At 53.6% G+C, this 113,888-nt stretch carries 109 protein-coding genes, 1 tRNA gene and 3 riboswitches (1 of these 113 cut by a window edge); of the genes, 33 read left to right on the top strand and 77 right to left on the bottom strand.

Annotated elements, in window-relative coordinates:
• Positions 1-588: 588 nt before the first annotated feature.
• Together rpsT and mutM are read right to left on the bottom strand one after the other, a co-directional pair.
• Positions 589-855: a 30S ribosomal protein S20 gene (gene rpsT, locus ABFZ83_RS10135; RefSeq protein ID WP_411816434.1), complete on the bottom strand. Its 267-nt coding sequence runs from the start codon at positions 853-855 to the stop codon at positions 589-591.
• Positions 856-980: 125 nt separating this feature from the next.
• On the bottom strand, positions 981-1,853 hold the full coding sequence (gene mutM / locus ABFZ83_RS10140; protein WP_411816435.1) for a bifunctional DNA-formamidopyrimidine glycosylase/DNA-(apurinic or apyrimidinic site) lyase: 873 nt from the start codon (positions 1,851-1,853) through the stop codon (positions 981-983).
• A 210-nt stretch (positions 1,854-2,063) separates the two neighbouring features.
• On the opposite strand from mutM, the gene ABFZ83_RS10145 reads away from it, so the two are divergent.
• Complete coding sequence (locus tag ABFZ83_RS10145; RefSeq protein WP_411816436.1) at positions 2,064-3,194, top strand: YjgN family protein; 1,131 nt, start codon at positions 2,064-2,066, stop codon at positions 3,192-3,194.
• Between the two features lie 12 nt (positions 3,195-3,206).
• The gene (locus ABFZ83_RS10150) at positions 3,207-4,328 is read left to right on the top strand and encodes a M48 family metallopeptidase (RefSeq protein WP_411816437.1); all 1,122 of its coding nucleotides are present in this window, start codon (positions 3,207-3,209) and stop codon (positions 4,326-4,328) included.
• A gap of 58 nt (positions 4,329-4,386) precedes the next feature.
• Here the strand turns inward: ABFZ83_RS10150 and rpsA are convergent, their stop codons facing one another.
• The 4 genes from rpsA to aroA form a co-directional block, all read right to left on the bottom strand.
• Positions 4,387-6,096, bottom strand: a complete 1,710-nt coding sequence (rpsA, locus tag ABFZ83_RS10155; protein WP_411816438.1) for a 30S ribosomal protein S1 — start codon at positions 6,094-6,096, stop codon at positions 4,387-4,389.
• A gap of 195 nt (positions 6,097-6,291) precedes the next feature.
• Complete coding sequence (gene cmk / locus ABFZ83_RS10160) at positions 6,292-6,936, bottom strand: (d)CMP kinase (protein ID WP_411818823.1); 645 nt, start codon at positions 6,934-6,936, stop codon at positions 6,292-6,294.
• A gap of 86 nt (positions 6,937-7,022) precedes the next feature.
• Positions 7,023-8,180, bottom strand: a complete 1,158-nt coding sequence (locus ABFZ83_RS10165) for an aspartyl/asparaginyl beta-hydroxylase domain-containing protein (protein ID WP_411816439.1) — start codon at positions 8,178-8,180, stop codon at positions 7,023-7,025.
• 31 nt (positions 8,181-8,211) lie between these two features.
• Positions 8,212-9,567: a 3-phosphoshikimate 1-carboxyvinyltransferase gene (gene aroA, locus ABFZ83_RS10170; RefSeq protein ID WP_411816440.1), complete on the bottom strand. Its 1,356-nt coding sequence runs from the start codon at positions 9,565-9,567 to the stop codon at positions 8,212-8,214.
• Positions 9,568-9,685: 118 nt separating this feature from the next.
• Here aroA and ABFZ83_RS10175 point away from each other — a divergent pair, with 118 nt between their 5' ends.
• Positions 9,686-10,120: a TIGR02300 family protein gene (locus ABFZ83_RS10175; protein ID WP_411816441.1), complete on the top strand. Its 435-nt coding sequence runs from the start codon at positions 9,686-9,688 to the stop codon at positions 10,118-10,120.
• Positions 10,121-10,243: 123 nt separating this feature from the next.
• A tRNA-Ala gene (locus tag ABFZ83_RS10180) sits at positions 10,244-10,319 on the top strand.
• Positions 10,320-10,382: 63 nt separating this feature from the next.
• Here ABFZ83_RS10180 and ribD read toward each other — a convergent pair.
• From ribD to ABFZ83_RS10195, 3 genes are all read right to left on the bottom strand, one after another.
• The gene (gene ribD, locus ABFZ83_RS10185) at positions 10,383-11,519 is read right to left on the bottom strand and encodes a bifunctional diaminohydroxyphosphoribosylaminopyrimidine deaminase/5-amino-6-(5-phosphoribosylamino)uracil reductase RibD (protein ID WP_411816442.1); all 1,137 of its coding nucleotides are present in this window, start codon (positions 11,517-11,519) and stop codon (positions 10,383-10,385) included.
• Complete coding sequence (locus tag ABFZ83_RS10190; protein ID WP_411816443.1) at positions 11,494-12,252, bottom strand: flavodoxin family protein; 759 nt, start codon at positions 12,250-12,252, stop codon at positions 11,494-11,496. The genes ribD and ABFZ83_RS10190 overlap by 26 nt, the downstream gene beginning before the upstream one ends.
• A gap of 147 nt (positions 12,253-12,399) precedes the next feature.
• The gene (locus ABFZ83_RS10195) at positions 12,400-13,536 is read right to left on the bottom strand and encodes a PepSY-associated TM helix domain-containing protein (RefSeq protein WP_411816444.1); all 1,137 of its coding nucleotides are present in this window, start codon (positions 13,534-13,536) and stop codon (positions 12,400-12,402) included.
• 319 nt (positions 13,537-13,855) lie between these two features.
• Between ABFZ83_RS10195 and rfbB the strand changes: the two genes are divergently transcribed.
• The 4 genes from rfbB (at position 13,856) to ABFZ83_RS10215 (ending at position 18,015) form a co-directional block, all read left to right on the top strand.
• Positions 13,856-14,914 (top strand): dTDP-glucose 4,6-dehydratase, encoded by a 1,059-nt coding sequence (gene rfbB / locus ABFZ83_RS10200; RefSeq protein WP_411816445.1) that lies wholly within the window; start codon positions 13,856-13,858, stop codon positions 14,912-14,914.
• Position 14,915: 1 nt separating this feature from the next.
• Positions 14,916-15,788 (top strand): dTDP-4-dehydrorhamnose reductase, encoded by an 873-nt coding sequence (gene rfbD / locus ABFZ83_RS10205; RefSeq protein WP_411816446.1) that lies wholly within the window; start codon positions 14,916-14,918, stop codon positions 15,786-15,788.
• Positions 15,785-16,651 (top strand): glucose-1-phosphate thymidylyltransferase RfbA, encoded by an 867-nt coding sequence (gene rfbA / locus ABFZ83_RS10210; RefSeq protein ID WP_411816447.1) that lies wholly within the window; start codon positions 15,785-15,787, stop codon positions 16,649-16,651. Before rfbD ends, rfbA begins: the two co-directional genes overlap by 4 nt.
• Positions 16,652-16,833: 182 nt before the next feature.
• Positions 16,834-18,015 (top strand): NAD-dependent epimerase/dehydratase family protein, encoded by a 1,182-nt coding sequence (locus tag ABFZ83_RS10215; RefSeq protein ID WP_411816448.1) that lies wholly within the window; start codon positions 16,834-16,836, stop codon positions 18,013-18,015.
• Positions 18,016-18,054: 39 nt separating this feature from the next.
• Here ABFZ83_RS10215 and ABFZ83_RS10220 read toward each other — a convergent pair whose 3' ends face one another.
• The 10 genes from ABFZ83_RS10220 to ABFZ83_RS10265 form a co-directional block, all read right to left on the bottom strand.
• Positions 18,055-18,558: a thioredoxin family protein gene (locus ABFZ83_RS10220; protein WP_411816449.1), complete on the bottom strand. Its 504-nt coding sequence runs from the start codon at positions 18,556-18,558 to the stop codon at positions 18,055-18,057.
• A gap of 3 nt (positions 18,559-18,561) precedes the next feature.
• Entirely contained in the window at positions 18,562-19,731 is a 1,170-nt protein-coding gene (locus ABFZ83_RS10225) for an aminotransferase (RefSeq protein ID WP_411816450.1), read from the bottom strand.
• Positions 19,732-20,084: 353 nt separating this feature from the next.
• Positions 20,085-20,261 (bottom strand): hypothetical protein, encoded by a 177-nt coding sequence (locus ABFZ83_RS10230; RefSeq protein ID WP_411816451.1) that lies wholly within the window; start codon positions 20,259-20,261, stop codon positions 20,085-20,087.
• A gap of 127 nt (positions 20,262-20,388) precedes the next feature.
• Positions 20,389-20,730, bottom strand: coding sequence for a hypothetical protein (locus ABFZ83_RS10235; RefSeq protein ID WP_411816452.1), 342 nt, complete (start codon positions 20,728-20,730; stop codon positions 20,389-20,391).
• Positions 20,731-20,890: 160 nt separating this feature from the next.
• Positions 20,891-22,786, bottom strand: a complete 1,896-nt coding sequence (thiC, locus tag ABFZ83_RS10240; protein WP_411816453.1) for a phosphomethylpyrimidine synthase ThiC — start codon at positions 22,784-22,786, stop codon at positions 20,891-20,893.
• A gap of 56 nt (positions 22,787-22,842) precedes the next feature.
• On the bottom strand, positions 22,843-23,256 hold the full coding sequence (locus ABFZ83_RS10245; protein ID WP_411816454.1) for a DUF2065 domain-containing protein: 414 nt from the start codon (positions 23,254-23,256) through the stop codon (positions 22,843-22,845).
• Positions 23,251-23,359: riboswitch (TPP riboswitch) on the bottom strand. Its footprint overlaps the gene before it by 6 nt.
• 155 nt (positions 23,360-23,514) lie before the next feature.
• A complete protein-coding gene (locus ABFZ83_RS10250) occupies positions 23,515-24,840 on the bottom strand; it encodes a M20/M25/M40 family metallo-hydrolase (protein ID WP_411816455.1) in 1,326 nt (441 codons plus the stop codon).
• A 70-nt stretch (positions 24,841-24,910) separates the two neighbouring features.
• The gene (locus ABFZ83_RS10255; RefSeq protein ID WP_411816456.1) at positions 24,911-25,711 is read right to left on the bottom strand and encodes a phosphodiester glycosidase family protein; all 801 of its coding nucleotides are present in this window, start codon (positions 25,709-25,711) and stop codon (positions 24,911-24,913) included.
• A gap of 100 nt (positions 25,712-25,811) precedes the next feature.
• Positions 25,812-25,922, bottom strand: a riboswitch (TPP riboswitch).
• A 246-nt stretch (positions 25,923-26,168) separates the two neighbouring features.
• Positions 26,169-26,633 carry a thioredoxin domain-containing protein gene (locus tag ABFZ83_RS10260; protein ID WP_411816457.1) on the bottom strand — a complete coding sequence of 155 codons (465 nt, stop codon included), beginning with the start codon at positions 26,631-26,633 and terminating at the stop codon, positions 26,169-26,171.
• Positions 26,634-26,715: 82 nt separating this feature from the next.
• A complete protein-coding gene (locus ABFZ83_RS10265; RefSeq protein WP_411816458.1) occupies positions 26,716-28,008 on the bottom strand; it encodes an adenylosuccinate synthase in 1,293 nt (430 codons plus the stop codon).
• A 117-nt stretch (positions 28,009-28,125) separates the two neighbouring features.
• Here ABFZ83_RS10265 and ABFZ83_RS10270 point away from each other — a divergent pair, with 117 nt between their 5' ends.
• Positions 28,126-28,701, top strand: coding sequence for a hypothetical protein (locus ABFZ83_RS10270; protein WP_411816459.1), 576 nt, complete (start codon positions 28,126-28,128; stop codon positions 28,699-28,701).
• Between the two features lie 60 nt (positions 28,702-28,761).
• On the opposite strand, the gene serA is transcribed toward ABFZ83_RS10270, so the two are convergent.
• Complete coding sequence (gene serA / locus ABFZ83_RS10275) at positions 28,762-30,348, bottom strand: phosphoglycerate dehydrogenase (RefSeq protein WP_411818824.1); 1,587 nt, start codon at positions 30,346-30,348, stop codon at positions 28,762-28,764.
• Between the two features lie 27 nt (positions 30,349-30,375).
• Positions 30,376-31,536, bottom strand: a complete 1,161-nt coding sequence (locus ABFZ83_RS10280; protein WP_411816460.1) for a phosphoserine transaminase — start codon at positions 31,534-31,536, stop codon at positions 30,376-30,378.
• A 147-nt stretch (positions 31,537-31,683) separates the two neighbouring features.
• Here ABFZ83_RS10280 and ABFZ83_RS10285 point away from each other — a divergent pair, with 147 nt between their 5' ends.
• The gene (locus ABFZ83_RS10285) at positions 31,684-32,715 is read left to right on the top strand and encodes a DMT family transporter (RefSeq protein ID WP_411816461.1); all 1,032 of its coding nucleotides are present in this window, start codon (positions 31,684-31,686) and stop codon (positions 32,713-32,715) included.
• On the opposite strand, the gene ABFZ83_RS10290 is transcribed toward ABFZ83_RS10285, so the two are convergent.
• Together ABFZ83_RS10290 and thiD are read right to left on the bottom strand one after the other, a co-directional pair.
• The gene (locus ABFZ83_RS10290; protein ID WP_411816462.1) at positions 32,700-33,587 is read right to left on the bottom strand and encodes a PhzF family phenazine biosynthesis protein; all 888 of its coding nucleotides are present in this window, start codon (positions 33,585-33,587) and stop codon (positions 32,700-32,702) included. The two genes, ABFZ83_RS10285 and ABFZ83_RS10290, sit on opposite strands and share 16 nt — an antisense overlap.
• An 89-nt stretch (positions 33,588-33,676) precedes the next feature.
• A complete protein-coding gene (thiD, locus tag ABFZ83_RS10295) occupies positions 33,677-34,468 on the bottom strand; it encodes a bifunctional hydroxymethylpyrimidine kinase/phosphomethylpyrimidine kinase (protein ID WP_411816463.1) in 792 nt (263 codons plus the stop codon).
• 107 nt (positions 34,469-34,575) lie between these two features.
• On the opposite strand from thiD, the gene ABFZ83_RS10300 reads away from it, so the two are divergent.
• Both ABFZ83_RS10300 and ABFZ83_RS10305 read left to right on the top strand, forming a co-directional pair.
• Positions 34,576-34,764, top strand: coding sequence for a hypothetical protein (locus tag ABFZ83_RS10300; protein ID WP_411816464.1), 189 nt, complete (start codon positions 34,576-34,578; stop codon positions 34,762-34,764).
• Positions 34,765-34,955: 191 nt separating this feature from the next.
• Positions 34,956-35,390 carry a glyoxalase superfamily protein gene (locus ABFZ83_RS10305; protein WP_411816465.1) on the top strand — a complete coding sequence of 145 codons (435 nt, stop codon included), beginning with the start codon at positions 34,956-34,958 and terminating at the stop codon, positions 35,388-35,390.
• Here the strand turns inward: ABFZ83_RS10305 and ABFZ83_RS10310 are convergent.
• Positions 35,387-35,866, bottom strand: coding sequence for a winged helix-turn-helix transcriptional regulator (locus ABFZ83_RS10310; protein ID WP_411816466.1), 480 nt, complete (start codon positions 35,864-35,866; stop codon positions 35,387-35,389). The genes ABFZ83_RS10305 and ABFZ83_RS10310 overlap by 4 nt on opposite strands.
• A gap of 186 nt (positions 35,867-36,052) precedes the next feature.
• On the opposite strand from ABFZ83_RS10310, the gene ABFZ83_RS10315 reads away from it, so the two are divergent.
• Positions 36,053-36,544: a hypothetical protein gene (locus tag ABFZ83_RS10315; RefSeq protein WP_411816467.1), complete on the top strand. Its 492-nt coding sequence runs from the start codon at positions 36,053-36,055 to the stop codon at positions 36,542-36,544.
• A 59-nt stretch (positions 36,545-36,603) separates the two neighbouring features.
• Here ABFZ83_RS10315 and glmM read toward each other — a convergent pair whose 3' ends face one another.
• The 11 genes from glmM to ybgC form a co-directional block, all read right to left on the bottom strand.
• Positions 36,604-37,953 (bottom strand): phosphoglucosamine mutase, encoded by a 1,350-nt coding sequence (glmM, locus tag ABFZ83_RS10320; RefSeq protein ID WP_411816468.1) that lies wholly within the window; start codon positions 37,951-37,953, stop codon positions 36,604-36,606.
• Between the two features lie 76 nt (positions 37,954-38,029).
• Complete coding sequence (gene folP, locus ABFZ83_RS10325; RefSeq protein ID WP_411816469.1) at positions 38,030-38,854, bottom strand: dihydropteroate synthase; 825 nt, start codon at positions 38,852-38,854, stop codon at positions 38,030-38,032.
• Positions 38,855-38,872: 18 nt separating this feature from the next.
• Positions 38,873-40,798: an ATP-dependent zinc metalloprotease FtsH gene (gene ftsH / locus ABFZ83_RS10330; RefSeq protein WP_411816470.1), complete on the bottom strand. Its 1,926-nt coding sequence runs from the start codon at positions 40,796-40,798 to the stop codon at positions 38,873-38,875.
• 149 nt (positions 40,799-40,947) lie between these two features.
• Positions 40,948-42,258, bottom strand: a complete 1,311-nt coding sequence (gene tilS, locus ABFZ83_RS10335) for a tRNA lysidine(34) synthetase TilS (RefSeq protein ID WP_411816471.1) — start codon at positions 42,256-42,258, stop codon at positions 40,948-40,950.
• On the bottom strand, positions 42,245-43,072 hold the full coding sequence (gene ybgF, locus ABFZ83_RS10340) for a tol-pal system protein YbgF (protein ID WP_411816472.1): 828 nt from the start codon (positions 43,070-43,072) through the stop codon (positions 42,245-42,247). Before ybgF ends, tilS begins: the two co-directional genes overlap by 14 nt.
• A 209-nt stretch (positions 43,073-43,281) precedes the next feature.
• Positions 43,282-43,788 carry a peptidoglycan-associated lipoprotein Pal gene (gene pal, locus ABFZ83_RS10345; protein WP_411816473.1) on the bottom strand — a complete coding sequence of 169 codons (507 nt, stop codon included), beginning with the start codon at positions 43,786-43,788 and terminating at the stop codon, positions 43,282-43,284.
• 297 nt (positions 43,789-44,085) lie between these two features.
• Positions 44,086-45,414 (bottom strand): Tol-Pal system beta propeller repeat protein TolB, encoded by a 1,329-nt coding sequence (gene tolB, locus ABFZ83_RS10350; RefSeq protein WP_411816474.1) that lies wholly within the window; start codon positions 45,412-45,414, stop codon positions 44,086-44,088.
• 41 nt (positions 45,415-45,455) lie between these two features.
• Positions 45,456-46,322: a hypothetical protein gene (locus ABFZ83_RS10355; protein ID WP_411816475.1), complete on the bottom strand. Its 867-nt coding sequence runs from the start codon at positions 46,320-46,322 to the stop codon at positions 45,456-45,458.
• Between the two features lie 37 nt (positions 46,323-46,359).
• A complete protein-coding gene (gene tolR, locus ABFZ83_RS10360; RefSeq protein WP_411816476.1) occupies positions 46,360-46,794 on the bottom strand; it encodes a protein TolR in 435 nt (144 codons plus the stop codon).
• Entirely contained in the window at positions 46,794-47,504 is a 711-nt protein-coding gene (tolQ, locus tag ABFZ83_RS10365) for a protein TolQ (protein ID WP_411816477.1), read from the bottom strand. The genes tolR and tolQ overlap by 1 nt, the downstream gene beginning before the upstream one ends.
• 297 nt (positions 47,505-47,801) lie before the next feature.
• Positions 47,802-48,224 carry a tol-pal system-associated acyl-CoA thioesterase gene (gene ybgC, locus ABFZ83_RS10370; RefSeq protein WP_411816478.1) on the bottom strand — a complete coding sequence of 141 codons (423 nt, stop codon included), beginning with the start codon at positions 48,222-48,224 and terminating at the stop codon, positions 47,802-47,804.
• A 117-nt stretch (positions 48,225-48,341) separates the two neighbouring features.
• Here ybgC and ABFZ83_RS10375 point away from each other — a divergent pair, with 117 nt between their 5' ends.
• Positions 48,342-49,391: a hypothetical protein gene (locus ABFZ83_RS10375; protein ID WP_411816479.1), complete on the top strand. Its 1,050-nt coding sequence runs from the start codon at positions 48,342-48,344 to the stop codon at positions 49,389-49,391.
• Positions 49,392-49,393: 2 nt separating this feature from the next.
• Here the strand turns inward: ABFZ83_RS10375 and ruvB are convergent, their stop codons facing one another.
• From ruvB to tkt, 11 genes are all read right to left on the bottom strand, one after another.
• Positions 49,394-50,422 carry a Holliday junction branch migration DNA helicase RuvB gene (ruvB, locus tag ABFZ83_RS10380; protein ID WP_411816480.1) on the bottom strand — a complete coding sequence of 343 codons (1,029 nt, stop codon included), beginning with the start codon at positions 50,420-50,422 and terminating at the stop codon, positions 49,394-49,396.
• 37 nt (positions 50,423-50,459) lie between these two features.
• On the bottom strand, positions 50,460-51,086 hold the full coding sequence (ruvA, locus tag ABFZ83_RS10385) for a Holliday junction branch migration protein RuvA (RefSeq protein WP_411816481.1): 627 nt from the start codon (positions 51,084-51,086) through the stop codon (positions 50,460-50,462).
• Positions 51,083-51,595, bottom strand: a complete 513-nt coding sequence (gene ruvC / locus ABFZ83_RS10390) for a crossover junction endodeoxyribonuclease RuvC (RefSeq protein WP_411816482.1) — start codon at positions 51,593-51,595, stop codon at positions 51,083-51,085. Before ruvC ends, ruvA begins: the two co-directional genes overlap by 4 nt.
• A gap of 47 nt (positions 51,596-51,642) precedes the next feature.
• Positions 51,643-52,641 (bottom strand): tetratricopeptide repeat protein, encoded by a 999-nt coding sequence (locus ABFZ83_RS10395; RefSeq protein WP_411816483.1) that lies wholly within the window; start codon positions 52,639-52,641, stop codon positions 51,643-51,645.
• A 39-nt stretch (positions 52,642-52,680) separates the two neighbouring features.
• Complete coding sequence (locus ABFZ83_RS10400; protein WP_411816484.1) at positions 52,681-52,812, bottom strand: hypothetical protein; 132 nt, start codon at positions 52,810-52,812, stop codon at positions 52,681-52,683.
• Positions 52,813-52,847: 35 nt separating this feature from the next.
• Entirely contained in the window at positions 52,848-53,495 is a 648-nt protein-coding gene (gene thiE, locus ABFZ83_RS10405) for a thiamine phosphate synthase (RefSeq protein WP_411816485.1), read from the bottom strand.
• Between the two features lie 63 nt (positions 53,496-53,558).
• Positions 53,559-54,440: a Coq4 family protein gene (locus ABFZ83_RS10410; protein ID WP_411816486.1), complete on the bottom strand. Its 882-nt coding sequence runs from the start codon at positions 54,438-54,440 to the stop codon at positions 53,559-53,561.
• A gap of 146 nt (positions 54,441-54,586) precedes the next feature.
• Positions 54,587-55,618, bottom strand: a complete 1,032-nt coding sequence (locus tag ABFZ83_RS10415; protein WP_411816487.1) for a class I fructose-bisphosphate aldolase — start codon at positions 55,616-55,618, stop codon at positions 54,587-54,589.
• A 20-nt stretch (positions 55,619-55,638) separates the two neighbouring features.
• Positions 55,639-56,835: a phosphoglycerate kinase gene (locus ABFZ83_RS10420; protein WP_411816488.1), complete on the bottom strand. Its 1,197-nt coding sequence runs from the start codon at positions 56,833-56,835 to the stop codon at positions 55,639-55,641.
• Between the two features lie 11 nt (positions 56,836-56,846).
• Entirely contained in the window at positions 56,847-57,854 is a 1,008-nt protein-coding gene (gap, locus tag ABFZ83_RS10425; protein WP_411816489.1) for a type I glyceraldehyde-3-phosphate dehydrogenase, read from the bottom strand.
• A gap of 9 nt (positions 57,855-57,863) precedes the next feature.
• Positions 57,864-59,873: a transketolase gene (gene tkt, locus ABFZ83_RS10430; protein WP_411816490.1), complete on the bottom strand. Its 2,010-nt coding sequence runs from the start codon at positions 59,871-59,873 to the stop codon at positions 57,864-57,866.
• Positions 59,874-60,036: 163 nt separating this feature from the next.
• On the opposite strand from tkt, the gene ABFZ83_RS10435 reads away from it, so the two are divergent.
• Together ABFZ83_RS10435 and ABFZ83_RS10440 are read left to right on the top strand one after the other, a co-directional pair.
• Positions 60,037-60,276, top strand: a complete 240-nt coding sequence (locus tag ABFZ83_RS10435) for a hypothetical protein (RefSeq protein ID WP_411816491.1) — start codon at positions 60,037-60,039, stop codon at positions 60,274-60,276.
• On the top strand, positions 60,273-60,602 hold the full coding sequence (locus tag ABFZ83_RS10440) for a cell division protein ZapA (RefSeq protein WP_411816492.1): 330 nt from the start codon (positions 60,273-60,275) through the stop codon (positions 60,600-60,602). The genes ABFZ83_RS10435 and ABFZ83_RS10440 overlap by 4 nt, the downstream gene beginning before the upstream one ends.
• Before the next feature lie 2 nt (positions 60,603-60,604).
• On the opposite strand, the gene gpmA is transcribed toward ABFZ83_RS10440, so the two are convergent.
• Positions 60,605-61,327, bottom strand: coding sequence for a 2,3-diphosphoglycerate-dependent phosphoglycerate mutase (gene gpmA / locus ABFZ83_RS10445; RefSeq protein WP_411816493.1), 723 nt, complete (start codon positions 61,325-61,327; stop codon positions 60,605-60,607).
• 110 nt (positions 61,328-61,437) lie between these two features.
• On the opposite strand from gpmA, the gene ABFZ83_RS10450 reads away from it, so the two are divergent.
• Together ABFZ83_RS10450 and ABFZ83_RS10455 are read left to right on the top strand one after the other, a co-directional pair.
• Entirely contained in the window at positions 61,438-62,334 is an 897-nt protein-coding gene (locus tag ABFZ83_RS10450) for an isoaspartyl peptidase/L-asparaginase family protein (RefSeq protein WP_411816494.1), read from the top strand.
• 23 nt (positions 62,335-62,357) lie between these two features.
• The gene (locus tag ABFZ83_RS10455) at positions 62,358-63,626 is read left to right on the top strand and encodes a flavohemoglobin expression-modulating QEGLA motif protein (RefSeq protein WP_411816495.1); all 1,269 of its coding nucleotides are present in this window, start codon (positions 62,358-62,360) and stop codon (positions 63,624-63,626) included.
• A gap of 7 nt (positions 63,627-63,633) precedes the next feature.
• Here the strand turns inward: ABFZ83_RS10455 and trpS are convergent, their stop codons facing one another.
• The 5 genes from trpS to mutS all read right to left on the bottom strand — a co-directional run bounded on the left by trpS (position 63,634) and on the right by mutS (position 72,610).
• Positions 63,634-64,662 (bottom strand): tryptophan--tRNA ligase, encoded by a 1,029-nt coding sequence (gene trpS / locus ABFZ83_RS10460; RefSeq protein ID WP_411816496.1) that lies wholly within the window; start codon positions 64,660-64,662, stop codon positions 63,634-63,636.
• Between the two features lie 47 nt (positions 64,663-64,709).
• Complete coding sequence (murJ, locus tag ABFZ83_RS10465) at positions 64,710-66,299, bottom strand: murein biosynthesis integral membrane protein MurJ (protein ID WP_411816497.1); 1,590 nt, start codon at positions 66,297-66,299, stop codon at positions 64,710-64,712.
• Positions 66,300-66,355: 56 nt separating this feature from the next.
• Entirely contained in the window at positions 66,356-69,070 is a 2,715-nt protein-coding gene (gene glnD, locus ABFZ83_RS10470; protein WP_411816498.1) for a [protein-PII] uridylyltransferase, read from the bottom strand.
• Positions 69,071-69,167: 97 nt separating this feature from the next.
• Positions 69,168-69,911, bottom strand: a complete 744-nt coding sequence (locus ABFZ83_RS10475) for a tetratricopeptide repeat protein (protein ID WP_411816499.1) — start codon at positions 69,909-69,911, stop codon at positions 69,168-69,170.
• Between the two features lie 23 nt (positions 69,912-69,934).
• A complete protein-coding gene (gene mutS, locus ABFZ83_RS10480; RefSeq protein ID WP_411816500.1) occupies positions 69,935-72,610 on the bottom strand; it encodes a DNA mismatch repair protein MutS in 2,676 nt (891 codons plus the stop codon).
• Between the two features lie 149 nt (positions 72,611-72,759).
• On the opposite strand from mutS, the gene ABFZ83_RS10485 reads away from it, so the two are divergent.
• Positions 72,760-73,494, top strand: coding sequence for a M48 family metallopeptidase (locus tag ABFZ83_RS10485; RefSeq protein WP_411816501.1), 735 nt, complete (start codon positions 72,760-72,762; stop codon positions 73,492-73,494).
• Here ABFZ83_RS10485 and ABFZ83_RS10490 read toward each other — a convergent pair.
• Positions 73,483-75,399, bottom strand: a complete 1,917-nt coding sequence (locus ABFZ83_RS10490) for a transglycosylase domain-containing protein (RefSeq protein ID WP_411816502.1) — start codon at positions 75,397-75,399, stop codon at positions 73,483-73,485. The genes ABFZ83_RS10485 and ABFZ83_RS10490 overlap by 12 nt on opposite strands.
• 159 nt (positions 75,400-75,558) lie before the next feature.
• Between ABFZ83_RS10490 and ABFZ83_RS10495 the strand changes: the two genes are divergently transcribed.
• Positions 75,559-76,182 (top strand): TetR/AcrR family transcriptional regulator, encoded by a 624-nt coding sequence (locus ABFZ83_RS10495; protein WP_411816503.1) that lies wholly within the window; start codon positions 75,559-75,561, stop codon positions 76,180-76,182.
• A 104-nt stretch (positions 76,183-76,286) separates the two neighbouring features.
• Here ABFZ83_RS10495 and ABFZ83_RS10500 read toward each other — a convergent pair whose 3' ends face one another.
• Complete coding sequence (locus tag ABFZ83_RS10500; RefSeq protein ID WP_411816504.1) at positions 76,287-77,444, bottom strand: OmpA family protein; 1,158 nt, start codon at positions 77,442-77,444, stop codon at positions 76,287-76,289.
• A gap of 269 nt (positions 77,445-77,713) precedes the next feature.
• Here ABFZ83_RS10500 and ABFZ83_RS10505 point away from each other — a divergent pair, with 269 nt between their 5' ends.
• The 6 genes from ABFZ83_RS10505 to ABFZ83_RS10530 all read left to right on the top strand — a co-directional run bounded on the left by ABFZ83_RS10505 (position 77,714) and on the right by ABFZ83_RS10530 (position 84,154).
• The gene (locus ABFZ83_RS10505) at positions 77,714-79,072 is read left to right on the top strand and encodes a M28 family metallopeptidase (RefSeq protein ID WP_411816505.1); all 1,359 of its coding nucleotides are present in this window, start codon (positions 77,714-77,716) and stop codon (positions 79,070-79,072) included.
• A gap of 212 nt (positions 79,073-79,284) precedes the next feature.
• Positions 79,285-79,416, top strand: coding sequence for a hypothetical protein (locus ABFZ83_RS10510; protein ID WP_411816506.1), 132 nt, complete (start codon positions 79,285-79,287; stop codon positions 79,414-79,416).
• A gap of 49 nt (positions 79,417-79,465) precedes the next feature.
• Positions 79,466-79,667: riboswitch (cobalamin riboswitch) on the top strand.
• A gap of 71 nt (positions 79,668-79,738) precedes the next feature.
• A complete protein-coding gene (locus ABFZ83_RS10515; protein WP_411816507.1) occupies positions 79,739-81,577 on the top strand; it encodes a TonB-dependent receptor plug domain-containing protein in 1,839 nt (612 codons plus the stop codon).
• A complete protein-coding gene (locus ABFZ83_RS10520; protein WP_411816508.1) occupies positions 81,574-82,395 on the top strand; it encodes an ABC transporter substrate-binding protein in 822 nt (273 codons plus the stop codon). The genes ABFZ83_RS10515 and ABFZ83_RS10520 overlap by 4 nt, the downstream gene beginning before the upstream one ends.
• A complete protein-coding gene (locus tag ABFZ83_RS10525) occupies positions 82,392-83,390 on the top strand; it encodes a FecCD family ABC transporter permease (protein WP_411816509.1) in 999 nt (332 codons plus the stop codon). Before ABFZ83_RS10520 ends, ABFZ83_RS10525 begins: the two co-directional genes overlap by 4 nt.
• Positions 83,387-84,154 (top strand): ABC transporter ATP-binding protein, encoded by a 768-nt coding sequence (locus ABFZ83_RS10530; protein ID WP_411816510.1) that lies wholly within the window; start codon positions 83,387-83,389, stop codon positions 84,152-84,154. The genes ABFZ83_RS10525 and ABFZ83_RS10530 overlap by 4 nt, the downstream gene beginning before the upstream one ends.
• On the opposite strand, the gene ABFZ83_RS10535 is transcribed toward ABFZ83_RS10530, so the two are convergent.
• From ABFZ83_RS10535 to ABFZ83_RS10605, 15 genes are all read right to left on the bottom strand, one after another.
• Positions 84,151-84,714 carry a cob(I)yrinic acid a,c-diamide adenosyltransferase gene (locus ABFZ83_RS10535; RefSeq protein WP_411816511.1) on the bottom strand — a complete coding sequence of 188 codons (564 nt, stop codon included), beginning with the start codon at positions 84,712-84,714 and terminating at the stop codon, positions 84,151-84,153. The two genes, ABFZ83_RS10530 and ABFZ83_RS10535, sit on opposite strands and share 4 nt — an antisense overlap.
• Positions 84,715-84,803: 89 nt before the next feature.
• Complete coding sequence (locus ABFZ83_RS10540; protein ID WP_411816512.1) at positions 84,804-86,636, bottom strand: peptide MFS transporter; 1,833 nt, start codon at positions 86,634-86,636, stop codon at positions 84,804-84,806.
• Between the two features lie 219 nt (positions 86,637-86,855).
• On the bottom strand, positions 86,856-87,116 hold the full coding sequence (locus ABFZ83_RS10545; RefSeq protein ID WP_411816513.1) for a CBU_0592 family membrane protein: 261 nt from the start codon (positions 87,114-87,116) through the stop codon (positions 86,856-86,858).
• A 64-nt stretch (positions 87,117-87,180) separates the two neighbouring features.
• Positions 87,181-87,780, bottom strand: coding sequence for an exopolysaccharide biosynthesis protein (locus ABFZ83_RS10550; protein WP_411816514.1), 600 nt, complete (start codon positions 87,778-87,780; stop codon positions 87,181-87,183).
• 84 nt (positions 87,781-87,864) lie between these two features.
• Positions 87,865-88,323, bottom strand: a complete 459-nt coding sequence (locus ABFZ83_RS10555) for an N-acetyltransferase family protein (RefSeq protein WP_411816515.1) — start codon at positions 88,321-88,323, stop codon at positions 87,865-87,867.
• 5 nt (positions 88,324-88,328) lie between these two features.
• On the bottom strand, positions 88,329-89,732 hold the full coding sequence (gene lpdA / locus ABFZ83_RS10560; RefSeq protein ID WP_411816516.1) for a dihydrolipoyl dehydrogenase: 1,404 nt from the start codon (positions 89,730-89,732) through the stop codon (positions 88,329-88,331).
• Positions 89,733-89,789: 57 nt separating this feature from the next.
• Positions 89,790-91,307, bottom strand: a complete 1,518-nt coding sequence (odhB, locus tag ABFZ83_RS10565) for a 2-oxoglutarate dehydrogenase complex dihydrolipoyllysine-residue succinyltransferase (RefSeq protein ID WP_411816517.1) — start codon at positions 91,305-91,307, stop codon at positions 89,790-89,792.
• A 30-nt stretch (positions 91,308-91,337) separates the two neighbouring features.
• Complete coding sequence (locus ABFZ83_RS10570) at positions 91,338-94,316, bottom strand: 2-oxoglutarate dehydrogenase E1 component (RefSeq protein WP_411816518.1); 2,979 nt, start codon at positions 94,314-94,316, stop codon at positions 91,338-91,340.
• Positions 94,317-94,415: 99 nt separating this feature from the next.
• Positions 94,416-95,315, bottom strand: coding sequence for a succinate--CoA ligase subunit alpha (gene sucD, locus ABFZ83_RS10575; protein ID WP_411816519.1), 900 nt, complete (start codon positions 95,313-95,315; stop codon positions 94,416-94,418).
• Positions 95,316-95,707: 392 nt separating this feature from the next.
• A complete protein-coding gene (locus tag ABFZ83_RS10580) occupies positions 95,708-96,091 on the bottom strand; it encodes a cupin domain-containing protein (protein ID WP_411816520.1) in 384 nt (127 codons plus the stop codon).
• Positions 96,092-96,103: 12 nt separating this feature from the next.
• Positions 96,104-96,958 (bottom strand): 23S rRNA (adenine(2030)-N(6))-methyltransferase RlmJ, encoded by an 855-nt coding sequence (locus tag ABFZ83_RS10585; protein ID WP_411816521.1) that lies wholly within the window; start codon positions 96,956-96,958, stop codon positions 96,104-96,106.
• A gap of 24 nt (positions 96,959-96,982) precedes the next feature.
• Positions 96,983-97,408 (bottom strand): acyl-CoA thioesterase, encoded by a 426-nt coding sequence (locus ABFZ83_RS10590; protein WP_411816522.1) that lies wholly within the window; start codon positions 97,406-97,408, stop codon positions 96,983-96,985.
• 8 nt (positions 97,409-97,416) lie between these two features.
• Entirely contained in the window at positions 97,417-98,610 is a 1,194-nt protein-coding gene (sucC, locus tag ABFZ83_RS10595) for an ADP-forming succinate--CoA ligase subunit beta (RefSeq protein WP_411816523.1), read from the bottom strand.
• A gap of 92 nt (positions 98,611-98,702) precedes the next feature.
• Complete coding sequence (locus ABFZ83_RS10600) at positions 98,703-99,374, bottom strand: GNAT family N-acetyltransferase (RefSeq protein WP_411816524.1); 672 nt, start codon at positions 99,372-99,374, stop codon at positions 98,703-98,705.
• A gap of 16 nt (positions 99,375-99,390) precedes the next feature.
• The gene (locus tag ABFZ83_RS10605) at positions 99,391-100,791 is read right to left on the bottom strand and encodes a UDP-N-acetylmuramate--L-alanine ligase (protein WP_411816525.1); all 1,401 of its coding nucleotides are present in this window, start codon (positions 100,789-100,791) and stop codon (positions 99,391-99,393) included.
• A gap of 58 nt (positions 100,792-100,849) precedes the next feature.
• On the opposite strand from ABFZ83_RS10605, the gene ABFZ83_RS10610 reads away from it, so the two are divergent.
• The 3 genes from ABFZ83_RS10610 (at position 100,850) to rarD (ending at position 103,850) form a co-directional block, all read left to right on the top strand.
• Positions 100,850-101,695, top strand: coding sequence for an LD-carboxypeptidase (locus ABFZ83_RS10610; RefSeq protein ID WP_411816526.1), 846 nt, complete (start codon positions 100,850-100,852; stop codon positions 101,693-101,695).
• Between the two features lie 134 nt (positions 101,696-101,829).
• Positions 101,830-102,858, top strand: coding sequence for an aspartate-semialdehyde dehydrogenase (locus tag ABFZ83_RS10615; RefSeq protein ID WP_411816527.1), 1,029 nt, complete (start codon positions 101,830-101,832; stop codon positions 102,856-102,858).
• 71 nt (positions 102,859-102,929) lie between these two features.
• The gene (rarD, locus tag ABFZ83_RS10620; protein WP_411816528.1) at positions 102,930-103,850 is read left to right on the top strand and encodes an EamA family transporter RarD; all 921 of its coding nucleotides are present in this window, start codon (positions 102,930-102,932) and stop codon (positions 103,848-103,850) included.
• A gap of 1 nt (position 103,851) precedes the next feature.
• Here rarD and ABFZ83_RS10625 read toward each other — a convergent pair whose 3' ends face one another.
• Positions 103,852-104,280, bottom strand: coding sequence for a PaaI family thioesterase (locus tag ABFZ83_RS10625; protein ID WP_411816529.1), 429 nt, complete (start codon positions 104,278-104,280; stop codon positions 103,852-103,854).
• 96 nt (positions 104,281-104,376) lie between these two features.
• On the opposite strand from ABFZ83_RS10625, the gene ABFZ83_RS10630 reads away from it, so the two are divergent.
• Both ABFZ83_RS10630 and ABFZ83_RS10635 read left to right on the top strand, forming a co-directional pair.
• The gene (locus ABFZ83_RS10630; protein WP_411816530.1) at positions 104,377-105,345 is read left to right on the top strand and encodes an alpha/beta fold hydrolase; all 969 of its coding nucleotides are present in this window, start codon (positions 104,377-104,379) and stop codon (positions 105,343-105,345) included.
• Positions 105,346-105,451: 106 nt separating this feature from the next.
• Positions 105,452-105,739 carry a hypothetical protein gene (locus tag ABFZ83_RS10635; RefSeq protein ID WP_411816531.1) on the top strand — a complete coding sequence of 96 codons (288 nt, stop codon included), beginning with the start codon at positions 105,452-105,454 and terminating at the stop codon, positions 105,737-105,739.
• Here ABFZ83_RS10635 and ABFZ83_RS10640 read toward each other — a convergent pair whose 3' ends face one another.
• The 3 genes from ABFZ83_RS10640 to ABFZ83_RS10650 are packed head-to-tail and all read right to left on the bottom strand — an operon-like array spanning position 105,740 to position 107,872.
• On the bottom strand, positions 105,740-106,882 hold the full coding sequence (locus ABFZ83_RS10640; RefSeq protein ID WP_411816532.1) for a serine hydrolase domain-containing protein: 1,143 nt from the start codon (positions 106,880-106,882) through the stop codon (positions 105,740-105,742).
• A gap of 10 nt (positions 106,883-106,892) precedes the next feature.
• Positions 106,893-107,195 (bottom strand): hypothetical protein, encoded by a 303-nt coding sequence (locus tag ABFZ83_RS10645; protein ID WP_411816533.1) that lies wholly within the window; start codon positions 107,193-107,195, stop codon positions 106,893-106,895.
• Positions 107,196-107,233: 38 nt separating this feature from the next.
• The gene (locus ABFZ83_RS10650) at positions 107,234-107,872 is read right to left on the bottom strand and encodes a 2-hydroxychromene-2-carboxylate isomerase (RefSeq protein ID WP_411816534.1); all 639 of its coding nucleotides are present in this window, start codon (positions 107,870-107,872) and stop codon (positions 107,234-107,236) included.
• An 82-nt stretch (positions 107,873-107,954) separates the two neighbouring features.
• Between ABFZ83_RS10650 and aguB the strand changes: the two genes are divergently transcribed.
• Positions 107,955-108,806, top strand: a complete 852-nt coding sequence (gene aguB / locus ABFZ83_RS10655; protein ID WP_411816535.1) for an N-carbamoylputrescine amidase — start codon at positions 107,955-107,957, stop codon at positions 108,804-108,806.
• A 1-nt stretch (position 108,807) separates the two neighbouring features.
• Here aguB and ABFZ83_RS10660 read toward each other — a convergent pair whose 3' ends face one another.
• The 4 genes from ABFZ83_RS10660 to ABFZ83_RS10675 all read right to left on the bottom strand — a co-directional run bounded on the left by ABFZ83_RS10660 (position 108,808) and on the right by ABFZ83_RS10675 (position 113,123).
• Complete coding sequence (locus ABFZ83_RS10660) at positions 108,808-110,262, bottom strand: alanine/glycine:cation symporter family protein (protein WP_411816536.1); 1,455 nt, start codon at positions 110,260-110,262, stop codon at positions 108,808-108,810.
• Positions 110,263-110,358: 96 nt separating this feature from the next.
• A complete protein-coding gene (locus ABFZ83_RS10665) occupies positions 110,359-110,571 on the bottom strand; it encodes an AMP nucleosidase (RefSeq protein WP_411816537.1) in 213 nt (70 codons plus the stop codon).
• A gap of 120 nt (positions 110,572-110,691) precedes the next feature.
• On the bottom strand, positions 110,692-112,014 hold the full coding sequence (locus ABFZ83_RS10670) for an alkaline phosphatase family protein (protein ID WP_411816538.1): 1,323 nt from the start codon (positions 112,012-112,014) through the stop codon (positions 110,692-110,694).
• A 62-nt stretch (positions 112,015-112,076) separates the two neighbouring features.
• Positions 112,077-113,123 carry a ribonucleotide-diphosphate reductase subunit beta gene (locus tag ABFZ83_RS10675; RefSeq protein ID WP_411816539.1) on the bottom strand — a complete coding sequence of 349 codons (1,047 nt, stop codon included), beginning with the start codon at positions 113,121-113,123 and terminating at the stop codon, positions 112,077-112,079.
• A 268-nt stretch (positions 113,124-113,391) separates the two neighbouring features.
• On the opposite strand from ABFZ83_RS10675, the gene rfbC reads away from it, so the two are divergent.
• Positions 113,392-113,888, top strand: partial view of a dTDP-4-dehydrorhamnose 3,5-epimerase gene (rfbC, locus tag ABFZ83_RS10680; protein WP_411816540.1) — the 5' portion only. Its footprint extends 55 nt past the window's final position; the window shows 497 of its 552 coding nt (coding positions 1-497); the start codon lies at positions 113,392-113,394; its stop codon lies off the right edge, out of view.

The raw sequence follows: 113,888 nt of genomic DNA on the forward strand, positions 1-113,888 counted from the left end.
GCCATTAAAACAACGCAACACACGTAACACTGCAAGTTGTTGATCGTTTGAAATCGGCAAACAAAAATCGCCGACGATAATGAAAGACGCAGATTAAGTTAGGCGCGCGTCCGCTTCCAGAACAATAGTATGTATAAACACTAATGAAAGGAAGACGTCGCTTTTCATCCTGATGATCCCCAATTGATCTAGCGCCAAAATAACGTGCTTACGCAGCAGCCGCCCAGCTATAGGCAAAGGTGGCGAACCAAACAACACTTTTTCTAACTGAAACTGATTGTGCGAAAATTAATCCGCATAAGTCGTATCGACAAAGCTAGTGTAGTTAATCTAATCGATAATGGTCAAGCATTGTTTGCGCATTTTGTGTCGATTTTTTTAAGCGACGTTTCGACTATGAACGCGTTTATTAACAACCTGTTCAACAAAAACAACTCGTTACAAAGGGATGCCGACTCACCTTGGTAAGGTGCATTTTTTGCAGCTGCATAATGTGCGCAATGTGCACGTAACTTTATCGCATAAAAGACAACGCGCCCACCACTGGCGAGCGCGCAATTTCGAATTCAATTTTGGAAACGAATGAGTTTAAGCAGCAAGTGCTTTGATGCGTGAAGAAAGACGAGACAGTTTCCGCGCAACCGTCTTTTTGTGATACACGCCTTTGCTCGCAGCGCGGTGCAATTCCGGCTGGGCGTTTTTCAATGCTTCCTGAGCAGCGCTCTTGTCTCCAGACGAGATCGCTTCTTCCACCCGGCGCAAAAATGTTCTCACGCGCGAACGACGAGATTTGTTCACAGCGGTGCGCCGCTCAATTTTGCGGACCATTTTCTTGGCGGAAGTTGTGTTAGCCATATATCATCACTCAAGGTTTGTTAGCCGCCCATTAGCGGCGCGAGCGGCGGTATATAGACACCCGTAGTAGGGGCGTCAACACGTGATTTTGCCTTATTTGCTGCTAATTCTGACGATGAGGCAGTTTAGCGCTGACATTGGCCGCAGAAAAAGGTCGACCGCCCGCTCTGGACGATCCGCTGGATAGGGCTTTTACAATTACGGCACGGTTCGCCTTCACGGTCATAGACGTCAAAACGGTGCTGAAAATAGCCCAGCGCGCCGTCGGCCGCAGCAAAATCGCGCAAGGTTGATCCGCCCGCCTCTATCGCGTCTCTCAGGACGTCTATAATCGCCCCATACAGCCTCTCGCCCCTTTTCCCGGCCACAGAGCCAGCCTTTCGGCGCGGAGACACACGAGCACGATAGAGCGCCTCACAGACATATATGTTGCCTAGGCCAGCCACATTCCGCTGATCGAGAAGCGCGGCCTTGATGGGACTGCTCCGGCCCGAAAGCGCATCATTGAGGGAAGCTGCAGAGAAATAGTTGCTCAACGGCTCAGGCCCCATCAACGCGAAATGTTTGCAGCTATCAATTTCGGCCGCAGGGACAATATCCATAAAGCCGAAACGACGCGGGTCATTGTAGACAACCCGTGCCGGCCGAGCGCTTTTGAGTTCAAAGACCACATGATCGTGTTTGGGGTTTCCCGTTTCTGCGAGCGCGCCGGTTGGCTGATTTCGGCGGGATTTCCGCTCATGAAATTCGTCGATTGTGAATCGACCCGACATCCCCAGATGCATGATCAGGCATTCTTCGCTGGACAAATGCCCCATTAGATATTTGCCGCGCCGCTCCAGCCGTTCGATCTGAACCCCTTTTAGGCGCTTGGCAAAATCGTTCGGAAACGGAAAGCGCAGATCAGGCCGCCGCGCCTCAACCGCAGTGATCACCGCCCCCTCCATGACCGGGGCCAATCCACGCCGAACCGTTTCGACTTCAGGTAATTCAGGCATATCACTCGAATTTAGTAAAAATGAGCAGTCAGTAAGAGCGACCGGTTACCATAGGGCGCGGTCACATACACCCCTAGATACGCGTCAGTAATCGAAATGCCGGCGAACGGCCAGCACCGCAATAATTCCGAGTATTTCTAGAGGTCAATTAATCGTTTGACTGCCATCGATTTTGGACAGTACGCTCCAATTACTCACGGAGGGGCAATAATGACGAATATTGATCACGAGATGCCGCCCACACCGGGCGACGGAGACGCTTTGCGCGAAGATCTGACCATTCGCAATAAATCTAGCGTTGGACCAATGTTGTGGATCGGTTTTTACACTTCGGTCTTAAACATTTTCACCCTTACCCTATTTCGGTTTTGGGGACGTACCAATTTCCGTCGTCGCCTCTGGGCGGATACACGCATAGGCAACGAGCCCCTAGAATATACCGGGCGGGGCCTAGAGCTCTTTATCGGATTTTTCATCGCGATCTTCACGCTGATGTTGCCCTTCATAGGCATGATATTCGCCATTCAGTTTTTTATCGGGCCGGATACCATTTTCTTGTCGGTCGTGCCGCTTTTAATGTACGCGTTCCTTTTTTTCATTTTGGGCGTCGCTATCTTTCTCGCGCGACGATATCACCTTTCACGTACCCGTTTCCGCGGCATTCGCTTTGCCCAAACAGGATCAGCACTCGGTTATGGGGTCGCGACGTTTGGATACCTTATTCTGACAATTATCACGTTAGGTTGGTACGGCCCGGCAGCCCGCATCAAACTTTCGCGCAAATTATGGGATAATGCCTATTTTGGTAGTGAGCCATTTTCGTTTACCGACACCGACGAAGCTAAAGCCGAACCGGTCTATAAAAGCTTTGCGTTTGCGTGGGTTGGAACCTTCGTTGCCTACGGCCTTTGGGTGGCATGGTTTTTCACCTCCAACGGCGGTAACCTGGCCGAAACAACGACCGCGCCGGACCTAGAGTGGATCGCCAAGCTCTATCTCTCACTGATCCCGCTGACGATTTTGATCGGTATTTTCGTTAGTTGGCATGAAGCAGTCATGATCCGCCGGATCGTCAAAAGCCTAAAGGTTTCCGGTGCAAATTTTTCTTCCCGAATGAAAACTTTTGACATTATTGAACTCGCAATCACCAATACATTGCTGGTTATTTTCACGTTAGGGTTTGGGTTTATGGCCTCGCAGATGCGAGTCTGGAAACGCATAGCCAATAGGATGGAACTGGCTGGCACGATCGATTTTGCCAAAATTCAACAAACGACCGAAGAAGCACCAAAACAGGGTGAAGGCCTCGCCGATGGGCTCGATATTGTTTCTAACTTCTAGAACAGCTCAATCATGAAAGAGCAATCAACGCTGAATGGTCGATATTTCGATGGGCAAAGCGGAAACGCGCATCCCGTCGAAATCATCGTCCATAATGATTACTTTGCTATTCAATCGGCAACGCAAGATTTGCGATGGGAATATAAACATACGAAAATTGCGGCGCGGTCCGAAAATGAAACGCGCCTATCAAATCGGCACCACCCCGACGCGATACTTGTTTTGCCGAAATCTGCATCTGTAGCTCTTGAAGCAGCAGCGCCAGAAATATTTGATGGGCGACGCGAAAGACGTCGCATCACGGCACTGATTTCCGGACTGGTTATCGGAGCCGGGATTGTTACTGCAGCGCTTTTCATCGGCGTTCCGGCAGCATCAGGGCCACTAGCACGGGCAACCCCAAAAGATCTGGAGACCCAGATCGGATCTAACCTCGCTGCACAGATTTCAATCCTTTATAAACCGTGCGGAACAAGCGAAGCTCTGGAAGTTCTACAGCCCGTCCTCGATGAGATGGCCGAGAAAGGCGAGGTTGGTTTTCCCATCGAGTTTCGGTTCGTCCGGTCAAGCGCGCCAAATGCTTTTGCCCTTCCGGGTGGGCAGGTGATGGCAACTTCAGGGCTTTTGGACGCAGTCGGTGACGACCAAGAGGCTTTTCTCGCTGTGATGGCCCATGAACTTGGCCATGTTCGCGCACGAGATGGCATGCAGGCGGTTTATCGAAATGCCGGGCTTGGAATTACACTTGAAATTATCACTGGCGGTTCGGGCGCAGCCCAGCAATTGGTGTTGCTTGGGGGCCAGCTAAATCAATTACGTCACAACCGCAAACAAGAAGCTGCGGCAGACGAAACAGCAATCGAGATTTTAACCGCTGTAAATCTCGACCCAAGTGCACTTTCGCGTGCATTCGAAGCGATCATTGCCGCCTTGCCTGAAAAGGCTCGTTCAAAAAAATCAGAAAAGAAGTTTGCGAGTTGGCTTCGCACACATCCCGAAACGAAAATACGGATTCAGGCTGCACGCAAGTTTAAAAAAGAAGGCGGTAAACCACCCCTGACACCCGAACAATGGCGATTAGTTGCCTCAACTTGCAATGTTGCGGATGAAGAAGCGCCGGACAATTCCGAATAAAAAAACCCCCGGCAAAGGCCGGGGGTTTTCATTTCTAAAAAAGACTCACCAGTGTGACTTAGTCTTTTTTCTCGTTTTCTTTCATCGCTGCGCCAAGGATGTCGCCAAGCGACGCGCCGGAATCTGCAGAACCGTACTGTTGTACCGCTTCTTTTTCTTCCGCCATTTCGCGTGCTTTGATCGAAACATTGATGCGGCGTGTCTTTGAATCGATTGCCGTAACGCGGGCATCGACTTTGTCGCCTACTGCGAAGCGCTCAGGGCGCTGTTCGCCACGATCTTTCGACAGGTCAGATTTACGGATGAAGGCTTTAGGTCCTTCCGCGCCGCCAACCTGAACTTCGATACCACCGCTTTCGATTGCCGTAACGGTACACGTTACATCGCTACCGCGGCTGATATCGCCGATTGTTTCAAGCGGATCAGATCCGACCTGCTTAACGCCGAGCGAAATACGCTCTTTGTCTGGATCGACATCAAGAACTTTGGCCTGAATGACCTGACCTTTTTGATAGTCTTTGATCGCTTCTTCCCCGGAACGGTTCCAATCAAGATCAGAAAGGTGGACCATGCCGTCCATCTCTTCGTTCAAACCAACAAACAGGCCGAACTCAGTGATGTTCTTGATTTCGCCTTCGATCATCGAACCAACTGGGTGATCTTCTGCAAAGCGTTCCCAAGGATTGTCTGCACATTGCTTCAGACCAAGCGAAATACGACGTTTGGTTTCGTCGACCTCAAGCACCATGACTTCGACTTCCTGCGAGGTCGAAACAATCTTGCCCGGATGGACGTTTTTCTTGACCCAGCTCATCTCAGAAACGTGGACAAGGCCTTCGATACCGTCTTCTAGCTCAACGAATGCACCGTAATCAGTGATGTTGGTGACTTTACCATTGAACTTGGCACCGATTGGGTATTTCGCAGCAACGCCTTCCCATGGATCTGGTGAAAGCTGTTTGATGCCGAGCGAGATACGGTGGGTGTCTGGATTGATCTTGATGATCTTCACCCGAATCGTATCGTTGACGTTGAGCACCTCAGATGGGTGGTTCACGCGGCTCCAAGACATGTCGGTTACATGAAGAAGACCATCAACGCCCGGTGCGAGTTCTACGAACGCACCATATTCCGTGATGTTCTTCACAATACCTTCGCGCTCATCACCCTCGTTCAGTTCTTTAACGACTTCCTGACGCTGTTCTGCGCGATCTTCTTCAAGGATTGCACGACGTGAAACAACGATATTGCCGCGGCGTTTGTCCATTTTCAAAATGCGGAACGGCTGAGGAATGTTCATCAGCGGGCCAGCATCACGAACAGGGCGAATATCGACCTGGCTACCTGGCAAGAACGCAACTGCGCCACCGAGGTCAACCGTGAAGCCGCCTTTGACGCGATTGAAGATTTCGCCGTCAACGCGTTCGTTTTTCTCGTAAACTTTTTCGAGACGATCCCAAGCTTCCTCACGGCGAGCTTTTTCGCGACTGATGACAGCTTCGCCTTGCGCATTTTCAACGCGCTCGACAAAAACTTCGACAGAGTCGCCGACTTTGAGCTCAGCCGGTTTGCCTGGTTGTGAGAATTCTTTGAGGGCCACGCGGCCTTCGGTCTTTAGACCGACATCAACGACAGCAACGTCTTTTTCGATGGCGGTTACGATGCCTGTTACGACCGTTTCTTCAAAATCTCTGCGGTCAACAAGGGAGGCTTCGAGCATTTCCGCGAAATCATCGCGGGTTGGGTTTAAGGTTTCAGTTGAGGACACGAGTGTCAGTTCTCCAATGGTTCAGCTTACGCCGTTTTTCGGGGCCAGCCGGTTGATCCGGCGGTCTTTCCGCAGGATTTACCTGTCGGACGATTGAGCCGAGTTTAAGTTAAGCAGCGCATTGTCTTGCCAGACGGCTACAAACACACATTCTCCCCATCCCGAAAAACCGGTTTTTGGCTGAAACTCTGCGTTTCAGCCGCAATGGCGGACAATACCGTCAATCACGCGACGCGCTGCCGCGAAGGCCGCGTCTATAGACAAATGAGTCGTATCTAGCAACTCCGCATCGGCGGCGGCGGCCATAGGCGCATCGTCGCGTGCGGCATCGCGGGCATCCCGCTCCAGCAAATCTTTATATATCTCAGCCTCTTCGAGCTCTGGTCGGCCGTCAACCAGCTCCAGCCAGCGCCGGTGGGCTCTCGTTTCCGGGCTCGCAGTGACAAAGAATTTCACCGTAGCATCCGGGCAAACCACAGTCCCGATGTCCCGACCATCCAAAACCGCACCTGCGGTATTATTTGGTGGCGATTTCGCAAATCGGCGCTGAAAATCGAGCAGTGCCGCCCGCACTTCAGGATTGGCCGCAACAACGCTCGCCGCCGCGCCGACCTCTTTTGTGCGAATATCTGCGTTGGCCAGTTTTTCGATTTCGAAATTACGTGCCGCGTCGGCGGCGACCTTCACTTCGGCAGGATCCGCATTCTCCGACAGGACGATCCACGCGACGCCGCGATAAAGCGTACCGGTATCAAGATGAGCAAATCCGTAATGCGTCGAAATCAGACGCGCTAACGTCCCCTTACCGGAAGCAGCTGGCCCGTCTAGGGCAATAACGATGGGTCGATCCATGGCCTTTTCCATGGGCCCACAAACTGGACCACGCAACACAGTGGCGCAAGCCACCAAATGACGGCTCAATGCAATTAACCGGCGAAGCTGTCTACCGATTGTAACAGGCTAGCGACATATTTACGCTCATCAGCGGTCAATTCTGGGCGCCAAACCGAGAATATCAGAACCACCCGTGGTTCATCGCTGCCATTCCAGGCCTCATGTTCGATCGTGTCATTGAACACCCAGCCTTTGCCGCGCTCCCATTGGCGCGCATCATTGCCGACCCGCAGCCAACAATCATCAGGAACGATAATCGGCAAATGGCAAATCAATCGAGAATTCAAAAAACCGGAATGCGGTTCAATATGCGCCCCCGGCGCGAGCCTTGAGAACAAGACCATCGGCGCGCGGCCCGGTACTTCTTCCATCGGCACCGTGGAAAGCGCTTCAAGGGTTTTCGGGAAACTTTTCGCGACGGCCTCGTTCAATACACCATCACGCCACAAAAACATCGCGCTCCAGTCGTTGCTGTTGAGCATATTGTGGTCATGCCGGATTGGACGATTGCCCTCTTGGTGAATATATGGCGCGAATAATGAGGGCTGATCCATCACGGCTTTTAATTCATTCGCGATGTCACCGGTCGCAGCTTCAAGACCATCCATCCAGTCAAAAGACTCTCGCGGATAAAACTCTTTCGGCGGCATATCCGGAAAGTAATAAGCACGCGGCGTTTCCACATATCGGCGCGTTTTTTCCGTCAGGAAATCGATGGACTCTGCAAATCGCGCGCTTGATGCCGATAGAGGAACCCCATCTTTCTCCAGGGACTCTTCAATATGTTTCATCATATTGCTCTGGTGCACTTCGATTGCGGCACGAGCACGATAAATTTCCTTGGCGATTTCGGGCGGAAACACATCCGGATCCGGCACCAGCTTTACGACCGCATTGTAAAACGACGCCGCGGCCCGGCGATCGCCCTGCGCCATGAAACAATCACCCTTTAGCAATAAAGCCCGAATGTTTTTCGGGCTTTGCCGCAAGACTTCATCAAGGGCTTGCTGCGCGGCCACATAGTCATTCATGCCATGCCGCGCGAGCGCCACCGCAAGCCAGGTATCCGCATCGCGATCACCCGCAGCGATAATAGACTCGAACTTTTCGCGGGCGGTTTTAGGATCGCCGTTACGCAGTGCCGCCATGCCCTCGCGGCCGATTTCGTTCAAATCCCTCGTCTGCGACATTTCCGTCTCCTTTTGGTGCCGTGCGGCAGTCTTATTGTTTTATATTTCCGCCGATAGAATTTATCTGATCGATAAAATCAGGGAAGCTTGTTGCGATCATTGATGCATCATCAATTTCAATCGGCTGCTCACTCGCGAGGCCAGCGACCAAGAAGCTCATGGCAATGCGGTGGTCATGATTGGTTTTGATCAACGCACCACCAATCATCCCGGGCGTGCCGCCTGCGCCACTCACCTTTAGCCAATCCGGGCCGCTGACTGCATCTGCGCCGCAAGCAACGAGACCGGCCTCAACCGAGGCAATGCGATCACTTTCCTTCACGCGCAATTCTTCAAGACCGGTCATCATGGTTTCACCATGAGCGAATGCGGCCACCACTGAAAGAATTGGATATTCGTCGATCATCGACGGCGCTCGGGCGGCAGGAACCTCAATACCGCGCAGGACCGAATGGCGGGCGCGAATATCGGCGACATCCTCACCATTCTCGACCCGCTGGTTTTCGAAGGTGATGTCTGCACCCATCTCGCGCAGGGTCTGATAAAGCCCGGTGCGCAGCGGGTTGAGCAATACCCCTTTTACCACGACATCAGAATGCGGGACGATCAATGCCGCCGCGATAGCAAAGGCCGCGGAGGATGGGTCGCCGGGAACATTTACGTCACAAGGCTTAAGCGACTGGCCACCATCCATTGTAATGAAGCGGCCATCTTTGCCATCAGAAGCCGTCGATAGCTCGACGCCAAATGCGGACAACATACGCTCGGTGTGATCGCGGCACAGAACCGGCTCATGAACACGCACGGTTCCGCTCGCTCCAAGCGCCGCAAGCAGGATCGCTGATTTCACCTGCGCAGAGGCAGAGGCGAGTTTAACCTCAACGGCGCGCAATCCGTTTCCATTTTCCTTGATCGTGACCGGCAGTCGGCCCTCGCGGTCATCGGCCTCAACGCCCATCATGCGCAATGGCTCAAGGACGCGACCCATCGGACGACCGCGAAGCGAAATATCGCCATCGAATGACGCGCGAATGCCGGCACCCGCTACGGCCCCCATAACCAATCGGACACCGGTACCGGAATTGCCGAAGTACAGTGATTTTTCCGGCGATTGCCATTGCTCGCCAATCACCCGCCATTTTCCCGGTCCGTCCCGCTCGACGGAGGCACCAAGCGCCCGCATCGACGCCGCCGTCCGCAACACGTCATCCGCCTCTAAAAGGCCGGTAATCGCGCTTTCGCCCTTGGCGAGCGCGGAAAGGATTAAGGACCGATGGGAAATCGACTTATCGCCCGGTGCGGTTACGGTGCCCGATAAAGAGCCACCTTTGGTCGCAATCGGGCGACGGGTTACAGTATCACTAGACTTACTCGTAGACGCGGACATCGCGTTGTTTTCTCCGGATTCAAGGATGAATAAAGCGCAATCCTTTTGACAGTCGCGCCTCGTCGTGGCAACAGGGCTTCTTTCAAGACAACTTTCCCCCAATGAACGGCGAATGACCATGACGAAACCTGAACTTGGCGTAAAACGCGACTGCCCAGAATGCGGCGCGCGTTTTTATGACCTCAATAAAGAGCCGGCTCACTGCCCGAAATGCGATCACGAATTTGTACCGGAAGCGCTATTGAAACCTCGCCGCACGCGCAAAGAGGAAGAAGAAGACGCGACACCGGAAACAGAAGAGAAGACGAGCGATAAGGAAACCACGCTCGAAAACGCAGAAAAAGAAAAGCGCGCCGCGAAATCCAATCGCCGTCCTAGCCTCGATGATGACGAGGACGACGACGAGGATGATGACGATCTCGCCAGCATTGCTGATATCGACGTTGATCTGGATGACGATGACGAAGAGTCTAATGACGGTCTTCTGGATGACGACGATGACGATGATGTTTCGACCATCGTCAAAACTGGTGGCGATGACGACGACCAGTAATCGGCCAATTTTTGGTCTTGCGCGCAGCCTGTTGCGTCGCTAGGTTCCGCCACCCATATCCCAAATATGGGTGGCTATCATCTGAAACAGGATGATCAATACTACCCGCGCTAAGGCGCAAATGGGGCTATAGCTCAGTTGGGAGAGCGCTTGCATGGCATGCAAGAGGTCGTCGGTTCGATTCCGACTAGCTCCACCATTTTTCCCATATCGAACAGCAGGTCTGGTGTCAGTTATCACAATAGTGCTGCTGCGCAGACGTCTATCGACAAACCCTTCCGCGCACCAATAAATCGTCACCAAGATTTTCGACGGTTATATTTTCAAGGCGCGTTGCATCGGCGATTGCGCTTGGTCCTTGGCCGCCAATCGCGGGTTTTGCTTTTCCGCCTAAAATCATCGTCGGTGCGAGGAAGGCCCAGACCTCATCGACCAGCGCCTGATCGAAGAAGCTGCCCAGAACCGTACTGCCACCCTCAACCAGCAGCGATTGAACATTGCGCGAATAAAGCTCGGCCAGTAGCGCCTCAAGGTCGACCTGTGCATGGACATCGCGCGGGAAAATAACGACATCACTCCCGGTTGTTTCAAATGGTGTTTTTGTCATCGGCGAAATCATATCGGTCACCGCCAATAAAGCCCCATCACCATACACTTTGCTTTGAGGATCTGTCCGGCCCGTACTATCGATGACCACCCGAAGCGGTTGGTAGGCCGGATCAAAGTCGGTGTCATTTTCGTCGCGCGCAGTTAGCCGCGGGTTATCATAGATAATAGTATCCGCGCCCACCAAAACCGCGTCTACGGACTTTCTTAGCGCACGACCGGACCGCCGCGCGTCTTCATTGGTGATCCACTGACTGTCGCCATTTTCCGTTGCAATGCGCCCATCTAGGCTCATCGCCATTTTAGCAACCACCATCGGACGTTTGTTTTCTTCTGCAAAAAACCAGAATCGATTCTGCTCTCGGGCCTCTGCTTCGCAAAGACCGCTATGCACTTCAATGCCCGCCGACCTCAGTCGCTCCCCACCACCTGAGGCCAACGGATGCGGATCGGCTACGGCGAAATAAACCGTCGTGACGCCCGCATTTATCAATACCTCCGTACACGGACCTGTACGGCCATGGTGACAACAGGGCTCCAAGGTCACATAGGCCGTCGCACCTTTTGCATCCCCCGTATCTTTAAGCGCAATCACTTCGGCGTGGGCGAGCCCTGCTCCCAAATGCGCGCCTTCGCCAATAATCGATCCATCGCGAACAATGACACAACCAACCATTGGGTTTGGTGAGGTTCGCCCCTCACCGGTTTGCGCTAGCGCTAATGCCCGGCGCATAAAATGCAAATGCTGATCGCCCTCACCACTCATGTTACGCGCGATAATCGGGGTTTTCATAATCGAAGCGACATCCCGCCTTCCATGCATTGCGATCATTGCCGTGGTTCGAAATGCCGCCAGCGTCCTTCATCATTTTTGCAAGATGCATAAGATTCCACGTCATGATCGTGGTGTTGCGTTGGGTGAAATCATTATCAATCCCAACGGGACCATCATCACTTTCATCACCATAAGAAGGCCCCGGCCCAGCCTCGCCAATCCAACCGCAATCGGCTTGTGGCGGTATTACATATCCCAAATGTTGAAGCGCATAGAGGATTGTCATGGCACAATGTTTTATCCCATCCTCATTGCCCGTAATGACCGCGCCACCGACTTTTCCGTAATAAATGCTTTGACCTTTCTCATTCAAAAGGCCGGACATCGCATAAAGGCGCTCTATCACTAATCGGCAGACCGAGCTTTCTTCACCGAGCCAGATCGGTGTTCCTAAAATCAATATATTCGCAGCCTTTACCTTTTCCCAAATCGAGGGCCAGTCGTCGCGATCCCAACCATGTTCGGTCATATCCGGCTGTACGCCAAAAGCGATCTTATGTTCCGTAGCATGAACATATTCGACCTTGATGTGGTTTTTTTCCATGATCGACTGGGCGACAGAAAGGAGTGTTTTTGTATGAGATTTTTCCGAATTTATCTTCAGGCTGGTGTTAATAATGAGGGCCTTTAATCCTGAGAAATCGGTCGTGCTTTCATCACATAGCGTCGTCTGCTTCTCGGTAAGTGTCATGCGACTTCCTCCGGCGATGGCGTTGAACGAACGCAATTACGCGCATTGTTGAAAAACACTACAATGCGCAGTTTTGTTCCTCGCTTGGCTACTCAAGATTTATATCAGAGAACCGAGTCTTCGCCCATGAAGGCCCAAAGATTTCTTTCACGATTGCGCTGCCACGCGCCGTTTTTGAAGCGCCGGACGGATCAATCGCCGATAGCTAAGCGCTAGCCCGGTCCAAACCAGAAACATGCCCGCGATAGAACCAAGGCCGGCAAGCGTTTGTCCAATGAATCCAAATATTTCGCCCGTATGCAGGTAACGCGCAAAAATGCGCGCGCGCATGCCGGCGGTCCGCCGATCGCTAGGGCGATCAGTGCTCAAAAGCGCACCATCGGGCGCGATCACCGTTTCGAATTTATTTTGATAACGGGCACCATTGCCGGTATCGACGCTAAAAAATATCGGCTCATCAAATGCGCTCTGTGCCGGAAAGCTGATCCGTTTCCAATTGGGATTGAATGATGCCGCCCGTTGCATCCGTTCTTCGATTGATAATGGTTCATTGCCCATATTAAAGTCCGGCAACTCAACTGGCGTTGGAGGTGCCCCCCGCCCCGCTTGCGGCTCTTCGCCATATGCAGCAAACAATATTTTATTCGCCCACGGATAATAAAAGATTGTCGCCGTCATCGCCATTGCGATAATCGGAACCAGCATCCAAATACTGAAAACATGGTGCCAATTATAATCACGCGCTTTACCAGTTGGTGGTGAAGCGTTGAACAATAATTTTGACTTAACCAACACCCAGCGAAGGCTCGGCGTAAGCCACAAATAGAGCCCGCTAATGGCAAGGAAAATAAACAACAAATTCGCCCCGCCAGTGATCGCACGTCCGGTCTTGCGCGCCTCGCCTTCGAGCGCAAACCACCGATGAAACGCCATGACTTTGCCAAAGAATTTATCCGTCGCCGTATTGCCTTCGAGCAAAAGCTCCCCCGTGACCGGATGAAGCAAAAGTTGCTTGCGACCTTCGAAAATTTTGACCGGTGCCTTCGGATTTGACGGAATCTCGACGCGAACATTCTCGCCATAGGTGAATGCCAAAGCGGCAAATTCGTCGGCCGGCAACCTTTGACCGTCTATTTTTTCGACAAGCCCTCGCTCAGCGGCTGCAACGATCTGCCGCTCATAGGTCAGCAACACCCCTGTGAGCGACATCATGAATATGACAAGGCCGGCAAGAACGCCGGCGGAAAGATGCATCCAAAATATTGCGCGTCGGAATGTTTTCATAAGATCTGTGTTCTTGGTGTGAGGAAGCAGTTGGAAGAGGGCCAGACGAAACTGCGTAAGATTTGAAATCTGAAATGCCTATTTGCGAATAATTATCACTTTCATATTTGGTGTAAACCGCTCGCGCAACAAATGGCCCAATATAATTGTCACGAAAGCGCCTGAATCCCGCTGAATGTTAATCATTTTTTGCCGCCCCGCTGCTTTAAACGACTTTGCGCCATGTTAGACACAACCGCGAAAGGTCGTCATTGAGCGGCCGGGTTAAGCGCTTGAATTCTAGGGCGGAATTTCCGCCCCATTGATTTGGGAGAAAGCCATGAGGCTTATGGTTACCGGCGGTGCCGGATTTATTGGTTCCGCTGTTGTTCGCCGTGCGATTGACGCTGGCGATACTGTTCTGAATGTCGACAAGCTGACCTATGCGGCCAATCTCGACAATATTGCGTCGGTCGCCGATCACCCGAATTATCAATTCTCTCAGTCCGATATTTGCGACATGCCAAAAATGGCGCAGCTCATTACCGAGTTCAAACCGGACTGCGTCATGAACCTTGCGGCGGAGACCCATGTTGATCGCTCGATTGACGGGCCGGGCGCATTTATTCAGACGAATATCGTCGGCACTTATTCGCTGCTTGAGGCATCGCGAGAGTTCTGCAAGAGCGGGAATGCCCCATCTGGCTTCCGCTTTCATCACATCTCGACCGACGAAGTCTTTGGCTCGCTCGGACCGACCGGAGAGTTCACCGAAGACTCGCCCTATCAACCCAACTCGCCCTATTCGGCCGCAAAGGCATCGTCGGATATGTTGGCGCGCGCATGGCGCGAGACGTTTGGCCTTGATGTCATCGTGACCAATTGCTCGAACAATTACGGCCCCTATCAATTCCCGGAAAAATTGATTCCGGTTGTGATTATTGCGGCCCTCGAAGGACGCGATATTCCGATTTATGGCAAAGGCGACAACATTCGCGATTGGCTTTATGTCGAAGACCATGCGGATGCGTTGTTGCTTGTGGCGCGAAAAGGGAAATCCGGCGAGACCTATAATGTCGGTGGCCGGGCAGAACGCACCAATCTTGAACTTGTCAAAATGATTTGCGCTGTTCTCGATGACGAGCTGAGCGACTCCCCGCATCGGCCTCATGAGAGCCTGATCAAATTTGTTTCGGACCGCCCGGGACATGACCACCGTTATGCCATCAACTGCGATAAAATTGAGCGGGAACTCGGCTGGCAGCCGTCAGTTTCCGTCGAAGAAGGAATGCGCCAAACCGTACTTTGGTATTTGAACAACAAAGAATGGTGGGAAGCCATTCGCGGCAAAGGGTTTGACGTCGCAAAACGCCAGGGATTAGGCCAACAAAAGAGCTGACATGAATATTCTTGTCTTCGGTAAAAACGGTCAGGTCGCAAAGGCGCTGCAATTGGAGCCTGTGCCAGAGGGCAGCTTGACCGCCCTTGGCCGCGATGATGCCGATCTTCTTGTGCGCGGGAATGCGGAAGCCGCGATCAGGGAACGAAAACCGGATATTGTCATCAACGCCGCGGCCTATACGGCGGTAGATAAAGCCGAAGAAGAAATCGACGCCGCGAAAGCGTTGAACACGGACGCACCGGCGGAAATGGCAAAAGCCGCGCATGATATTGGCGCGCAGTTCATTCACCTGTCCACGGATTATGTTTTTGACGGAACAAGCCATGACCGCTTGACCGAGGAAGCGCCGACAAATCCGCTCAACAAATATGGGGCGACAAAACTTGTCGGCGAAACGCAAGTCATGGCCGCGCACCCCAAAGCGGTGATCCTTCGTACCTCGTGGGTTTTCTCTTCTTTCGGCAATAACTTTGTAAAAACCATGCTTCGCTTGGCCAAAGATCGTGACGCCCTGTCGATTGTTGCGGATCAAATTGGCGGCCCAACCGAGGCAGGCGACATTGCCCGTGCGGCCCTTGCCATTGCCGCAAAGAAACATCGCGGCGCACCCGGTAGCGGCATTTATCATTTCCAAGGCAACCCACCGGTCAGCTGGGCAGAGTTTGCCGAAGCAATTTTCGAGACCGCCAATGTCACAATGTCGGTCAGTCCAATTCCGACAGCGGAATACAAAACACCAGCGGCGCGGCCGCTAAATACCGTTCTGGATTGTGCGCGTATTGAACGCGATTTCGGTGTTGCGCAACCTGATTGGCGCAGCGGTCTGGTCCGGGTTGTCAAAGAACTCCAAAGCAAGGAAAGCAAGTCATGAAGGGTATTATTCTCGCAGGCGGATCGGGCACACGTCTCTATCCGGTGACGCGCGGCGTCTCGAAACAATTGATGCCAATCTATGACAAGCCGATGATCTATTACCCGCTCAGCGTACTGATGCTTGCGGGTATTCGCGACATCCTTGTGATTACTACACCGGAAGATCGCGCATCGTTTGAACGGCTTTTGGGCGATGGCAATGAATGGGGCATTTCGATCAGCTATGCGACGCAACCAAGCCCGGACGGATTGGCGCAAGCCTTTATCATCGGCGAAGAGTTTATCGCCGGCGATAAATGCGCATTGGTTCTGGGGGATAATATTTTCTACGGACACGGATTAACTGACCAATTGCGAGCGGCAGCCCAACTTGAAAACGGCGCGGAAATTTTCGCCTATCAAGTCACTGACCCTGAACGTTACGGCGTTGTTGAATTTGGCGAGGGCGGCGAGGTTATTTCCATCGAGGAAAAACCGCAAAAACCTAAATCGAATTTTGCGGCAACTGGCCTCTATTTTTATGACGAAACCGTCGTTGAGCGCGCCAAACAGGTTAAGCCGTCGGCCCGCGGTGAGTTGGAAATCACCACCCTCAATGAAATGTATATGCATGATGGCTGCCTGCGGGCGCAGATGCTGGGTCGTGGCTTTGCGTGGCTCGATACCGGCACGCATGAATCGCTTCTCGAAGCGGCGCATTTTGTGCAAACCATCGAAACCCGTCAGGGCCTCAAGGTTTCCTGCCCCGAAGAAATTGCCTACCGATCTGGCTTTATCGACCGGGATCAATTGCTGAAACTGGCGGAACCGCTCAAAAAAAATCAGTACGGACAATACCTGACGCGGCTCGCTGGCGCGTAATATCGCGGGAATCCCTCGCTTCATCGCACCGAATCCGAGTATTCGGCGGGGACTTCACACCCGAAAACTGCCCGCTGCCTTGACCGGGGTTGCGCATTGCGCCATTCGCACTTTATGACGGCGCAAAAGCTTGTATAAATTGCAGGTTTAAACACAAGTAGCTCTGATAAATGGGAAGCGATATGAAGATCCTGGTGATTGGTGGGGATGGTTTTTGCGGGTGGCCAACGGCGCTACACGTGTCGAATGTGGGGCACGAGGTTGTAATCGTTGACAATCTTTCGCGCCGGAAAATCGATATCGAACTTGAAGTCGAATCGCTGACCCCGATCCAACCGGTCTCGACGCGCCTTGCGGCCTGGAAAGAAGTTTCCGGCAAAAGCATCACTTTTGAAAATATTGACGTCGCGAAAAACTACGCTCGACTGGTCAACCTTTTGAACGATTTCGAACCGGATGCGATTGTTCATTTCGCTGAGCAGCGCGCTGCGCCTTACTCCATGAAATCGTCTTACCACAAGCGTTATACGGTCGATAACAACCTCAACGCGACAAACAATGTTCTCGCGGCGATTGTTGAATCGAGTGTTGACCCGCATCTCGTGCATTTGGGCACAATGGGCGTCTATGGTTACGGCACAGCGGGCATGAAAATCCCCGAGGGTTATTTGCCGATTAAAATCGAAACTGATGATGGTCAGGAAATCCGTCAGGAAATTCTGTATCCGGCAAATCCCGGCTCGATCTATCACATGACGAAAACCCAGGACCAATTGCTGTTTGCGTTTTACAACAAAAATGACGGCCTGAAGATCACTGACCTTCACCAAGGCATTGTTTGGGGTACACAGACGGAAGAAACCAAAAAAGACGAACGCCTGATTAACCGCTTCGACTATGACGGCGATTATGGCACTGTTCTTAATCGCTTTTTGATGCAGGCGGCTGTTGGTTTCCCAATGACCGTTCACGGTACAGGCGGGCAGACAAGGGCGTTTATTCATATCCAAGATACCGTCAAATGTATTGAGCTTGCGATCGAAACGCCGCCACAACATGGCGAACGGGTTCGTATTTTAAACCAGATGACCGAAACCCACCGCGTGCGGGATCTGGCGAAATTGATCGAGTCTAAAACCGGCGCAGCGATTGAATATGTAAACAATCCGCGCAAGGAAGATGCCGAGAATGATCTTCACGTCGAGAACGAACGCCTTTTGGGCCTCGGTCTTGATCCGATCACGCTCGAAGAAGGTCTTCTCGAAGAAGTCACGGAAATCGCGCGCAAATACGCAGACCGGTGCGACAAAACGAAAATCCCGTGTATTTCCTACTGGACGGACAACCAGAAAAAAGACGCTTAGGCGACTTTTAAATTTCGCGAATTTGAGTGCGGCGCAATTTTATTGCGCCGCATATTTTTTGAAATAGATCAGCGTTTCATCATAGGACTTTGAATCCGCCGTACGCCAATCATGTACGCTATCGGCATTCAATAGCGCCCCCTCTGGCGACAAGATCAAAATCGTCGGTGTTCCGCGGACCTCCAACACACCAAATCTTAGCGCGACATCAAGATTGCGGTCGCGATAACCGACATCGACCCAAACCAGTTCATACCCATCGGCGATTACGGCGGCGAGTTCCGGCTCTTCGAACTTGGCAGCCAATCCGCGACTATCGTGACACCAGTTCCCGCCGAGCACCAAAAGCACATTCTTGCCGCTCGCTTGCGCGGCGGACAAAGCCACATCGACATCCATCATCGCATTTCGCGACGCATCAAACGGGCGCGGATTATCGTCATGGTGTTCGCCCTCCGCCGCCTGCGCGACAACCGGCGACACCGGGTTCGCCAACCCAACAACGGCGGCGACGGCCAACCCAACACAAAATGCCTTTAACATGGCCTAAGCCTCCTTGAGATAGCTGGATAAACGCGAACAGGCTTCGCGGATGATCTCCGGCTTCTTACAAAAACAAAAACGGACAAAATTGCGCGGCGCATCGCTTTGTGACGGATGATAAAACGCAGAAATGGGAACGGCAGCGACTTTCGCATGTTCGGTAATTTCCCGGCAAAAGGCGGCGTCGTCATCGCGTCCGACCGAATGAATATCGACCGTGATAAAATAGGTTCCCGCACAAGGCAGAACATCAAACCCCGCCTCAGCCAAACCTGCAGCCATCAAGTCACGCTTTGCCTGCATGTCGGCCTTGAACGCGGTGTAATAGTCATCGCCCATGCGCAGCCCGGCGGCGACGGCTTTTTGCATCGGGATTGGCGAAGTATAGGCCAGATGTTGATGCGCCTTCATCACGCCCGTAATCAAATGGGCAGGGCCCGAAACATAGCCGATCCGAAACCCGGTTAGTGAAAATGTTTTTCCCGCAGAGCCAATGCGAATGCAGCGATCGCGCATCCCCGGCAAAGTCATCAGCGGCTCATGCGGGACGCCATCAAAAATCAGATGTTCGTAAACTTCATCGCAGACCACGATCAGGTCGTTTTCAATCGCAATATCGGCAATAAGTGACAATTCATCCGTAGACATCACTTTGCCGAGCGGATTATGCGGCGTATTGATAACGATCAATTTTGTCTTTGGCGAAATAGCTTTTTCAATCGCCGCGCGATCAAGCCGCCAATGGGGCGGGACAAGATTAACGAGCTTGATCTGCGCCCCTGCGGCTTCGATTTGCGGCGCATAACACTCATAAAACGGCGCGAGTAATACGGCCTCATCCCCCGGCGACAAAAAGCCTAAAAACGCCGCAGCCAGCCCTTCGGTCGCGCCGGAAACCACAAGGGTCTCGGTTTGCGGATCAAGGTCGAGGCCGTAAAAGCGCTGATTGTCATACGCAATGGCGGTGCGCAATTCTTCGATGCCTTCGACCGGCGCATATTGATTTGGCCCATCGATTGTTGCTTGGGCGGCGATCTCTCTGATCTCGCGCGGGCCGTCTTCGTCGGGGAAGCCCTGGCCAAGATTGATCGCATCATGTTCACGCGCAAGGCGCGACATGGTCGGAAAAATGGATTGGGGACGGTCAGAGAATACAGAATTTAATCGCGGCATTTAGAGTTCTTTTTTAGGGCGGGATATCCCGCAACTGTCAGATCGAAGAACGACTATAGCCTACCGCGTCATGGCGTGGATAACTACGCACCAAATCAGGGAATTATTGAAATTTTCGCGAGCCAGGCAATATTTTACCTGCTCTACAACCACAAAAAAAGCCGGGTGATCGCTCACCCGGCTTGATTAAGTTTAGGCAGCTTTCTTCAGCGCCTTTTTCGCTTTTTTTAGTTTTGATTCTTGTTTCGCGATGATTTTTTTGCGGCCTTTGATTTCTTTTTTTAGTTTTTTAACGCGCTTGTTTGCCATTGATACTTCTCCTTAAGGCACTGAATTTCGACCGGCGCAGCGACCTATTTCGGGGGCTTCTCCTGCTCAGCAAGAAACCCCTTGATGAAACGGCGGATCTCCCGTGCCGCGCTGGTATCCATCTCATCACAAAGCTCAATGAAGCGATCTCGGTCTTTGCGATTAATGCGAATGACCAATTGGCTATCTTTTTTGTTCGCTTTTTTTGTCTTGTCCGCCATGATCGCTAACGAGTTATGCAATGAATGTACAATGTATATACATTGCATCCCATTACGTCAAGCGCATTTCGGGCATAAAAAAACCGCCCCGAAGGGGGCGGTGTTTAGTTGCGGGTCGTGGGGGATATTATTGTTGAGGGTCCTCGTCGGCAGCGTCTTCGATGTCCTCTTCCATTTCTTCAGCGGTTTCGTCGACGCGGTCGCCAAATTCATCGGCGGCTTCTTCGGCCTCTTCGCTGACATCATGGGCAGCGTCTTCGGCATTTTCTTCGATGTTCTCTGCGGTTTCATCAATGGCGTCGCCTGCTGCATCAGCGGCGTCTTCCATATCATCACCGGCTTCTTCGGCGGCTTCGCGCGCGTCGGCACCAGCCTCTTCCATTTCATCAGCGGCGGTATTGTCACCACAGGCAGCAAGGCCCGATGCGCCGAAAACCAGTGCGATACTTAAAAGTAATTCTTTTCTCATGGCTCCTGCCCTTGTTTGCTTTCGGGAAGGAGAACACGGGGAACCGAGAAAGGTTCATTTGCAGACCGAAGATAAATCTCGGCTGTGATTAATTATGCGAAAGAAAAAGACGCTAGCGAGATCCGCTAGCGCCTATATTCAGACTGGAATGAACGCGCTTTTAAAGGCTTTCATTCGCCTTCTTGACGGCTTCGGCTTCGAGATACAGTTCCGAGCCCATCTCTTTATATTTGTCTGACATTTCCTTCATGCCCTCTTCCGAGAGGCGTTCGAGGTCTTTTTTCTCGTTGTCAGAAAGACCATCCGCATAGTCGCGAACGTCCTGCGTGATCTTCATGGAACAGAATTTCGGCCCGCACATGGAACAGAAATGCGCGACCTTATGCGCCTCTTTCGGCAAGGTCTGGTCGTGGTAATCACGAGCGGTTTCCGGATCGAGGGCGAGATTGAATTGATCTTCCCAGCGGAAATCAAACCGCGCGCGGGAGACCGCATCGTCACGCACCTGCGCCGCCGGATGACCTTTCGCAAGGTCCGCCGCATGGGCCGCGAGTTTATAGGTGATCACGCCGACTTTAACGTCATCGCGATCAGGCAGACCAAGATGCTCTTTAGGCGTCACATAGCAAAGCATGGCCGTACCGAACCAGCCGATCATCGCCGCGCCAATACCGGATGTGATGTGATCATAACCGGGCGCAATATCGGTCGTGAGCGGCCCAAGCGTATAGAACGGGGCTTCGCCACATTCTTTTAGCTGTTTGGTCATGTTCACGCGGATCTTATGCATCGGAACATGGCCCGGCCCTTCGATCATGACCTGACAACCGTGATCCCACGCGATTTTTGTCAGCTCACCAAGGGTTTCAAGCTCAGCAAATTGCGCGCGGTCATTGGCATCCGCCACAGAGCCCGGACGCAAGCCATCACCGAGCGAGAACGACACGTCATATTTGCGCATGATCTCGCAGATTTCTTCAAAGTTCGTATAAAGAAAGCTTTCGCGGTGATGCGCGAGGCACCATTTCGCCATGATCGAACCGCCGCGCGAAACAATGCCGGTGACGCGATCTGCCGTCAGGTGAATATAAGGCAGGCGCACGCCCGCATGGATGGTGAAATAATCAACGCCCTGCTCGGCCTGTTCGATCAGGGTGTCGCGATAGACCTCCCATGTCAGGTCTTCGGCAACGCCATTGACCTTTTCAAGCGCCTGATAAATCGGCACCGTCCCAATCGGCACAGGCGAGTTGCGAATGATCCATTCACGGGTGTTATGGATATTCCGGCCCGTCGAAAGGTCCATCACATTGTCTGCGCCCCAGCGGGTCGCCCAGACCATTTTATCGACCTCTTCCTCGACCGATGACGCCACCGCAGAGTTACCGATATTGGCATTGATCTTTACCAGGAAGTTTCGGCCGATGATCTGGGGCTCGATCTCCGGGTGGTTGATATTGGACGGAATGATCGCGCGGCCACGGGCAATTTCGGAGCGCACAAATTCCGGCGTGATAAAAGGCGGGATCTCCGCGCCAAAGCTCTCGCCTTGGGCGACGCGCTCTTCCGCGCCTTCGAGCATTTGCTTGCGGCCCAGATTTTCGCGGATCGCCACATACTCCATCTCGGCGGTAATGATCCCCGCCTTGGCGAATTCATATTGCGTGACCGGGCCCGTGCCGGTACCGCGCAAGGGGCGGTTTCTAATCGGGAATTCACGCGCCAGAAACTTACCGGTCGCGCCGCCATTGTCTTCGGGTTTCACGTCGCGGCCGTCATATTCCTCGACATGGCCACGCGCTTTGATCCATGCGGTACGCGTGCGCGGCAGACCCTTTTCGACATCAATCTCGACATCTGGGTCCGTATAGGGGCCGGATGTGTCATAGACCGGCACCGCCGGTTCGTTCGCACTCGGGTGCAGGTCAATTTCGCGCACAGGCACGCGAAGATCCGGATACTGATCGCCAGACACATAGACTTTGCGCGATGATGGCAAGGCCCCCGTGGTGACTTCAGGTGTTTTAAATTCAGACTGGGGGACGTGTTTGTTCATGATGCAACTTTCTTGGAAAGGTTGGATAAATTTTTAATGCAGAAGGGCGCGGCGTATCAGGCGATACCGACCCGGCCAGTAAAACCAAGCAGCAATAAAAGCGCGCCGAGAATGATAATGCCGACGGCGAAGCCAAAAACCGCGCCGGGGCGGAGAAGACTCGCAGACCATTTCATGAGCGGGTCCGGCATGGCGATAAGCACGACCCCTTCGATCGCGGCGACCCAGCAAAAGATACTGATCGCGATGGCGAGCGGGTCTGTCCAGATATTGTGAACCATGACCAGAGCCGAACCGAGCGCGAAAACGAAAACGCCGGAAATATAGGTCAGCCCCTTATGGGCGCGGAACTCGTTGAGCATCGCCGCCCAACGGTCGCGATCCAATAGGCCAGAAACCCCCGCCGCGATCATGTAGATCCCGAACGCCTTGGCCAATGACAATGTCAGTACTGAAGAAGTCGTAATCATTTTCGCCTCCGTCCCTTCGCCGGTCTTAACCGATCAGGTTCAAAGGGTGCCCGTGTGACAAAACACGGTCTCAGCCGGTGCGCCGGCGCCCCTCGGAATATAGGGGATATCTAGCAAATCAACGGAAGGCGCGCAAGGATAGCGCAATCCGCAAAAAGCCGGACGCAATCCCCTGCGCCCGGCACCAATGTTATAACTATTCCGGTTTACTTCGCGCGCATCATAAACACGCCAAGCCAGATAGAACTGTCTGAACGCCTAGTTCTCGTCGAACCGCGGTGCATCCTCGCGCGTAAGGCGATAGATCAGAAGCGCCGCCCGCGCCGTCGCATCTTGTACCGACGGCACGTCGAGCCATTCATCCGGTGTATGCGCATTTCCGCCCTGTGGGCCGAGCCCATCCATCGAAGCGGGCACATGGGGGGCCGCGAAGGAAATATCGGCGGCACCGCGTTTTGACGGGTCGTTGCCTTTCAATGGCCCCTGCCCGAGATCCTCGCTGACATCCGAAACGATTTCCAGCAACGCCATATTCCCTTGCGTTGGTGCCATGGCCGGATAGCTGTCTTGAAACGAAATCTCGGCTCCGGTTTGAGGGAGGTGGTCCTCTACGATCGCGCGCATTTTCGCCCGCGCCGCCTCTTTTTGTTCTTCGGAGATAAAACGCAAGCCTCCGTCAACCACAGATTTTTGTGCAACGACATTGGTTTTCCCGAATGCCGAACCTTTGGTCGCGGTTTCGTCATACTCGACATCGGTGCCGCCAACGAGAACGCCGGGGTTGAATGTCAGATATTCTTCATCAGCAAGCGCATCATAGAAATCATTCAGGATACGCCCCATCTCGAAGATCGCCCCTGCTCCAACCTCGTCAGAAAAGACCACACTCGAATGAGCGCGCACGCCGGTCGTTGTCAGCGTCCAACCCGAAGCCCCCCGGCGCGAAGTCACGACTTCCCCTTCCGAGCCGCCTTCAAAATTAAGCGCCACATCAGCGTCTTTGGCAGCTGCAATCAGGTGCTTGCGCGATATTGAGATTGGCTTGCCGCTCATTTCCTCGTCGCCGGTCATGAAGACCGTGATGTCCGCATCCTCAATCAAGCCTAGTTCGTCGAGCGCTTTGAGCGCATAAAGGATCACCACATTGCCGCCCTTCATGTCGACAACACCGGGGCCTGTGGCGCGGTCACCATCGCGCTGCCAAACCTGGAAATCACCGTCTTTTGCAAAGACTGTATCAAGATGCCCAATCAGCAGCAGGCTGGCACCGGTTTTTCCTTTTTTCACCGCTCTGAAATGCCCGGCGCGATCGACTTTTTCCTGTTCTATCCAGTCTACGTCGAAACCCAGCGCTTCGAAGGGTTCGGTTTGGGCGTGACCAACCTCACGCACGCCCTCATGATTCATGGTGCCGGAATTGATGTTCACCACCTCCTCAAGAAAGGTGATCGAGTCGTCGAAATTCGCCTCTACGCGCGCGACAATCGCCGCCTCTTCTTCGCTGAGCGCGCTTTGTGGCGCGGCCTGTGCGAATGCTGCAACCGGAACAAAGGCGAGGGATAAGAGAGCAGTGGCGATTTTCACAGGCGAGGACTCCTATTGATACCAACGACGCCGCCAACATGCCGCGTCCGCTTTGAAAAGCAAGGTACCCTTACTGCCCGCCCTCAGCGTTGGGCGCAACCACGCCAATGATGGGCCCCATGGCTGCGCCGGGGTCGTTACGTCCAAGCGCCGGCGCATAAAGTCGCGAGATCGTCCCGTCGAGATAAAGCGCATTCGGTGTTTTCAGCACGTCGCGGAAGAAAAGCGCAAAATCGTAAAACCGCACCGGCGTATCAGCGAGCACGAAAATGACCGTCCCGCCGGGCGTCACGCCAACACCATTGCGCCGCTTGAGAGAGGTCGATTTGGGCAAAAACCGCGGATGGATTTCGTTATCAATAACGAGCATTGGCCCGGATTGGGTCGCATAATCGGCACCCTCTTTTCCGTCCGTGGTAACGCCGGCCCTATCGCCCTTTATCCAGAAAACGCCATTGGGTTTCATGTGAAAATTGCCCGGCCCATCATTTGTGTTGAGGGGCTTTAGGGTTTCACCGCCCTCAACATACTGCCCAACTGGCGATCGGTCTTGGTGATACATCCCGGCGTTCATGCCAAAGACCAACTTCTCGCCTTTTCGAGCAAGACTTTCGGCGAGCACGTTGAAATGACCGAAAGGGTCTCCGTTCGTGTCGTTTAAAAACAGGCGCAGATCATGTTTCGCTGGCTCAAACTGACAGACAAGATAATCGGTTTTATCGACGACTTGTCGAATACAGGCATTATCAGCAGCCATTGCGGGGGAAACAAAAAACGCAAACAACAATACCAAGCGCATACGGATAATATGGCTTGGGACTCGTCGTGTGCCTGCGCGGCATCGCGCATATATATCGAATGTCTTTTTCAATTTGTCGGTTTCCTCACCGCTGCATATGCATTTAGGCCCGACGGCAAGGAAATCGACCGGGGACTGTTTGAAACTGTCTGTAAAACAGGCAATTCCCACCAACCCTTTTTAGTTCCGTCCCTGCGCCAGCATCACCTGGATCAGGTTCAAAGGATTCATCTCAGTCCCATTTGCCCATACTTCTTGGCGCGTATTGCTCCTCATGAAACTCTCGAAAATTGCTTTCCGCGAGCTTGTGATAAAGTTACGCGTCGCACAAGTCGTCACCAACTGGTGACAGGCGGGACGCTCCTCGGAACAAGAGAATGATGACTCAAAAAACCACAACCTGCAAGTGAAATCGGCGCAATAAAGTTGCTTATGCGGTATCCGGACGTTTAAGCGAAACCGGCCTGTTTACAGGGGTTTTTAGATAAAATTGTATCTTCCGCAAGGGAACCAAAGTGATCACAAAACGTTATGACGGATCGGCTATTTTCTCGCGCTGGGCTAAGGCAATGGCTTGCGCAATCGCTGTCCGCATGGCGGCTTTTGAATGGTTGACGGTCAAGCTATCAAGAAGCTCTCCGGTATCGCGATCAACAAGAAGCGTAAATCCGGTTGCGCCTTTAAAGCGCGGATAAAGATCAGACAAACCCTCTTTGCGGGCTTGCGCTTCAACGCTTCCTGTCTGGCCGAAGGTGAAATCCAGCCGCACAAATTTGACCGGCTTGTCGGAAAATTCCGGCACTACTTCTGCGAGGCGCGGCTCCAATATTTTGCATACGGAACACCAGGCAGAAGCAAATGTCACCGCAATGATTTCCGGCTCGCCTTCATAGACATATTTGGCATCGGTTGCTGACGTCCGGCCAACAATTGAAAAAATTGCGATCCCGAGAATCGCAACAACCGGAAAAACAAACTTTTTGAAACGCTGCATCTTTGGCCCTCACTACGGATAGACCCTAACCGATCGGCGTGGGCCTATCCATATAAGCGCAACTCAATTCTGCGCGATGGGTTTAATCCTGGAAGGGGTCGCGCATCAAAATGACGTCATCACGCTCAGGGCTTGTTGAAACAAGCGCAACCGGCGTTTCGATCAGCTCTTCAATGCGCCGGACATATTTCACCGCTTCCGCCGGAAGATCGGCCCATGAGCGGGCCTTTTCGGTTGAGCCGCTCCAGCCGGCCATGGTCTCGTAAATCGGCTCCGCGGCCGCCTGGCGCTCGGCCCCCGCAGGGAGGTAATCAAACGCCTCGCCATTGATGCGATATCCGACACAAACTTTCAGTTCCTCAAAACCATCGAGCACATCAAGCTTTGTGAGCACGATGCCATCAACGCCAGCGATCTTGAGTGACTGACGCACCAGACACGCATCGAACCAGCCGCAGCGGCGCTGACGCCCGGTGACGGTTCCGAACTCGTGGCCGCGTTCACCAAGACGCTTGCCGATATCGTCCTGCAGCTCTGTTGGGAACGGTCCTTCGCCCACACGGGTCGTATAGGCTTTGACGATACCGAGCACATAATTCACCGCGCGCGGCGCAAGCCCAGACCCGGTAGCGGCTTGACCGGCCACCGTGTTTGAAGAGGTCACGTAAGGATAAGTGCCGTGGTCAACGTCAAGCAAAACCCCTTGCGCTCCTTCAAACAGGATGCGCTTGCCGGCTTTGCGCGCATTGTCCAGCTCACGCCAGACAGGCCGCGCGAAGGGCACAACTTTAGGGGCAATTTCGCTGAGTTGTTCAAATAGCTTGTCCGCAGCGAAATCCGCCTGACCAAAACCACGGCGCAGCGCATTATGATGTACAAGGAGATTGTCGATTTTTTCGCGAAGGGTCGAAAGGTCAGCCAGATCAACCAGGCGCAATCCGCGGCGACCTGCTTTATCTTCATAAGCCGGGCCAATGCCGCGCTTGGTGGTACCGATTTTAACGCCGGTTGCCGCGCCTTCGCGCAGGGCATCAAGCTCTTGGTGGACCGGTAAGATCAGGGAAGCATTTTCCGCGATCCAGAGATTGGCGTGATTGACGACCACGCCTTGCTCGCTGATGCGGGCAATTTCCGCCAAAAGAGCAAACGGATCGACCACAACGCCAGAGCCGATAACCCCGACACAGCCGGGGCGCACAACGCCCGAGGGCAGCAACGATAATTTGTAGACCTTGCCATCAATGACCAATGTGTGACCGGCATTATGGCCGCCTTGGAACCGCACAACCACATCGGCGCGCGCCGATAACCAGTCGACTATTTTGCCCTTGCCTTCATCGCCCCACTGCGCGCCGACAACTGCAACATCTGCCATTTAGGCCTCCGACCTTAATCAGGGCCCAATGCCCATTGATAACGCGGCGCACAATAGGGGCTTTGGCGGGCTGGTCAACGTATTCAGCGCGCTAATTGCGCCATTCCGGCGCGCTTGGTGAAAACTCACCCGATTGCGGTTTGTCGCCCGATGGGACTAGTGTTTCTGGCAGCAATGAAAGGATATGTCATGAAGCCTTTCCTGATCGCGGCCACATCTATAGCGATGGCCACAAGCGCCATGGCCCAGCAGCCTCAACTGACCTGCGACGCCCCCATTTACAGCGCTTTCGATTTCTGGCTTGGGGATTGGGTCGTCACCGCAAATGACCAACCCGCCGGCAAAAACACCATTTCGAAACAGGAAAATGGGTGTCTTTTGTTAGAGCAGTGGACGAGCGTGAATGGCAGCACGGGTCAAAGCTATAATTTCGTCGACCCGGCGCGTGAAAATTGGCGGCAAGTCTGGGTTAGCGCCGGAGCCGTTATCGATATTGGAGGCGGTCTCGACGAGAGCGGCGCCATGCGCCTTGAGGGAACGATCACCACAAGAACCGGCGATCAAGCGCCCTTTGAAGGGGTTTGGACACTGCGCGATGATGGCAGCGTCAAACAGCATTTCAGGCAGTTTAATCCCGAAACCGACCAATGGGATGACTGGTTCATCGGTATCTATCGAAAAGCGGCGGACTAGAAATTTCGGCAATAAAAAAGCCCGGCGATGCCGGGCTTTTTCGTCAGCTTGTGAATGGCGTTAAAAGCTTAGCGCAACCGCCTGGGTCACGTGGGGTAAGGCCTGAACCTTTTCGAGCACTTTATCGCTTAAGGGTTCATCGACGGCGACAAGCGCAATCGCGCCTTCGCCCGGTGCGGAACGGCCAAGATTAAAGGTCGCAATATTGACCCCTGCCTCACCCAATGTCTGGCCAAGCGTACCGATGAAACCGGGCTTGTCTTCATTGGTTGTGTAAAGCATATGCGGCGCGAAACCGGCTTCCATCTCGACGCCTTTGATCTCGATGATGCGCGGGGTCGAACCAAAGATCGTCCCCGAAACCGTCCGCTCTTGTTTCTCGGTAACAATCTTTAGACGGATAATACTCTCATAGCTGTCGGCGTCATCGCGGCTTGTCTCCGCAACAGAAATGCCGCGCTCTTTCGCAATCACCGGTGCGTTGACGATATTGACCTCTTGCAACATTGGCTTGAGGACGCCGGCCACCGCAGATGCCGTCAGTGGCTTGGTATTCAGCGCCGCAACATCACCTTCGAATGCGATTTCAATCTTTTTAAGACCGGTCTGCGTCAACTGCCCCGCAAAAAGGCCAAGTTTTTCGGCAAGCGCGATATAGGGCTTGAGGCGCGGTGCCTCTTCGGCTGTGACCGATGGCGAGTTAAGCGCATTAGAGACTGCGCCGCGCATCAGATAGTCAGACATTTGCTCTGCAACCTGAATAGCAACATTCTCTTGCGCTTCGGTCGTCGAAGCACCGAGATGCGGCGTCGCCACAACTGCGGGATGGCCGAACAAAGGATGCTCGGTAGCTGGCTCGGTTGCATAAACATCAAGCGCGGCCCCGGCGATATGACCTTCGTCGAGCGCATCTTTAAGGGCTTCTTCATCGACCAGACCGCCGCGTGCGCAATTGACGATAAAGGCGCCTTTTTTCAGCTTGGCGATATTTTCGCGGCTGAGGATATTGCGGGTCTGATCCGTCAGTGGCGTGTGCAAGGTTACGATATCCGCCTTGGCCAATAGCGTATCGATATCCGCTTTCTCAACGCCAAGCTCTAGCGCACGCTCTTCATTGAGGAACGGGTCGAAAGCAACAACACGCATTTTAAGGCCAATCGCGCGATCCGCGACGATGCTGCCGATATTACCGCAACCAATCACACCCAAAGTCTTGCCGAAGACCTCAGCCCCCATAAAGGCAGACTTTTCCCATTTGCCTTCATGGGTCGATTTGTTCGCCTGCGGAATTTTACGAACGAGCGAAAACATCATCGCAATCGCGTGTTCGGCGGTTGTAATGGCGTTACCGTAAGGCGTGTTCATCACAACGATACCCGCGGCCGTCGCAGCGGGAATATCAACATTATCAACACCAATACCGGCGCGGCCGATGACCTTCATATTTTTTGCAGCGGCGATCACATCTGCCGTGGCTTTTGTGGCTGAACGAATGGCCAGACCGTCATATTGATCGATCACGGAAAGGAGTTTTTCCTTATCCTTGCCAAGTTTCGGTTCGAAATCGACATCAACACCGCGATCACGGAAAATCTGCACGGCGGTTTCGCTCAATGCATCTGAGACTAGGACTTTGGGCATGGTAATCCCCTGAATGTAAATTTGAAAAAAAGACTAAAGAGCTGTTTTCGCGCTGGCATAGGCCCAATCGAGCCAAGGTCCGAGCGCTTCAATATCTGCGGTATCAACCGTTGCACCACACCAGATACGCAATCCCGGCGGGGCGTCACGATAGCCACCGATGTCATAGGCCGCATCCTGACTTTCGAGGAGCTTTTCCATCGCTTTTACGAAAGCGCGCTGATCAGCCTCTTCAAGCGCCGCGATTTCCGGGTCCGTAATCTTGAGGCATACGGACGTATTCGACCGCAAAGCCGGGTCTTCGCAAAGGAAATCGAGCCATGGCGTTTTTTCGACATATGCGCCAAGCGCCGCCGCATTCGCATCAGCGCGCGCATGCATTGCATCCAGCCCACCAAGCGATGACGCCCATTTCAGCGCATCAAGATAATCCTCAACACACAGCATTGATGGCGTGTTGATGGTCGCGCCTTCGAAAATACCTTCGATCAATTTTCCGCCTTTCGTTAGACGGAAAATTTTTGGCAATGGCCAAGGCGGCGTATAGCTTTCAAGGCGCTCAACCGCGCGCGGCGAAAGGATGAGCACGCCATGTGCGCCCTCTCCGCCGAGCACTTTCTGCCACGAATAGGTCACCACATCGAGCTTCGCCCAATCGAGCGGCTGCGCGAATATTGCGGAGGTCGCATCGCAAATCACAATGCCTTCGCGATCAGCGCTAATCCAATCCGCATTCGGAACCCGCACACCAGAGGTGGTGCCATTCCATGTAAACACGACATCATGCGCCGGGTTTACGGCGGCCAGATCGGCAATCTCACCGTAACCGGCCGTTAGTGAGCGCGCATCGAGCTTGAGTTGTTTGGTAACGTCGCTGACCCAGCCAGCCCCGAAACTTTCCCAAGCGAGCATATCTACCGGGCGCTCACCCAGCATTGACCACATGGCCATTTCGACCGCGCCGGTATCCGACGCGGGCACAATACCAATGCGGTAATCATCAGGCACACCCAAAAGCGCGCGCGTACGATCAATCGCTTCGCCAAGACGGGACTTGCCTAGCTTTGACCGGTGCGAACGACCGAGTGCTGAAATATTGAGTTCTTGAGGAGAATATCCCGGACGCTTTGCGCAAGGACCGGAAGAAAAATGCGGGCGCGCAGGACGCACCGCTGGTGTCGTTTGTGTCATCATTCCATCCTTCCAGATGGTTAGCACCCCGTTGGGGGGGTGTGGCCCGCCGCAACACTTGCGTAAAAACCATCGGGGCGTCAATAATTTTTTTGCGACGCAATAGATTTTTTTCTTGCGCGCTTCAAAGGCTACCGATAGCGCGGAGTTATGAGTTCAAATCTGAAATCCCCAAAAGAAGCCACGCCGTTTGATTGGGTTTTATTAACCCTGATCGTCGCCTTTGGCGGCTCTGCCTTTGTGATGATCCGGAGTGCTCTTGAAACGATACCGCCGCCGATCGTTGCTGCAGGGCGCATTTGGGTGGGTGCGGCGCTGCTTTATATTTTGATGCGCGCAGCGGGTCGGCGATTGCCGCCATTTTTTTCGCGGGCTCATGGCCATTGGCATATTCGGCGAAGTTGGCGCTGGATGATTGCGGTCGGTGCCGTCGGCAATGTGATTCCGTTTTTCATCTTTCCCTGGGCGCAGCAATATGTCGAAAGCGGCCTTGCGGGCATTTACATGGCGTTCATGCCGATCTGGACGGTTGCACTCGCCTATTTCTTTGCCGGTGAAAATCTAAGCGGCCGAAAAATCATAGGTTTTGGATTGGGTTTTCTGGGCGTCATCATATTGATGGGGCCGGAAGTGATCTCTGGTGCGCTCTCCTCTGACTTCAGGGCGCAACTCGCATTACTTTTGGCAACGCTTCTTTATGCGGCGTCAGCGGTTTTATCACGGCGTGCGCCACCCATTCGGCCCCGGATATTTGCCGCCGGCATGATGATCGTCGCGGCGGTCATGGCGACGCCTGCTTTTTTCCTTGTTAATCTTGATGCGGATCAATGGTCGCTGACAAGCATATTGAGCGTTGTTGGCCTTGGAGTTTTTCCGACGGGTCTTAATGGCGTTATCATTATCATGCTAATCCGGCGCGCAGGTGCCGGATTTATGGCGCTCAGCAATTACATAACACCGGTCTGGGCCGTTGCGATGGGCGCGCTGATTTATCACGAACGCCTTGATCTCTCGGCGATTGTTGCACTGACAATCATCCTGATTGGCGTCGCCATCAGCCAGCGCAGCCCCTTTGACCGCAAATCGAAAAACGACACTGCGCTTGCCGGCGAAATCGCCGGCGAGATTAAGCCGATGGTCGAAAAAACCACCCCTGCTGAGACCGATCAAACAAAAAGCTGACCGGTTTGCATGTGAACGGCTTTGCCGCCGATTTTGACCGATTGAACGGCCCCTTTATCGACTTGGACCGTTGCAAAAATCTGGCTCGGACGACCCATCTCGAAGCCTTGTTCAATCAATAATGTCTGCTCACCTTCTTTAAGGGCACCTGCGCGTATGAGCTGACCGGGGAATCCGGCTGCCGCTGCACCGGTTGCCGGGTCTTCCATAATCCCCGCGCCCGGCGCGAACATGCGAACGTGATAGCTCGCGTCTTTGGCGTCGCCACCTTCCGCATAAAGATAAACACCGACTGTTTCATCAAGCGCGAGCGCATCCCACGCCGCCGAATCAACTTTAGCGTTTTTCACATTTTCTAACGTTGCCCGAACATAGATAAAGTTCACGCCCGCGCCCACTTTTCGGGGTTGATGGTCGCCCATGTCGATAGAGCCCGCAGGCAAAGAAAGTGCGGCTTCGATCAATTCTGTCTTTGGCGCAGCCCCGGTTTCTGCGGGAAGGTTCGGGTTGATAAAAGCCGCATCACCGCGATCTTCATCCGCAGAAACATGCACCGAAAACAACCCGGCATTTAACTCAAGGCGAATGTCACCGGAAAGCCCTCTGGCGCGGGCTATGGCAATCGACGAGCCAATGGTTGGATGGCCCGCAAATGGCATTTCATAGCCCGGCGTAAAAATCCGCAGGCGCGCGGTATGCGCCGGGTCCTTTGGCGGCAGGACGAAGGCTGTCTCGGCCAGATTAAACTCGCGGGTAATCGTTTGCATTTGTTCGGTTGATAATTCTTCAGCATCCATCACAACCGCAAGCTGGTTCCCCGCGAATTTGCGGTCCGTGAAAACATCCCATGTTTCGAAATTGTAAATGCTCATGGCATTGCTCCTTCGTTGATTGGCCGCATATCGGTCGGGGTGGTGAGGCTTACAAACGAATTATTGTAAAGACCTCTATAGCGATGCTTTTAATCCTTGAGCGGATGGCAATGATTGAGCGGCCCGTGGCCAGCGCCAAAACCGGGCGCGGTTGCAATTGCCGTTTGCACATATTCGATTGCCCGCTCTACCGCCTCTGTCAAGGACAATGACTGCGCTATTCCCGTTGCGATCGCAGACGCAAGCGTACAGCCGGTCCCGTGGGTTGAGGTCGTTTCGATGCGTGGCGACGTAAAGGACTTCACGTCATCGTTACTAATCAACAAATCTTCGACGGTCGGACCGCTTAAATGACCACCTTTTACGAGCGCCGATGTCGCGCCCTTCTCAATAAGTCGTTTTCCCGCGGCCAATGCGCTGTCATGATCCGTGACATTGATACCGACCAGCGCCGAGGCTTCATCCGTATTCGGCGTAACGAGATAACTTAGCGGCAATAGTCGGTCTCGGATAAACGACGCCACATCACCGATTGAGAGCGCATCGCCACTGGTCGCCACAAGAACAGGATCGAGAATGACCGGTATCTCGGCATTCTCTTTGAGCGCTGTTTCAATCACTTTGGCGGTTTCGATGTCACCAATCATGCCGATCTTGATGACATCAGCGCCAATATCACCAATCACTGCGTCAATTTGGTCTTTGATCACCTGCGGCGGCACAGGGTGTACGCCGCTGACACCAAGGGTGTTTTGTACGGTCAAAGCGGTAATCGCCGTCATCGCATAGCCGCCAAGGGCCGTTACCGCTTTTATATCGGCCTGAATACCGGCCCCGCCCGACGGATCAGACCCGGCAATAATTAGTACACGGCCTTTCACAAAGTCCCTCTTTTCTGTGCTGCGGCAATTAATCGCCTTTTTCTTTTCAAACAAACGCCGACTTTAATCAATATCAGACCCATAGCTCGGGGCGAAAGGGGTGAGACATGCAAGGGAACAACCTTATCTGGATCGGGCTTTTTTGTTGCCTGACCGCGCTCGCAATTCAGGTCTTTCCGGAAGCCGCATTTAATATCGGGGTCGATCTTGGTGCCTCTTGGCTGGTTTTTGGTTTCGGGATCTTCCTGATTTTGGTGGGTGCGCTCATCACGACTGGACGACGCGGCCCGCGCTAGCGGTCTATTGACATTCGGGCATCGCACGCCATATGAACGCGCCAAGGGTCGAGGCCCCTGCCGCTCGCGAGCGAAAGCTTTGGTGAAGTCCTCTTTATTTCTGGTCAGCCCGCTTTGTTGCGGCATGCGGACCGATGGTAATGCGAGCCCCGTCAGATTTATCCGCATGGCATAAGCAATTGAGGCTAACCATGACTGATACTTTGCCGCCTGTTGGCGGCCTTAAACAACAAGCAAAACGTCTTCGCGCCAGTCTGGCGCAAGATGGTGATTTTATTTCTCACAGCGAAAGTCTTGAACTGATTGCGAAGCAATATGGCTTTCGTGATTGGAACACGATCCATGCGGCCGCAGGAAACAGCCCGCCGCCCGATGCTATGGCATTGGGGAACAGGGTCAGTGGCCAGTATCTGGGTCAGGCGTTTTCCGGTGAGATCATTGCGATCAGGTCTTTGGGATCAGATTACAAGCGCGTGACCATTCATTTCGATGAACCGGTCGACGTGGTGACGTTCGATAGCTTTTCTGCTTTCCGGCAGCGTGTTTCTGCGCGCGTCAATAAATATGGCGTTAGCGCTGAAAAAACGTCGGACGGAAAACCCCAGATGGAAATCGATCTGATTTAACGGGCGAGCAATTGCGCATCGCGTAATTCAACTGGCCTGCCATCTTCACTGACAAGACCAACCTTGAGCGCGGGAGCATTAGGCTTTCCGCGCTCATAAATGCCCGCATTCGACGCATCGCGGGCCGCATGTTTTTCGCCCCATTGCATAAGCGCCATCAACGGCATTGCGAGGTCAACGCCTTTTGTCGTTAAAACATATTGATGCCGGGTGCGCTGACCGGCTTCTTTATAGGGCCGGCGCCGCATGACGCCGTCATCCACAAGGCTTTTCAATCGTTTTGACAAAACGGTCCGCGGCAGACCAAGCGACGAATGCAGTTCGTCAAACCGGGTAACCCCGTAAAGAGCCGAACGAATAATCAACAATGACCAACGATCCCCCACAATATCGACCGCCGCCGCCAGGCTGCATTGATCGAGGGGCGGCGCACCGCGCTTCACCGTGTTGTCGTCAGGTCCATCTGCATAAGCCATAGCGAATCAGTAGGGTGATTTGGCCCTTTGGCGCAATCGGCCTGATTCGCAAATTCCAACTCACATTTTCTTGTTTGAAAACCGGTGTCTGACCGCTTTTTGGCCAGAATTCGCAACATTCCTGCCCCATTCGGGCGGCATATTGCGGGCATGGGCATCCAGCTGGGGCAAGCACGGAGAACCAGAATGAACAAGTTTTTAAAAACGATAGGCATCGCGGCAATTGGCATGGCGACCCTGGGCGTAACCACCGCAATGGCGGCCCGCCCCGATCACTGCCGCCACGACCATGATCACCGCAGCCATGCGGCGAACTATTATAACTATTACGCGGCAGACCGTTATTACCGCGCTGGCCCTTATCAAAAATCCGGATTGAGCATTTCTGTTCGCTTGGGCGATGATCGCTATCACGACCGGCGATATGATCGCAGATATGACCGCGGTTATAATTATAATCGCCGCGATCGCCGGATCGTAAATCGCGAGGTGTTTGACACGCGTTATAATGCGCGGATCGTTCTGACCGAACAGGTCGTCCGTTCACGTCATGGTCGTCAGCTCATCTGCACGGTTGATGCACGCGGTCGTCAAGCCCACCGCGTTCCGCACAAGCGCCTAAGAAAAGTCGCTCGCCGGAACTGTTCAAAACGGGCACAAATTCGCATTCTCGCTTAACACTTAACTCGTTGCGACGAGTGCGCGACCGCCGACATGCGTATCTTGTCGGCGGTTTTTTATGCGACTTTTTCGAGGGCCGAACAAATATCGTCAACCGCCTGGGTGACCGCTTTATCGTCCACACCCTCGCCCATCACACGGATCAATGGTTCGGTGCCGGATTTGCGAATGACCAAGCGGCCATCCTTACCAAGACGATCTTCGCCGGCCTTGATCGCCTTTTTCACGTCTTCATGATCCAGCGGATTGCCGCCATTAAAGCGAACATTGCGGAGCAATTGCGGGAACGGTTCAAAGCTGTGGCAAATGTCACTGACCTTGCCGCCCTTTGCGGCCAAAACGGCCAAGACCTGAAGCGCAGTAACAAGCCCATCACCGGTTGTGCCATAGTCGCTCAAGATCACATGGCCTGATGGTTCGCCGCCGATATTCATGCCAATGGCGCGCATTTCCTCGACCACATAACGATCACCGACTTTCGTCCGCGCGAGCTTTAGCCCTTGTCCTTCGAGGAATTTTTCAAGCCCCAAATTCGACATGACCGTCGATACAATACCGTCGCCTTTTAGCTTGCCGCGCGATTTCCAGTCGGTCGCGATCATAGCCAACAATTGATCGCCATCGACCATCTGGCCTTTCTCGTCACAGATCAAAACCCGATCCGCATCGCCATCGAGCGCAATCCCGATATCCGCGCGATATTCGAGCACCGCCTGTTGCATTTTCTTCGGCGCAGTCGAGCCAACATTTTGATTAATATTCGTGCCATTCGGCTCAACGCCAATTGATTTAACCTCGGCACCAAGCTCCCACAAAACCGTCGGGGCAACTTTATATCCGGCACCATTCGCGCAATCGATGACAATCCGAATGCCCTCTAGCGAATGACGGCGCGGGAAGGTCGCCTTGGCAAATTCGATATAGCGCGCGCCCGCATCATCTATGCGTTTGACGCGGCCCAGATCTGGCGATTGTGCGCGGCCAACATCGGGGCCTTCTTTCATCAATCGTTCGATCTCTAATTCCGTTTCGTCAGATAGTTTAAACCCATCGGGGCCGAAGAATTTCACGCCATTATCATAATACGGATTATGTGAGGCAGAAATCATAACGCCCAAATCTGCGCGCAGTGACCGTGTCAGCATTGCCATGGCAGGGGTCGGTAGTGGCCCCAATAGAAACACATCCATTCCGGCAGCCGCAAAGCCAGCGGTTAATGCAGGCTCAATCATATAGCCCGAGAGACGGGTGTCTTTGCCGATCACGACGCGATGGCGATGGGCACCATTTTTGAAAACACGACCAACCGCCATTCCGAGCCGCAGAATATTGTCAGGCGTCATCGCACCTGCATTGGCAAGCCCCCGTACACCGTCGGTACCGAAAATCTCTCTTTTACCGGTCATTTGATCATCGCCCCGCATGGGCTGCTCTCTCCTGATTGAATTTGATTGACTGTAACACGTCAATTTATCCAATGCCTTAACGCCACAAATGCGGATTTTCTATGGCGTCAGCAATATTTAGCGCCTGCCGGGTTTCGGCGACGTCATGTACGCGGAAAATTGAACACCCTTGCGCGAAACCGGTCAACACAGCCGCCAGTGCCCCGCCAAGCCGCTGATCTGGCGGGCTGTCCCCATCAATGGCGCTGATAAAGCGCTTGCGGGAAGCCCCCAAAAGCACCGGACGACCAATCTGGGTTAACCGATCAAGATTGGCCAATAACAAAAGATTATGCTCGGTAGTTTTGCCAAAACCGATTCCAGGATCAACGATCAGCCTGTTTTCGAGTATCCCGGCATTCACACAACAAGCAACGCGGCGGGAGAGATATTCAAAAACCCCCTCAACCACATCGTCATATTTGGGTTTTTCCTGCATGGTTTTCGGATCGCCCTGCGCATGCATCAAGACAATATCGCAGCCCAATGACTTTGCGGTTGTGATGCTATCGGGCGAAAACTCAAGCGCCGTAACATCGTTCCAGATTGTCGCGCCGGCCTCAACGGCGGCGACCGCAACTTCCGGCTTTCGGGTATCGATCGAAATAGGAATATCAGTCTGTGTGCGAAGTTCTTTAATGATCGGCAAGACCCGCGCAATCTCCTCATCCACGGGCACCTCATCGGCACCGGGGCGGGTCGATTCGCCACCCACATCGAGGATCGTTGCGCCTTCGGCCGCAAGGCGAAGACCATGCGCGATTGCTGTTTCAGGGTCAAAAAAACGACCCCCGTCAGAAAATGAATCGGGGGTCGCATTGATGATCCCCATTATATCGGGGCGTTTATTCATATTCGGCATGCTCGTCTTTGCGGGCGATTAGGCTGGGGTTGGCTCCATTCCGCCGGCACCATCGTCATTTTTCTTGCCGCCGGAAGGTGCACCGGTCGTAGGAACAGATGCAGACGGCGTATGATCCTTAGGGTCTAGCGGATCTTCGCGAACGATCTCGTCACCGTCGAGCAGCTTTTGGATTTCTTCACCGGTCAGTGTTTCAAATTCCAAAAGCGCCTGAGAGATTTTCTCCCAATCTTCGCGGCGATCGGTCAGAACTTTTTTCGCTAGATCGTGGCCTTCGGTCACGAAGCGATGAATCTCGTCTTCGATCATCTTGGCTGTGTCGGTCGAAATCGACTTCGTGCGGCCAATGCTCTGTCCAAGGAACACCTCGCCTTCATCTTCGGCATAAGCGATCGGACCAAGCTTTTCTGAAAGGCCATACTGCGTAACCATGGCGCGGGCGATTTTCGTCGCCATCTCAATATCGGAGGACGCACCCGAGGTCACTTTTTCGCGGCCGAATTTCAATTCTTCCGCAACACGGCCACCCATCGCCATCGCGATACGGGCGGTCATCTGTTGCAGCGTCATCGAATAACGATCACGCTCCGGCAGGGATTGCACCATACCAAGCGCGCGACCCCGCGGGATGATCGTCGCTTTATGGACCGGATCATTGCCGGGTACGGAAAGCGCAACCAGCGCGTGCCCTGCCTCGTGATAGGCAGTCAGCATTTTCTCTTCTTCGGTCATGACCATGGACCGACGCTCAGCGCCCATCATGACCTTGTCTTTGGCGTCATCGAATTCTTTGGACGTAACGAAACGCTTGCCGCGTCGCGCCGCCAACAGCGCCGCTTCGTTGACAAGGTTCGCCAAATCCGCACCGGAGAAACCCGGCGTACCGCGCGCAAATGTCCGCAAGTTTACATCGGGTGCCAACGGCACTTTCTTCGCGTGGACCGAAAGAATTTTCTCACGGCCAATAACATCCGGGTTCGGAACAACGACCTGACGGTCGAAACGACCAGGGCGCAGAAGCGCCGGATCAAGAACGTCCGGGCGGTTCGTCGCGGCCACAAGGATAATACCTTCGTTCGATTCGAAGCCGTCCATCTCGACCAGCAATTGGTTCAAGGTCTGTTCGCGCTCGTCATTGCCGCCACCAAGGCCGGCACCACGATGGCGACCAACCGCATCAATCTCGTCGATAAAGATGATGCATGGCGCGTTCTTTTTAGCCTGTTCAAACATATCGCGGACGCGGCTCGCACCGACACCAACGAACATTTCAACAAAGTCTGAACCCGAGATGGTGAAGAACGGCACATTGGCTTCACCAGCGATAGCGCGGGCGAGCAATGTCTTACCGGTTCCAGGAGGGCCAACAAGCAGCGCACCTTTTGGAATTTTACCGCCAAGGCGCTGGAACTTCATTGGGTCTTTCAAATATTCGACGATTTCCTCAAGCTCTTCTTTCGCTTCATCGATGCCGGCGACATCTTCGAAGGTCACGCGGCCTTGACGCTCGGTCAAAAGTTTGGCGCGCGATTTACCAAAGCCCATGGCTTTGCCGCCCGCGCCTTGCATCTGGCGCATGATGAAGAGGAAGAAAGCGAGGAAAATCAGAAGTGGCAGAATATTGATCAAGAGAGAAAGAAGAAGCGGAAGCTCCTCTTCCTTCTGGATTTTGGTCGATACGCCCGCATTGTCGAGCCGCTCAGCGATGGCAGTCTGACCATCTTCGGGGATCGTGGTTACGTAATCGACGCCATCAGTCAGTTGCCCCGTGACCTGGCCACGAGCGACATCGGCATTTCGGACTTCACCGGTTTCAATGCGCTCGACGAACTCAGAATAGCTCAGCTCCTGCGGTTGCGGGCCGGGCGTCGAAAATTCGAACAACTGCAACGCCACAATAAAAAGGACAATGACAAGGCCCCAGATCAGGAGATTACGGTTCATTCGATCGTTCCTTACAGCCCGTCACCCAGATCGGTATTGGGCAGTTTAATTCGTAATTTTGCGGCGCAATTGATTATACGCCGGTTCAAGTCCAGTAGTTTAGTAGATAGGCGTTAAGAAATGCCAGCGCTATCCGATTCGTGACATTTCTACGAAAATCTAACAATTTCCGACACATATCGTTCCGGTGTCAGCGACCGCAAAACAGCCGCTTCCGTCTGATTAAATAGGAGGGCCGGCGCGCCAATCAATATGCCGTCTGCATATATACCAGGTAGCGTCGCCAAAGCTTCTTTTGGCCCCTCAAAAAACCCGGAACCAGCGGCCAATTGCGCGATGTCATTTTCTGTTAACGGTCCGATTTCGCCAGAAAATCCGGCCTGTGGCGTAATGATAAAGCGGTTATCCCACAAAATCGGCTGATCGAGCGGGACCCGGCCAAGAGGGGGAATATCGGCGCGACCGGTAATCGCCGCTGGTTCCCGGATAATCCAGAGCATGTCTTTTCGCATTTTCAGCAATGCACCGCCCAGTGTCGCCGTCCCGGTGGCAGTGACCTGAGAATAGGCCGAACGGGCCTGATCTTGATTTGGGTAGTGAACAGCGCCCCCCACCGAATAGATGAGCCGCCGCAATAGCCCCGTCATCACATCAAGGTCGGTTTTCGGGTCCAGATTAAGCGATACGCCGCCCCAGCGATAGAACTTCCCGTCTTGTGCTTCAAATGCCGCTTCTTCCTGCGCACAGTGACGCCTATGCGCCCTGCCCATCTCTTCTGCAGTTTTGGCCAGCGCCGCTGCGGTCAGAAGGTTTTGCTCCTCCAGCGCCCCGATCACCGCGCGCACACGCACGCGCTCATAGGTGGGATCGTCATTAGACGGATCATCGACATAATCCTGCCCGGCTTCGTCGAGAAACCGGGTAATGTCCATCCGGCGAAAGCCCAGCAAGGGCCGTAACAATCGAATCGGTTCTCCCGCACCGGCGGCGACCCATGTTTCTTCCTTCATGGCGGATAAGCCGCGCGGACCCGCACCGCGGCCAAGCCGCATGAAAACAGTTTCTGCCTGATCGTCTAAACTATGGGCCGTTATAATTGCCTCGCAGCCGTCGCTTTGCGCGGCTTCAATCAAGAGCCGATAACGCGCTGATCGCGCGGCCGCCTGAATGCCCGTTTTTGGTTTTTCGCCTGCCCAACGCAAAAGCCGATGCGAAAGGCCAATCGCCGCACACCATTGCGATACTTTTGCGGCCTCTTTGGCGGCCTCGGGCCGCAACCCATGATCGACCGTAAGCGCAAGAACCTCTGCTCCAGTGGCTTTGGCATAACCAGCCGCGAGCCGCGCGAGCGCGATAGAATCGCGCCCACCGGAAACAGCGATAGCAAATTTTTTCGGCAGGTCGAGCGCTTTTGCCCGTTCGTCAAAAGCGCTCTGGGAAATCGGCTTATTTGCAGTCAATGCGCGCCATTTCCAGATCCGTACGCTGAACGACCGCGCTCGGTGCGTTCGGATGTTTTGACTTCATGGTTTTGAAGACAGTGCAGGCTTCACTCGTTTTATCGAGACGCGCAAACGCCGTGCCGAGTTTGAGATAAGCTTCCGCTGCACGGCTGTTATTCGGATAGTTGCGAATATGCGCAATAAAGGCATCGGCCGCTGCCGCATTCTCGCCGAGCGCAAGATGAATCTCACCCAAACGGAATTGCGCATCCGGGGTGCGCTGATGATTTGGGAAAGCCTCAAGATAAAGACTGAACGCAGCCTTGGCGCGTTGATAGTCCCCGGCGAGCAAGAAACCCGACGCATAATCAAACGCCGCATTCGGGTCGATCGGTAAAGAAACATCGCCGCCGCCGACGGTTCCCGTTTGGTCAACGGTCGTCTCACGCGCAATCTGATCGCCAATCGGGTCATCACTCGACATCGCGGCACCGGATGCACCGCCCATCAGATCAACCGGTCCATCGCCGGCAACGGGAGCATCACCAAACTCGCTAGCCGTGCCGCCAGACAAAGCCGCGGTAACGGCATCAAGCCGCTGGTTGGCTTGTTCAAGTTTATAGGTCAATTCTTCAATACGGCCGGTCAGCTGCTGGTTACGGCTCTCCAGTTCAGAGATCCGAACCATCATCGCGCTTTGATTGGCGATTGCCTGTTCCGCCTGTTGCATCCGCGCTTGAAGATCACGGACATCATCCTTCGTGCCGCCAAGCGCCGGTCCGGCCAAAGCCATTGCGCCGATAAGCGCGATCATACCTGATTTAATGCGCATGGTGCTCTCTACCTCTTTTCGTCCAATTCATCTGTGTTCCGGAACCGGCCAATATTACAATAGCTGATATGGGAACCATATGGCGTTCCGGTCAATTATGGCATGAAACTTTGTCGAAAAAACGCCGCTTTACCCAAATGACCAAAAGAAAAGGCGCGCCACCGATAATATCAGCGACGCGCCCTGTTCCGTTACAACAACGGGGAAGCTTAAGAAGCTACGCCAGTAATCGTTGTTGTTGAATTACGGTTGACCGACCATGCGTCCTCGGTTGAACGCGTATCAATCGGACGCTCTTTACCGTAAGAAACTGTCGTAATGCGTGAGCCATCAACACCGAGGCTGACGAGATATGCTTTTGCAGATTCAGCACGGCGAGCACCAAGCGCGAGGTTGTATTCGCGTGTGCCGCGTTCGTCGCAGTTGCCTGCGATCATGATGCGTGTCTGCGGATATTCTTTCAACCAAGCGGCTTGCTTAGCGAGTGTCGCCTGAGCCTGTGGAGAAAGCGTGTACTGGTCATAGGCGAAGAAGACGCGATGACCGGCAGAATTCTCTAGGTCTGCCTGTGAACCCGGCACTGGCCCCGTAGGTGCGCTAGACGCAGATGTGTCCTGACCCGTTGTATCAACAACACCAACGTCATTAGTGCTAGCGCAGGCGGAAAGAAGCGCAAGAGAAGCGATCACCCCCGCAGATTTAAAAAAGTTCGTCATATTTATTTGCTCCACTTCCCAGTCCGTTTTGACCTGGGCTCCTGAACCGGCCTGGCGAGCGCGCGCCCCCGCCCCGTAGCCTAATATTTTACAACACCCCATACGCGCAGATGAGCGCATAGTCGCGACGGTAGTCTTATAGTCCCCATCTTACAATTCTGTGTCAGTTAAATCCTAAAATTTAACCAACGCGCGAATCGTAGCGATACACGGGCTCGCAATCAAGAACGACTGTTCCGGTGAGAAAATGAAATTTCGTTTATCCTCGACCAGAATTTTCGTCCTTAAAAGAGTAACTTAGGGCAATAATGGAGACCACGCAGGGTCCGAAGCATCACCCGGGGTGCGAATTCGACGAAGATTTCTTCCCGTTAAATCCACTGACCATAACGAAGATTCAGCACCAGTTCCGTCGCGACGCGGCTGTGATTGACGATAAAACAGCAAAACTCGTCCGTTAGGAGACCATGTTGGTCCTTCATCAAGGTAACTCTCTGTTAACAAACGCTCGCCGGTTCCATCCGGGCGAATCACCCCGATGTAAAACCGTCCGCCATACATTCGGGTGAACGCGATCAAATCGCCGCGCGGGCTCCAGACCGGTGTCTGATAACGCCCCTCACCAAAGGTGATCCGCTTTTGGCCCGTGCCATCGGCATTCATCACATAGATCTGTTGTGTGCCGCCACGGTCCGATGTGAACGCGATCCGGCGACCATCCGGCGACATGGTCGGCGAGGTGTCGATCGATGAATCATCGGTTAGACGGGTTAGACGCCGGGTCGACAAATCCATTTTAAAGACATCTGAATTCCCGCCCCGCTCCATCGACATTAGAACCTGTCGACCATCCGGTGAAAAACGTGGCGCGAAGGTCATGCCGCGAAATGTACCAAGCTGTTCCTGCTCGCCGGTTTCAATATTGAACAGATAGACCTGACCCGGACGATTATCGAACAGCGCCATATAGGTGATCTGTTGCTGGGTCGGCGAGAAACGTGGCGTAAGAACCTGATAGCCGAGTCCATCGGTCAGCGGGATCGGGTTGGCACCATCCTGATCCATGATCATCAGGCGCTTCACGCGCTTGTCTTTAGGGCCGGTTTCATGAACGAAAACCAGACGCGTATCGAAATAGCCCTCTTCGCCGGTCAGGGTTTTGTAAACAAAATCAGCGACTTTGTGCGCTGCGCGCCGCCAATTATCGGCCGGGGTCTTAAACGCCACCGCGCCTAATTGCTCATCGCCATAAACGTCCCACACGCGGGTTGAAACCTGAATGCGGCCATCGGGCAATTCCTGCACCTCGCCGACAATCAAAACCTGTGCGTTGATAATCCGCCAATCCGCAAAGCGCGGGCGCGCATTCACGCTTTCCGGTTTTTCGATATAGGCCCGCTGATCGATAACCTGAAACAGACCGGACCGATCAAGGTCAGCCATGATCACGCCAGTGATGTCGCGACCCAATGCAGCCGTTTGATCATCCGCACCCAGAAAATTTGGCGCGGCGACCGGCATCGGATCAACATTCCCTTGGGTGATGTCGATGGTTACCCGCGCAAAAGCGGACTGGCCAAATGCGGCGACCATAAATGTCAGGAGAATCGTCAGAATTTTTCTCATATCGCTACTCTCTTTCAGGCCCCCTGAAATTAGGTTTTGTTTTATCGTCCGACCATCAGGCTCGGATCGAAATTAAATCGGAACTCTTTCCATGTCTCATACCGCTCTTGCGGCAGGAAATCATAAGGCGCGCATTTTACAACCGCGCTTGCGGCTTCTCGCCGGGCGACGCGCCAGAACTGATTGCCAGACAGGTTAATTTGCAAATCATTTACAACGCGCGGTTGTGACGCCAATGTGCCGTCGCGGTTCAATTCAAAATCAATAACGACCAATAGCTTTTCCGGTTCCGGTGCGCCAATAATCGTGCTCGCATTCCAACACCGCGCAATCGCCGCCCGCATTTTTGCTTCGTCACTCGCCGTCAGGCGGTCGCCAGCGCCGATGGCTGCGCGCGCGCGCTCCGCTGTCTCAGTCGTCTGTGACGGTGCCGACGGCTTTGGTTTGTTCTCGTTCTGGCGCTCTTTGTCGATAAGTTGCGACAGCGCATCGAGATCAAGCTCATCATTCTTTGGTTTCGGTTTTACCGACGGTGCCTTTTTCGGCTCCGGTTTCGGCGCTGGCTCTGGTTCCGGTTCCGTAATCGGCTCAGGTTCGGGCTCGGGTTGCTCAACCACCGGCGCGGGCTCCGGTTCCGCCTCTGCCACGGGCTGGGGCGCTTCTTCGATCGGCTGCGGTTCCTCGACAACCGGTTCGGGAATATCGGGTTCCGGTTCGGGCTCCTCTTCCGGCTCCGGCGCAGCAGCGGGAACACTGGTTTTCAGGTCGAGTTCAGCCTCGCGGATCAAATCCAAGGGGATATATTGTTCCGGCGCAACGTCCGGCAAATCGATAAAAGACGGCGCAATAAACCCCGCACCAACAAGGGCGAGGTGAAACAGAATTGATGCGAAAACGCCAAAACGCATGAAACCACTGGCCTTCGTTACAAACCGTTTGCTTGGATCATTCTGCTTCCGACTCGGTCACGAGCCCGATACGGCGGAAACCGGCCGCATTAATTCGTCCCATCACCCGAACAACATCCCCATACGCACGGTTTTCATCGCCGCGAATAAAGATACGCTGGTCGTAACCTGCGGTCGCAACCGCTTCGAGATGCGGAACAAGGTTTTCATATTCCACTGCGGTTTCCTGCACATAGATGGTGCCATCCGCCGACACGGTAACGGTCAATGGTTCGCCGCTTTCCTGAATCGGATTGGCCGCAGTTTCCGGCAAGTCCACAGCAACCCCAACCGTCAGCAATGGTGCCGCAACCATAAACACGATCAACAACACCAGCATCACATCGACCAATGGCGTGACGTTAATCTCCGCCATTGGCTGGGTGCGGCCGGGCCGATGACGCCCGCCACCCGTGTTCAGTTTCACAGCCATTAACGCGACCTCTCGTCAAGCTGACGCGATAGGATCGCCGAGAACTCATCCGCAAATCCCTGAAGCCGCACCGCATAAGAATTAAGCGCCGCTGAATACCGGTTATAACCAACAACTGCCGGGATCGCCGCGAGCAGACCCAAGGCCGTCGCGAACAATGCTTCCGCAATACCCGGCGCAACAACCGCGAGGTTGGTGTCTTTGGTTAGCGCAATCGCTTGGAACGCATTCATGATCCCCCAGACGGTGCCGAGCAGACCAACAAATGGTGCCGCAGAACCAACCGTCGCAAGAACACCCAGATTGCTTTCCGCCTTTTCAAGCTCGCGCGAGACCGTGACATTGAGCATCTTGTCGATGCGGTCACGGGCGCTGATCGCCAGCGTGTCGGACCGGCCAGCATTCTTCGCCTGGCTCCACTCTTCCATGGCGGCGGCGAAAACCCGCGCCATCGGGTGATCCTGACGATCACCAATCTTGCGATAAAGCTCGTCGAGCGGCTTACCGGACCAGAATTGATCTTCGAATTTGTTGGATTTCGATTTGATTCTGCTGAAGGTCAGCGACTTGTCGATAATCACCGCCCACGACCAGATTGACGCAATGACAAGAATAGCCATCACGGTTTTCACGATCGGGTCGGCACGCAGGAACAAACTCCAGAGGCTAAAATCGCCCCCCAATGCGGCTGCTGCGACTTCTGTTTCCATTGTCTCACATATCCCATGATACCGCCCCGAATAGGGCGGAACAAAAAACCAAACTTTGCCGCCTGCCGCCTGCGAAAACACAGAAAACGGCACAAACGACCCTTATGCGCGCTATCACCCCGCGCGGGGCTCGACTATCGTTAACACTGAACGGGCCTTCGTATAATCCCCTTATGGCTGGAAATTGGGCAATTCAGAGGCTTTAGGAAGCCCTCTTATGGGTGCTTTCCAAAGTTTAATCCCGGTTAATAAAAGGTTTACGACCAAAAACGCAGATTTTGACGAGCCGTAATTTTTTTACCCGGGCCGGCGGTCAACGCCAAAACTTTCGATAAATTCTTTCGGCAATCGCCGCGCACGGCCATCAAGTGACATACATGCCGCTTCGACATCAGCGGTCGCGAGCATTTGATCATCGCGCCAAATTTCCTGCCGCAAATTCATTCGTGCGCCCTTCGCACTGACAAACCATGTCCGCACCTCAAGCAGATCATCTATCCGCGCAGGCGTGATCCATTCTGTGGTCATCTTGCGCACGGCAAAAGCCAAGGGCTCGTCTCGTTTGAGCATCTCGGAATGATGAACCCCGCAAGTACGCAACGATTCAGTCCGGCCACGTTCAAAAAATTTGAGATAAGCCGCATGATAAACGACACCGGAAAAATCGGTGTCTTCGTAATAGATGCGAATGGGTAAAGTATAATACGTCTGTTCAGTCATCTGGTCTCATTAACACATTTCGCCGCGAGATGTGTTGTTGTTCACGGCTCTTTCATCGATTAGGGCCATTAGACCCGTTTGAGCAAACACGACGAAAAGGTATCAAAGGTTGCGCGAATGAAAGTGATCGGGAATCTCGACTGGCGACACCCCTTGGTGCGGTTGCGGATCTGGGTTGCAACGCCCATCCAAAAACTTTTTGCCGCCATTGGCCTTTGGAAACCTGCGCGAAAAGACGAACTCGAATGCGAACAAAAAGATGCGGTCGAAGCCGTCGGTGATCGCGGTTCGCAATTGCGGCTAGCCTATAAAACCCCGCGCGATGAATTTACGGGCGCGACCGCAATTGATTACACGCCCACGGGGCTTGCCATAAAGAACGGCGTTTGCTTTGCGCGCTATTCCATTCGCCCGCCATCGACAGCAGAAATTCTGAAATCACGCAAAATTCAGCCTGCGCGGACTATTCCGGCCGGCACGATCATCGAAGCGGAAACTCCGTACACCTATGGTGATTGGGTTGGTGATTTTGTGCTGGCGCTGATCACGGCCGAAAATATTGTCGAGCCGCTTGTGCTACCGAAGGTGCTTGCGGACAAACCTTATGTCTTGCGTGACATAAATGCCTTGGGGATTTCCTATGTGATAGCCGAGAAAACACTGCGCATCGAAAATGCGCGTATTCTGCAAAAGCGTATTCCCAGCTATTATTGGGGCAAGCCGGAAGTCGCAGCCTTCCGCAACAAATTCAATATTACGCCGCCCAGCCCTAAACCCGGATCAATGATCTATCTCGGTCGTTTTGATACGAAAAGTGAAGCGGCGCAGCGGGTTTATCCGTCGGAAACGGTCGCGCGGATCGTCGAGAATCTCGGCGGGAAGGTTTTCGATACCCGCGAAGCCTCACCAGAAAAATTCGATGCGTTAGCGCCGGAGATGGAAACCGTTATCGCCGATCAGGGGTCTGCGCTTTTTGGGGTGATGCATGCGCAAACCAAAAACGTGATTGAGCTGACCCAGGATGATTGGTGGCACAGCGCCAATCTTTTTATCGCGAATGGCGCGGGCGTTGAGAATTACGCCGTAATCCATCTGTACGAAAAATCTGATGATGATTTACGCAATCGGATTGAAGGTCATCTGCGCGACTTTGGCGTTATCAACTGATTTTAAAGATCAAGCGCGCTCGGTTTAGGCGCAACCAGGCCCAAATGGGTCCAAGCGCCTGCGGAGAGAATCCGGCCGCGCGGCGTGCGCTGAATAAGCCCTTGTTGCAATAGGAACGGTTCGATCACGTCTTCAACGGCGTCGCGCGCTTCGGCAAGGGCCGCGGCGAGTGTTTCAACACCAACCGGCCCACCGCCAAAATGTTCGGCAATCAAGCGAAGGTAACGACGGTCAAGCGGATCGAGACCGAGCGTATCAATCTCCAGCCGTTCCAGTGCGCGATCTGCGACGCCAGCATCAATAATTGCGGCCCCTTCAACGGTCGCGACATCCCGCACCCGCCGCATCAGCCGTCCGGCCACACGCGGCGTCCCGCGGGCGCGGCGGGCAATTTCATTTGCACCGTCCACGGACATTTCTGCGCCAAGGAGCGAAGCTCCGCGCGCGACAATCGACGCGAGATCTTTTTGCGTATAAAATTCGAGCCGAACCGGAATACCAAACCGGTCAAGAAGGGGTTTCGCGAGAAGTCCGGATCGGGTCGTCGCGCCGATCAAGGTGAAGCGCGGCAGATCAATCCGTACAGATCGCGCTGACGGCCCTTCGCCGATAATCAAATCCAGCGCGAAATCCTCCATCGCGGGATAAAGCACCTCTTCGACTGCGGGGGAGAGCCGGTGAATTTCATCGATAAAAAGAACGTCCCCGGCCTCTAGATTGGTAAGGAGCGCCGCCAGATCACCGGCCTTGGTAATGGCCGGGCCAGAGGTCGCCCGAAAACCAACACCGAGTTCATTGGCCACAATCTGCGCCAGCGTCGTCTTGCCGAGGCCCGGCGGGCCATGAAACAGAACATGGTCGAGCGCTTCGGACCGCGCCTTGGCCGCACCAACGAAAATCCGCAGATTGTCTTTCGCGCTCGCCTGACCAACGAAATCATCAAGCATCTTGGGCCGCAAAGCAGCATCAAGATCATCGGGCTTTGTATCGCCGTCGATCAGTCGGTCTTCGTTATATGCGGGCTCAGCCATTCAATTATCCGTCTACACCATGTTACGCATGACTACCTTAGGCAGCCAACTCTTTCAGCGCCGCCTTGATCAACACTTCGACACCGGGGCTATCCAGCCCTTCGGCGGCGCGGGCCACCGCCCGGCGAGCATCGACACCGTCATAGCCAAGATGCGATAGCGCCGATACCGCATCAGCGCGCACACCCACCGCTTGATCCGCAGGCGCATCATCCACCGCCCGCCGCGCCACAAGTGTCGGCCCATCGCCAGTCGTCGCCGCCAGCGCACCAACTTTTGACTGCAACTCGGTGACGATCCGCTGCGCAAGTTTCTTACCGACCCCGTGGGCCCGGCACACCGCCGTCAGATCTTCAGCGGCGATGGCGTCATATAGCTCAGCCGGGGTAAGCACCTGAAGAATGCCCAGCGCGTGTTTCGCGCCGACCCCCTGAACCGTTTGTAAAATGCGAAAGGCCGCGCGTTCGCTTTCGGACGGAAAGCCAAAAAGCCGGATCAGATCTTCGCGCACCAAGGTTTCGATCGACAGGACAACATCTTCGCCGATCTGGAATCCCTGCAGAACGCGGGAAGCCGCATAAATTTCATAACCAACACCGCCCACATCAATAATGGCCGTGTCCTCGCTGACAGAAATGACATTGCCTTTTAGTCTGCCGATCATGATGCTTTTTGCCTTTTGATCATTGAATTATGCCCCGCATGATGCGCATGGCAGATCGCGACCGCCAGCGCATCGGCCTCGTCGCTTTTGAGGTCACCGCATTTCGGCAGCAGGATTTTGACCATCGATTGAACCTGCTGCTTGTCTGCGTGACCGCGACCGACCACCGATTTCTTGACCGAATTCGCCGCATATTCCGCGACCGTCAGCCCCCTACTGGCCGGCGCTAACAACGCAACGCCCCTTGCCTGCCCCAGAACGAGCGCATCGCGCGGATTGGCATTGACGAAAGTTTCTTCAACGGCTGCCTGATCTGGCGAATGGGTATCGAGCAATTCCGTAAGGCCGCTATAAATCTGCGCGAGCTTTTCGGCCGGGGCGGCACCGCGCTTGGTGCGGATCGTACCTGAGGCGATATAGGATAATCGCGTGCCGGCACATTCGATCACGCCCCATCCGGTTACGATGGAACCGGGATCAATCCCCAAAATACGAATCACTGCGCTCATGGGGCGACCATAGAGCAATTTGGAACAAAAGGGGAATGCCCGCGCAGTCAGTTTCTATTTGTTGCCTGACGGTTTCGCGGCAAATCTTTCAACAGGGTCTTTCGCAATGATGACACCTGCCGGCGGAATTCGGGATCAAGCAATGTTTTATCTGCAAGGATCAAATCCAATTGCCCGATCGCACCGGCGATGTCCTGGGGGCGGCCATCACCCTCGGCCAATGCCACCGCATAGAGAAAACGCCCTTGCGGATCACCCTGGGCCGCTGCCAGTTCAAACCAATCGACCGGTAACTCATCGGCACCGCCGGTTTCATGCAGCAACAAACCAAGCCCGACCATGGCAGGGGGAAACCCGGCTTCCGCACCGGCACGCATTTTTTCCGCCGAAGCCGTCAGGTCCGGCGGGCCGATCCGACCTGATTGATATAAAAGACCGAGATTATAATTCGCGACCGCATCCCCTTTTGCCGCGGCCAGTTCAAACCACTCCGCCGCTTTGCCAAGATTTTGCGCCACGCCATCGCCGGAAAGATAGGCAATCGCCAAATTGCGTTGGGCAATGGGTTCACCGGCAATCGCCGCATCTTCGAAATAGCTGAGCGCTTTTTGTCGGTCGCGCTTCACGCCATTGCCCTCGGCATACAAAACCCCAAGGCGTAACTTCGCTAAGGCGTGGTCTTGTTTCGCGGCGAGAAGATACCAACCGGCTGCGGTCTTCGCATTTTGCTCGATGCCTTCGCCTTCATAAGCGAGTTCTCCCAATGCGAATTGCGCCTCCGCATTACCGCCGCGCGCTGCTCGAAGGTATAAATTAACCGCATGCTGAAGATCGCGGGTTACGCCAAATCCGTTTTCATAGAGATATCCGAGGAGATGCTGGGCGTCGGCGTCACCCGCCTGATCGAGTGGCTCAAGTGCCGCACGCGCCTCGCCATAGTCGCCAGCGCGGATCGCCGATTTTGCTGCCAACAAGTCTTCGCTGTCCGCCGCGATTGACGTCAGCGGCAGAAAACCAGTCACGACAGAAATTAGTAAATAGCGCACCCTCATGCGCAGAAGTGTAGTCCGGTTCGTCCGCGCCGCCTAGCGGTTGATTGCGACCTCAGTGCCACTTGCAGGCGCAGACATATTCATGCCCTCAGCAAATGAAAACGCAAAGCACATCGCCACGATGGCAACACCACAAAGCATTGAAATCCATTCCGGTTTAATCATAACGCACACCTCTTTTGCGCTATGAGTAGCAAGGATCATGCCTCAGAGATGGATTTCTCAAATGCCTTGATAGCTGCGGCTGGCCCCTCTGGATGGTCCCAGACCGCAGACGAAACTGCGAGAAAATCAGCCCCCGCCCGCACGATCGGCCGGCAATTTTCTGGCGTAATGCCGCCAATTGCCACCGATGGCAGGGTCGTCGCATAGCTCCACCATTCAAGTAGGCCGGTTTCGGCTTTGAATTTGGTTTCCTTGGTCTTGGTCGGAAAAAACGCACCGAAGGCCACATAGTCGGCCCCCTCTTCACCGGCGACAAGCGCAAGGTGTTTCGAATCGTGACAGGTCACGCCCACAGTTGCGTCATCGCCCAAAATCGCACGGGCCTTTTTGCACGACGCATCGGACTGCCCGACATGGACCCCATCTGCGCCGGTTTTCAGCACCAGATCCGGGCGATCATTAATGATAAATGCCACTTCATTTTTCTGGGCAATCGGCATTAACGCCTCAGCCGCATAGAGCACATCATCATCAGGCACCGCTGAACCATCGGCGGATTTCAGTCGGAGTTGAAGGCTCGCAACATCACCGGCACCAAGCGCCGCCTTAAACGCTTCGGCAAACGCGGCAAGGTCAGGGACTTGTGGCGGCGAAATCAGATATAATCGACTGTCTAAATGCATAAGAGATTATATAGGGCGCGCGCAAAGAAACTGCGATAGGCGACGACCGCAATTTTTTTGATATTACGCCGGCGATTGTGCGGCCCGACCGCGTTCGCGTTCGGTCTGCGTTTGCGTCACTTTGGGCTTTAAGAGATTACGCTTAATCTCATCGGGGATCGCGTTATAGATTTTTGGCTCGCCAATGCCGAGTTTCGCACGCGCTTCCGCAAGCGGGAGCGGCAATAATGCCTCGACATCATAGCCAAGAACCCATTCCGACTTGCGGGCATTGCGTTTGGCTTCTGCGAGCGCTTTTTGAATTGGCTGCAAAGGTTCTTCGAGCTTTTGTGCGAGGAAACCGATCATCACGATCAATTTAAAACCCGGATTATTCGTTTGCTGGCGCGTATACACCAGATTGCAAAGCTCGCCTAAGGAATCGCGACCATAACCGGTCAGGACATGCCATAAATCATGACTAACATCGAGATGAAGAAACAGGCGGCGATATTCCGGGAACTGAGTTTCGCCCTTAAAATCGATGCCCGCTTCTTCGGCGGCGTCCAACAAACCTTCTGGCGTGAGATCTTCCCCTTCCATAAAGGCGAGATAGGTGCGCCCCAAACTTCCTTCGGGATATCGACGAAGCCGTTCGCGGTCACCGAGCAGCTTTTCCAGCTTTACCGGCTCGGTCACAACCCGGCGGCCATATTCGGTATTGGTGAAGCGCTCGAATAATTCGTGCCCGAACCGCCCCGACAAAGCCTGCATGACTTCAAACACCTGGCGCGTGTCCTCTTTGTTCCGGACTAACCGCAACACAGAAATAAACGCATGCCAGGGCCGAATTGGCGATTGCGGCGGCAGCGGAAAACCATTCTTCCAGACAATTTCTTCAGGCGGGACTTCAACAGCTGCCTTTTCTTGCTGTGTTTGTTCTTGCGGCTCTAGGACTTGGGTCATTTCATGGCCTGCCTGTGATGAGATATTATTACACTAACCAGTTTACCTAACTGATTTTGCCCTCAACGGATAATATTTCAAGGGCGCGACAATAAAAAAGCCCGGCAAAACTTACCGGGCTCTTAATTTGCTTAAAATTGGTCGGATTAGGACGCGTTTTCGAGGCCATCCGACCATTCGCCCAATTGCGCGAGGCCGTTCATTTTTGCGCGGTGGTTGAAGGCTGCTTGCGCTGCAGGAACATTTTCGGCCTTTCCGCCCCACGCTTTCAGCGGTGCCGCCTGAAGTGCGCGCCCATAAGAGAATGAAAGCGCCCAAGGCATTTGATCGGCAAACTGCTCATTCATCGCATTAAGGTGCGCGGTCGCTTCAACATCTGACTGGCCACCAGACAGGAAGACAATACCCGGCAAAGCCGCGGGCACAGCCTGACGGAAACAACGCACCGTCATTTCCGCAACTTCCGCAACGCTTGCTTGCTCAGGGCATTTCTTGCCAGAGATCACCATATTCGGCTTGAGGATAGTTCCTTCTAGCGCGACGTCTTGGGCATATAACTCATCAAAAAGAGTTTTGAGCGTGAACTCAGTAACCTCGTAACACCGATCAATATCGTGATCGCCATCCATCAAGACTTCCGGCTCAACGATCGGAACAATATTCGCTTCCTGACAAAGCGCAGCATAACGCGCAAGCGCATGGGCGTTTGTCGAAATGCAGTAGCCTGATGGAATTTCATTGCCCGCGATATCTATCACGGCGCGCCATTTCGCAAAGCGCGCACCAAGCTCGTAATATTCATTGAGCCGCGCCCGAAGTCCGTCGAGCCCTTCGGTGATTTTTTCACCCGGCGCACCTGCGAGATCTTGCGCGCCTTTGTCGACTTTGATGCCCGGGATCGCGCCAGCGTCTTGAATCAATTTAACAAGCGGCGTTCCGTCTTCCGCCTTTTGACGAATGGTCTCGTCAAAAAGGATCACACCAGAGATGTGATTTTCCATGGCTTCGGTGGTGCGGAACAACATCTCGCGGTAATCGCGGCGTGCGTCTTCGGTTGATTCAACATTGATTGAATCGAAGCGCTTTTTAATTGTTCCCGATGACTCGTCGGCGGCCAAGATGCCCTTGCCCGGCGCAACCATCGCATTGGCAATTTTGTTCAGTTCCACAAGGTTCATAACCACTTCCCTAATTTAACCTATTCAGCTTCAAGTGCGGCAACGCCCGGCAATGTCTTGCCTTCGAGCCATTCAAGAAAGGCACCCCCGGCAGTCGAGACATAGGTGAAATCGTCTTCAACACCAGCATGCACCAAAGCGGCAACCGTATCGCCGCCCCCGGCGACCGCTACCAATTCATCTGACTTCACCCGCTTTGCCGCATATCGCGCGGCTTCGACGGTCGCCGTATCAAACGGCCTGATTTCAAACGCACCCAGCGGGCCATTCCACACGACCGTTTTGGCAGTGTCGATTTTATCCGCAATCAGATTAACGGTCTCAGGCCCAAGATCGAGTATCATCTCGTCCGCAGGGACTGCATTTGCCGCAACGACCTCGCGGTCCGCGCCCTCTTTGAATTCTTTTGCGACAACCACATCAAGAGGCAGGACAATCTCACAACCGGATTTCTCCGCCTGCGTCATGATTTCCCGTGCTGTATCCGCAAGGTCAGGCTCACAAAGTGATTTTCCGACGCTGATGCCTTTTGCAAACATAAAGGTGTTCGCCATGCCGCCGCCGACAACGAGAATATCTGCCTTGCCGACAAGGTTCAGCAATAGCTCGATCTTTGTTGAGACCTTTGCGCCGCCGACAACCGCCATCATTGGGCGAACCGGTTCGGCCAAAGCCGCTTTCAGATAGTCAAGCTCGCGCTCCATTGCCCGGCCAGCCGCCGCAGGCAAGAGACGCGCAACCCCTTCGGTCGAGGCATGCGCGCGATGCGCCGCAGAAAATGCGTCATTGACATAAATGTCGCCATTCTCCGCTAACGCTTTTGCAAATTCCGGATCATTGCTTTCTTCACCGGCATGAAACCGGGTGTTCTCAAGAACCGCCACATCGCCATCAAGCATGGCCTTCACGGTTTTTTTCGCTGCATCACCCACACAGTCTTCAGCGAAATCGACAGGACCGCCCAACATATCGCCCAGTGCTTTCGCCACCGGTTTGAGCGACATTTCCTCGTTCGGGCTGCCTTTGGGACGGCCAAAGTGAGAAAGCAAAATCACTTTGGCACCCTTTTTTGACAGTTCCTGTATGGTTGGCATTGCCCGCTCGATGCGCGTGGCATCGCCGATAACGCCATCCTTCATTGGCACGTTAAAGTCGACCCGGACAAGAACCCGCTTGCCAGCGACATCCATATCATCAAGTGAACGATAACGTGCCATGATCTATCCCCTTAAAGGTAACGTGCCATTTCGAGGGCCGTGTCGGTCATCCGCGTAGAGAAGCCCCACTCATTGTCGTACCAAGTCAGAATACGAACCAACTTACCATCGATGATCTGCGTTTGTGGCAAAGCAAAGGTCGATGAATGCGGATCATGATTGAAGTCTGATGAGACAAGCGGCTTATCGGTGTATCCAAGAACGCCTTTCAGCTTGCCGTCCGCCGCTTCGACGATGGCATTGTTAATTTCTTCGACCGTCGTGTCGCGCGATGGCGTGAATACAAGGTCAACAACTGAAACATTAGCCGTCGGCACGCGAACAGACGATCCGTCGAGCTTGCCAGCAAGCTCAGGCAACACCAATCCGAGAGCCTTTGCTGCACCGGTTGAGGTCGGGATCATGTTCATCGCAGCGGCGCGCGCGCGATAGAGATCCTTGTGCATCGTGTCGAGCGTAGGCTGGTCACCCGTATAGGAGTGAATTGTGGTCATGTAACCACGCTCGATACCGACTGTGTCGTTCAATACTTTAGCAACAGGACCAAGGCAGTTTGTTGTGCAAGACGCGTTTGAAACAACGAGGTCTTCTGCCGTCAAGTTGCCGTGATTAACACCGAAAACAATGGTTTTCAGATCGCCTGATGCTGGCGCAGAAACAAGAACGCGCTTCGCACCAGCTTTAAGGTGCATCTCAGCTTTTTCTTTCGCCGTGAAAAGCCCGGTGCATTCATAAACAATGTCAACACCTAGTTCGCCCCAAGGCAAGTTTGCTGGATCGCGTTCTGCGAATACTTTAATCGGGCCAAGACCGACATCAATCGTGTCGTTGCGCACTTTGACTTCGTTCGGGAAACGACCGTGCACGGAGTCATACTGAACTAGATGTGCATTCGTTTCGACCGGGCCGAGATCGTTGATCGCAACAACGTCAACGCCTTTGCGACCATTCTCAACAATAGACCGAAGCGCGAGACGCCCAATCCGTCCAAAGCCATTAATTGCAATTTTAAGCGCCATTGTTTTCTCCTAACCAATCAACCGTTTTGCCTCAGTGACGACTGCCGACACTGTAATTCCGAAATGCTCAAATAGCTCATTCGCCGGGGCCGACGCGCCGAAGCTCGACATGCCGATAAAGCTGTCATTCGGTCCCAAGAAGATGTCCCATCCCTGACGGATCGCCGCTTCAATGCCGATCCGCGGTTTATCGCCCAGAATTTCAGCGCGATAGCTCTCAGGTTGGTTTGCAAACAATTCAAAACATGGCGCAGAAACGACACGCGCTTTGACGCCGTCTTTTGCAAGGGTTTCGCGCGCTTCGATCGCCAATGAAACTTCAGACCCTGACGCAACGAGCGTCACATCATAATCGTCGTCACCCGCAATAACATAGGCACCACGTGCAGACAGATTTTCGTCTGTGTGCTCAAGCCGCGCTTGCGCAAGCCCCTGACGGGTCAACGTAATGATTGACGGCGTTGCAATTGTCTTGAGCGACAATTCCCAGCACTCAGCGGTTTCAACGCCATCGCATGGGCGATAAACATTGAGATTAGGGATCGCCCGAATCGCGGCCAGATGTTCAACCGGCTGGTGCGTTGGACCATCTTCACCAAGGCCAATTGAATCGTGGGTCATGACATAGACCACCCGAATGCCCATTAACGCCGACAGGCGAATCGACGGGCGGCAATAATCCGTGAACACCATAAATGTGCCGGCATAAGGCACGACGCCACCATGAAGCGCCAGACCATTCATCGCCGCGGCCATACCGTGTTCGCGAATGCCATAATTGACATAACGCCCGGCATAATTATCCGCCGATAACACTTCGAGATTTTTTGTCTTGGTGTTGTTCGATCCGGTCAGGTCGGCAGACCCGCCAATCGTCTCGCCCACAACATCATTAACGACATTCAGCGCCAATTCAGATGCTTTCCGGGTCGCAAGTTTTTGCGGCTCAGCAGCGAGGCCTTTCTTGTATTCGTTGATCGCTGGTGTCAAAACACCCGCATAATCGCCTGCCATCGCGGTTTTGAAAGCTTCGCAATTCGGACTTTTCGCGATCCGCTCTTCCCACGCCTGACGCGTTTCTGCGCCGCGCGTACCGGCGGCACGCCATTGCGAAAGAATATCCTCAGGAATTTCAAATGGCGCATGCGGCCAATTCAGTGCCTCGCGGGTCGCCGCGATCTCATCGCCACCAAGTGGCGCACCATGGGTTGCAGATGTCCCGCCTTTATTTGGCGAGCCATAACCGATGACCGTACGGCAGGCGATCAAGGTTGGCCGGTCAGAATTTTTCGCCTTCTCGATGGCCTCGGCGATCGCTTCAGGGTCATGCCCGTCTACGCGCAAAGTCGCCCAGCCGCTTGCCTGAAAACGCGCCAATTGATCGGTTGAATCGGAAATTGAGATTGGACCATCAATCGAGATGTTATTGTCGTCCCAAAGAACGATCAGCTTACGGAGTTTTAAATGTCCGGCCAGTGAGATTGCTTCCTGGCTGATACCTTCCATAAGGCAGCCATCGCCAGCAATCACATAAGTATGGTGATCGACCACATCATCGCCAAAACGCGCGGCGAGATGCGCTTCGCCCAGCGCCATGCCGACAGCATTCGCAAGCCCTTGGCCGAGTGGTCCGGTCGTCGTCTCAACGGCGGGGGCGTGCCCGTATTCCGGGTGGCCTGCGGTTTTCGCACCCAGCTGGCGGAAATTCTTGATTTCCTCGATGGTCATGCCGTCATAACCGAGCAGATAGCCCAGCGAATAAACCAGCATGGAGCCATGGCCAGCGGACAGCACAAAACGGTCCCGGTCGGGCCAATTCGGCGCGCTGGCGTCAAATTTCATAAATCGCGTAAATAATACGGTCGCGACATCCGCCATGCCCATTGGCATGCCCGGATGGCCGGATTTTGCCTTTTCGACAGCGTCCATCGAAAGCGCGCGGATCGCGTTGGCCATTTGAGGGGCCATGGTTTTGGCCTCCTGGGTTGGTACTGACGGCGAAGTGCCGGCATCTGTCATGCGGGAAACCCTCAATAAATATTCAAATAAAACACGGAGTAATCGCGGGCTTCATGCATCGCCGCACGGAAAGGGTCAAGACTAGGCCGGTCATGGGTGGACAGAATCAGCGCTGAGGGCCAAATTGACGCGATATGCAACGGGATAGCTTTTAGGGTTCCTAATGACAGTTCTAGAAAAAGCCGTGCGAAATCTTGCTGATGCGCTCGAAGCGCTCGAATCGAAGCTGGACGGTCGCCTTGACGATCTGGCCGCCAATGACGAAACGATCAGCGCCGCCAAGCGACAGGCCAGCGCCGCGCGAGAGCAGACAGAGAATGCCAGCCGCGAAATTGGCGCGGCGATTAGCGACCTCAAAGCCATCTTAGAGGCCGATGAAGCCAAAAAAGGCGGTACTTCATGAGTCAGGTGGAAATTAACGTCAACGGACGCGATTACCGCGTCACATGCGAAGAAGGTCAGGAAGAACGCCTGACCAAGCTTGCGAGCTATCTTGATAGCCGGGTTTCTTCGATGTCAGCGGATTTGGGCCAGATTGGCGATGCGCGGCTGATGCTGCTTGCGGCGCTTACAATCTGCGACGAGCTATTTGAAGCGCGCGAACGCGCCGACGACCTCGAAGGCGCGTCCGAAGCGCTGGACGATGATACAATCGGCGGGGCCAGCCGCGCTATTGAGGCCGCGGCCAACCGGGTCAAGGAAATCGCCGACCGCCTTGAAGATGCTTAACGCTATTTAATCGGCGGTAAGGCGGTTGCCCGCGCTTCGTCGAGATAGCGTGCGGAAACCGGGCTCAGAGATTTTTCAGCGGTTTCAATCAATAGCGGATTGCCGGTCGGGATTTCCACATTGACGATTTCATCGTCAGAAACATCAAACAGGATTTTGACCAAGGCCCGCAAAGAATTCCCGTGCGCCGCGATCACGAGCGATTCGTCGTTTTTGATGCGCGGGGCGATTTCTTTTTCGAAATAAGGCTGTACGCGCTCTAGCGTGAGTTTGAGCGATTCTGATTGCGGCACATCTACGCCGTAATGTTTGTATCTCAGGTCATTCGACAGATCGAATTCGCTTCCCGCCTCAAGTGGTGGTGGCGGGGTGTCGTAAGAACGGCGCCAGATCTTCACCTGATCTTCACCATGCTTTTCGGCTGTTTCCGCTTTGTTGAGCCCCGTGAGCCCGCCATAATGGCGCTCATTGAGCTGCCATGCCCGCGTCACGGGCAGCCACATCCGGTCCATCTCATCAAGCGCAATCCACAAAGTCCGGATGGCGCGCTTTTGCACCGAGGTGTAACAGGCCGAAAATTCGATCCCGGTTTCCCGTAGCAAAATCCCGGCCTTATGCGCCTCTGCCGTACCTTTTTCCGTCAGATCAACATCCACCCAACCGGTGAAGCGGTTTTCAAGGTTCCACTGACTTTGTCCATGTCGAATAAGGGCGAGGCGGGCCATCACAATCTCCTGAGAATTAATTCTTGCGCCCTCATAAAAGCTCGCTTGCCCGTTGGCTAGACATGACATCGGTCGTAGAAGAGCGGCGAAATGGATTTCAAGGTGCAAAAATGACCAAACAGCCAAAAGTCGCTCTCGCTCTTCATGGTGGCGCAGGCGCGCGCGCCGGGCGGGATTATTCCAAAGCCGAGGCCCATCTGCTTGAACTGACCAAAAAAGGCGAAGCACTATTGACCAAAGGCACGCCGGCCATCGACGTCGTCGAGGCGCTGGTCACGGATATGGAAGCCTCGGGCTATTACATTGCCGGGCGCGGTGCCGCCCCGAACAAGGCTGGATATGCCGAGCTTGATGCGTCGATCATGGCCTGCGAGTCGGGCACGTTTTCGCGCAAAGCCGGTTCGGTCGCTGCAGTCAAACATTTGAAAAACCCAATCGCCGCTGCTCGCGCGGTCATGGATAAAACACCCCATGTGATGCTGGCCGGGCGCGGCGCGGAAAATTTCTGTCATGCGCATGATTTTGAATTTATCAATGATCCGGATGCGTATTATGTGGTGCCGATCGGGATCGACCCGAACGAAATGACCAGCGCAGAGCTTGGCCACGGCACCGTTGGCGCTGTCGCCCTTGATGCGGATGGACGGATCGCGGCGGGCACGTCAACCGGCGGTGTCTTTGGAAAACTTGAAGGCCGGGTTGGCGACACGCCGCTTGTTGGTTCTGGCACATGGGCGGATGAATTTGTCGGCGCGTCCTGCACTGGGCTTGGCGAATATTTTATCCTCGCTGGCGGGGCGCAAGATGTGGCCAGCCGCGTGCGCTATCAGGGGGCGGATCTTAATCAGGCAACAGCGGGTCTTATCAAAGACGTTGCGCGGCTTGGCGGCGATGGCGGTGTGATTGCCGTATCTCGAGACGGTAATGTCGCATTTGCGTGGAATTCTGACGGCATGAAACGCGCCGGCTTTGGCCCAAATCAGGAAATATTCTCCGCGACGTTTTAATCCTCGCGTGAACGGGTTCATACATGAAATCACCATTTAGCGATGCGGAATTTGAAAAGCTAAAAAAGGCGGCTGCAATTTTGCAAGAAGCGGAATCGCGCCTGCCGGTGTTGCGCACGCTGAGCTGGGACCGTTCGCTTGCGGATCAGTTTTTCAAAAGCGGAGAGAAAGAACCGCCAAAACCCGTTTATAATAAAGTCGATCCCGATCCGTCATTGGCGCTTGTCTTTCAGGCGCGGGCGTTAATCAATGGCGACAGTGAAGTTCATCATTGGCTGCATCGCTTTGCAGATATCACCGAAGAAACAGCACTATTGTTGAGTGTTGTTGGCACGCCCTTATTTCACGGCCATTCCCGCGCGCTTTATGGCGGCCCCACATCGCCAGTTGCGGACGGCAAGTCTACGGCCCTTGAATTTGCGCGTCGGCTCGACAATTTGCTTTCGGAATTTGATGCGTCCTCCCAGAATCTGCAGCCGCCGGAAAAGCTGACGCCGCAGGAATTAAAAGCACATCTCGATAAGGCCCTGCCGGAGCATTTCGGGGACGCCGCCCCGCGCGTCGAGATCACCCGGAATGTTTCTGCGAAAGCGGCTGCTGGGCGTGATTACATCAAGCTGCGCGCAGACGCGCATTTTTCCGATCTCGATGAGTCGCAGCTTCTGCAGCACGAAGCATTAGTGCATATCGCAACGGGATTTAATGGCGCGGCGCAACCGCATTTTCCGATATTAGGTGAATCCTATCCCGGCAATGCGCGCACCCAAGAAGGTTTGGCGGTCTTTGCGGAGTTTATTTCTGGCTCGCTCGATCCGCGTCGGTTCAAGCGGCTTGCCGACCGGGTAATCGCCATCAATATGTCGGCAGAGGGCGCGGATTTCCTTGATCTATACACCTATTTCCGCGAGCAAGGCGACAAGGATGCGCCATTCGAAGCGTTTGAAAGTGCGCGCCGTGTCGTTCGTGGTGGGCTTGTGAATGGGGGTGGTCCCTTCACCAAGGATTCGATTTACCTTCAGGGCCTATTGGAAGTACATAATTATCTGCGTACGGCGGTTCGCGCGGGCGATCCCGCCTTTATACGGCTTTTATTTGCAGGAAAGATTGACCTTGAGGATCTCGGCGCAATGAAGTTCCTGCGCGATGCAGGCCTATTGGCGGAGCCGAAATATTTGCCGCCATGGGCAACGGACCTCAGATATTTATTGTCCTATCTCGCCTATTCGACGTTCCTGAACGAGATCGATCTGAAAAGCGTCGCAGAACGCTATGAAACGCTTTTCAGATCATAGTCCGTTATCAAACGAGATAGCCAACAATCTCTTTGACTTCTTTCAGGATGGGTTCGGTGACCTCACTCGCCCGCTCGGCCCCTTTGCGCAAGATGCCTTGCAGATAAGCCGGGTCATTTTCCAACCGGCGCATCTCTTCGCTGATCGGCGATATTTTTTCGACCACAAGGTCCGCAAGCGCCGGCTTGAAAACGCCAAAACCCTGCCCGCCAAATTCGGCCAGGACGTCGGCTTCGGACTTGCCGGAAAGCGTCGCAAAAATACCCACAAGGTTTTTCGCCTCCGGACGCCCTTCAAGGCCATCAGGCTCAGTCGGCAAGGGTTCCGGATCGGATTTCGCCTTCTTGATTTTCTTCGCGATCAGTTCGGCTTCATCGGTCAGGTAAATGCAGGAATTTTCCGACGGATTTGATTTTGACATCTTCATGGTGCCGTCGCGCAAGGACATGATCCGTGCACCGGTTTCACCGAACTGCCCCTTGATCAAGGGTTCAGGCTGCGGGAAGAAATCCGGCTTTTCGTAATCATGATTGAACTTGGCCGCGATGTCGCGCGCGAGTTCAAGATGTTGCTTTTGATCTTCGCCCACCGGCACATGCGTCGCCTTATAGGCCAAAATATCAGCCGCCATCAAAACCGGATAGGTATAAAGTCCGACCGATGCACGCTCTGCGTCCTTGCCGGCCTTGTCCTTGAACTGGGTCATACGGTTCACCCAGCCAACACGCGCGACACAATTCAAAATCCACGCTAGCTCAGCATGGGCCCGAACGCCCGACTGGTGGAAGACAACCGCTTTTTCTGGATCGACGCCCGCGGCCAGATAGGCCGCAGCGATATGCATGGTTTGCTCAAGCAATTTCTGAGGGTCTTGCCAGACGGTGATCGCGTGCATGTTCACAACGCAGAAATGGCAATCATATTCATGCTGCAAATCTACGAATTTACGAATTGCGCCGAGATAATTTCCGAGATGCATTCCGCCTGATGGCTGAATACCGGAAAATACACGCGTTGGACCTTGATAACCGCTCATGTGACTACTCTTTTGGGATGATTTGATTGCGGCAGTGATACCGCAGGTTACTTAGCGACTGTCTTGTAGTCGGATAGCCGCGCGGCGCCAAGTATGAGGGCGAGCACGCCATATACCGCCAACCCGGCCCCAGCGATCAGGAGAACCGCAACCCATTCGCGGTTCCAGACATAAGCGCCGAGCGTGGGCAACTGCGCAAGCGCCCACCAAAGGAATGCCGCCATCCCCGCCGATGCCGCGATCACGCGCGCCAGGCGGCTAAAGAGGCGAAGCCCTGGTTTGAAAAGCCCCAAGCGGTAAAGACGTTGCACCAACAAACCCACCTGAATCCAGGCTGCAAGCACGGTCGCGACCGCAACGGCGAGAAAACCAAAAATCGGGAATAGCGCCAATGCCAGTCCGGTATTCACCCCGATAGAGATCAGCGCGTAATTCATCGGTGTTTTTGTGTCCTCTCGCGCAAAGAACGCGGGCGAGAAGATTTTGTGCCAGACAAATGCCGGAAGTCCCGCACCAAAAATCGCGAGCGCCGCACCGGTCATCGCAACATCATGGGGCGTAAAGGCCGAGCGCTTGACGCCAAAAATAGAAAGCGCATCAGCGGCAATCCCGCGAAACAATGCATCACAAATAGGTTCGCTCATGACGAGAAACGCCGCCGCCGCCGGGATCACTAGGAGTGCAGACAATTCGAGCGACCGATTAAGCGCGCGGGCCGCGCCTTTTTCGTCACCGGCTTTGACCCGTTCAGAAAGCATTGGAAGCAAAACGATCCCAAGCGCGATTCCAATGACCGCCAACGGCAATTGATAAAGCTGATCTGCATTCATTAGCCAAGAGACCGCGCCCGGCTCCTGACTGGCGATATTGGTACCAATGATGAGATTGATTTGTACTGCGCCCGCACTGATGAAGCCCGGCGCGCCGAGTGCGAATAAGCGCTTTAGTGACGGGGTTAATCGCGGCATGCGGAGCCTGAGTAAAAATCCCTGACGCGATGCGCCGAATAACAAAATCGCCAGTTGGACAAGACCGCCAGCGAATACGCCCCATGACGCAGCCATGCCCGAGACTTCGACATCGGCATTTGCATATAAAAGGATCGCGGTGATCAGGCAGACATTAAGCGCAAGTGGCGCACCAGCAGAGGCCGCGAACCGGCCCAGTGAATTCAGGATACCGCTATAAAGCCCAACAAGCGACATCATCATGAGATAAGGGAACATGATCCGAGTATAGAGCGTCGTGAGGGCAAATTTTTCCGGATCATCTTCGAATCCGGAGGCAATCATAAACACGAAAACAGGTGCCGCAATTTGGACAAGCGCGGTTAAGAGCGTCAGTATAAAGATTAGCCCCGCCAAGACCTCTTCGGCAAATTGCTTTGCCTCTTCCTGGCCGCCATCGACCTTTCGGCCCTGAAACATCGGAATGAAGGCGGCGTGAAAAGCACCTTCCGCAAAGAGGCGGCGGAACATATTGGGCAGACGAAACGCCGCCCAAAACGCATCGGCGACCGGGTTACCGCCGGCACCAATGATCCCCGCCATCAAAATCTGGCGGACAAAACCCAGCACCCGGCTGAGCATGGTCATGCCGCTCACAGTCGCCAGTGATTTGAATATTTTGCTGCTCATCGATTCTCTTTTGGGGTTCTTCTTTGGCGAAGCCCGATCTTGACGCTTAATGGGGTTTACGCCTCTGAGCTAGCCGTAAGCACCTCGAATAGAGTCTTTTCGATATGCGCAAGGGTTTCAGGATCGGTTAATTTCTTGCCGCTGCGATCCTGAAGGTAAAATGCGTCCACCGCGCGTTCGCCATATGTCGAAATATGGGAAGAGATGATAATCGCGCCGGCATCGGCCAGGGCACCGGTCAATTCATACAAAAGCCCCGGCCGGTCGAGCCCTTCGGCTTCGATCACGGTTGCTTCTTCCGAAGCATCTGGCTCGATCCGCACACCGGGCTCGACGGTGAAAATCTGCCGCCGGTCGCCCATACGGCGGCGTAATTTTGGCGGCTGTTCCGGATGCGTCGAAGCGGCTTTTAATAACGCACCATGAAGACGCCGTGTCTGTTCGATATCTTCGACCGGCACGCCATCGGGCGATTGAATGATAAAAATATCGATCGCTTTCCCGTCCGCGGTCGTCAACGCCTGCACCGTTCTGACGCTCATACCGGTAGAGGCGACCGCGCCCGCGAGATCCGCCAATAGGCCCGGTCTGTCATCGGTATAGACAATCGCCTCAAGGTCACCATCGCGGGGCGTCGCGACAACAGCGCTATTGGCCGCATCCCGTTCGGCGGCACGGGCAAGCATTGCAAATCGAACAATGATTTCCGGATCGAGCATGCGCATCATGGAATCGTCCAAGCGCTCCAGAAATGCTTTCTTGTCACGCTCAGGCCAGCCAACCAGACGCGCGTCTGCTTCACGACGTACAAGGACAGATCGATCATCGAGCTTTTGCTCGAGCGCCTTTTCGCCATGCTCAAACCATAATGCCGCGCCGTCATAAAGTTCTGACAGACGGCGTTTGGTCATCTCGTCCCAAGATTGGACGCCGACCACGCGCAAATGGCACACTGAGATCACCAGCATCATATCCAGACGTTCACGCGTACCGACCGATTGTGCGAAGGCGGATATAGCGTGGCTCTCAGTCAGGTTTCGCCGCTCAGCTGTTCGAACCAACATCAAATGGCGCGCCGCCGCCCATCCGATCAATGATGCTTCATCGTCACTCATGCCAAGGCGCTTAGAGACCCGCGTGACCAGCTTTTCACACGCCGTTACGGACTTCTCTTTGAGTGACCATCGCGCTTCATGCAATAATACGCCGATGAAAAAGACCATCGGATTTTCGGCGTTGCGAACGATTTGCGTCGCGATGGGGTGATCGATATCCAGTTTGTTTCGGTAAATATCGGAGATCAGACCAACGCATCGCAAAACATGTTCGTCAAGCGTAAACCGCCGATATAACCCATAATCAATGCGCCCAACGATTAATCCGAAAGTCGGTATGTATTTTCCCAACAAGCCGGTCTCTGTCATAATTCGCAGTACACGGACGGGATCGACGGAATCAGTCAATATACCCGAGAACAGTTTTGCGATGATCGGATCTCGGCGCACCGCAAGCGTAACACTCGAAAGTTGCTCCGTGACAATTGCAAGCGCATCGGGGTGAAAGTCAATTTTCGGCTGTTTGCCATAAGCGCGAAACAACCGGAACATATCGCGCGGCGCGCTTCGGGCGCGCGAGGGGTTTTCGAAATCTAACCGGCCATTACGAATACGAAGATTAGGGCGACCCGGCGCTTCATCCTGTTGCAGCGCGCGCGGCAACATTTTCGGCAAACGCGGCAGACGCTTTGTTCGCTCCTCTTCGAGCCGCGCACATAAAACACGCGTCAACCGGCCCACTTCAACCGCGTTGACGAAATAGTGTTTCATCAACCGCTCCGCCGCGGTCATATTTTTCCGGTCTGCATAATTCAGACGCGCGGCGATTTCGGGCTGCACATCGAATGACAATTTCTCATCCGCACGGCCCCGCATATCATGCAGATGCGCCCGCACTGACCACAAAAAGCGTTCCGCTTTGACAATCGCCTGACGTTCGGCCGCGCCCATGACCTTATCCATCGCGGCATTGGTCTGGACAGCATCCCCATAGGCATATTTATAAATCCAGCGGATTGTCTGAAGGTCGCGCAAGCCGCCCTTGCCTTCCTTCAGATCAGGCTCGACCAAATAGCGAGTCTCGAATTGTTTGGCTTGGCGCTCGTTCTGTTCTTCGAGTTTTGCCGTGACGAATTCCGGGATCGTTCGCTTGCGCAGCTTGTCGTAACCGACATGAAATTCGTCATAAATTTCGCGCGCTCCACAAAGGAACCGCGCGTCCAGAAATGCCGTTCGAGCGACAATATCTTCTTTACAGAAATCAACTGCACTTTTCGGTGTATGGGCGGCATAACCCAACTTCACGCCGGAGTCCCACAACGGATAAAGAAGCTGGTTCAGCGTATCACGCAATTGGGTTTCGACCTGCGGCCGGTGCAGGAACAATAAATCGATATCGGAATAGGGTGCGAGTTCCGAGCGCCCGTAACCGCCGACAGCACAGACCGCAATATCATTGCTGATCGTGTCATCACCACTATGAACGAGGGCCCGCACAATCGCATCGACCCCGCGCGATAATTTGCGCGCGATACGGTCGCCGCGCACCGCATTGCGCATCGTTTTTGTTCGCAGGTCGGTGATTGCGTTTTTTAAAACCTTGCCCGTTGCGCCATGCGCCTGTCCTGCGCGATCCGCAAGCATTGCCGCAGTAATCGCCTCTTCAAGCGTTTCGCTTGTGAGGGTGGATGGGTCAGCCGACGGTTTAATTGTCACAAATAAATCGATACGGGGTGGCGCGCTGAAGATTCACTCTATTGTCGCGCGACGACACGACAATTTCAACCGCGCAATGTGAAATCCCTGATAGGAACTACAGAGACGCCAAGCGGCGCAAAACAATCGCGGCACCGGCATGTCCGTTCTCAGCCGCTTTTGCACACCATGCCCGAGCCCGTTTCGGGTCGTGCTGCTCGGCATTTAACGCGAATGTTTCACACAGGCGAAACGCCGCTTCGCCGGCCTTTGGGAAGCGTGTCGTCTCAGCCATTGCTGAAACTTCCAACCAGCGCACAGTCAATTCAGCGGAGGGCATCACCCCTTCGCCGTTTTCATAGCGGCCAGCCAGACGCCATGCCGCAACGGGATCGCCATTCTCAGCGCGGGCCGTTTCAATTTCGACCATATCGTCCATTGTCGGACTATGCGCCAAACCTTTGCGGCGTAGATCTTCGAGCCGGATGAGCGATGCATAATCACCCGCAATCGCGGCATTCTTAAGCAGCTCTACCCCGGAGCGCAGCTTGCCGGGTGTCGCTTGCGGCCCTTCAAGGAGCACATAACCAAGGTAACGCTGCGCTTTGACTTCGCCCGCAATTGCCGCTTTTTCGAGATAGTTCGTCGCCGTTTCGAAATCGCCTGCCCGATAGGCCCGAACACCGAGGCGGATTTCTTCATCGACAGAGAGTGATTCGAGTTTGGTAACCGAAGCATAGCGCGGAGCCATGCTTCCCGATTCCGGAGACGCTGCGTTACTCGACGTAGCCGATACTGCGATGACCGCCAATGCAGTCGTCATCCAGTTTTTCATCTCGGTGTCCCACTGACACGCGGGCATACGCACCCGCAGCAATGGCCGCCCTATACCTCATCAAGGATAGATTTCAACCTATAAAGCGCGTCGAGTGCATCCTTAGGTGACATATTATCTGGGTTGAGCGCATCTAGTGCGTCTGTTAACGGATCATTTCCGGATATTTCGGTTTCGGCTGGCTCTGCGGCCGCAGCAAAAAGTGGTAAATCGGAAACCGAGCCGCCCTCCTGACGCCTGTCTTCCAGCATTTTTAGAATCACCTCGGCGCGCTTGACGGCACTTGGTGGCAAGCCAGCAAGCCGCGCAACAGCCACCCCATAAGACCGATCAGCGGGGCCTGTTCCGACCTCATGCAAAAAGACCACATCCCCTTTCCACTCCCGGACCTTCATCGATACGTTATCCAACCGATGCAGTTTTTCCGATAACGCGGTCAGCTCATGATAATGCGTCGCGAACAACCCGCGACAACGATTCGTATCGTGAAGATGTTCAACCGCAGCCCACGCAATCGACATACCGTCAAAGGTCGAAGTGCCGCGACCGATCTCGTCAAGCACGACCAAGGAATGTGACGTAGCCTGATTAAGGATCGCGGCGGTTTCAACCATTTCAACCATGAAGGTCGAACGGCCACCGGCCAAATCGTCTGACGCCCCGACACGCGAGAACACGCGATCCACAACACCGATATGGGCGCGGGCCGCGGGCACATAAAGCCCCGCCTGCGCGAGGATGGCAATAAGCGCGTTCTGGCGCAGGAAGGTAGATTTACCAGCCATATTCGGCCCGGTAACAAGCCACAAGCGCGCATCACCGCCATTCCCGAGCACGCAATCATTCGCGATAAAGCCTTCATCAATGGATCGCTCGACCACCGGATGCCTGCCGCCCTTGATCTCAAAAGCGAGACTGTCATCGATTACCGGACGCGTATAATCAAATTCGACGGCTAAAGTCGCGCCGGAAACAGCAACATCGATTTCAGCTAATGCCGCCGCAACAGCCGAGATCTCGCCGCGCCGTGCGAGCACGGCCTCGCATAAGCTATCGAACAGCTCCAATTCGCGCGCTTGCGCCTCATCCCGGGCCCGTGTGATTTTCGCGTCAAGTTCAGCCAGCTCGTTCGTACTAAAGCGGACAGCGCTGACCAATGTCTGACGATGGATGAATGTCTCATTGAGCGGCGCAGACATGAGTTTGTCACCCTGCGTCGGCGGCGTTTCAACAAAATATCCAAGGACGTTATTATGCCGGACCTTGAGCGCCTTGACGCCAGCAAGCTCACGATAGTTAGCTTCCAGCCCGGCAATCACGCGCCGCGATTCATCGCGCAGCATACGAACTGAATCAAGACCGGGGTCAAACCCCTTCGCAATAAACCCGCCATCCCGCGCGAGCATCGGTAATTCATTGCTCAATGCTTCACGTAACGTCGTGATCAATTGAGAAAACCCGCTACCCCGCGCATCCTCAAGCGCAATTACACCGTTTTGCAACTCTTGCGGCAATGTATTCCCATTGGCACCAGATGAAATAACTTTCGCAATCTCGCGGGCTTTCAATAACGCATCGCGAATAGCAGCGAGATCACGTGGACCGCCCCGCAAAGCTCCAAGGCGTGAGAGGGCACGCGCTGCGTCCGGCGTTTCTTTCAGCAGTCCACGGACTTTATCGCCTAAATCTCGTGCACTTTCGAAAAAACTAACTGCGTCATGGCGCGCGGAAATCTCATCAAGATTTGTCAGCGGTGCCGATAAACGCGCCGCCAATAGGCGCGCACCAGCGCCGGTAATCGTCCGGTCAACCGCCCATAACAATGAGCCTTTTCGCACTCCCGATTGGGTTTGCAATAACTCTAGCGAGACACGCGTTGCCGCATCGATAATCATCGCTTCATTCGATGCAGCGCGGCGCGGCGGATTGAGTGCGGGGATGCGCCCTGCCTGTGTCAGGGCCACATAACCCAACAGCGCCCCTAACGCACCGCATTCCGGCCGCGTGAATTCACCAAACCCATCAAGCGACGCCACCTCATAGGTCTCCAGGATGCGCCGCTGCCCGGCCGCCGAGTCGAAATAATGTGGCGCTTGAGGGCTGAGCGTCACATCGCGGCCCATTATCAATTCACGCCACGGATTATCGTCTTCTAGGTCTGGAAGAACCAATTCTTTCGGTGCGATCGCTGCAAGGTCAGCAGCAATGCGATCTATATTTGTTTCCCGCACGGAGATTTCGCCGGTCGAAACATCAACCCAAGCCATTGCCGCCTCTGCGCCATCGCGAAAAATCGCAAGGGCCGCCAGAAAATTATTGGAACGCGAATCGAGAAGGGAGTCTTCAACAATTGTGCCCGGCGTAACCGTGCGTACGATTTCCCGTTTTACAACAGATTTTGATCCGCGTTTTTTTGCCTCTTCCGGGCTTTCCATTTGTTCGCATATGGCAACCTTGTGGCCCGCGCGGATAAGTTTGGCCAAATAGTTTTCGTAGGCGTGGAACGGTACACCGCACATGGGAATGGCTTCGCCGGCATGTTGACCACGCTTGGTCAGCGCAATATCAAGCGCCCCCGCGGCGATAACGGCATCGTCGAAAAACAATTCATAAAAATCGCCCATGCGATAAAATAATAATGCATCCGGTGCCGTTTCCTTGATGGCAAGGTATTGTGCCATCATCGGTGTTGGTTCATTCGCAGACTTTGATTTTACTTTTGTCATCGGCAGATCAATATCGGTGACGTTGAAAAAGACATTTTGAAAAGACCCTTATAAACGTCAGATGAAAGCTGGTTTTCTCGGATGATGCTGAAACAAATTGATCTTTCGACCAAACGGGTAAGTATGCATCGGGTGAGTATATATTTGTAATGCCGGTAAACCACATCACCCGAACGGAAATCAATATCGGTGCGCGCGCTGCGCCACTAATCGCGCGCGTCAATCGCCGCGCCAAGCGATTGATATTGAAGGTTGATCCTGTAACTGGGGAAATTCATGTCACCGCCCCGAGCAAAAGCGCATTGCCGCAGGCGATAAATTTCGCCCATGAGCGCGTAGAATGGATTGCCAGCCAGCTTCAGGATCAATTGCGCGCCAGGCCATTTGTTCCGGGGATGACGATCCCTTTCGCTGGTGTCGATCACATTATTATCAATGACGAAAACCGGCGCGGAGCCGTCAGGCTGGATCATGATTTTATCCCGGCGATTCGCGTTGGCGGGCGGCCTGAACACCTGAACCGGCGGGTTGCCGACTGGCTCAAACGACAGGCGCGGATACGCCTGACGGAACGTGCCGATTATTATTGCGAGCAATTGGGCCGCAAGCGCGGACGCATTCAGATCCGTGATACAAAAACCAGATGGGGCTCTTGTTCATCTGATGGGTCATTGTCTTTTTCGTGGCGACTGATTCTCGCGCCGCCAGAAATCATTGATTATGTTGCCGCCCATGAATGCGCGCATTTGATCCACCTCAATCATTCTCCGGCTTTTTGGCGGATTGTGAAATCGCTTGGCGTAGATTGCCGGGCAGCGGCGGATTGGCTGAATAAAGAGGGCCCAACCCTTTTTACCTATGGGGTTCCTTGCTCAACCGGATGATTGCAGCAAGGCCGCGATGGGATCTTGAGCCTTTTCCGGCATCACATAGACCGGCGGTGGCAATGCGCGCGCCATCATTTCGCGCCAGATTATCGCAGGCGCGCGGCCACCGGTAATTCCGTCCATTGGTGCGTTGTTATCATGACCTAGCCAGACAACGCCGACGAGACCGCCCGCGTGGCCCGCGAACCATGCATCTCTGCTATTTTGCGAAGTGCCGGTTTTGCCCGCGACTTTATAACCGGGAATCTTGGCGGCTTTGCCCGTGCCCCATTCGGTGACGCTCAACATCATGTCATTGGTGGCGGCAATCGCGCTTGGGGACGCCGCTTCGCTAATAATGGTTCCTGTACGGCGGAAAATAATATCACCATCTGCGGTTTCAATGCGGTCAATGACATGGGGCACAACCTGAAATCCGCCATTCGCAAAGGGCACATAAGCCGCTGCGAGATTTAATGGTGAAATTTCATCAACCCCAAGCGCCAAAGACGGACCAGGATTTAAACTCTCCGACCACCCCATATTTCGCGCAGTTTCACGAACATAGCCTCGGCCAACCCGCTCCTGCAACCGGATCGCCGCACTATTGAGCGAGCGCGCAAGCGCCTCGCGTAGCGTCACCTCGCCATAAAACTTGTCTTTGTAATTTCCGGGAGACCATTTCCCGATTTGTACCGGCGCATCGATAATCATGCTGTCTGCCATTTCGCCCCGCGACATGGCGGCCAAATAGACAAATGGCTTAAAGGCGGACCCAGGTTGCCGCTTTGCTTGTGTCGCTCGGTTATATTGACTACGGCCGTAATCGCGCCCGCCGATCATGGCGCGCACCGCCCCCTCACGATCCATAACCACAACCGCGCCCTCAATATTCTCAAGCCCATCGCCAGAAATTGCCAAACCGGCCACAAGACCTGTTTCCGCAGCGGCCTGCACCTTTGGATCAAAGGTTGTGCGTATAATGAGATCGGCATCGACACTTTGCGACAAGGTCCGTGCCTCGCGCATGACATGATCGATGAAATACGGTGCCGCCTCAAATCGCGGCGTCGCGAGTAATACAGGTTCGGCAATCGCCGCGTCCGCTTCGCGCCGCGTTAAAAAACCTGCGGTCACCATTTGCTCGATAACCAGTCGGCCACGCTTGCCTGCGTCATCGGGATTGCTCGTTGGAGAATAACGCGAAGGGGCCTTTAAAAGACCTGCAAGAACCGCCGCCTCTCCGACCGTTAGTTTAGATGCGGACTTTCCGAAATATCGATAGCTCGCAGCATCGATACCATAAGCACCAGCACCAAAATAAACGCGATTAAGATAAAGCGTTAGAATTTCATCTTTGCGAAATTTATGCTCTAGCCACAACGATAGCATAAGCTCCTGAATCTTACGCTTCATTGTGCGTTCACCGCTCAAGAAGACATTTTTGGCGAGCTGTTGTGTTATGGTCGAGCCGCCCTGACGAACAGAGCCTTCATTTGCATTTACGATCAGTGCACGCACGATTGAAACGGGGTTCGCCCCAAAATGATGGTAGAAATTCCTGTCCTCTACGGCGAGCACAGCATTAGGGACGTGGCGCGGCAGCGAAGCGAGCTTCACCGGCGCACCATGGCTCACCCCATGCATCATGATCGGCGCACCATCAGCGGCAAGCAGCGTAATTTTCGGACCATCGCCCTCGCGCCATAATTCCGCCGTGTCAGGAAGGTCACTGGCGAAATAGGCAAAAATCGCCGCAAAGATTACTAGCCCGGTAAAAGCGAAAACGCTTAGCTCTGCGGCCGCGCGGCTGAATGGTGCAAATGCAGCAAAACGCGATGTTGATCGCCTTCGCGTATTCCGGCGACGGGATTTCGCCTTTGGGCGGCGTTTTGCTTTGGTTTTCGTCTTTTTTCGAACCATAGATCATGCTTCGAATCTAGTGGTTAACGAGTGGTAAATAGACCGGCCAGAAAGTGATATTTCGCTTCCGGGAAAATTGCGCCATAATCGCTTTTTATTTGTAATTTTAGATTTGAGCCGGATCGAAGCGATCCCAAAAGAAAAAATAGGGGGCCAGGAATGGCGAAAGTAGCAGTCATGGACGATTTAGACGAGAAAACCACAGCGATCGTCGATGCTGCGAGGACCACATTTCTTGCGCGCGGTTTCGATGCGGCCAGCATGGACCAGATTGCCTTGACCGCAGGGGTTTCCAAACGAACGGTCTATAACCGCTTCCGGTCGAAAGAAGAGTTATTCGGCGCTGCGATCACCGAAACCTGCCGGCATCTATTACCGGTCAATGTCAGCGATATTGAAGATACGTTGCCGCCGGATGAATTAATTCGGGCCCTAAGCCGTGTTTTCGTTAAAGGAATTCTCGAGCCCGAGGCCCTCTCGCTACGGCGCATTGCTGCGTTCGAAGCGGAACGCACACCCGCAATCGGCAAAGCCTATATCGAACATGGCCCCGCCTCTATGGTGGCCGAATGCGCGCCCATCTTGGCGCGGCTGGCTGCGCGCGGGCATTTTGAAATTGATGACCCAGAGGCCGCCATTTGGCAGCTTGGCGCATTAATCACCGAACCGCTTCATACCCGCGTCTTGATGGGGGATATGCCGAGCGACCTTGATGCGGCCATCGATCATCAAGTTGAAAACGGCGTCGCCGCATTCATCAAAATCTATAGCCCGAAGAATTAGCGGCCAAAGCAACCCGCGCGGACGCCAAGCCCACATACATTCCGCCCATAAAAAAACCGGCGCAGTTTGCACTGCGCCGGTTTCTTAATTCGTAGTTTTCGTTCTTATTCGAACGAAATCACAACGTCTGAACGACGGTTGAGCGGCTCACGAACACCATCCGCAGTTGGTTTTGCGAGGTTCGTTTCACCATATGCTTCAATCCGGATCGCGTCTGGTGAAACACCGTTTGCGACAAGGCCGTCACGTACCGCACGGGCACGACGCTCAGAAAGCGCCTGGTTGTAAGCAGAGCTACCTGACGTATCAGTGTTACCTGAAACAACAACCGTTTCGATGTCGTTCTCAAGTGCACGAGCAGCCGCTTCTTGGATCAGCGTATTTGCCTGTGGTGTCAGGTTTGATTTATCGTAGTCGAAGTAAACGGTGAAGTTGATCGGATCGAGATCAACGTCAGTTTCGTCAACCATTTGTGGTGGGCATGAAGCCGATACCGGTACGCTTGAGCCATCCCAGCAGTCTTTGTACTGAGGAGCAGCAACCGGTGCCGCTGATGAACCGAAGTTCCAGCGAAGACCAGCAAACAGGCTGTGTGAGTCATATGCAGCTTCGAACGCAGCTGGAACACCGCCCAGCGTACCTGCGTAAGAACGCTTCTTGGTTGCGAAATAGCGATATGAAAGGTCGAGTGCGAGACCTTCAGAAAGTTCAAATGCTACACCAGCAATACCCTGATATGCGAGCGCCCAGCGGTCTGAACCGTAAGCAATCGCCAAAGGTGAGATTGGTGCGCCAGAAGTGTTCGTGCCGACAATGTCATGATCGATGTTTGCCACACCGACACCGACACCGACATAAGGAGCAAAGCCACCACGACCGAGGTCGAGAAGCACGTTACCCATAACAGCCATTGATGTTGTGTCACCGCTTACTGTGCCAGCTGGCCAACCGGAGAAACCAGCACCATCTGGATCGATCGAGTCGATTTCATTGTTGCGGTAAGAAAGCTCAAGCTCTGTGCGGAGGTTGTTCGCATATGAATAGCCGAGCGTTGTGTAGACACCGATGCCTGGATCATATTCTGCGTCTGAGTCAAACGCGAAAGCACCGCCACCACCGGACTGGTCGTTGGTGAGGTCTTTACCGTTGCCCAGATAGCTCAAGCCGGCGCCGATCGCGCCATAAAGGCCTTCGTAGGCATGAGCGGCTGGCGCAATGACCAATGTGGCCGCGGCCGCAAATAGTGTCGTCTTGAGTTTCATCGTTCCCCTCCTCAGGTGGACAAAAGATAAACCGCCAAAGCCCAACGCTAATTCGGGGCCGGCTTCCGGTGAATTTCACGCATTCCGTAGCTTCTATTAAGCCCGAAATATAGTGCGAATATGACGAATTTACCCTTTATGCTTAATATCGTCTTAATGATGTTGCAACAACGCATCGTTGCCTAGAGGCTTAGCTGCGTTTTCCTATAACAGGGTTGCTGCAGAGCAACAGTTTTTATTGAGATGAGTTCCAGAAAAGGAAAGATTTTATGCGTTACGCATTGATCGCATTGGCTCTTTTGACGCCGGGGATAAGTTTCGCTTCTGAAGGCGAAAACGACCGACTTTTACATAAGTTACAAGCGGATGTTTCCGCTGATCGTATCGAAAGCGATATAAAAAAGCTTGTCGCCTTCGGAACACGGCACACTTTATCGGAAACAGAATCAGAGAGCCGCGGCATTGGTGCTGCGCGGCGTTGGGTAAAAGCCGAATTTGACTCGATCTCTGATGATTGCGGCGGCTGCCTCGACGTTTTTTATGTGAGTGACTTTGTCGAAGGCGAAACGCGAATTCCCAACCGGACAGAAGTCGTCAACGTTATTGCGGTGCAACGCGGCACCCTGGACCCTGATCGTGTTGTGATGATGAGCGGGGATATCGATTCCCGTGTGAGCGACCCTATGAATAAAGACGACGATAGTCCCGGCGCGAATGATAATGCGTCCGGATTAGCAGGCGTCCTCGAAGCGGCGCGCGTGCTCTCGAAAGAAAAGTTCGCCGGCACAATCGTCTACGCAGGGTTATCCGGCGAGGAACAAGGCCTTTTCGGCGGCAAAATCCTGGCCCGTTACGCCCAACAAAACGGCTGGCGGGTAAAGGCAGTGCTCAATAATGACATGATCGGAAATATTGAAGGAATTGATGGTGTTATCGATAATTCGACCGCCCGTGTCTTTTCCGAAGGGACGCGATTTGTAGAGACAGAAGACGAGGCCCGCATACGCCGCTTTTCCGGTGGCGAGGTCGACTCGCCGTCCAGAAACCTCGCACGATATATTGATCGCCTTGCGGATGAATATATTCCAAACCTCGACATCATGATGGTGTATCGCCTCGATCGTTTCTCGCGTGGCGGGCACCATCGCCCGTTTAACGAAGCCGGTATGCCCGGTGTACGCATCATGGAGACACACGAAAATTATGTGCGACAACATCAAGATCTGCGCACTGAGGACGGTATTGAATATGGTGATGTCATTGAGGGCGTAAATTTTGATTACGCTCGCAAACTGACATCATTGAATGTTGTTGCACTGGCGGCGATGGCATCAGCCCCGCCTTTTCCCGCAAATGTCGAAATTGAAGGCGCTGTACAACCGTCAACGACCTTATCATGGGACCGGCCGAGCGGACGAAAGGCACGCAATTTAGCAGGCTATCGTATCCATTGGCGTCTGACTGACGCGCCACAATGGACCAACAGCATTGATGTCGGCGATGTTTCTGAATTCACATTGGAAAACATTGTCATCGACAATTATTTCTTTGGCGTTTCGTCGATTTCGGAAGACGGTGCTGAAAGCCCAGTCGTATTTCCGGGCCCCATGGGAAGCTTTGGTGAATAGAGGTGAATTCGCAATCGCAGCATGATTTCGATGCGCACAAAAATTCAACAGCACAAAGAGAAATTATCACAACGCTTTCAACCTATCTGCGAAAACATTTCGAGCGACAAAAAAACTTCATGACCACAAAGTAATGTTTTCTGTAGAAATATAGTTATTCGTCAGTTAGGCTCCTCAGCGGGGAAACCAGAATTGAAACGTGGGGTGTCCAAATGAAAGCAATTCTCTGGCTGATTATTCTCGTGCTTGCGGCTCTCGGGGTCGTGTCCATCGTTGAATATTTCAATCTATACGATGTACCGATGATCGAAGTTTCTAAAGAAGCATCAGACATCGCCGAATAAACTTCTCTTCTTCCCCCCGGTAAAGCTTGCGCTCTATCGGGGGGTGTTTTATCCACCAGAATCAGACGGTGCCCTCTTAACGAGGGAGAATAGGGAATGCGGTGTGAATCCGCAGCTGTGCCCGCAACTGTAAGCGGCTAGGCGTCTTGCATCTACGCCACTGGGAAACTCGGCAATTGCCGTCCCGGTAAGGCAGCAAGAAACCAGCGATCCGCGAAGTCAGGAGACCTGCCGTCGACGTCGTCTCTCGCCTGACCGGGAATAGTCAGTCGAGCGGTCAATCCGTCGTGGCGACATCCAAACATTTAACGGAGAGTCGCCAGTGACTAAATTCTATTCGTCTACCACTTTATCTATTTTCTCGTTTTTCCTTTCAGGCTCGATCATCGGCAGCGCCCAAGCGCAATCCGCACCTTTTGATCGGCTTGATGATGACATCGTCGTCACCGCAACACGGGTACCGACGTCACTATCAGAGGTCGGATCAACTGTTTCGGTTATCAGCGCGCAAGACATTCTCGACAATCAATATAACTTTGCGGCGGAAGCCCTGCGCGATACGGCCGGGGTCGAGATTGCGCGTAATGGCGGCCCGGGTGCCGCCACGGCGGCGCGAATTCGCGGTGCTGCCAGCGGGCAAACCTTGGTCATGATTGACGGTATCGTAGTCAATGACCCAAGCGCGCCTCAGGGTGGTTTTAATTTTGCCAATGTTGATGTCGCGGACATAGCACGTATCGAAGTTCTGCATGGCCCACAAAGCTTGCTCTATGGTGCCGATGCAATTGGGGGTGTTATTGCGATTACCACCAAGAAGGATCGTACGGGCACGAGCGCCTATCTTGAGGGCGGGTCGCGCGGGACAATTCGCGGCGGCGCAACAGCGCTATTGAGCGATGACAACGCTTATGGTCGTCTGACCGTATCGGGCACACGAACGGACGGCATCTCACGGGCATCGGTCGGCACGGAACAGGATGGATACCGCAACATCTCTGCGTCATTTTCTGGCGGCATAAAGCTTGGCAATGACTGGCAGGCCGAGTTGATTGGGCGCTATAGCGACAGCCATGCAGAAATCGACGGTTACGCTCCGCCTGATTTTTCCTTTGGCGATACAGACGACATTGAAGACACGACCGAGTTTGCCGTTGCTGGCCGACTGAAACAGGTAACTAATCATTATAATGGCACGCTGACTGTATCCTATAGCGATATCGACCGCGTGAACCTGAATAACGGGTTTGAAACCTATTCCGCTGATGGCGATCGTCTTTCTGCTGACTATCTTGGCGCGCTATCGGTGAGTGAAAGCATTAGAATCATCGGCGGCGGCGAAATTGAACGCAGTTCAGTTGTCGTCTCTGGCGTTGACGAATCTGCGACGGCGGGCGCTGTATTCGCAATGATCGAAGCGAAACCAAGCGAGGTTTTAACCCTGTCCGCTGGTGCGCGCCGCGATGAGTTTTCAAATTTCGATGGCGCAACCACGGCCCGCATCGCAGCCGTTTTAGAAGCGAGCGAAAACCTTTTCCTCCGCGCCAGTTGGGGGCAAGGTTTCCGTGCGCCTAGCCTATTCGAACTCAATTACGATCAATTCGGCACGGTGCCTAATCCTGACCTGCGGCCCGAAAAGGCAAATGGTTTCGATTTCGGCATTGAAAAACTGATTGGGGCGCATCGGTTTTCTACAACCTTTTTCCAGACCCGTGTGAAAGATCAAATCGATTTTGATTTTGCCGGGAGCGGCTATTTCAATATTGATCGGGCGCGCGCTCGCGGTGTCGAAACAGTTGCAGACTTTTCTCTGCATGAAAATTTATCTGCGCGGGCATCTTATACATTCACCGATGCTGTTGATCTCGACACTGATTTACCACTTTTACGGCAGCCAAAGCACAAAGCTGTGGCCACGATCAGCTACGCCCCTGTTCAAAGCTTAAACCTGTCGACCAGCATTCTTTATAACGGGCCGGAAGCGGATTTCCCTGTCGGCAATGACGACTTCATTCGTATCGATTTACGCGCCGCCTATGCACTAAGCGAAAAAATCGAGATCTATGGACGTATCGAAAATCTGACTGACACAGAGTACGAAGATGTCTCAGGTTATGGCGAAGCTGGCATTTCCGGCTTTGGCGGGTTACGAGTTCGCCTATGATCAGACGGGTGTCCGCGTTGGGCTTTTTTCTGGCGTTGGCGGTTTTGAAAACTGCCGACGCGAAACCCGACGCGGTCTCTCTTGATTATTGTGCGGATCAATATGTCCTTAAACTCGCCGACGATGATCAAATATTAGCGGTCTCGCGCGGCGCAGATAAAGACTATTCCTATATGCGGATCGCGGCGAAAAAACACAGCCGCGTCCGCCCTACCCGCGAAGAAGTTTTTGCGCTTGAGCCGCAAATAGTTATTCGTCAATGGGGTGGTGGGGCGAATGCGGAAGCAGCTTTCAGTGCATTCGGCGCAGAAGTTATTACGCTACGCCCCGCGTCGAGCTTTGATGATGTCATCGATAACATTCGGATGGTGGCAACCGCATTGGAACAAACCGATCGCGGCGAAGAGGTGATTAAAAACCTCCGCGCGCGACTGGCTTTGATTGAGCACGAAAAAAATGTTTCGGCGCTCTATGTAACGCCGGGCGGGGTCACCGCGGGCAGCGGCACAATGATAGACGCAATTATCGCCGCCGCAGGGGCGCGCAACAAAACCGCAGAGCGCGGATTACACTACTATCCGCCCTTATCTGCCGAGGCGTTATTGCTTGATCCGCCAGAATTTATCGTCGCCGGTTTTTTTCAATCGCGTGATGAAGGTATCAATCATTGGTCGGCAGCGCGACACCCGGCCATCACATCGACCATTGAAACGATTCCGCATGTTAGCCTCTCACCGGATTTGATCTCCTGCCCGGCATGGTTCGCCGTAGAAGCATCTGAAAAAATCGCCGACGCAATTGCGGAGCACTCGCCATGAAAAATTATGTGGCCGCAAATTTGTTATTGGTAATGCTGTCGAGCCTTAGCGCCGTCCTGATTGCGTTATCACTCTTTATTGGGCCAGTCGATATTGGCATTGGCGAATCGCTATCTGGTCTGTTCAGTGATAATGGTGCCGTTTCCGCGATCGTGCGCGAGATAAGATTACCCCGCGCACTCGCAGCATGGCTTGCCGGCGCATGTTTGGGTGCAGCGGGTGCGGGACTTCAGGGGCTATTACGCAACCCATTGGCCGATCCCGGCGTTTTGGGGGTTTCCGCTGCCGCTGCTTTGGGGGCAGTCGTTGCAATCTATTTTAACATCGCCGCTTTTGCCTTTTGGGTAACGCCATTCGCTGCGATATTGTTCGCAACAATCGCAACCTCGATTTTATATGCGCTCGGCGCAGGGCGCGTTTCTACGGCGCGATTGATTTTGATCGGCGTTGGCATCTCATCCCTAAGCGGGGCATTGATTTCTCTTGCGATGAATTTGGCCCCGAATCCATTTGCCCTTAGCGATTTGATGAACTGGCTATTCGGCACGGTTTCCAATCGGAGCTTTCGAGATATTTTCTTGGTCATGCCGTTCGCCGCATTTGGCCTTTTCCTTTTGTTAGTGAGCGGTCCCGGTCTTTCGGCTCTCACCTTAGGCGAAGAAACAGCGGCCAGCATCGGCGCAAATTTAAAGCGCACCCGTCTTTTCGTCATTGGCGGGGCGTCCGCCCTTGTTGGCGCGAGCGTCGCAATTGCTGGCGCTATCGGCTTTGTCGGCATAGTGGCACCGCATATTGTGCGCGCTTTCTCTGGGCATAACCCAGCCAGGGTCATTTTGCCGAGCGCCATATTAGGCGGCGCAATCTTAACCGGGGCCGATCTATTAATCCGCATACTTCCGTTTGATCAGGAATTGAAATTAGGCGTTGCCGCCGCCCTCATTGGGGCACCGGGGTTTGTTTGGGTGGCGATCACCAGCAAGCGGATAGCGTCATGACCGATATTCTTGATGTCAAATCGCTACACATATCGTTGGGCGGGACATCTGTTCTTCACGATGTCAGCTTTCGAGCGGGCACGAATGAATTTATCGGTCTCGTCGGGCCGAATGGTGCCGGTAAATCGACGTTGCTACGGGCAATTGCAGGCCTTGCGGCGATCGATTCTGGTTATTGCCGGATAAAGGGTAAACCGGTTGATTTTTATTCGCCCATTGAGCGCGCCCAACATATTTCGTATCTGCCGCAAGCTCGGCCAGTTTACTGGTCAATGCTGGCGCGGGATATTGTAGCACTCGGACGCTTTGCTTATGGCAGCCCCTTAAAACTCGATGACCGCGATCAGGCGGCGGTCGCGAACGCCCTGAAAGACGCAGGCGCAGAATCGCTTGCTGATCGTCCGGTTGCGGAATTATCCGGTGGCGAGCGCGCCCGCATACACCTCGCGCGAACATTAGCCACTGAGACACCGCTTATCCTTGCGGATGAACCGATTGCCGCCCTGGACCCGGCGCATCAGCTGTCGGTGATGCGCATGCTACGCGGTAAAGCCGATGCGGGTCATACAATCATCGCCGCATTGCATGAACTACCGCTTGCCTCGCGCTATTGTACGCGGATCATTATTTTGGCTGATGGCAGGGTGACTGGCGATAACCCGTCGACAAAACTGTCACCCGAATTGATCGAAACCGTATTCGGCGTCACACCAATCATGGATTCAAATGGGGTTATCAATGGTCTATTGCCATTGACCACTTAATCCGATTTTGAGGCCGACTTTTCTTTCTGCCAATAGACTTCTTTAGCGCCGATAATCTTGGCCTCGACCCGCGCAATGACAAAAAGAACATCCGACAGCCGGTTTAGATATTGAACCGCGTGTTTCGCCGCCGGTTCATCTCGGAAAAAAGTCGTCATTGAACGTTCCACACGACGACAGGTCGTGCGGGCAACATGGCAAAACCCAAGAACCGGCGCACCGCCCGGCAGAATAAATTCTTTTAATGGCGGCAGGTCTTTGTTCAAACGCTCAGCAGCCTCATCTAATCGCGCGACATGGGCCGCGGACAAAAGCTCCGTCCCCGGAAAACAAAGCGCGCCCCCTAAATCAAATAGGTCATGCTGCACTTCTTCGAATAATTTTGCCAAATCACCGACCGCAAGGTGGGCAATAACCACCCCGACCCAACTGTTCAATTCATCGACCTCTCCCAAGAGATTGATGCGGGCATCATCCTTGGGGACCCGCGTCCCATCCCCTAAGGATGTTTCGCCTTTATCGCCGCCGCGCGTTACGATTTTCGTTAGTCGGTTTGCCATTTTCATCACCGTATTATTTTTGCGAACCATACAACAAAAAAGCGCCCGGCGATAACCAGGCGCTTTTCCAATAATTGAGGTCGGGCCTATTAAGCGCCCGTTTTTTCGGGCGGATGCATACCGCCTTCCATGGGTTGTCCGGCTTGCGCCTCGCCAGCGAGCGCATGTGACGGATCACCCATCGTATCAATATGCATAAGCTTTTTGATAATGGGTGATAGCAGCAACATGAACACGCCTACGCCCATCGCGACATAGGCCACATTCGTATAGACCTCGACATAGGTTGCCTTGGCCGCCGCAATATCCGTGAGCTGACCACCGATGGTTTCAGCGCCCGTTGCCCGGGCGATCACACCAGCGAGATAGTTCGACAGACCGGAATAGAGGAACCATGCCCCCATACTCATGCCGACCGCACGTGCGGGAGCCAGTTTCGTCACCTGCGAAAGGCCTACAGGCGATACCATCAACTCACCCATTGTATGAATCCAATAGATCAGGAAGATGAAATAAACCGCCGTCATGGCAACGCCAGACCCAGAAGCCGCAATGCCGCCAACGAGTGACAAGAAGCCCAGCCCCGCAAGGAAAACACCAAACGCAAATTTAACCGGCGCTGATGGTTCCATCTTGCGTCTTGCAAGAGCCATCCACATCCACGCAAAGATCGGTGCGAAGACGACGATATAGCCCGCATTCAGGAACTGGAATACCGGTGTCGGCACGGAAATGCCAAACATGGTTCGGTCTACCAAGCGATCCGTAAACAGGGTCAGCGACGATCCAGCCTGCTCGAACAATGCCCAGAACGGGATCTGTGCGAGAATAAAATAGATCGCTGCCAGCATCCGGTCGCGTTCAGTTCCTTTGAGCCGCGAAACCGCGTAACCGACAAGGAACACAAAGATCAGAATACCCAAAAGACCGACGAACCATTCTTCGATCAAATGCGCATTCATCACCGTCAGCATTGCAAAAATCACAATCCCTAAGCCGGTGAGATAACAAGCCCATTCAACATTGATCGGACCAAGGACCTTTTCTTTCAGCTTTTCATAGCTAGGCGGATCAGCGCGACCTTCGAGCCAAGGCTGGAAGAAAAGGAACGTCAAAAGACCGGCGAGCATGCCGATACCTGCGAGACCAAAGCCCCATTTCCAGCCATAAACGATACCAATGATACCGACCGTCAGGGACGAAAGAAGCGAGCCGAGATTGATCCCCATATAAAAGATCGTAAAGCCGGAATCCCGGCGAGTATCGCCCAGATCGTAAAGAGCCCCAACAATTGTTGAGATATTCGCTTTAAGGAAACCAACACCGGCGATAATCAAGGCAAGCGCCAGATAGAGTGTATTGACGAAGATGTCCTGTTTCTCGATCCGTGTTTCATAGGCGTCGGTCGGAATAGTCGCCGGTAAGCCAACAACATCAGGCTGTTCAATCAACATCTCTTTAGCGCCATCGCTAAAGGTAATTACGGATTGTCCGCTGTCGGAGATAATAATCTGCGGTGCATCACCGCCGCGCCCATCGAGGGCGATTTGATATTCCTGACCTTCATAGGTCAAAATTTCTTTCGAACCACTCCCTTCAAAAGCCATCAATCCGTGGCCCATCACCAGAAGGATCGCGCCATAGGTAACCGCTTTTCGCTGCCCGAGATATTTATCAGCCAGAGACCCGCCAATAATCGTCATCACATAGACCAGCGCCGTATAGGCGCCATACATGACCGCAGAGCGCTCATCCGAAAAAAGAAAATGCTGGGTCAAATAAAGAACCAGCAATCCTCGCATGCCGTAATAGGAAAACCGTTCCCACATCTCCGTGAAAAACAGAATGAACAGGCCCCGCGGATGGCCCAATATCGTTTTTTCGCCGGGAGGTATGGCCCCCGTAGCGGCTGAATCGTTCATAAATGCTCCTTGCGCAGCTTCCGGATCGGCAAAAACCGAGCGGAGCTGACATTTATTTACCCCCTGCGTTGTCCCCTCCGGACACGCATTGAGGGACACAATAGGCTAAAAATGAGCGGAAAATCCAGCCGTTAGACCCGTGATGCCAGTTGAACGATTACCGCGTGCACTACCGCATTCATGGCCGAAAATTTCTTAGCTGAGAAGTTCAGAAGAGATTTATCTGCCGGAAGAGGACTTCGCCGTGACCGCGCGAATGAAGCCCGTCACTGAGATTGCCAGCCAAAACAACTCAATAACAAAGGAGGCAGCATTGAAAGTATTCGCGAGTGAAAAAAGGATCAGGACTGCGCCGATACCATTGAGCGCTGGGTAAAGAGGACGCCTGACATCCATCCGCCCCATTTGAGACAGAAAGTAGGTACCAACAACGAGGGCAACCCCAACAAACCCGACAAAATCTGGAACAGATAGCTGCATTGCGTTTGTTTATCGGAAATTGCGCGATTGTCGAGAGTGCACACAGATTTGTGCAACCTCGGCGTCAGAGCAGTTGGAAGCCAAGTTGCAGAATCGCGACGAAAGCAATCACCGCAATCAACATGACCAAGCCATCGCGCGCGGTAATTGCCACCCCGAACAATACAACTGCCCAGGAAGGTGCCGCGACGGCAAATGGTATGGCATCAAATGGGATCATCGCAACGCCGAGCAGCGTGACAATACCCGCCGCGACCCGTCGCATAATGTCGCCGGTCGCCCAGTTCAACCGCTCGGTGATGAGGTGATCGATAAAGCGCAGCATGGGGGAAAGCCGGCCGCGCAAGTCACGCAACTGATCTTCCTTCACCGACCGATCAAGGAGCAATCCGGGTAGCCAGGGGTGCGCCTTACCCGCCACCATTTGAACAGAAAGTATGACAATCATTACACCAACAATTGCCGCAGCTCCGGGGACAGCCGCTAAAGGTGTACCGCCGATAATGCCGAGGATAATGAATAGCGGCCCATAGCTTCGGTCGTCCCACGCGGTAAAAACATCTCGGAAGGTTACACAGCCATCGTCCGATGAATCGATTGCGCTATCGACGATCGATTCAAGCGGTGCATCGCGCTCGTCATGACTTCCTTTAGTTTCTACCATGGACCGAGAACATCTCTCGCCGTCCAAGGTTCCGAATATTTCGCTTTCTGTTGAAACGCGCAAGAATAATGCGTGCTGGTTGCGCTATTGTTCCGGCGACCAGGTGCATTTTCCGATATTGCTATAGTTTGCACCCAAGCGCTTGTAAAACTTAATAGCTTTGGAATTGTCTGGGCGGACTGTCCAACTGACCTGCATTGACTGCGATTGCGCAATCTCAAAAACCGCACGCATCAGCGCTTCGCCCGCACCGTGGCCACGATATTCCGCCGAAACGAAGAGATCATCCAGATTTATGCGCTGTGTCCCGCTCCACATATGAAACGCATACGCATAGGTCGCATAACCAATGACTTTATCGTCAAGATACGCAAATAATCCGCTCCAGGACGGTTCTTTACCAAACCCGGATATGCGTAGGTCTTCGGGCGAGACAGTAAGGAATTTCTCCAGCCCTTCATATTGGGCAAGCGATTTCATCAACTCATAAAGCGTATCAACATCATCTTCCGTGATACGCTTTATATTAAGCTGAGAGGTCATCTCCTCTAGGCCTGCATCGTCCAGCCTTCAACGGCCATGGCTGCCTGCCGAACGGCTTCGGAACGTGTTGGGTGCGCATGACATGTCCGCGCAATATCCTCGGATGCGCCGCCAAATTCGATCACGCTGACAGCTTCTGCGATTAACTCGCCCGCTTCGACGCCAACAATATGAACGCCGAGAACGCGATCGGTTTCGCTGTCCGCAAGCACCTTCACAAAACCGTCTGTTTCATGATTAGTTTTTGCGCGGCTATTGGCCATGAACGGGAATTTCCCGGCTTTGTAGGAAACACCCTCCTCTTTGAGTTGCTCTTCCGTTTTTCCAACCGATGCAACTTCGGGATAGGTGTAAACAACATTCGGCACTGTATCATAATTCACATGCCCGGCTTTTCCGGCAATCAATTCAATACAAGCAACCGCGTCGTCTTCGGCCTTATGCGCGAGCATTGGTCCATGGATGCAATCACCAATCGCCCAAATGCCATCAACATTGGTTTTGAAGTGATTGGTTAGAATAAATCCGCGCTTGTCGGTTTCGACACCGACATTGCCAAGGCCCAAACTCTCTGTGTAAGGACGACGACCGATTGCAACCAATACAGCATCAGCTGTGATCGTTTCGACGTCACCGCCAGCCGCCGGTTCGACCGTCAATTTTACATTCGTCTTGTTTTTCTTCGCGCCTGTTACCTTTGACGATAGCTTGAAATCGACGCCTTGCTTTTTGAGGATCCGCTGGAATTGTTTTGAAACCTCGCCGTCCATCGTCGGCAAAATACGATCGAGAAATTCAACGACGGTTACTTTCGCGCCGAGCCGACGCCAAACGGAACCAAGCTCAAGGCCGATGACACCGCCGCCGATAACCACGAGATGTTTTGGCACTTTCGGTAGCGCCAACGCGCCGGTAGACGAGACGACTTGTTTTTCATCGATCTCAACGCCCGGCAATGGCGTTACCTCTGAACCGGTCGCAATAACAATATGTTTTGCATCAAGCTCAACGGTTTCGTCGCCCGTGACACAAACCTTACCCGGCGCGATGATCTCGCCCGATCCCAAAAAGGTCGTGACCTTGTTTTTCTTCATAAGAAATTCAACGCCATTGGTCAGGCCTTCGACCGCATCATCTTTTTGCTTGAGCATCTGCGGGAGATCGACAGAAACGCCCGTCGTCTTGATCCCGAGACCAGCAAAATCCTTCTCTGCGATTTCGTAAAGCTGAGAAGCGTGAAGCAGCGCCTTTGACGGAATACACCCGACATTGAGGCAAGTGCCGCCAAGTTTTTTGCTGTCACGTTTTTCAATGATCGCCGCCTTCAGACCTAGCTGACCGGCGCGGATGGCCGCGTTGTAACCGCCAGGACCGGCACCAATGATTACGACGTCAAATGATTGGCTCATCTGAATTCCTTACTATTTTATATGCAAAAACCGGCGCGAAACCGCGCCGGCAAGAGATTAAAGATCGAGCAATAAGCGCTGCGGATCTTCGAGGTTTTCTTTGACACGGACAAGGAAGGTCACCGCGCCTTTGCCATCGACGATCCGGTGATCATAGGACATGGCGAGATACATCATCGGACGGATGACAACTTCACCATTTCGGGCGACCGGCCGCTGCTCAATACGGTGCATACCGAGAATACCCGATTGCGGCTGATTGAGGATTGGCGTCGACAACAGCGACCCGTAAACACCGCCATTGGAAATGGTGAATGTTCCGCCCTGCATGTCTTCAAGCTTGAGGTCGCCGGAACGCGCCTTGCGTCCATATTCGGCGATTTCGAGCTCAATTTCAGCCATTGATTTTAGGTCCGCATCACGGATCACCGGAACGACCAGCCCTTTGTCTGTTCCGACGGCTACACCGATATCGTAATGATCTTTATAGATGATGTCGGTGCCGTCGATTTCCGCGTTTACATCCGGCACTTCTTTTAGTGCGTGCACACACGCCTTCACGAAGAACGACATAAAGCCGAGCTTAATTCCGTGCTTCTTATCGAACAGGTCTTTGTACTGATTGCGAAGCTCCATGACGGCTGTCATGTCGACGTCGTTAAAGGTCGTCAGCATCGCTGCAGTGTCTTGTGCTTCTTTCAAGCGCCGTGCAATGGTCTGGCGCAGGCGAGACATTTTTACTCGCTCTTCGCGATCACCTAGATCGCGTGGCGCAGACGGCGCGCGCGTTTGTTGCGCCGGCTTCGCAGTCGCCGCCAAGGCATCTGCTTTAGTGATCCGGCCATCTTTGCCCGAGCCCTGAATCGCATTTGCGTCCAAACCACGTTCAGCAATCACACGGCGCGGCGCAGGCGAAAGCGGCTTGTCACTTGATTCAGAGACGTCATGACCCGCCGCAGCTGCCGCGCGTGGCGATGGTCGATTGGCGTCGCCAATTTCGCTCGCCGGTGCAACGCCATTAGACGCAGAACCGCCTGCCTCAATGATGGCGATAAGCGCATCGACTTCGACGGTGTCGCCTTCGGCCGCCATAATCTTTTTGATCACACCTGCCGCAGGAGATGGAACATCCATCGCCGCTTTGTCTGTTTCCAGACTGACAATTGGCTCATCGCGCTCAACGGTTTCGCCTTCTTTCTTGAACCATTCGCCAATATCGGCTTCGGTCACCGACTCGCCAGAGGCTGGTACGCGAACTTCGATTTCTTCGCCGCCGCCTGCATTGGCCACTGGTTCTGATTTCGCTGCAGGCGCAGGTTTCGACGATGCCGCAGCGCCCGCCGCATCGATTGCACCTAGCAGCGCGTCAACCTCTACCGTTTCGCCTTCTTGGGCAGAAATACTCGAAAGGACTCCAGCGACCGGGGCCGGCACTTCGACCGAAACCTTATCGGTCTCTAGTTCGACCAAAGGCTCATCAGCGCTGACGGCCTCCCCTTCACTTTTCATCCATTTCGCAATCGTCGCTTCGGTAACGGACTCACCAAGCGTTGGAACGCGGATTTCGGTAGCCATTCTTTTCTATCTCCTGTGGAACCACGCGTCTTAGATTGACAGCGCCTCGTCCAGAAATTCTTCGAGTTCTTGTTTATGCTTGCTCATCAGTCCCGTCGCCGGAGACGCCGCCGCTGGACGCCCGACATAGCGCGCGCGCTTATGCTTGGCGTCGATCTGACCCAGGGTCCATTCAATATTCGGGTCCATGAAGAACCAGGCACCCATATTTTTCGGCTCTTCCTGACACCAGATCATCTCTGCGTTTTTAAATCGCTGAAGTTCCTTGATCAATGAATGCGCCGGGAACGGATAGAATTGCTCGACACGCAACAAATAGACATTATCGATGCCGCGCTTTTCGCGCTCCTCAAGGAGATCGTAATAGACCTTACCGGAGCACATGACGACGCGCTTGATCTTGGCATCGGAAACGAGCTTGACCGTCGATCCGGGCTTATATTCCGCATCATCCCAAAGCACTCTGTGGAATGACGAACCCTCGCTCATTTCAGCAAGCGTGGATATGCATTTTTTGTGACGCAGAAGTGATTTTGGCGTCATCAGCACCAAAGGCTTGCGGAAGTTCCGGCGCATCTGGCGGCGGAGAATATGGAAGTAATTCGCAGGCGTCGTACAGTTCGCAACCTGCATATTGTCTTGCGCACAAAGCTGAAGGAAGCGCTCAAGGCGCGCCGATGAATGCTCCGGCCCCTGACCTTCATAGCCATGCGGCAACAACAGAACCAAGCCACACATCCGAAGCCACTTGCGTTCACCGGATGAAATGAATTGATCGATAATAGTCTGCGCGCCATTGGCGAAGTCGCCAAACTGGCCTTCCCAAAGAACGAGAAACTTCGGATTGGCGAGAGAGTAACCATACTCAAAACCCATCACCGCGAATTCTGAAAGGTTCGAATCATGAACCTCGAATGTCGCATTTGCACCATCCAGATGGCGCAACGGCGTATAGGTTTTCTCTGTCTCTTGATCGATGAAAACGGCGTGACGCTGCGAGAATGTACCGCGCCGACAATCCTGACCAGAAAGACGTACACCAAAGCCTTCTTTGACGAGGCTACCAAAAGCAAGCGCCTCAGCCGTTGCCCAATCAATTCCTTCGCCGCTGTCGAACATTTTCTTTTTCTGTTCGAGAATCCGGCCAAGCGTCCGGTGCAGATTGAAACCTTTTGGCGCACTCGTAAGCGTATTGCCGATTTCTTTTAAATCATCGACAGCAACAGCGGTGTCACCGCGCCGATCATCATCGACGGGCGGCACGAAACCTGACCACTGACCATCGAGCCAGTCGGCCTTGTTCGGCTTGAAACTTGTTGCCGCCGCAAATTCATCGTCGAGGAAATTGCGGAACTTGGCTTGAGTGTCATCGGCCTCGTCCGAGCCAACAACCTTTTCGTCGATCAAGCGCTTGGCATAGATCTCGCGGGTCGTTTTCTGGCTACGGATCTTTTTATACATCCGCGGCTGGGTGAAGCTCGGCTCATCGCCTTCATTGTGACCGAAGCGGCGGTAACAGAACATGTCGATGACCACATCGGAGCCGAATTTCTGACGGAATTCGGTTGCGATTTTCGCGGCATAAACCACGGCTTCGGGGTCGTCGCCATTAACGTGGAAGATCGGGGCTTCGACCATCTTCGCCACATCGGACGGATAAGGCGAGGACCGAGAGAATTTCGGGCTCGTCGTAAAGCCAATCTGGTTATTGACGATGAAATGGATCGTCCCGCCAGCGCGATAGCCGCGCAGCCCTGAAAAACCAAAACATTCCGCAACAATACCCTGACCGGCAAAGGCGGCATCACCATGCAGCAAAAGCGGCAGAACATGGGTACGCGGAGCATCGAGATCCGGCGGCTCGATCCGGTCCTGTTTGGAACGGGCCTTACCAAGGACAACCGGGTTCACCGCCTCAAGATGTGAGGGGTTCGCCGTTAGCGACAAGTGAACTTTATTGCCATCGAATTCCCGATCGGAAGACGCGCCGAGGTGGTATTTAACGTCACCTGAACCGCCCACATCATCCGGGGTTACTGAACCACCCTGAAATTCGTGGAAGATATGGTGATATGGCTTGCCCATCACCGCCGCCAATACATTCAGGCGACCTCGGTGCGGCATACCGATAACAATTTCTTTTACGCCAAGCGCGCCACCGCGTTTGATAATCTGCTCCAGCGCAGGCACCATGGCTTCGCCGCCATCAATACCAAATCGCTTCGTGCCGGTATATTTGGTGTTGAGAAAGTTCTCGAAACCTTCCGCCTCGACCAGCTTTTGATAGATTGCGCGCTTACCTTCGCTGGTGAAGGTAATGTCTTTATCCGGACCTTCGATGCGTTGCTGCATCCAGGCTTTTTGCTCCGGATCCGTAATATGCATGAACTCAACAGCAAAAGTGCCGCAATAGGTCCGCTTTAGAATGTCGAGGATCTGACGCAGGGTCGCTGTTTCAAGCCCAAGGACATTATCGATAAAAATCGGACGATCCATATCCGCTTCGGTAAAACCGAGCGATGCGGGATCGAGTTCGGGATGGACGGTTTTATTCTGAAGCCCGAGCGGATCGAGGTCAGCGATAAGATGACCACGAATCCGATAAGCCCGGATCAACATCAACGCGCGGAGCGAATCCTTGGTGGCCTGACGAACATCGGCCAAAGACGCAACTTCGGCAGGGCCAGCGGCGATGCGCTTTTCGATTTTCTCTTTCAGCTTTGGCTCAAGCGCCGACCAATCACCATCAAGCGCGGCTGTCAGCTCGCCATTGGCGCGGGGCGGCCAGTCCTTGCGAGCCCAGCTGGGGCCAGCAACCTGTTTGATTTCGTCGGAAATATCCGCTTCGCTTGCAAAGAAATCTCGCCATTCCTGGCTCACCGAGCCAGAGTCTTCCTTGTAACGAGCGTATTGCGCTTCGAGATATCGAGCATTCGAGCCCGAGAGAATTGTTTCTGTTTCCGGCTTATCAGAAGCCGCGTTTGCGGGAACTTCCCCGTCCTTGGCCATTACCCTATCCGTCGTTACGCCGTTTTACGCTAGCCCCTTAGATACGTCACGTTGCGCGGGTTTCAATCAAAATACACTGCCCATAAACGATAAAAGCATTTATTTTTTGAGAATTTCCAAAAGTGTCCGCCCCATAGCCGCCGGGGTCGGAGAAACGGCAATTCCCGCGCTCTTCATCGCTTCGATTTTTGCCTCTGCGGTGTCATCTGCACCAGAGACCAATGCACCAGCGTGCCCCATGCGGCGTCCTGGCGGTGCGGTTACGCCCGCGATAAAGCCAACCGTTGGTTTTTTGATCTTGTGCTGGCTCAGGAATTTTGCCGCTTCCGCTTCTGCGGAGCCGCCGATTTCACCAATCATGATGATTGAATGTGTGTCATCATCATGGAGGAACATGTCTAGAATTTCGATAAAGTCGGTGCCTTTAACCGGATCGCCGCCAATACCGACACAAGTCGACTGGCCGAGACCGGCAGCTGTTGTCTGATGCACCGCTTCATAGGTAAGCGTGCCTGACCGCGAAATAACACCCACATGGCCTTTACGGTGGATATGTCCCGGCATAATGCCGATCTTGCATTCATCCGGCGTAATCACGCCCGGGCAGTTCGGGCCAACAAGGCGCGTCTTTGATCCATCAAGCGCGCGCTTAACCTTGACCATATCCTGCACGGGAATGCCTTCGGTAATGCAGATCGCAAGCGGGATTTCTGCGGCGATGGCTTCAAGGATTGAATCCGCAGCAAAGGGCGGCGGCACATAAATCACCGTCGCGTCCGCGCCAGTTTTTTCTTTCGCCTCGGCAACCGTATCGAAAATCGGCAGGGTCGCGCCGCTTGCTGCGTCGCCGGCTTCCCACGTCATTCCGCCTTTGCCCGGCGTTACACCACCAACCATTTTCGTCCCATAGGCAATCGCCTGTTCAGTATGGAACGTACCGGTTTTACCGGTGAGACCTTGGCAAATAACTTTTGTATTTTTGTCGATGAGAATAGACATTGATGAATTGGCTCCGGCGGTTCATTTACTGAGGCGGTCTTATAGGCGCACGCCATACGCTGCAACAGCTTACCCCCACGAAAAATGGCCTTCCGCACCATTATTTGTCGCAGAACATAACCGCCGGCTATGAGATCGCGCAGATTTGTACTTTTCTTCGCCGAAAAACGCGCGAGCGAAGCCGTTGCACGCGCACCGTTAGGTCAAAATCTTATGGCCCGCACGCTGTGCCACCCAGTGGCGGGGAGGAAATGAATCGAAATCGTCACAAAAGCTTCGTTGCAGTGCAACATTTCAAGCGCAAAGAGGCCGCGCTTTGAAGCACTCCTTGCTTTTGAAGCCCCTCCAACTTTCAGACCGCGCACAGCGCGGTCTTTTTTTTGGCCTACGCTCTAAAGCGTTGGTAAATCGAGTTTTGAGCGATCAGTGATTTCTTCGCCAGTGTTTAGCGTTCCGGCATTTTCGATCAGCATGATCCAGCACTCTGCTACGGCGACAGGCTTGTGCTCCTGATTGGCAGGCACCTTGAGGAAATCCCCTTCACTCATCGGGATGATCCATTGCCGGTCATCATCGCGAAAATGCATCTCAAAGGCACCTTTGAGGACGAAGAACGCTTCTTCGATGCCGTCATGATGGTGCCAGTCAAACGCTCCCTCGATCTTGGCGAGACGCACATCCTGACCGTTGACGCATGATGCAATATGAGGAGACCAATGTTCGGTAATCTGATCGAACGCCTCCAGAAGGTTTATTTTTTTCGGCACTTGCGACATTTACTCTTCCCGCTATTCGCTTTTCAGGTCGATGCTGTAGCGAGCCTTCCCCTGACTAAGCCGGTCCGCAAGCTCAGGCATGATAAGGCGCATTTCATCAGCCAGCCGCCATGGGGGATTAATGACGAGCATTCCCGACCCTGCCAGACCGCCATTGCGCTCCACCGAGCGAACATCAAGCCGCACATCCAGTGTTTTCAATTCCATTGCCGCCACCGCATCACGCAGGCTTTGATCCAAGCCGTCGCCCGTGACCGGATACCAGATCCCATAAATTCCCGTTGCGAAACGCTTTAGCCCCTCGCGCAGCATGCGCACCACTCGCTCGCCCTCATCCGTTAGCTCATAGGGCGGATCAATGAGGATGAGCCCACGCCGCTCCGGCGGCGGCGATGTCGCCTTTAAAAAAGCGGTCGCATCGAGATTTGAAATCTTGATCCGCGCCGTATCGCCATAACGCGCAATAAGCGTTTCATAATCGACTGGGTGAAGCTCGTTCAGGCTGATTTTATCGCCCGGTCGCAACAGCCAATCAGCAATCTCCGGCGATCCCGGATAAAATGTTGTGGTATCCGGATTATTTACCGAGCGCACCGCATCGCGCCACGGCGCAATCATGCGCTCGGCGTCGTCAGAGAGTGGAATGGGCGCACCATCCGCTGCGAAAAGCCGCCCGACACCGTCACGCCACTCAAATGTCTTTTCAGCTTCCGTACTCTCAAGGCCGTAAAGACCAATGCCCGAATGTGCGTCAAGCACGCGGAAAGGCTTATCTTTTTGCTTGAGGTAATCGATCACCCGCGCAATCACGATGTGTTTTAAAACATCCGCATGATTGCCGGCGTGATATGCGTGGCGGTAATTCATTCGTCGCGTCAGCCCCTGATGGCTCTATGCGCGTGTGGGAGCCACCTTTTCAAAAGACAAAACTTTTTCGATGAAGTCTTCAGGAATCGGTGACGGTTCCTGCGTCTTGGGATGGGCGTGAACGTAGACCATCTTGCCTTCGGTCATCAATTGATCGCCGCGGAAGATCCCGGCCACTAGCGTCATAGACGAGCGACCAAAGGAAACGCAGCGCACGCCAATATCGAGCATGTCGTCGAATTTGGCCGATGCGCGGTAATCCGCTTCTGCATGGACCGTGAAAAATTCGGTCGTGTCGGAACCCATAATCCCGAGCGCGCGCAGCCATTCGGTCATCGCAACGTCGATAAACAGGAAATAATTGACGTTAAAAACGATGCCTTGGGCATCGCACTCCGCCCACCGCACACGCAATGGGTGGAGGAGCGCGAAATCTTCTTTGTTCTGCATGGACAGAATTAGCCCTGAACCGCAGCGACAACCTTTTTCGCAGCGTCTTCAAGGTCGTCAGCAGCCGTAATGGCGAGGCCTGAATTCGAGAGGATTTCCTTACCCTTTTCGACATTCGTACCTTCAAGACGAACCACGAGCGGATCTTCGAGGCCAACCTCTTTCACCGCAGCAACAATGCCCTCGGCAATGATGTCACAACGCATGATGCCGCCAAAGATATTGACGAGAATGCCCTTAACGCCCGGATCAGTGGTGATGATCTTGAACGCTTCGGTGACTTTTTCCTTGGTCGCGCCGCCACCAACATCAAGGAAGTTTGCTGGCTCGGCACCGTAAAGCTTGATGATGTCCATGGTCGCCATGGCAAGACCAGCGCCGTTCACCATGCAGCCAATATTGCCGTCGAGCTTGACGTAAGAAAGGTCAAATTCTGATGCTTTCAATTCGGCTGGATCTTCTTCGGTCTCGTCACGAAGCTCTAGGATGTCCGGGTGACGGAACAATGCATTCGGATCGAAACCGACTTTTGCGTCGAGCACCAGCAGATCGCCGCCCTTGGTGACGATCAGCGGATTGATCTCAAGCATGCTCATGTCTTTTTCGACAAAGGCTTTGTAAAGCGTCGGGATCAGCTTGCCGCACTGTTTTGCAGCAGGGCCGGAAAGGTCGAGCGCCTGGGCGATGCGGCGCGCGTGATGCGGCATGCAGCCCGTTGCCGGATCGATATTGATCGTGACGATTTTTTCCGGGGTCTCTTCTGCGACTTCTTCGATATTCATACCGCCTTCGGTTGAGGCGATGAATGCGATACGGCCAGTGCCGCGGTCTACGAGCGCAGAAAGGTAAAGCTCTGTCTCAATATCCGAGCCATTTTCGATATAAACGCGGTTGACCTGCTTACCCACTTCGCCGGTCTGCTTTGTCACGAGCGTTGCGCCCATCATCTGTTTTGCAAATTCCGCAGCTTCCGCAGGCGACTTGGCAAGACGGACACCGCCCGCTTCGCCGGCTGATTCTTCTTTGAACTTGCCTTTACCGCGGCCACCAGCATGAATTTGCGCCTTCACGACATAGAGCGGGCCCGGAAGTTCCTTCGCTGCGTCTTCTGCTTTAGCAGCGTCGGTTACGATGCGTCCCTCGGAAACGGGTGCGCCGTAGCTCTTGAGGACTTGTTTGGCCTGATATTCGTGAATGTTCATGTGGGCTCCGTCAGGAAATAAGACTATCGATCTGGCTTGGGGTTATAACTACGCCGCACCAACTGACAACAGGTCATTTGCTCACAAAGCCATCAAAGTCGCGCACGAATGTCTTTTAAGGTCTGCTTTTGGTGACCATCCCGGTCAAAATTGCCGGGATCGAGCCATTTTTCGAATGCAGCCGCGATCGCGGGCCATTCTGAATCGATCATTGAAAACCATGCAGTGTCGCGATTGCGACCTTTCATGATCTGGTCCTGACGGAATATTCCTTCGAATTGAAACCCCAATCGAAAGGCTGCGCGTTTGGACGCCTCGTTGGCGTTATCGCATTTCCATTCATATCGGCGGTAACCGAGGTCTTCAAAAATATACCGCGCCATCAGATACATGGCTTCGGTCGCGCCGGGTGTCCGTTGCAGCTTTCGCGAAAAAACCACGCAGCCCACCTCGGCAGAACCAAACTCTTCTCGGATGCGCATATAGCTCGCAGTGCCGAGAGGTTCGTTCGTCTGGGCATTGAGAATGAGATGAATTTTCCAATCCGCCCCCACGGTCATCATCCCATTGGACAGTTCATCGGGTGATGCGAATGGTCCTATCGGAATATAGGTCCAGAGATCATTATCGCCCACACCGCAAATTGCAGGGAATAGCGCCGCCGCATCACGAGGGAAGATTGCGGGCTCGATGCGGACAAACCGTCCGGAAACGGAGGGCAAATCGGGCACAGGCCGCGCCGACCAGTTCGCAAGGTCCGTCACGTTCTCGGCTCCTGTTCTAGCGACCGGCAATCCATTGCAAAATCGACTGCGCGAAGTCTGACAGCGTATCATCCCGCGCGCCCATTATGATAACACGGTCGCCGCTTTTCACATGTTTTTCGATATAATCCCGGCAGGCGTCACGATCGGGCAGTGCAACCGCTTTGCGACCACCATCATTAACGCCCTTTACAATGTCGTCGCTGTTGACCGAGCGGTCGACCGTCCCGCCAAAATAGACAGGCTGGGGCATGATTAAAACATCATCAGGACCAAGATTATTGACAAAAGTCTCGATAAATTCGGACTTCATTTTTTTGAGCGGGCCGAACCCATGCGGCTGAAACATAACCAACAAGCGCCCGGGGAACTCGTGCAGGGTTTTCAGGCTCGCAGTAATTTTGTCAGGGTTATGCCCAAAGTCATCGATCAGGGTGATTTCTTTTTCCGTCCCCACAAATTCGAGCCGCCGGCGGACCCCTAGAAATTCGCCCAGCGCCGCCGCCGCATCAGCGAGCGGAACACCACATGCCCGCGCCGCTGCGATTGCCGCGAGCGCGTTGGATACATTATGGCGGCCCGGCATTTTGAGCGATATGTCAGCGCTTTCACTGCCTTTATGGAGAACCGTGAAAGAAACGCCAAAAGGTTGGGGCCTGATTTTGGTGGCAAACAGGTCTGCGCTGTCGTCGCGCAGGGAATAAGTCAACATGCCGCCTTCATGGCTTTTCGCAAGGCGCGCTGTCTCGTCATTATCGAGATTAAGAACCGCCAATTCAGACCGGCCGATAAAACCGCCAAAGAGCGCGCGCAGCTCGTCCATTGTTTTATGATCAAGCGAGATATTGTTCAGCACAGCAATTTTGGGACTGAACATCGCGATGGAGCCATCGCTTTCATCGACTTCGGAGACAAATTCGTCACCGTCCCCCACAAGGGCGCTCGCAAATAACGCATCATCCGTGACAAAATTCTTCATGACCGCGCCATTCATCACGGTCGGTGAATGGCCCGCGTGATGAAGGATCCAGCCGATCATGCCCGTGGTCGTCGATTTGCCAGACGTGCCTGCGACGCCGATGGGACGGCGCGATTCATTGAAAAGCTTTGCAAGAAGCGCCGCCCGCGAAAGACGCGAGGCCCCGAGCTTATTCGCCGCAACAACGTCAGGCACAGTATCTTCAACTGCGGCCGAAGCGACCAAAATCTGGCTGGCGCGGACAAGTCCGGAACCGTCCTGGGGGTGAAGGGCAATGCCCAAATCACGCAAATAGTCGAATTTTGCGTTGCTACGCCCTTGATCCAGCGCCCGGTCGGAGCCTTCGACATGGGCCCCACGGGCATTGACGATCATGGCAAGCGGCAACATGCCAGACCCGCCAATTCCGCAGAAAAAATAGTCTTTTGTTTCACTCATAGACGGATCGCAGTAACGCAAATTAAGTAATAAGTGGTAAGCACTGAACAATTATTCGATGACAAACGCCACAAAACATATTGCCCTCGTCTGTCCCGGCGGACCTATATCGCGCGAACTCGCCGATAATGTGGCGGATATCGCCCAAAAAGAGCATGGCGACAGGGTTCGGCTTCATTTCCACGACCAGTGTTTTTTCTCCTGCGGGCATTTCGCGGGAACCGATACCGAGCGCAGCGAAGCGTTATTAGCCGTCGCGAATGACCCGAAATTTGATGCCGTTTGGTTTGCCCGGGGCGGTTATGGTGCCGCTCGGCTCGATGAACAGCTTTTCACGAAGCTCAATGACTATGCGAACAGAAAAACCTATATCGGCTATTCCGATGCAGGCTTTTTATTGGCGCGGCTCCATAAAGAGAATATTGGCCACCCGGTGCATGGCCCCATGCCCACGGACTTGCCCAGAAATAATGGCGAAACGGCCATAAAGCGGGTGCTGGAATTTCTGGTTAGTGGCGACACATCCGAGATCGAGCCGAATGCCCTCTCCGGCAAACCGGTTGCGGCATTTAACATCACCATTCTGGCCCATCTTTGCGGCACCGATTGGCTGCCCGACCTTTCCGGTCACGTCATCATGCTCGAAGACGTCGCGGAATATCTCTACCGGATCGACCGCGCGATGTTCACAATCACCAGCAATCCAAAAATCGCTAATGCCGCCGGAATCCGACTTGGCCGGGTCAGTGACATTCCCGAAAATGATCGGCCTTTTGGCGAGAGCGATGAGGAATTGATCAAAAACTGGTGCGCGCGGAAAAACATTCCCTATCTCGGTCGGGCCGATATTGGGCATGATGCGGATAACAAGATCGTGCCGTTTGGCGCAACTTTATGCGCATAATCACCGCGCAGAACAAATATCGATAGCACAAAACGCCACAGCCTCCTCCTGATTGAGGGATAAGTACCGTAGCGGCGCTTGACAGTCGCGTACATTTATCGCTCTTACGCAGACGCAAAATTGGAGTGCGTATAATGGAAGTGAATGTCGCCGTTGTTGGCGCAACTGGAAATGTCGGCCAGGAGATGCTGGCCATTCTCGAAGAACGTCTTTTTCCTGCCAAGGAAGTTTATGCATTGGCTTCGCGTAAATCGATTGGCCGTGAGGTTTCTTATGGTGACCGAACGTTGAAATGCCGCGATCTTGAGACGTTTGACTTTTCCAAGGTTGATATTGCGCTTTTCGCTGCTGGTGGTTCTGTTGCCAAAGAATGGGCACCGAAGGCCGCAAAAGCGGGCGCGATTGTCATCGACAACTCATCCCATTTCCGCATGGATCCGGATGTTCCGTTGATCGTGCCAGAGGTCAATGCCGATGCGGTGCTTGATGTGCGCAAGAAAAACATCATTGCCAATCCGAATTGCTCAACCGCTCAATTGGTGGTTGCCCTAAAGCCGCTACATGATGCCGCTAAAATCAATCGCGTCGTGGTTTCAACCTATCAATCGACATCCGGTGCCGGCAAAGAAGCCATGGACGAGTTGTTCAATCAGACGAAAGGAATTTTCGTCAACGACAACCCGACCCCATCGAAGTTCACAAAGCAAATCGCATTTAACGTTATTCCGCATATCGACGTTTTCATGGAAGACGGCTTCACCAAAGAAGAATGGAAGATGGTGTCGGAGACGAAAAAGATCCTCGATTCCAAAATCAAACTCACCGCAACCTGCGTCCGTGTTCCAGTCTTTGTCGGTCACGCAGAAGCGGTCAATGTTGAGTTGGAAAATCCGCTTTCGGATGATGAGGCTCGTGAAATTTTGCGCGAATCGCCAGGCCTGCTGGTCGTCGATAAGCGCGAAGATGGTGGCTATGTCACGCCGGTCGAATGTGTCGGCGATTTTGCAACCTTCATCAGCCGTATTCGCGTCGACCCAACGGTCGAGAACGGCCTTGCCTTCTGGTGCGTCTCAGACAATCTCCGCAAAGGTGCGGCGCTCAATGCGGTGCAGATTGCTGAACTCGTCCTAAATCGCGGCCTCGTGAACAACGCTGCCGCGTAAAATCGCAATTTTCGGGTAGGCCCGGTTGCCCTCTCGGCCTATAAGGCGAGACCGCAACCGGACCACCTGAGATGTCTGAATCACAAACGCCAGCGCAAAGCGCTATTCGCCTCGGACTTATTACCGGGGTGATTGCCTATTTTATCTGGGGCATCTTTCCGATTTATATAAAATCGGTGGACGCTGTATCCGCCATGGAAATCATGGCACACCGTATTTTGTGGTCTGTCCCTTTTGGCGCGCTCATCCTCACCTTTCGTCGTCAATGGCCAGAGGTCTTGGGGGCCTTGGGCGACAAGCGTGTTCTTTTTATGCTGGCGCTCGCAGCAATCTCAATCGCAGCGAATTGGTATATTTATGTGCTCGCTGTTCTTGGTGGCCGCGTTCTCGAAGCAAGCCTTGGCTATTATATCAATCCATTGATGTATGTGGCTGCCGGGGTTTTCATCCTCGGTGAAACGCTACGCAAAGCGCAAATTATTGCCGTTGCGTTGGCATCAGCAGGTGTGCTGACATTAACATTTGGCGCTGGGGTTTTCCCCCTAACGTCAATATTGCTAGCAGCACTTTTTACCGCATACGGATATATTCGAAAAACCACCAACGTTGGGGCAATGCCGGGACTCTTTATTGAAGTATGTCTCTTGTCACCCATCGCGTTGATTTATCTGATTTGGCTAATCAAAGCTGGCAACGCTGTTTTCCTTTCCGGCGAAATCGGAATGGATATCTTGTTAGTGTTAGCAGGCCCTGTCACGGTTATACCGCTTGTTTGCTTTGCACTCGCCGCGCGCCGGTTACGCCTTTCAACGCTGGGGTTTTTGCAATATATCGGCCCGACGCTCCAATTCGCGCTTGGGATTTATTTCGGCGAAAAATTTACCCTTTATCACGCGATTTGTTTTGGTCTGATCTGGACTGCGCTCGCAATATTCAGCTTTGATGCCCGGCGCGCGAGTGTTTTACCGCGCCCGGCCCTGCGCACAAATTAGCCTAAGAATCACTATCGCTCAGGCGCTTCAACGTGCCGGAATAGCTGAGTAGCGGCTTACCGTCCGAGGTCACCATGCCGCGCGCAAAAATTAATTTTCGACCCGCGCGGGTCACCTCGCCGGTCGCTTCGATAAACGCCCCAATAGGGCCGGGGCCGAGAAACTCTGAATTCATGGTCACGGTGAGGCCGCGAAAAAAACCAACCTCTCGCGCGCAGATATCCCAAAGTGAAATATCCGCCAGCGTCATCAACGCGCCGCCATGAACAACGCCTGCAAGATTCGCATGATGCGGCTCGGAGAAAAAACCGACGCCCGGCTTTGGTCCGGGGTCGCGAAAATAGAATGGCCCTGCTTGACCGCTAAAGGTCTCGTGATGGGATTGCAGTTGCCAACCCGCAGGGATTATCGGTTCATTTTTGTCAGTCATGAAGGAATGACAGAGCAAATTGGCCTATAAGGCAATGATAAAGCGCAGGTGCAAAAAATACTTGCAGTCGGCAATTGTTCCAAGGACTGTTTGAGTATGTCAAAGTTTCCGAACCCCAAACCGATCAAAGCTGGTGAAACGACATTTGCAGTCTATGAAGCCGACGGTGACCCGGACAGGAAACGTCCGCCCGTTCTCCTTGTCCATGGCTGGCCTGAAATTGCCTATACATGGAAAAATCAACTCGGTCCGCTTGCCGATGCGGGGTTTCGCGTTATCGCTTTTGATCTCAAAGGGTTTGGATATTCAGATGCCCCCAAAGATCCTTCGCTTTATGACGCAAAGACCATCACGGAAGAGTTTTGCGGCTTATTGGACGCGCTTGAAATCGATAAAGCCATTTTTTGCGGCCATGATTGGGGCGGCAGCCTGATCTGGAGCATGGCGCAGCTACATCCGGAACGGGTTGCCGGTGCTATTGGTCTGTGCACCCCGCTGCGACGCCGCGCGCCGGTGGAGCCGATTAGCATTTTACGCAAACGATTTGGCGATATTCATTATTTCGTCCAATTTCAAACGCCGGAGGTCCCTGAAACCCTATTCGCGACGGATGTTGAACGGTTTGTAAAATTGATGTTCAGACGGCCCGTAGCGCGGGATAAATGGGCCGCGCTGGTGCCAGATATTTTTGACGTACCCGGAAGGTTTAAAAACGCATCCGAGCCGAGTGACAGCGGTATGATTATATCGCCGGAAGACGCGCAGGTTTATATTGATGCCTATCGTCATAGCGGTTTTCACGGCGGCATCAATTTATACAGAAATGTTGATGAAAATTGGCGCTATATGGCCAACCGCGATGAGATGGTGCGCGTGCCGTCACTTTGGGTGGGGGCAGAACTTGATTTATTCCTACCGCCGGAAACCGCATCCGATATGGATGAACTTGTATCGGACCTAGAAAAACATCTCATTCCCGATTGTGGACATTGGGTTACATGGGAAAAACCCAACGAGGTCAACAACATCATGATCGACTGGCTGAACCGTCGATTTTCAACTTAATTTATCAAAAGTTCCCGCATAGTTTTTCGTTAAAATCTCATCATACGGATAAGTTTTCAGTTATCTGCCTCTGTCACGGTTTCACCAAGGCGTAACGGAGACAGAAATGAAAATGATAATCACGCTATTGGCGATGGCGCTGGTGCTTGGTGCGGCACCGGCGGCTGCAGGATCGAAACTCGACAAACAAACGCCTTATCGCGCGCAACCGCGCCCGGTCTATTCTCTGGACATCGCACAAAAAAATCTTCAGATACTTGCTGTCACAAGGCTCGCCCGAGCCGATACGCAAATGCGCCGGGAACACCTTGATGATTGCGAGACGATGGGGAAAATCTATCCCGGCTATCCACAACCGGCTTTTGTCAGCCTTGATCTGAGATTGAGATTTTGACTAAAGGCAATCATATACCGCATCGATCGAACGAATGGCGCGCGGATCACCCACCAGATACGGTGACATTTTATTCATTACATACGCGATCGACAGATTGTTTTCAGGGTCAACCACCACACAGGAACCCCCAAATCCCGCATGGCCAAACGCATTTTCGTTTTGCCCAAAATGGCGGTTGATGTTTCGCATTAAACCGGCAGCCCATGAGAGCCGAAACGGAAGCACCAAATCATCACCGGTGATGCGTTCCTTCAAGGCTTGCTCGATCGCAGTTTCGGTTAGAGACTGATTTCCGTTCATGGCAATGCCACCATTTGCAAGCGGATGAACGATCGACGCGAGCGCAGCGGCGGTGCTGTGCATGTTCGACGCCGGTATTTCTGCGGCCATCCAATCTTCGCGCGATACCCGCGCCGGCGCGGCCCAAGGCTTTAGAAAAGCGAGTTGTTTGAATTCATTCATTACACCAAGGTCAGGCGCTTTTGGCGGTTTGGGCATAAAGCTGGCCCGCGCCATTTCCGCTGGATTTAATCCGCAAAAAATAGACAGCCCAGCCTCATCGGTAATTTCGCGAATAAGCGTTCCGACGGTTTTCCCTGTTACGCGGCGCAATAACTCTCCCGCCATGTAACCAACCGTCTGCGGATGATATCCGTGGGCAGAACCGGGCTGCCACAGCGGTTCCATATTTGCCAGCTTGCCGGTGATGACATCCCAGTCGAGCCAGCTTTCCGGTGCCATCTCCTCAGGGAAGCCGCAAAGCCCCGCTTGATGAGAAAGCATTTCGGCGACGGTTATCGTCTCTTTTCCGGCCGCACTAAATTCGGGCCAATAGGCGGCGACGGGTTTGTCATAGTCCAACTTGCCGTCGCTGACCGCACGGGCCATCAGAAAGCTGACAACCGCCTTGCCGCTAGAATAAATGCAGGCAATGGTTTGATCTGTCCAAGGATGTTCTTTCTTTCGGTCGACAAAACCGCCGCGAATATCAACCAGCAATTCGCCGTTCTGGACCACCGCAAAGCTGGCACCCAGTTCGAGCCCCTCTTCAAAGTTCTTTGAAAACGCATCAGCAACAGGCTGAAAATCCGGTGTCAGTTTTCCCGCAGCATTTGGGACGGCGGCGTTGGTCCAGTTCATGGTCTCTCAATCAACTAAAAGCACAAGCAATACCGGCGCGAGCAATCGCCCCTGCGGCACGTGGGTTATCAATACTTAGTAGCGCATCAAGCGATTCGCCCGGCGACGCAGCCTCGTTGATATTGCCGATAAAATCAGCCACCGCCCGCAAATCACTGCGACTCAGGCGATCATCAAGCTCGTTGCCCATACATCTGGCTTTGTCTTCGGATAGGCCGAATTCAACGAACCGGTTTTCGATGCGCATACGCGGCGATACGGTGGCACAGGCGCACGCGAGCAAGAGGATACCGAGCGCAATAAATTTCGACATTTGTGGCTCCCTTTTGGCCGATCAAAGAATTCTCGACCTTACTGGCGTTTCGCATCTATTTCCTTAAGACGCCAGATCAAAGAATCCAAACGATCCTGACCAAAAAACGGTTCCCCATCGAGCACCATCAATGGCACGCCCCAATGATATTCCAGCTGATTGGCCTCGTTTCGGGCAATTGTCGATTGAATTTCATCGCTATTTTCGGTGATCCACGCGTCAAGCGCCGCTATATCAAGGGCAACCGACGCAGCAATGTCGTTCAGCGCCTTTTCACTGGACCAGTCCTCGCCGGACCATATGCGGCGCGATAGGGCCTGCGCAAAATCAAGGCTTTTGCCAAAGTGTTCGGCAGCGATTGTCAGATCCATGACGCGATTGAGAAGCGGCTGTTCCGGAGCCACTTTTCCGCTCTCCATATCCATATTGATCGGGTCAGGATTGGGTAACGAAAAAGGAATGCCAAGGCGCGCGGCCTCTCGGGGGGCATCGCGAAAAAGATAAGGGAGAAATTGTTTCCGGCCACGTTCGAAAAAGTCAGGCTCGCGCATCGCAAGCGGACGCACCGGGCGAAAATGAACGTCGATGGCGAATTCGTCACGGATTGAAACCAGACGATCAATCGCCAAATAGGAATAGGGACTGCGGAAAGACCAATAAATATCAAGCGTTGGCATGGTGCCCGTCCTTACCCTCTCATCGTGATTGCATCATTGGTGGGCGGCGTATATGCGTCAATCATATCAGAAAGGTTTTTAAATGGCCCGCACGCTACGCATTGCTGTTCTTCAAGCCGCTTTTGGCGACGATATGGACGCTAATATTGAAACGGTCGCACGTCTGACCCGCGAGGCCGCAAAAGACGGCGCGCAGGTCATATTACCGCCAGAACTGTTCCAGGGCCCCTATTTCTGTAAGACCGAAGACACGGCACATTTCGCGGCCGCTTATCCCTATAAAGAACATCCCGTGGTTACCAAGCTTGCGCCACTGGCCGCGGAATTAGGGGTTGTTTTGCCGCTTTCGATTTTCGAACGGGATGGTCAGGAATATTACAACAGCCTTGTCGTCGTAGACGCTGATGGTTCCTTGCTGGACCTTTACCGCAAGAGCCATATTCCTGATGGCCCGGGCTATGAGGAGAAATTCTATTTCCGCCCCGGCGACACCGGGTTCAAAGTCTGGGACACGAAATTTGGCCGGATCGGCGTTGGCATTTGCTGGGATCAATGGTTCCCTGAGGCCGCACGGGCAATGATGCTGATGGGCGCTGAGGTTTTATTCTACCCGACGGCGATCGGCACAGAACCTGAAAACCCATCACTTGATACACAGCCGCGCTGGCGGCGGGCCATGACCGGCCACGCGGTGTCGAATGTCGTGCCTGTCGCTGCTGCGAACAGAATTGGCGACGAAGGCGGCCAGTCATTCTATGGCTCTTCGTTCATACTTGATGAAGGCGGTGATTTTCTGGGCGATATGAGCCGCACAGAAGAGGGCTTCGTCGCCGCGACTATCGATCTTGATGAAATCGCAGAAACAAGAGCGGGATGGGGCTTTTTCCGTGACCGCCGACCAGACCTATACGGACGGTTGACCGGCGGTCGCTAAATCAAGAGGCCTGCTGTGCCCGCTTTTTGGCCAGCAATCCGGCATCTTCCTCATCGAGCGTCCAAGCGGCTTCATCGATATCGAGATCTTGATAATCCAGCGGATCAAAGACCGGCCTGATCCCCCTGCGCCGCTGGGAATCGAAGTCGCGCATAACCCGTAATCCAATCGGGAATAAGAGAACCAACGCGAACAGATTGACCAATGCCAGAAGGCCCATCGCAGCATCAGCAAAACCAAATGCTGCGCTCAGATCGACATTCGCGCCGACCAAAACAAAGCCCAGCGTCGCGATACGGAAAATATTAAAGACGAACTTGTTGTCGCTCACGAAGAAATCGAGCGCGTTCTCGCCAAGAAAGTAATTATACATGATCGAGCTGAACACGAACAACATCAGCGCAAAGGCAACAAAGTCATCGGCCCAAGCGCCCACATGCGCCGCGAGCGATATCTGCGTCAGCAGCACGCCATCGATATTCGGGTCCGTAATATCGACACCAGAAAGCAAAATGATCGACGCGGTACAGGTACAAATGATCAGTGTATCGATGAAAACGGAAAATGCCTGAACAATTCCCTGCCGCGCAGGATGCCGGACATAGGCCACCGCCGCAACATTTGGCGCTGAGCCTAGTCCTGCTTCATTCGAGAAAAGGCCGCGCCGGATGCCTTGTGTCAGCGCAACGCCAATACCGCCTGCAACCGCTTCGTTCAGGCCGAATGCACTTTCAACGATGGTCCACAGCGCCATCGGCACTTCGGTAATCCGCGTGGCGAGAATGAATAATACCAACGCGATATAGCTCACCGCCATGACCGGGACGACAATTTCAACCACGCGCGTAATACGATTGACGCCGCCAAAAATGACAATGCCAACCATCGCGGCCAGCACCACGCCGACCGCCGGCGCGGGCACGCCAAATGCGCCGTTAATGGATGTTGTTACCGCGTAACTCTGTAAAACATTGAATGCAAAACCAAAGGCAACAAGCAGCAAAATGGAATAAATGCCGGCCAAGATCGGTGCCGCCGGGCCCAACCGTTTCTTCAATCCGTGCTGAATATAGAAAGCCGGCCCACCGCGGAAATTGCCAGAAGATTCGCGTCGCTTGAACAATTGCGCAATGGAGCATTCAAAAAAGCTCGTCGCCATGCCAACAAGACCGACGAGCCACATCCAGAACACGGCACCGGGACCGCCCAGAGCAATTGCAACGGCAACGCCGGCAATATTACCCGCACCGACACGTCCCGCGACGGAAAGCGCCAATGCCTGAAAAGATGAAGGTTGATCGGTCTTTCGTCCGAATGCCTGCCGGAAAATCGAAAACATTTCCGTGAAATGGCGGACTTGAACGAAATTCGATCGGATCGTGAACCACAATCCGATCGGTACAAGGACGAATAAGAGGAGTTTACCCCAGATGATTGCGTTTATTGCCGCGAACATATTTCTCGCTTTTTGCGTTTTGTAATTAAGACGGGATGCTGATCCCTAACGCACTTTAGCAAGAATGTCGAATTTCGCGGCAAATTCCGCTAACGCTTAGTCCTTTTTGACGAAAGTCACTGCGAAAAGTGAGTCGCCTTCGAACAAATCTTTTGGCGCGTCCATGCCTTCGATCATCTTGAAAACGCGCGGTGTGATGGAACCTTCCATGCGGTAGCCGCGTTCGGCCATTTTCCCGCGGTGGAACTCCAACGCAGCAGCGGTGAATTCGCGTGCCAGGATCGTGATACGTTCAGGTTCATTCGACATGAGTATGCGGCCTTCTTATTGGTCTCAATTAGAAATATGGTTTCGCGCGGAATATGGCGAGACGCAAGTGCCTTGTCCACTGATGAACAAATATTCGCATTATCCCGCGCGTTCGGCGAACTATTCAGCCGACAAAGGCGTTAACAAGTGTTCGACATTCGTGAGATCACCGTCAGTTTCCACAGGTGTCAGGCCCAGAATCTCCGCAATAATGCCGTAAACCTCGACATTATCGAACGGCTCGACGACAGCGCCATCGGCAAATCGCGGCCCTTCACCAATAAAGGTCGCCAGCATTGACGGAGCGTGACGGTCATAACCATGAACACCCCCAAGCGGCGCTGCCGGATATTTCGCCGTGAGCACCTCCCCAAACAACAGCCAGCCGACATCGGCCACAACCACGATGTCACCGGTGCGCTCAGGGTTGTTGACGTGCCAGCGCTTGGGCAGGTTCTCGCGCCGGTAGACCGTGAAACTGTTCGTCAATGAGGCTTTTGAAAGCGCTGCGTAAGCCGCATCAATATCGCCGCCATCATCGAAAATATGTATGAGCGGGCTACGCCCCGCCCCATCGGGTCCGTGAAATTCCGGAATGAAGAGACCGTCAAAAGAAACAAATTGATCAAGATTGATGATATTCGTGTCGGGGACATTTGCCATGCCATGATCTGAGACGACAATGAAATTGGCGCGATCGCCAAGGCCAAGCTCTTCAACACCGGCCATTAGTGCGCCGACTTGCGCATCAACTTCTGCAATGGCCTGACGCTCTTCTTTTGACCCGACGCCATAAACATGCGCTGCGGAGTCAACGGCGTGGAAATAGATCGTTACAAAGCGCGGGCGCTCCTCAATCGGTTTGGCCAGCCAAGAAAGCACTTCTTCCGTACGCGCATCATATGGCTTCATATGTTCATAGGGCAGCCAATAGCTTGGGCGCACACCGCCAATTTCCGCCTCGGACCCAAGCCAGAACATCGTGCCGGCTTTCACGCCCTGTATTTCTGCGGTAACCCAGATTGGCTCCCCGCCCCACCATTCGGAAAGAGAATGTTCCGAACGCGCCATAACCCGATCAAGATGACGACTATAGGTAGAATTAGAAACAATGCCGGTATTCTCGGAATGAAGCCCAGTGGCTAGCGCATAGAAATTCACAAAAGTCACGCTAGGCATCGACGGATACATGCCCTTGGCGCGAACGCCACTCGCCGCTAATGCCCGCAGATTTGGCGCAGCCTCCGGGAACCGATCAATCGCATCATTCCGCAAGCCATCAAGCCCGATCAGGATCACATACTGGTCGTTCTCATTCTGCGTCGTGGACGCAGCGGCCTTAGTGGTTCCAGCAACAATTGGCGGGGTGGCGCAGGCCGCAAGGCAGCCCGCAAAACAAAGCGACAATAGGTTTTTTTTCAACGATTGGATGATTGCAGACATGATCTCTCCGATAGTTCGAAGACTTACTTATCATCCAATCGTGACACTATGGCAAAAAGAAATCAGCTTTCTGTGGGTGCCAATTTCCGCTTTTCCATCATCTGATCGAAATTCGCCCAGACACCGCTATCACCATGCCAATCGCCGCGCGTCGCAGCTTTGGAGTATTCCGTTGCACGCGCCTCGAAGAAGTTCGCATGTTCAACGCCATTCAAAATTTCCGTCAGCCAAGGCAGCGGATGTTTTTCGACACCATAAATTTTGGGCAGATCCAGTTGATCAAGACGCCAATCAGCAATGTACCGGATATATTGCTTGATATCCTCCGGGGTCATTCCCTCGACCGAACCCATCTCGAATGCGAGATCGATAAACTTGTCTTCAAGCCCCACAACGGTCTTGCAGCAATCGACAATATCGTCCGCTACAGCCTTGGTGACGCAATTCGTTTCCCGTGCAAAGGCGTGATAGAGCTTGATGATGCCTTCACAGTGTAGCGATTCATCGCGGATCGACCATGTCACGATCTGCCCCATGCCCTTCATTTTATTGAAGCGCGGGAAGTTCATGAGCATTGCGAAAGACGCAAATAGCTGAAGCCCCTCAGTGAAACCGCCAAACATCGCCAGTGTCCGCGCGATGTCTTCATTCGTATCCACACCAAATTGCTGCATCATATCATGCTTGTCGCGCATTGCCTCATATTCGAGGAATGCGGAAAATTCCGAATCCGGCATGCCGATGGTTTCGAGCAATAGCGCGTATGCCGCAATATGAACGGTTTCCATATTGGAAAACGCCGACAACATCATCTTGACTTCGGTCGGCTTAAACACGCGCGCATAGCGCTCCATATAATTGTCGTTCACCTCAATATCGGATTGCGTGAAAAAGCGGAAAATCTGTGTCAGGAGATTGCGCTCGGAGTCATTCAGCGTATTCGCCCAATCTTTACAATCTTCGCCGAGCGGCACCTCTTCGGGCATCCAATGAACCTGCTGCTGGCGTTTCCAGAATTCATAAGCCCACGGATAGCGGAATGGCTTGTAGGCATGGGAAGGTGTCATCAAGCCAGGCAAAGAAGAATTCAACGTCGATTCATTGAGCATTTTGGAAATCCTGAAATCAGTTTTATCGGAATGCGCCAATTGGCGTGCCAATACCCTATTTTGTGCCTTCATTTGATTTCACACGCAAGATATCGGGGTCTCACAATCTGAAGGAGTTTTCCCTGTGGATAACTTGCTGGCAGGCCGCACCGAATGCAGGCGACCACGGCGGCGGAATATCACCGCGAAATTTTCATTCAATTACAAGACTTGCATCCCATAGCTGCCTGCGCTTGATGAAAGCTCAAACGACCAAAGGACTGACCCCATGGATGTAACCGCCCTCGCTATTCCGGAAGTTAAGCTCATTACGCCGCGGCGTTTTTCGGATGATCGTGGTTTTTTCAGCGAAACCTATAACGCAAAGGCGTTCAAGGCTGCTGGAATTGAGTGCGATTTCGTTCAGGACAATCACTCCTATTCCGCGCGCCAAGGTACGGTCCGCGGCCTACATTACCAATCGCCGCCCTTCGCCCAAAGCAAGCTCGTCCGGGTTTTACGAGGGGCGATTATTGATGTGGCCGTTGACGCACGAAAGGATTCGCCAAGCTTCGGCCAGTGGGTCAAAGCCGAGATAAGCGCCGAGAATGGCACCCAGATTTTTGTGCCGAAGGGCTTTTTACATGGTTTTGCGACCCTCGAACCGGATACCGAAGTGGCCTATAAGGTCGACGCCTTTTATGACGGGGCCAGCGACGGTTCGGTAAAATGGGATGATCCGGATCTGGCGATTGATTGGGGCATTCGGCCCGAATCAGCATCGCT

Origin of the sequence: Hyphococcus formosus, from assembly GCF_046736345.1 — a bacterium.
GTDB lineage: Bacteria > Pseudomonadota > Alphaproteobacteria > Caulobacterales > Parvularculaceae > Hyphococcus > Hyphococcus formosus.

What these genes read in the sequence shown, in the direction of transcription:
- rpsT (WP_411816434.1), bottom strand. Translation starts at nt 855, where the DNA reads ATGGCTAACACAACTTCCGCCAAGAAAATGGTCCGCAAAATTGAGCGG.
- mutM (WP_411816435.1), bottom strand. Translation starts at nt 1,853, where the DNA reads ATGCCTGAATTACCTGAAGTCGAAACGGTTCGGCGTGGATTGGCCCCG.
- ABFZ83_RS10145 (WP_411816436.1), top strand. Translation starts at nt 2,064, where the DNA reads ATGACGAATATTGATCACGAGATGCCGCCCACACCGGGCGACGGAGAC.
- ABFZ83_RS10150 (WP_411816437.1), top strand. Translation starts at nt 3,207, where the DNA reads ATGAAAGAGCAATCAACGCTGAATGGTCGATATTTCGATGGGCAAAGC.
- ABFZ83_RS10165 (WP_411816439.1), bottom strand. Translation starts at nt 8,180, where the DNA reads ATGTCGCAGACGAGGGATTTGAACGAAATCGGCCGCGAGGGCATGGCG.
- aroA (WP_411816440.1), bottom strand. Translation starts at nt 9,567, where the DNA reads ATGTCCGCGTCTACGAGTAAGTCTAGTGATACTGTAACCCGTCGCCCG.
- ABFZ83_RS10175 (WP_411816441.1), top strand. Translation starts at nt 9,686, where the DNA reads ATGACGAAACCTGAACTTGGCGTAAAACGCGACTGCCCAGAATGCGGC.
- ribD (WP_411816442.1), bottom strand. Translation starts at nt 11,519, where the DNA reads ATGAAAACCCCGATTATCGCGCGTAACATGAGTGGTGAGGGCGATCAG.
- ABFZ83_RS10190 (WP_411816443.1), bottom strand. Translation starts at nt 12,252, where the DNA reads ATGACACTTACCGAGAAGCAGACGACGCTATGTGATGAAAGCACGACC.
- ABFZ83_RS10195 (WP_411816444.1), bottom strand. Translation starts at nt 13,536, where the DNA reads ATGAAAACATTCCGACGCGCAATATTTTGGATGCATCTTTCCGCCGGC.
- rfbB (WP_411816445.1), top strand. Translation starts at nt 13,856, where the DNA reads ATGAGGCTTATGGTTACCGGCGGTGCCGGATTTATTGGTTCCGCTGTT.
- rfbD (WP_411816446.1), top strand. Translation starts at nt 14,916, where the DNA reads ATGAATATTCTTGTCTTCGGTAAAAACGGTCAGGTCGCAAAGGCGCTG.
- rfbA (WP_411816447.1), top strand. Translation starts at nt 15,785, where the DNA reads ATGAAGGGTATTATTCTCGCAGGCGGATCGGGCACACGTCTCTATCCG.
- ABFZ83_RS10215 (WP_411816448.1), top strand. Translation starts at nt 16,834, where the DNA reads ATGAAGATCCTGGTGATTGGTGGGGATGGTTTTTGCGGGTGGCCAACG.
- ABFZ83_RS10220 (WP_411816449.1), bottom strand. Translation starts at nt 18,558, where the DNA reads ATGTTAAAGGCATTTTGTGTTGGGTTGGCCGTCGCCGCCGTTGTTGGG.
- ABFZ83_RS10225 (WP_411816450.1), bottom strand. Translation starts at nt 19,731, where the DNA reads ATGCCGCGATTAAATTCTGTATTCTCTGACCGTCCCCAATCCATTTTT.
- ABFZ83_RS10230 (WP_411816451.1), bottom strand. Translation starts at nt 20,261, where the DNA reads ATGGCGGACAAGACAAAAAAAGCGAACAAAAAAGATAGCCAATTGGTC.
- ABFZ83_RS10235 (WP_411816452.1), bottom strand. Translation starts at nt 20,730, where the DNA reads ATGAGAAAAGAATTACTTTTAAGTATCGCACTGGTTTTCGGCGCATCG.
- thiC (WP_411816453.1), bottom strand. Translation starts at nt 22,786, where the DNA reads ATGAACAAACACGTCCCCCAGTCTGAATTTAAAACACCTGAAGTCACC.
- ABFZ83_RS10245 (WP_411816454.1), bottom strand. Translation starts at nt 23,256, where the DNA reads ATGATTACGACTTCTTCAGTACTGACATTGTCATTGGCCAAGGCGTTC.
- ABFZ83_RS10260 (WP_411816457.1), bottom strand. Translation starts at nt 26,633, where the DNA reads ATGCAGCGTTTCAAAAAGTTTGTTTTTCCGGTTGTTGCGATTCTCGGG.
- ABFZ83_RS10265 (WP_411816458.1), bottom strand. Translation starts at nt 28,008, where the DNA reads ATGGCAGATGTTGCAGTTGTCGGCGCGCAGTGGGGCGATGAAGGCAAG.
- ABFZ83_RS10280 (WP_411816460.1), bottom strand. Translation starts at nt 31,536, where the DNA reads ATGATGACACAAACGACACCAGCGGTGCGTCCTGCGCGCCCGCATTTT.
- ABFZ83_RS10285 (WP_411816461.1), top strand. Translation starts at nt 31,684, where the DNA reads ATGAGTTCAAATCTGAAATCCCCAAAAGAAGCCACGCCGTTTGATTGG.
- ABFZ83_RS10290 (WP_411816462.1), bottom strand. Translation starts at nt 33,587, where the DNA reads ATGAGCATTTACAATTTCGAAACATGGGATGTTTTCACGGACCGCAAA.
- ABFZ83_RS10300 (WP_411816464.1), top strand. Translation starts at nt 34,576, where the DNA reads ATGCAAGGGAACAACCTTATCTGGATCGGGCTTTTTTGTTGCCTGACC.
- ABFZ83_RS10305 (WP_411816465.1), top strand. Translation starts at nt 34,956, where the DNA reads ATGACTGATACTTTGCCGCCTGTTGGCGGCCTTAAACAACAAGCAAAA.
- ABFZ83_RS10310 (WP_411816466.1), bottom strand. Translation starts at nt 35,866, where the DNA reads ATGGCTTATGCAGATGGACCTGACGACAACACGGTGAAGCGCGGTGCG.
- ABFZ83_RS10315 (WP_411816467.1), top strand. Translation starts at nt 36,053, where the DNA reads ATGAACAAGTTTTTAAAAACGATAGGCATCGCGGCAATTGGCATGGCG.
- glmM (WP_411816468.1), bottom strand. Translation starts at nt 37,953, where the DNA reads ATGACCGGTAAAAGAGAGATTTTCGGTACCGACGGTGTACGGGGGCTT.
- folP (WP_411816469.1), bottom strand. Translation starts at nt 38,854, where the DNA reads ATGCCGAATATGAATAAACGCCCCGATATAATGGGGATCATCAATGCG.
- ftsH (WP_411816470.1), bottom strand. Translation starts at nt 40,798, where the DNA reads ATGAACCGTAATCTCCTGATCTGGGGCCTTGTCATTGTCCTTTTTATT.
- ybgF (WP_411816472.1), bottom strand. Translation starts at nt 43,072, where the DNA reads ATGCGCATTAAATCAGGTATGATCGCGCTTATCGGCGCAATGGCTTTG.
- pal (WP_411816473.1), bottom strand. Translation starts at nt 43,788, where the DNA reads ATGACGAACTTTTTTAAATCTGCGGGGGTGATCGCTTCTCTTGCGCTT.
- tolB (WP_411816474.1), bottom strand. Translation starts at nt 45,414, where the DNA reads ATGAGAAAAATTCTGACGATTCTCCTGACATTTATGGTCGCCGCATTT.
- ABFZ83_RS10355 (WP_411816475.1), bottom strand. Translation starts at nt 46,322, where the DNA reads ATGCGTTTTGGCGTTTTCGCATCAATTCTGTTTCACCTCGCCCTTGTT.
- tolR (WP_411816476.1), bottom strand. Translation starts at nt 46,794, where the DNA reads ATGGCTGTGAAACTGAACACGGGTGGCGGGCGTCATCGGCCCGGCCGC.
- tolQ (WP_411816477.1), bottom strand. Translation starts at nt 47,504, where the DNA reads ATGGAAACAGAAGTCGCAGCAGCCGCATTGGGGGGCGATTTTAGCCTC.
- ybgC (WP_411816478.1), bottom strand. Translation starts at nt 48,224, where the DNA reads ATGACTGAACAGACGTATTATACTTTACCCATTCGCATCTATTACGAA.
- ABFZ83_RS10375 (WP_411816479.1), top strand. Translation starts at nt 48,342, where the DNA reads ATGAAAGTGATCGGGAATCTCGACTGGCGACACCCCTTGGTGCGGTTG.
- ruvB (WP_411816480.1), bottom strand. Translation starts at nt 50,422, where the DNA reads ATGGCTGAGCCCGCATATAACGAAGACCGACTGATCGACGGCGATACA.
- ruvA (WP_411816481.1), bottom strand. Translation starts at nt 51,086, where the DNA reads ATGATCGGCAGACTAAAAGGCAATGTCATTTCTGTCAGCGAGGACACG.
- ruvC (WP_411816482.1), bottom strand. Translation starts at nt 51,595, where the DNA reads ATGAGCGCAGTGATTCGTATTTTGGGGATTGATCCCGGTTCCATCGTA.
- ABFZ83_RS10400 (WP_411816484.1), bottom strand. Translation starts at nt 52,812, where the DNA reads ATGATTAAACCGGAATGGATTTCAATGCTTTGTGGTGTTGCCATCGTG.
- thiE (WP_411816485.1), bottom strand. Translation starts at nt 53,495, where the DNA reads ATGCATTTAGACAGTCGATTATATCTGATTTCGCCGCCACAAGTCCCT.
- ABFZ83_RS10410 (WP_411816486.1), bottom strand. Translation starts at nt 54,440, where the DNA reads ATGACCCAAGTCCTAGAGCCGCAAGAACAAACACAGCAAGAAAAGGCA.
- ABFZ83_RS10415 (WP_411816487.1), bottom strand. Translation starts at nt 55,618, where the DNA reads ATGAACCTTGTGGAACTGAACAAAATTGCCAATGCGATGGTTGCGCCG.
- ABFZ83_RS10420 (WP_411816488.1), bottom strand. Translation starts at nt 56,835, where the DNA reads ATGGCACGTTATCGTTCACTTGATGATATGGATGTCGCTGGCAAGCGG.
- gap (WP_411816489.1), bottom strand. Translation starts at nt 57,854, where the DNA reads ATGGCGCTTAAAATTGCAATTAATGGCTTTGGACGGATTGGGCGTCTC.
- tkt (WP_411816490.1), bottom strand. Translation starts at nt 59,873, where the DNA reads ATGACAGATGCCGGCACTTCGCCGTCAGTACCAACCCAGGAGGCCAAA.
- ABFZ83_RS10435 (WP_411816491.1), top strand. Translation starts at nt 60,037, where the DNA reads ATGACAGTTCTAGAAAAAGCCGTGCGAAATCTTGCTGATGCGCTCGAA.
- ABFZ83_RS10440 (WP_411816492.1), top strand. Translation starts at nt 60,273, where the DNA reads ATGAGTCAGGTGGAAATTAACGTCAACGGACGCGATTACCGCGTCACA.
- gpmA (WP_411816493.1), bottom strand. Translation starts at nt 61,327, where the DNA reads ATGGCCCGCCTCGCCCTTATTCGACATGGACAAAGTCAGTGGAACCTT.
- ABFZ83_RS10450 (WP_411816494.1), top strand. Translation starts at nt 61,438, where the DNA reads ATGACCAAACAGCCAAAAGTCGCTCTCGCTCTTCATGGTGGCGCAGGC.
- ABFZ83_RS10455 (WP_411816495.1), top strand. Translation starts at nt 62,358, where the DNA reads ATGAAATCACCATTTAGCGATGCGGAATTTGAAAAGCTAAAAAAGGCG.
- trpS (WP_411816496.1), bottom strand. Translation starts at nt 64,662, where the DNA reads ATGAGCGGTTATCAAGGTCCAACGCGTGTATTTTCCGGTATTCAGCCA.
- murJ (WP_411816497.1), bottom strand. Translation starts at nt 66,299, where the DNA reads ATGAGCAGCAAAATATTCAAATCACTGGCGACTGTGAGCGGCATGACC.
- ABFZ83_RS10475 (WP_411816499.1), bottom strand. Translation starts at nt 69,911, where the DNA reads ATGCCCGCGTGTCAGTGGGACACCGAGATGAAAAACTGGATGACGACT.
- mutS (WP_411816500.1), bottom strand. Translation starts at nt 72,610, where the DNA reads ATGACAAAAGTAAAATCAAAGTCTGCGAATGAACCAACACCGATGATG.
- ABFZ83_RS10485 (WP_411816501.1), top strand. Translation starts at nt 72,760, where the DNA reads ATGCCGGTAAACCACATCACCCGAACGGAAATCAATATCGGTGCGCGC.
- ABFZ83_RS10490 (WP_411816502.1), bottom strand. Translation starts at nt 75,399, where the DNA reads ATGGTTCGAAAAAAGACGAAAACCAAAGCAAAACGCCGCCCAAAGGCG.
- ABFZ83_RS10495 (WP_411816503.1), top strand. Translation starts at nt 75,559, where the DNA reads ATGGCGAAAGTAGCAGTCATGGACGATTTAGACGAGAAAACCACAGCG.
- ABFZ83_RS10500 (WP_411816504.1), bottom strand. Translation starts at nt 77,444, where the DNA reads ATGAAACTCAAGACGACACTATTTGCGGCCGCGGCCACATTGGTCATT.
- ABFZ83_RS10505 (WP_411816505.1), top strand. Translation starts at nt 77,714, where the DNA reads ATGCGTTACGCATTGATCGCATTGGCTCTTTTGACGCCGGGGATAAGT.
- ABFZ83_RS10510 (WP_411816506.1), top strand. Translation starts at nt 79,285, where the DNA reads ATGAAAGCAATTCTCTGGCTGATTATTCTCGTGCTTGCGGCTCTCGGG.
- ABFZ83_RS10520 (WP_411816508.1), top strand. Translation starts at nt 81,574, where the DNA reads ATGATCAGACGGGTGTCCGCGTTGGGCTTTTTTCTGGCGTTGGCGGTT.
- ABFZ83_RS10525 (WP_411816509.1), top strand. Translation starts at nt 82,392, where the DNA reads ATGAAAAATTATGTGGCCGCAAATTTGTTATTGGTAATGCTGTCGAGC.
- ABFZ83_RS10530 (WP_411816510.1), top strand. Translation starts at nt 83,387, where the DNA reads ATGACCGATATTCTTGATGTCAAATCGCTACACATATCGTTGGGCGGG.
- ABFZ83_RS10535 (WP_411816511.1), bottom strand. Translation starts at nt 84,714, where the DNA reads ATGGCAAACCGACTAACGAAAATCGTAACGCGCGGCGGCGATAAAGGC.
- ABFZ83_RS10540 (WP_411816512.1), bottom strand. Translation starts at nt 86,636, where the DNA reads ATGAACGATTCAGCCGCTACGGGGGCCATACCTCCCGGCGAAAAAACG.
- ABFZ83_RS10545 (WP_411816513.1), bottom strand. Translation starts at nt 87,116, where the DNA reads ATGCAGCTATCTGTTCCAGATTTTGTCGGGTTTGTTGGGGTTGCCCTC.
- ABFZ83_RS10550 (WP_411816514.1), bottom strand. Translation starts at nt 87,780, where the DNA reads ATGGTAGAAACTAAAGGAAGTCATGACGAGCGCGATGCACCGCTTGAA.
- ABFZ83_RS10555 (WP_411816515.1), bottom strand. Translation starts at nt 88,323, where the DNA reads ATGACCTCTCAGCTTAATATAAAGCGTATCACGGAAGATGATGTTGAT.
- lpdA (WP_411816516.1), bottom strand. Translation starts at nt 89,732, where the DNA reads ATGAGCCAATCATTTGACGTCGTAATCATTGGTGCCGGTCCTGGCGGT.
- odhB (WP_411816517.1), bottom strand. Translation starts at nt 91,307, where the DNA reads ATGGCTACCGAAATCCGCGTTCCAACGCTTGGTGAGTCCGTTACCGAA.
- ABFZ83_RS10570 (WP_411816518.1), bottom strand. Translation starts at nt 94,316, where the DNA reads ATGGCCAAGGACGGGGAAGTTCCCGCAAACGCGGCTTCTGATAAGCCG.
- sucD (WP_411816519.1), bottom strand. Translation starts at nt 95,315, where the DNA reads ATGTCTATTCTCATCGACAAAAATACAAAAGTTATTTGCCAAGGTCTC.
- ABFZ83_RS10580 (WP_411816520.1), bottom strand. Translation starts at nt 96,091, where the DNA reads ATGTCGCAAGTGCCGAAAAAAATAAACCTTCTGGAGGCGTTCGATCAG.
- ABFZ83_RS10585 (WP_411816521.1), bottom strand. Translation starts at nt 96,958, where the DNA reads ATGAATTACCGCCACGCATATCACGCCGGCAATCATGCGGATGTTTTA.
- ABFZ83_RS10590 (WP_411816522.1), bottom strand. Translation starts at nt 97,408, where the DNA reads ATGCAGAACAAAGAAGATTTCGCGCTCCTCCACCCATTGCGTGTGCGG.
- sucC (WP_411816523.1), bottom strand. Translation starts at nt 98,610, where the DNA reads ATGAACATTCACGAATATCAGGCCAAACAAGTCCTCAAGAGCTACGGC.
- ABFZ83_RS10605 (WP_411816525.1), bottom strand. Translation starts at nt 100,791, where the DNA reads ATGAGTGAAACAAAAGACTATTTTTTCTGCGGAATTGGCGGGTCTGGC.
- ABFZ83_RS10610 (WP_411816526.1), top strand. Translation starts at nt 100,850, where the DNA reads ATGACAAACGCCACAAAACATATTGCCCTCGTCTGTCCCGGCGGACCT.
- ABFZ83_RS10615 (WP_411816527.1), top strand. Translation starts at nt 101,830, where the DNA reads ATGGAAGTGAATGTCGCCGTTGTTGGCGCAACTGGAAATGTCGGCCAG.
- rarD (WP_411816528.1), top strand. Translation starts at nt 102,930, where the DNA reads ATGTCTGAATCACAAACGCCAGCGCAAAGCGCTATTCGCCTCGGACTT.
- ABFZ83_RS10625 (WP_411816529.1), bottom strand. Translation starts at nt 104,280, where the DNA reads ATGACTGACAAAAATGAACCGATAATCCCTGCGGGTTGGCAACTGCAA.
- ABFZ83_RS10630 (WP_411816530.1), top strand. Translation starts at nt 104,377, where the DNA reads ATGTCAAAGTTTCCGAACCCCAAACCGATCAAAGCTGGTGAAACGACA.
- ABFZ83_RS10635 (WP_411816531.1), top strand. Translation starts at nt 105,452, where the DNA reads ATGAAAATGATAATCACGCTATTGGCGATGGCGCTGGTGCTTGGTGCG.
- ABFZ83_RS10640 (WP_411816532.1), bottom strand. Translation starts at nt 106,882, where the DNA reads ATGAACTGGACCAACGCCGCCGTCCCAAATGCTGCGGGAAAACTGACA.
- ABFZ83_RS10645 (WP_411816533.1), bottom strand. Translation starts at nt 107,195, where the DNA reads ATGTCGAAATTTATTGCGCTCGGTATCCTCTTGCTCGCGTGCGCCTGT.
- ABFZ83_RS10650 (WP_411816534.1), bottom strand. Translation starts at nt 107,872, where the DNA reads ATGCCAACGCTTGATATTTATTGGTCTTTCCGCAGTCCCTATTCCTAT.
- aguB (WP_411816535.1), top strand. Translation starts at nt 107,955, where the DNA reads ATGGCCCGCACGCTACGCATTGCTGTTCTTCAAGCCGCTTTTGGCGAC.
- ABFZ83_RS10660 (WP_411816536.1), bottom strand. Translation starts at nt 110,262, where the DNA reads ATGTTCGCGGCAATAAACGCAATCATCTGGGGTAAACTCCTCTTATTC.
- ABFZ83_RS10665 (WP_411816537.1), bottom strand. Translation starts at nt 110,571, where the DNA reads ATGTCGAATGAACCTGAACGTATCACGATCCTGGCACGCGAATTCACC.
- ABFZ83_RS10670 (WP_411816538.1), bottom strand. Translation starts at nt 112,014, where the DNA reads ATGTCTGCAATCATCCAATCGTTGAAAAAAAACCTATTGTCGCTTTGT.
- ABFZ83_RS10675 (WP_411816539.1), bottom strand. Translation starts at nt 113,123, where the DNA reads ATGCTCAATGAATCGACGTTGAATTCTTCTTTGCCTGGCTTGATGACA.